This is a genomic window from Pseudoalteromonas sp. SW0106-04, assembly GCF_001293805.1.
GTDB lineage: Bacteria > Pseudomonadota > Gammaproteobacteria > Enterobacterales > Alteromonadaceae > Pseudoalteromonas > Pseudoalteromonas ruthenica.
In genome coordinates, this window is the sequence record NZ_BCAI01000004.1 from 55,793 (window position 1) to 171,135 (window position 115,343).

At 47.4% G+C, this 115,343-nt stretch carries 113 protein-coding genes (2 of these 113 running past the window's edge); 69 read left to right on the plus strand and 44 right to left on the minus strand.

Translation table 11 applies throughout. The features are described from left to right. Positions 1–375 carry the 3' portion of an HAD family phosphatase gene (locus W04_RS06600; protein ID WP_231658059.1) on the plus strand. 318 nt of this gene lie to the left of the window's left edge, so the window shows 375 of its 693 coding nt (coding positions 319–693); the start codon falls outside the window, past its left edge; it ends in the stop codon at positions 373–375. Between the two features lie 42 nt (positions 376–417). Beyond that, on the plus strand, positions 418–1,242 hold the full coding sequence (locus W04_RS06605; RefSeq protein WP_231658061.1) for a DNA ligase: 825 nt from the start codon (positions 418–420) through the stop codon (positions 1,240–1,242). Between the two features lie 29 nt (positions 1,243–1,271). Here the strand turns inward: W04_RS06605 and W04_RS06610 are convergent, their stop codons facing one another. From W04_RS06610 to W04_RS06625, 4 genes are all read right to left on the minus strand, one after another. Next, positions 1,272–1,739 carry a methylglyoxal synthase gene (locus tag W04_RS06610; RefSeq protein WP_045978231.1) on the minus strand — a complete coding sequence of 156 codons (468 nt, stop codon included), beginning with the start codon at positions 1,737–1,739 and terminating at the stop codon, positions 1,272–1,274. Between the two features lie 31 nt (positions 1,740–1,770). Beyond that, positions 1,771–2,403 (minus strand): LysE family translocator, encoded by a 633-nt coding sequence (locus tag W04_RS06615; protein ID WP_053910264.1) that lies wholly within the window; start codon positions 2,401–2,403, stop codon positions 1,771–1,773. Positions 2,404–2,502: 99 nt separating this feature from the next. Continuing rightward, on the minus strand, positions 2,503–4,329 hold the full coding sequence (locus W04_RS06620; protein WP_231658066.1) for a S8 family serine peptidase: 1,827 nt from the start codon (positions 4,327–4,329) through the stop codon (positions 2,503–2,505). Positions 4,330–4,580: 251 nt separating this feature from the next. Beyond that, the gene (locus W04_RS06625; protein WP_053910266.1) at positions 4,581–5,765 is read right to left on the minus strand and encodes a multidrug effflux MFS transporter; all 1,185 of its coding nucleotides are present in this window, start codon (positions 5,763–5,765) and stop codon (positions 4,581–4,583) included. A gap of 149 nt (positions 5,766–5,914) precedes the next feature. Here W04_RS06625 and W04_RS06630 point away from each other — a divergent pair, with 149 nt between their 5' ends. Next, entirely contained in the window at positions 5,915–6,388 is a 474-nt protein-coding gene (locus tag W04_RS06630) for a hotdog fold domain-containing protein (RefSeq protein WP_081604426.1), read from the plus strand. 2 nt (positions 6,389–6,390) lie between these two features. Here W04_RS06630 and W04_RS06635 read toward each other — a convergent pair whose 3' ends face one another. From W04_RS06635 to W04_RS06655, 5 genes are all read right to left on the minus strand, one after another. Then, positions 6,391–6,774 (minus strand): polymer-forming cytoskeletal protein, encoded by a 384-nt coding sequence (locus tag W04_RS06635; RefSeq protein WP_371741511.1) that lies wholly within the window; start codon positions 6,772–6,774, stop codon positions 6,391–6,393. 10 nt (positions 6,775–6,784) lie between these two features. Further along, positions 6,785–7,888, minus strand: a complete 1,104-nt coding sequence (locus W04_RS06640) for a M23 family metallopeptidase (RefSeq protein ID WP_053910267.1) — start codon at positions 7,886–7,888, stop codon at positions 6,785–6,787. 157 nt (positions 7,889–8,045) lie between these two features. Next, positions 8,046–9,353 (minus strand): fumarylacetoacetase, encoded by a 1,308-nt coding sequence (fahA, locus tag W04_RS06645; RefSeq protein WP_053910268.1) that lies wholly within the window; start codon positions 9,351–9,353, stop codon positions 8,046–8,048. A gap of 129 nt (positions 9,354–9,482) precedes the next feature. Further along, positions 9,483–10,529, minus strand: a complete 1,047-nt coding sequence (gene hppD, locus W04_RS06650) for a 4-hydroxyphenylpyruvate dioxygenase (protein ID WP_053910269.1) — start codon at positions 10,527–10,529, stop codon at positions 9,483–9,485. A gap of 296 nt (positions 10,530–10,825) precedes the next feature. Beyond that, on the minus strand, positions 10,826–12,292 hold the full coding sequence (locus W04_RS06655; RefSeq protein WP_053910270.1) for a peptide MFS transporter: 1,467 nt from the start codon (positions 12,290–12,292) through the stop codon (positions 10,826–10,828). A 530-nt stretch (positions 12,293–12,822) separates the two neighbouring features. Between W04_RS06655 and tyrR the strand changes: the two genes are divergently transcribed. Then, a complete protein-coding gene (gene tyrR / locus W04_RS06660; RefSeq protein ID WP_022945285.1) occupies positions 12,823–14,379 on the plus strand; it encodes a transcriptional regulator TyrR in 1,557 nt (518 codons plus the stop codon). 18 nt (positions 14,380–14,397) lie between these two features. Here the strand turns inward: tyrR and W04_RS06665 are convergent, their stop codons facing one another. Next, the gene (locus W04_RS06665) at positions 14,398–14,883 is read right to left on the minus strand and encodes a hypothetical protein (RefSeq protein WP_053910271.1); all 486 of its coding nucleotides are present in this window, start codon (positions 14,881–14,883) and stop codon (positions 14,398–14,400) included. Positions 14,884–15,028: 145 nt separating this feature from the next. Here W04_RS06665 and W04_RS06670 point away from each other — a divergent pair, with 145 nt between their 5' ends. After that, positions 15,029–15,562 carry a thioesterase family protein gene (locus W04_RS06670; RefSeq protein ID WP_053910272.1) on the plus strand — a complete coding sequence of 178 codons (534 nt, stop codon included), beginning with the start codon at positions 15,029–15,031 and terminating at the stop codon, positions 15,560–15,562. A gap of 45 nt (positions 15,563–15,607) precedes the next feature. Here W04_RS06670 and W04_RS06675 read toward each other — a convergent pair whose 3' ends face one another. Further along, the gene (locus W04_RS06675; RefSeq protein ID WP_022945282.1) at positions 15,608–16,261 is read right to left on the minus strand and encodes an OmpW family protein; all 654 of its coding nucleotides are present in this window, start codon (positions 16,259–16,261) and stop codon (positions 15,608–15,610) included. A gap of 246 nt (positions 16,262–16,507) precedes the next feature. Here W04_RS06675 and dapE point away from each other — a divergent pair, with 246 nt between their 5' ends. Next, positions 16,508–17,677 (plus strand): succinyl-diaminopimelate desuccinylase, encoded by a 1,170-nt coding sequence (dapE, locus tag W04_RS06680; RefSeq protein ID WP_053910273.1) that lies wholly within the window; start codon positions 16,508–16,510, stop codon positions 17,675–17,677. Between the two features lie 56 nt (positions 17,678–17,733). Here dapE and W04_RS06685 read toward each other — a convergent pair whose 3' ends face one another. Then, on the minus strand, positions 17,734–19,476 hold the full coding sequence (locus W04_RS06685; RefSeq protein ID WP_045978221.1) for a lysophospholipid acyltransferase family protein: 1,743 nt from the start codon (positions 19,474–19,476) through the stop codon (positions 17,734–17,736). A gap of 136 nt (positions 19,477–19,612) precedes the next feature. On the opposite strand from W04_RS06685, the gene W04_RS06690 reads away from it, so the two are divergent. Next, positions 19,613–20,536 (plus strand): glyoxylate/hydroxypyruvate reductase A, encoded by a 924-nt coding sequence (locus W04_RS06690; protein ID WP_053910274.1) that lies wholly within the window; start codon positions 19,613–19,615, stop codon positions 20,534–20,536. A 319-nt stretch (positions 20,537–20,855) separates the two neighbouring features. On the opposite strand, the gene smrA is transcribed toward W04_RS06690, so the two are convergent. From smrA to W04_RS06705, 3 genes are all read right to left on the minus strand, one after another. Further along, on the minus strand, positions 20,856–21,449 hold the full coding sequence (gene smrA, locus W04_RS06695; protein ID WP_053910275.1) for a DNA endonuclease SmrA: 594 nt from the start codon (positions 21,447–21,449) through the stop codon (positions 20,856–20,858). Positions 21,450–21,562: 113 nt separating this feature from the next. Further along, the gene (locus tag W04_RS06700; protein WP_231658063.1) at positions 21,563–21,787 is read right to left on the minus strand and encodes a hypothetical protein; all 225 of its coding nucleotides are present in this window, start codon (positions 21,785–21,787) and stop codon (positions 21,563–21,565) included. 115 nt (positions 21,788–21,902) lie between these two features. After that, on the minus strand, positions 21,903–22,328 hold the full coding sequence (locus tag W04_RS06705; protein ID WP_157576332.1) for a hypothetical protein: 426 nt from the start codon (positions 22,326–22,328) through the stop codon (positions 21,903–21,905). A 165-nt stretch (positions 22,329–22,493) separates the two neighbouring features. Between W04_RS06705 and W04_RS06710 the strand changes: the two genes are divergently transcribed. Then, positions 22,494–22,877, plus strand: a complete 384-nt coding sequence (locus W04_RS06710; protein WP_022945274.1) for a response regulator — start codon at positions 22,494–22,496, stop codon at positions 22,875–22,877. A 65-nt stretch (positions 22,878–22,942) separates the two neighbouring features. Here the strand turns inward: W04_RS06710 and rpsT are convergent, their stop codons facing one another. Further along, positions 22,943–23,203 (minus strand): 30S ribosomal protein S20, encoded by a 261-nt coding sequence (gene rpsT / locus W04_RS06715; protein WP_022945273.1) that lies wholly within the window; start codon positions 23,201–23,203, stop codon positions 22,943–22,945. A gap of 325 nt (positions 23,204–23,528) precedes the next feature. Here rpsT and murJ point away from each other — a divergent pair, with 325 nt between their 5' ends. The 13 genes from murJ to W04_RS06780 all read left to right on the plus strand — a co-directional run bounded on the left by murJ (position 23,529) and on the right by W04_RS06780 (position 38,211). Beyond that, entirely contained in the window at positions 23,529–25,109 is a 1,581-nt protein-coding gene (murJ, locus tag W04_RS06720) for a murein biosynthesis integral membrane protein MurJ (RefSeq protein ID WP_082342163.1), read from the plus strand. A gap of 61 nt (positions 25,110–25,170) precedes the next feature. Beyond that, complete coding sequence (ribF, locus tag W04_RS06725; RefSeq protein WP_045978216.1) at positions 25,171–26,124, plus strand: bifunctional riboflavin kinase/FAD synthetase; 954 nt, start codon at positions 25,171–25,173, stop codon at positions 26,122–26,124. A gap of 21 nt (positions 26,125–26,145) precedes the next feature. Next, entirely contained in the window at positions 26,146–28,968 is a 2,823-nt protein-coding gene (gene ileS / locus W04_RS06730; RefSeq protein WP_053910277.1) for an isoleucine--tRNA ligase, read from the plus strand. 20 nt (positions 28,969–28,988) lie between these two features. Then, positions 28,989–29,486 carry a signal peptidase II gene (gene lspA, locus W04_RS06735; RefSeq protein ID WP_022945269.1) on the plus strand — a complete coding sequence of 166 codons (498 nt, stop codon included), beginning with the start codon at positions 28,989–28,991 and terminating at the stop codon, positions 29,484–29,486. Then, positions 29,479–29,922: an FKBP-type peptidyl-prolyl cis-trans isomerase gene (fkpB, locus tag W04_RS06740; protein ID WP_045978213.1), complete on the plus strand. Its 444-nt coding sequence runs from the start codon at positions 29,479–29,481 to the stop codon at positions 29,920–29,922. The genes lspA and fkpB overlap by 8 nt, the downstream gene beginning before the upstream one ends. Then, positions 29,919–30,848, plus strand: a complete 930-nt coding sequence (gene ispH / locus W04_RS06745) for a 4-hydroxy-3-methylbut-2-enyl diphosphate reductase (protein ID WP_053910278.1) — start codon at positions 29,919–29,921, stop codon at positions 30,846–30,848. The genes fkpB and ispH overlap by 4 nt, the downstream gene beginning before the upstream one ends. Positions 30,849–30,865: 17 nt before the next feature. Beyond that, positions 30,866–31,915 carry a sensor histidine kinase gene (locus W04_RS06750; protein WP_053910279.1) on the plus strand — a complete coding sequence of 350 codons (1,050 nt, stop codon included), beginning with the start codon at positions 30,866–30,868 and terminating at the stop codon, positions 31,913–31,915. Then, positions 31,896–32,612 carry a LytTR family DNA-binding domain-containing protein gene (locus tag W04_RS06755; RefSeq protein WP_053910280.1) on the plus strand — a complete coding sequence of 239 codons (717 nt, stop codon included), beginning with the start codon at positions 31,896–31,898 and terminating at the stop codon, positions 32,610–32,612. Before W04_RS06750 ends, W04_RS06755 begins: the two co-directional genes overlap by 20 nt. A gap of 107 nt (positions 32,613–32,719) precedes the next feature. Next, the gene (gene pilV, locus W04_RS06760; RefSeq protein ID WP_053910281.1) at positions 32,720–33,277 is read left to right on the plus strand and encodes a type IV pilus modification protein PilV; all 558 of its coding nucleotides are present in this window, start codon (positions 32,720–32,722) and stop codon (positions 33,275–33,277) included. Positions 33,278–33,279: 2 nt separating this feature from the next. Beyond that, the gene (locus tag W04_RS06765; RefSeq protein ID WP_053910282.1) at positions 33,280–34,287 is read left to right on the plus strand and encodes a PilW family protein; all 1,008 of its coding nucleotides are present in this window, start codon (positions 33,280–33,282) and stop codon (positions 34,285–34,287) included. Then, entirely contained in the window at positions 34,275–34,754 is a 480-nt protein-coding gene (locus tag W04_RS06770; protein ID WP_053910283.1) for a hypothetical protein, read from the plus strand. Before W04_RS06765 ends, W04_RS06770 begins: the two co-directional genes overlap by 13 nt. Positions 34,755–34,772: 18 nt before the next feature. After that, positions 34,773–37,808: a PilC/PilY family type IV pilus protein gene (locus tag W04_RS06775; RefSeq protein ID WP_053910284.1), complete on the plus strand. Its 3,036-nt coding sequence runs from the start codon at positions 34,773–34,775 to the stop codon at positions 37,806–37,808. Further along, positions 37,798–38,211: a type IV pilin protein gene (locus W04_RS06780; protein WP_053910285.1), complete on the plus strand. Its 414-nt coding sequence runs from the start codon at positions 37,798–37,800 to the stop codon at positions 38,209–38,211. The genes W04_RS06775 and W04_RS06780 overlap by 11 nt, the downstream gene beginning before the upstream one ends. A 47-nt stretch (positions 38,212–38,258) precedes the next feature. Here the strand turns inward: W04_RS06780 and W04_RS06785 are convergent, their stop codons facing one another. Continuing rightward, positions 38,259–38,786 (minus strand): GspH/FimT family pseudopilin, encoded by a 528-nt coding sequence (locus tag W04_RS06785; RefSeq protein ID WP_053910286.1) that lies wholly within the window; start codon positions 38,784–38,786, stop codon positions 38,259–38,261. Between the two features lie 374 nt (positions 38,787–39,160). Between W04_RS06785 and pilV (W04_RS06790) the strand changes: the two genes are divergently transcribed. The 6 genes from pilV (W04_RS06790) to W04_RS06815 are packed head-to-tail and all read left to right on the plus strand — an operon-like array spanning position 39,161 to position 45,587. Beyond that, positions 39,161–39,700: a type IV pilus modification protein PilV gene (pilV, locus tag W04_RS06790; RefSeq protein ID WP_022945258.1), complete on the plus strand. Its 540-nt coding sequence runs from the start codon at positions 39,161–39,163 to the stop codon at positions 39,698–39,700. After that, positions 39,690–40,706 carry a PilW family protein gene (locus W04_RS06795; RefSeq protein ID WP_022945257.1) on the plus strand — a complete coding sequence of 339 codons (1,017 nt, stop codon included), beginning with the start codon at positions 39,690–39,692 and terminating at the stop codon, positions 40,704–40,706. The genes pilV (W04_RS06790) and W04_RS06795 overlap by 11 nt, the downstream gene beginning before the upstream one ends. Continuing rightward, entirely contained in the window at positions 40,700–41,188 is a 489-nt protein-coding gene (locus W04_RS06800) for a hypothetical protein (protein WP_053910287.1), read from the plus strand. Before W04_RS06795 ends, W04_RS06800 begins: the two co-directional genes overlap by 7 nt. An 18-nt stretch (positions 41,189–41,206) precedes the next feature. Beyond that, on the plus strand, positions 41,207–44,869 hold the full coding sequence (locus W04_RS06805; protein WP_053910288.1) for a pilus assembly protein: 3,663 nt from the start codon (positions 41,207–41,209) through the stop codon (positions 44,867–44,869). Next, positions 44,869–45,273: a type IV pilin protein gene (locus W04_RS06810; protein ID WP_053910289.1), complete on the plus strand. Its 405-nt coding sequence runs from the start codon at positions 44,869–44,871 to the stop codon at positions 45,271–45,273. Before W04_RS06805 ends, W04_RS06810 begins: the two co-directional genes overlap by 1 nt. A 5-nt stretch (positions 45,274–45,278) precedes the next feature. Beyond that, entirely contained in the window at positions 45,279–45,587 is a 309-nt protein-coding gene (locus W04_RS06815; protein WP_053910290.1) for a TapY2 family type IVa secretion system protein, read from the plus strand. A gap of 3 nt (positions 45,588–45,590) precedes the next feature. On the opposite strand, the gene W04_RS06820 is transcribed toward W04_RS06815, so the two are convergent. Next, the gene (locus W04_RS06820; protein WP_053910291.1) at positions 45,591–46,130 is read right to left on the minus strand and encodes a GspH/FimT family protein; all 540 of its coding nucleotides are present in this window, start codon (positions 46,128–46,130) and stop codon (positions 45,591–45,593) included. A 48-nt stretch (positions 46,131–46,178) separates the two neighbouring features. After that, positions 46,179–46,733 carry a GspH/FimT family pseudopilin gene (locus tag W04_RS06825; RefSeq protein WP_053910292.1) on the minus strand — a complete coding sequence of 185 codons (555 nt, stop codon included), beginning with the start codon at positions 46,731–46,733 and terminating at the stop codon, positions 46,179–46,181. A gap of 129 nt (positions 46,734–46,862) precedes the next feature. Between W04_RS06825 and W04_RS06830 the strand changes: the two genes are divergently transcribed. Beyond that, on the plus strand, positions 46,863–47,201 hold the full coding sequence (locus tag W04_RS06830; protein WP_022945250.1) for a P-II family nitrogen regulator: 339 nt from the start codon (positions 46,863–46,865) through the stop codon (positions 47,199–47,201). Between the two features lie 64 nt (positions 47,202–47,265). Here W04_RS06830 and W04_RS06835 read toward each other — a convergent pair whose 3' ends face one another. Next, positions 47,266–48,024: an outer membrane protein assembly factor BamD gene (locus tag W04_RS06835; protein WP_053910293.1), complete on the minus strand. Its 759-nt coding sequence runs from the start codon at positions 48,022–48,024 to the stop codon at positions 47,266–47,268. Between the two features lie 123 nt (positions 48,025–48,147). Between W04_RS06835 and rluD the strand changes: the two genes are divergently transcribed. From rluD to W04_RS06865, 6 genes are all read left to right on the plus strand, one after another. After that, on the plus strand, positions 48,148–49,125 hold the full coding sequence (gene rluD, locus W04_RS06840) for a 23S rRNA pseudouridine(1911/1915/1917) synthase RluD (protein ID WP_053910294.1): 978 nt from the start codon (positions 48,148–48,150) through the stop codon (positions 49,123–49,125). After that, complete coding sequence (gene pgeF, locus W04_RS06845; protein ID WP_053910295.1) at positions 49,115–49,855, plus strand: peptidoglycan editing factor PgeF; 741 nt, start codon at positions 49,115–49,117, stop codon at positions 49,853–49,855. Before rluD ends, pgeF begins: the two co-directional genes overlap by 11 nt. An 86-nt stretch (positions 49,856–49,941) precedes the next feature. After that, positions 49,942–52,518 carry an ATP-dependent chaperone ClpB gene (gene clpB / locus W04_RS06850; RefSeq protein WP_053910296.1) on the plus strand — a complete coding sequence of 859 codons (2,577 nt, stop codon included), beginning with the start codon at positions 49,942–49,944 and terminating at the stop codon, positions 52,516–52,518. 116 nt (positions 52,519–52,634) lie between these two features. Further along, a complete protein-coding gene (locus W04_RS06855; protein WP_053910297.1) occupies positions 52,635–53,576 on the plus strand; it encodes an NADP-dependent oxidoreductase in 942 nt (313 codons plus the stop codon). Positions 53,577–53,636: 60 nt separating this feature from the next. Then, complete coding sequence (gshA, locus tag W04_RS06860) at positions 53,637–55,226, plus strand: glutamate--cysteine ligase (protein WP_053910298.1); 1,590 nt, start codon at positions 53,637–53,639, stop codon at positions 55,224–55,226. A gap of 109 nt (positions 55,227–55,335) precedes the next feature. Then, complete coding sequence (locus W04_RS06865) at positions 55,336–55,944, plus strand: transglycosylase SLT domain-containing protein (RefSeq protein WP_053910299.1); 609 nt, start codon at positions 55,336–55,338, stop codon at positions 55,942–55,944. Here the strand turns inward: W04_RS06865 and W04_RS06870 are convergent. The 6 genes from W04_RS06870 to W04_RS06895 all read right to left on the minus strand — a co-directional run bounded on the left by W04_RS06870 (position 55,933) and on the right by W04_RS06895 (position 61,701). Then, a complete protein-coding gene (locus tag W04_RS06870; protein WP_053910300.1) occupies positions 55,933–56,346 on the minus strand; it encodes a GFA family protein in 414 nt (137 codons plus the stop codon). The genes W04_RS06865 and W04_RS06870 overlap by 12 nt on opposite strands. A 59-nt stretch (positions 56,347–56,405) precedes the next feature. Then, positions 56,406–57,278 carry an alpha/beta hydrolase gene (locus tag W04_RS06875; RefSeq protein ID WP_306341148.1) on the minus strand — a complete coding sequence of 291 codons (873 nt, stop codon included), beginning with the start codon at positions 57,276–57,278 and terminating at the stop codon, positions 56,406–56,408. Further along, positions 57,256–58,293, minus strand: a complete 1,038-nt coding sequence (locus W04_RS06880; RefSeq protein ID WP_053910301.1) for an acyltransferase — start codon at positions 58,291–58,293, stop codon at positions 57,256–57,258. Before W04_RS06880 ends, W04_RS06875 begins: the two co-directional genes overlap by 23 nt. A 441-nt stretch (positions 58,294–58,734) precedes the next feature. Continuing rightward, a complete protein-coding gene (locus W04_RS06885) occupies positions 58,735–59,178 on the minus strand; it encodes a hypothetical protein (RefSeq protein ID WP_053910302.1) in 444 nt (147 codons plus the stop codon). Positions 59,179–59,520: 342 nt separating this feature from the next. Continuing rightward, entirely contained in the window at positions 59,521–60,804 is a 1,284-nt protein-coding gene (locus tag W04_RS06890; RefSeq protein WP_082342165.1) for an HlyC/CorC family transporter, read from the minus strand. 90 nt (positions 60,805–60,894) lie between these two features. After that, the gene (locus W04_RS06895; RefSeq protein WP_022945759.1) at positions 60,895–61,701 is read right to left on the minus strand and encodes an inner membrane protein YpjD; all 807 of its coding nucleotides are present in this window, start codon (positions 61,699–61,701) and stop codon (positions 60,895–60,897) included. Between the two features lie 167 nt (positions 61,702–61,868). Here W04_RS06895 and ffh point away from each other — a divergent pair, with 167 nt between their 5' ends. The 8 genes from ffh (at position 61,869) to tyrA (ending at position 67,873) form a co-directional block, all read left to right on the plus strand. Then, positions 61,869–63,251: a signal recognition particle protein gene (gene ffh, locus W04_RS06900; RefSeq protein WP_022945758.1), complete on the plus strand. Its 1,383-nt coding sequence runs from the start codon at positions 61,869–61,871 to the stop codon at positions 63,249–63,251. Positions 63,252–63,363: 112 nt separating this feature from the next. Next, positions 63,364–63,888 carry a DUF3750 domain-containing protein gene (locus W04_RS06905; protein ID WP_053910303.1) on the plus strand — a complete coding sequence of 175 codons (525 nt, stop codon included), beginning with the start codon at positions 63,364–63,366 and terminating at the stop codon, positions 63,886–63,888. Beyond that, the gene (locus W04_RS06910) at positions 63,878–64,381 is read left to right on the plus strand and encodes a GNAT family N-acetyltransferase (RefSeq protein WP_053910304.1); all 504 of its coding nucleotides are present in this window, start codon (positions 63,878–63,880) and stop codon (positions 64,379–64,381) included. The genes W04_RS06905 and W04_RS06910 overlap by 11 nt, the downstream gene beginning before the upstream one ends. Positions 64,382–64,558: 177 nt before the next feature. Then, a complete protein-coding gene (rpsP, locus tag W04_RS06915) occupies positions 64,559–64,807 on the plus strand; it encodes a 30S ribosomal protein S16 (RefSeq protein WP_022945755.1) in 249 nt (82 codons plus the stop codon). Positions 64,808–64,824: 17 nt separating this feature from the next. Beyond that, positions 64,825–65,361: a ribosome maturation factor RimM gene (gene rimM / locus W04_RS06920; protein ID WP_022945754.1), complete on the plus strand. Its 537-nt coding sequence runs from the start codon at positions 64,825–64,827 to the stop codon at positions 65,359–65,361. Continuing rightward, complete coding sequence (trmD, locus tag W04_RS06925; RefSeq protein ID WP_022945753.1) at positions 65,361–66,113, plus strand: tRNA (guanosine(37)-N1)-methyltransferase TrmD; 753 nt, start codon at positions 65,361–65,363, stop codon at positions 66,111–66,113. Before rimM ends, trmD begins: the two co-directional genes overlap by 1 nt. Positions 66,114–66,157: 44 nt before the next feature. Then, on the plus strand, positions 66,158–66,517 hold the full coding sequence (rplS, locus tag W04_RS06930; protein ID WP_022945752.1) for a 50S ribosomal protein L19: 360 nt from the start codon (positions 66,158–66,160) through the stop codon (positions 66,515–66,517). Positions 66,518–66,733: 216 nt separating this feature from the next. Continuing rightward, a complete protein-coding gene (tyrA, locus tag W04_RS06935; protein WP_053910305.1) occupies positions 66,734–67,873 on the plus strand; it encodes a bifunctional chorismate mutase/prephenate dehydrogenase in 1,140 nt (379 codons plus the stop codon). 69 nt (positions 67,874–67,942) lie between these two features. On the opposite strand, the gene W04_RS06940 is transcribed toward tyrA, so the two are convergent. Then, positions 67,943–69,100, minus strand: a complete 1,158-nt coding sequence (locus W04_RS06940) for a chorismate mutase (RefSeq protein ID WP_045978186.1) — start codon at positions 69,098–69,100, stop codon at positions 67,943–67,945. A 435-nt stretch (positions 69,101–69,535) separates the two neighbouring features. On the opposite strand from W04_RS06940, the gene W04_RS06945 reads away from it, so the two are divergent. Both W04_RS06945 and W04_RS06950 read left to right on the plus strand, forming a co-directional pair. Then, on the plus strand, positions 69,536–72,535 hold the full coding sequence (locus W04_RS06945) for an EAL domain-containing protein (RefSeq protein WP_053910306.1): 3,000 nt from the start codon (positions 69,536–69,538) through the stop codon (positions 72,533–72,535). Beyond that, on the plus strand, positions 72,532–72,957 hold the full coding sequence (locus W04_RS06950) for a GNAT family N-acetyltransferase (RefSeq protein ID WP_053910307.1): 426 nt from the start codon (positions 72,532–72,534) through the stop codon (positions 72,955–72,957). The genes W04_RS06945 and W04_RS06950 overlap by 4 nt, the downstream gene beginning before the upstream one ends. Here W04_RS06950 and smrB read toward each other — a convergent pair. Then, complete coding sequence (smrB, locus tag W04_RS06955; RefSeq protein WP_026111224.1) at positions 72,954–73,517, minus strand: endonuclease SmrB; 564 nt, start codon at positions 73,515–73,517, stop codon at positions 72,954–72,956. The two genes, W04_RS06950 and smrB, sit on opposite strands and share 4 nt — an antisense overlap. An 88-nt stretch (positions 73,518–73,605) precedes the next feature. On the opposite strand from smrB, the gene prmB reads away from it, so the two are divergent. From prmB to W04_RS06985, 6 genes are all read left to right on the plus strand, one after another. After that, positions 73,606–74,541 (plus strand): 50S ribosomal protein L3 N(5)-glutamine methyltransferase, encoded by a 936-nt coding sequence (prmB, locus tag W04_RS06960; RefSeq protein WP_022945747.1) that lies wholly within the window; start codon positions 73,606–73,608, stop codon positions 74,539–74,541. Positions 74,542–74,583: 42 nt separating this feature from the next. Next, on the plus strand, positions 74,584–75,681 hold the full coding sequence (gene aroC / locus W04_RS06965) for a chorismate synthase (protein ID WP_053910308.1): 1,098 nt from the start codon (positions 74,584–74,586) through the stop codon (positions 75,679–75,681). 88 nt (positions 75,682–75,769) lie between these two features. Next, the gene (locus W04_RS06970; protein WP_053910309.1) at positions 75,770–76,324 is read left to right on the plus strand and encodes an elongation factor P hydroxylase; all 555 of its coding nucleotides are present in this window, start codon (positions 75,770–75,772) and stop codon (positions 76,322–76,324) included. Then, positions 76,314–77,441 carry an ATP-NAD kinase family protein gene (locus tag W04_RS06975; RefSeq protein WP_053910310.1) on the plus strand — a complete coding sequence of 376 codons (1,128 nt, stop codon included), beginning with the start codon at positions 76,314–76,316 and terminating at the stop codon, positions 77,439–77,441. Before W04_RS06970 ends, W04_RS06975 begins: the two co-directional genes overlap by 11 nt. A gap of 2 nt (positions 77,442–77,443) precedes the next feature. Further along, positions 77,444–77,722 carry a YfcL family protein gene (locus W04_RS06980; protein WP_022945743.1) on the plus strand — a complete coding sequence of 93 codons (279 nt, stop codon included), beginning with the start codon at positions 77,444–77,446 and terminating at the stop codon, positions 77,720–77,722. Between the two features lie 143 nt (positions 77,723–77,865). Continuing rightward, the gene (locus tag W04_RS06985; protein WP_045978180.1) at positions 77,866–79,422 is read left to right on the plus strand and encodes an AbgT family transporter; all 1,557 of its coding nucleotides are present in this window, start codon (positions 77,866–77,868) and stop codon (positions 79,420–79,422) included. Between the two features lie 55 nt (positions 79,423–79,477). Here W04_RS06985 and W04_RS06990 read toward each other — a convergent pair whose 3' ends face one another. Further along, positions 79,478–82,078: a TonB-dependent receptor gene (locus W04_RS06990; protein ID WP_053910311.1), complete on the minus strand. Its 2,601-nt coding sequence runs from the start codon at positions 82,076–82,078 to the stop codon at positions 79,478–79,480. A gap of 400 nt (positions 82,079–82,478) precedes the next feature. Beyond that, the gene (gene smpB, locus W04_RS06995; protein WP_022945740.1) at positions 82,479–82,961 is read right to left on the minus strand and encodes an SsrA-binding protein SmpB; all 483 of its coding nucleotides are present in this window, start codon (positions 82,959–82,961) and stop codon (positions 82,479–82,481) included. Positions 82,962–83,108: 147 nt separating this feature from the next. Here smpB and W04_RS07000 point away from each other — a divergent pair, with 147 nt between their 5' ends. From W04_RS07000 to W04_RS07010, 3 genes are read left to right on the plus strand one after another with little or no spacing between them, the layout of a single operon-like run. Further along, the gene (locus tag W04_RS07000) at positions 83,109–83,552 is read left to right on the plus strand and encodes a type II toxin-antitoxin system RatA family toxin (RefSeq protein WP_022945739.1); all 444 of its coding nucleotides are present in this window, start codon (positions 83,109–83,111) and stop codon (positions 83,550–83,552) included. Then, positions 83,549–83,869 (plus strand): RnfH family protein, encoded by a 321-nt coding sequence (locus W04_RS07005; protein ID WP_022945738.1) that lies wholly within the window; start codon positions 83,549–83,551, stop codon positions 83,867–83,869. The genes W04_RS07000 and W04_RS07005 overlap by 4 nt, the downstream gene beginning before the upstream one ends. Beyond that, complete coding sequence (locus W04_RS07010) at positions 83,850–84,410, plus strand: YdcF family protein (protein WP_053910312.1); 561 nt, start codon at positions 83,850–83,852, stop codon at positions 84,408–84,410. Before W04_RS07005 ends, W04_RS07010 begins: the two co-directional genes overlap by 20 nt. Before the next feature lie 77 nt (positions 84,411–84,487). Here W04_RS07010 and W04_RS07015 read toward each other — a convergent pair whose 3' ends face one another. Further along, on the minus strand, positions 84,488–84,850 hold the full coding sequence (locus W04_RS07015; protein ID WP_022945736.1) for an outer membrane protein assembly factor BamE: 363 nt from the start codon (positions 84,848–84,850) through the stop codon (positions 84,488–84,490). 69 nt (positions 84,851–84,919) lie between these two features. On the opposite strand from W04_RS07015, the gene W04_RS07020 reads away from it, so the two are divergent. Then, positions 84,920–85,267 (plus strand): GIY-YIG nuclease family protein, encoded by a 348-nt coding sequence (locus W04_RS07020; RefSeq protein WP_053910313.1) that lies wholly within the window; start codon positions 84,920–84,922, stop codon positions 85,265–85,267. Here the strand turns inward: W04_RS07020 and W04_RS07025 are convergent. The 4 genes from W04_RS07025 to ilvC form a co-directional block, all read right to left on the minus strand. Further along, positions 85,236–86,111 (minus strand): M28 family peptidase, encoded by an 876-nt coding sequence (locus W04_RS07025; protein WP_053910314.1) that lies wholly within the window; start codon positions 86,109–86,111, stop codon positions 85,236–85,238. The genes W04_RS07020 and W04_RS07025 overlap by 32 nt on opposite strands. Continuing rightward, the gene (locus W04_RS07030) at positions 86,108–87,277 is read right to left on the minus strand and encodes a tetratricopeptide repeat protein (protein ID WP_026111222.1); all 1,170 of its coding nucleotides are present in this window, start codon (positions 87,275–87,277) and stop codon (positions 86,108–86,110) included. Before W04_RS07030 ends, W04_RS07025 begins: the two co-directional genes overlap by 4 nt. A gap of 104 nt (positions 87,278–87,381) precedes the next feature. Further along, positions 87,382–89,295 (minus strand): methyl-accepting chemotaxis protein, encoded by a 1,914-nt coding sequence (locus tag W04_RS07035; RefSeq protein ID WP_053910315.1) that lies wholly within the window; start codon positions 89,293–89,295, stop codon positions 87,382–87,384. 103 nt (positions 89,296–89,398) lie between these two features. Continuing rightward, a complete protein-coding gene (gene ilvC, locus W04_RS07040) occupies positions 89,399–90,871 on the minus strand; it encodes a ketol-acid reductoisomerase (RefSeq protein WP_022945732.1) in 1,473 nt (490 codons plus the stop codon). Positions 90,872–91,003: 132 nt separating this feature from the next. Between ilvC and ilvY the strand changes: the two genes are divergently transcribed. The 5 genes from ilvY (at position 91,004) to W04_RS07065 (ending at position 95,205) form a co-directional block, all read left to right on the plus strand. After that, complete coding sequence (gene ilvY, locus W04_RS07045) at positions 91,004–91,888, plus strand: HTH-type transcriptional activator IlvY (RefSeq protein ID WP_053910316.1); 885 nt, start codon at positions 91,004–91,006, stop codon at positions 91,886–91,888. A 131-nt stretch (positions 91,889–92,019) separates the two neighbouring features. Then, positions 92,020–92,853 (plus strand): MipA/OmpV family protein, encoded by an 834-nt coding sequence (locus W04_RS07050; protein WP_053910317.1) that lies wholly within the window; start codon positions 92,020–92,022, stop codon positions 92,851–92,853. A 1-nt stretch (position 92,854) separates the two neighbouring features. Next, complete coding sequence (locus tag W04_RS07055) at positions 92,855–93,235, plus strand: DUF3019 domain-containing protein (RefSeq protein ID WP_053910318.1); 381 nt, start codon at positions 92,855–92,857, stop codon at positions 93,233–93,235. A 15-nt stretch (positions 93,236–93,250) separates the two neighbouring features. Beyond that, complete coding sequence (locus W04_RS07060) at positions 93,251–93,943, plus strand: response regulator (RefSeq protein WP_053910319.1); 693 nt, start codon at positions 93,251–93,253, stop codon at positions 93,941–93,943. A 5-nt stretch (positions 93,944–93,948) separates the two neighbouring features. Next, entirely contained in the window at positions 93,949–95,205 is a 1,257-nt protein-coding gene (locus W04_RS07065) for a cell wall metabolism sensor histidine kinase WalK (RefSeq protein WP_045978174.1), read from the plus strand. Positions 95,206–95,271: 66 nt separating this feature from the next. Here W04_RS07065 and W04_RS07070 read toward each other — a convergent pair whose 3' ends face one another. Further along, the gene (locus W04_RS07070; protein ID WP_053910320.1) at positions 95,272–96,444 is read right to left on the minus strand and encodes an acyltransferase family protein; all 1,173 of its coding nucleotides are present in this window, start codon (positions 96,442–96,444) and stop codon (positions 95,272–95,274) included. Between the two features lie 183 nt (positions 96,445–96,627). Here W04_RS07070 and W04_RS07075 point away from each other — a divergent pair, with 183 nt between their 5' ends. From W04_RS07075 to W04_RS07100, 6 genes are all read left to right on the plus strand, one after another. Continuing rightward, positions 96,628–96,858: a helix-turn-helix transcriptional regulator gene (locus W04_RS07075; RefSeq protein WP_045978285.1), complete on the plus strand. Its 231-nt coding sequence runs from the start codon at positions 96,628–96,630 to the stop codon at positions 96,856–96,858. A 16-nt stretch (positions 96,859–96,874) separates the two neighbouring features. Continuing rightward, on the plus strand, positions 96,875–97,489 hold the full coding sequence (locus tag W04_RS07080; protein WP_053910321.1) for a hypothetical protein: 615 nt from the start codon (positions 96,875–96,877) through the stop codon (positions 97,487–97,489). A gap of 331 nt (positions 97,490–97,820) precedes the next feature. After that, positions 97,821–99,581 carry a DUF4856 domain-containing protein gene (locus W04_RS07085; protein WP_053910322.1) on the plus strand — a complete coding sequence of 587 codons (1,761 nt, stop codon included), beginning with the start codon at positions 97,821–97,823 and terminating at the stop codon, positions 99,579–99,581. A gap of 126 nt (positions 99,582–99,707) precedes the next feature. Then, entirely contained in the window at positions 99,708–100,988 is a 1,281-nt protein-coding gene (locus W04_RS07090; RefSeq protein ID WP_053910323.1) for an imelysin family protein, read from the plus strand. 8 nt (positions 100,989–100,996) lie between these two features. Then, on the plus strand, positions 100,997–103,201 hold the full coding sequence (locus tag W04_RS07095; RefSeq protein ID WP_053910324.1) for a TonB-dependent receptor domain-containing protein: 2,205 nt from the start codon (positions 100,997–100,999) through the stop codon (positions 103,199–103,201). Between the two features lie 12 nt (positions 103,202–103,213). Next, positions 103,214–104,194, plus strand: coding sequence for a sterol desaturase family protein (locus tag W04_RS07100; RefSeq protein ID WP_053910325.1), 981 nt, complete (start codon positions 103,214–103,216; stop codon positions 104,192–104,194). 76 nt (positions 104,195–104,270) lie between these two features. On the opposite strand, the gene W04_RS07105 is transcribed toward W04_RS07100, so the two are convergent. Beyond that, on the minus strand, positions 104,271–104,537 hold the full coding sequence (locus tag W04_RS07105; RefSeq protein WP_022945719.1) for a hypothetical protein: 267 nt from the start codon (positions 104,535–104,537) through the stop codon (positions 104,271–104,273). A 270-nt stretch (positions 104,538–104,807) separates the two neighbouring features. Next, positions 104,808–106,382, minus strand: a complete 1,575-nt coding sequence (locus W04_RS07110; RefSeq protein ID WP_053910326.1) for a cation:proton antiporter family protein — start codon at positions 106,380–106,382, stop codon at positions 104,808–104,810. Positions 106,383–106,577: 195 nt separating this feature from the next. Here W04_RS07110 and W04_RS07115 point away from each other — a divergent pair, with 195 nt between their 5' ends. The 3 genes from W04_RS07115 (at position 106,578) to W04_RS07125 (ending at position 108,944) form a co-directional block, all read left to right on the plus strand. Further along, complete coding sequence (locus tag W04_RS07115) at positions 106,578–107,321, plus strand: sporulation protein (RefSeq protein ID WP_053910327.1); 744 nt, start codon at positions 106,578–106,580, stop codon at positions 107,319–107,321. A gap of 62 nt (positions 107,322–107,383) precedes the next feature. Further along, positions 107,384–107,833 carry a GNAT family N-acetyltransferase gene (locus tag W04_RS07120; RefSeq protein WP_306341149.1) on the plus strand — a complete coding sequence of 150 codons (450 nt, stop codon included), beginning with the start codon at positions 107,384–107,386 and terminating at the stop codon, positions 107,831–107,833. A 136-nt stretch (positions 107,834–107,969) separates the two neighbouring features. Continuing rightward, on the plus strand, positions 107,970–108,944 hold the full coding sequence (locus W04_RS07125; RefSeq protein ID WP_197275948.1) for a diguanylate cyclase: 975 nt from the start codon (positions 107,970–107,972) through the stop codon (positions 108,942–108,944). Positions 108,945–108,970: 26 nt separating this feature from the next. Here the strand turns inward: W04_RS07125 and W04_RS07130 are convergent, their stop codons facing one another. The 6 genes from W04_RS07130 to W04_RS07155 form a co-directional block, all read right to left on the minus strand. Next, positions 108,971–110,320, minus strand: coding sequence for a sodium-dependent transporter (locus W04_RS07130; protein ID WP_053910329.1), 1,350 nt, complete (start codon positions 110,318–110,320; stop codon positions 108,971–108,973). A gap of 210 nt (positions 110,321–110,530) precedes the next feature. After that, positions 110,531–111,799 (minus strand): ATP-binding protein, encoded by a 1,269-nt coding sequence (locus tag W04_RS07135; RefSeq protein ID WP_053910330.1) that lies wholly within the window; start codon positions 111,797–111,799, stop codon positions 110,531–110,533. 19 nt (positions 111,800–111,818) lie between these two features. Then, the gene (locus W04_RS07140) at positions 111,819–112,526 is read right to left on the minus strand and encodes a response regulator (RefSeq protein ID WP_053910331.1); all 708 of its coding nucleotides are present in this window, start codon (positions 112,524–112,526) and stop codon (positions 111,819–111,821) included. Then, the gene (locus W04_RS07145) at positions 112,527–112,922 is read right to left on the minus strand and encodes a DUF3019 domain-containing protein (protein WP_082342170.1); all 396 of its coding nucleotides are present in this window, start codon (positions 112,920–112,922) and stop codon (positions 112,527–112,529) included. After that, positions 112,912–113,742, minus strand: coding sequence for a MipA/OmpV family protein (locus tag W04_RS07150; protein ID WP_053910332.1), 831 nt, complete (start codon positions 113,740–113,742; stop codon positions 112,912–112,914). The genes W04_RS07145 and W04_RS07150 overlap by 11 nt, the downstream gene beginning before the upstream one ends. A gap of 101 nt (positions 113,743–113,843) precedes the next feature. Then, positions 113,844–114,698: a hypothetical protein gene (locus tag W04_RS07155; protein ID WP_052698096.1), complete on the minus strand. Its 855-nt coding sequence runs from the start codon at positions 114,696–114,698 to the stop codon at positions 113,844–113,846. Positions 114,699–114,809: 111 nt separating this feature from the next. Between W04_RS07155 and W04_RS07160 the strand changes: the two genes are divergently transcribed. Next, positions 114,810–115,343: the start of a serine hydrolase gene (locus W04_RS07160; RefSeq protein WP_026111214.1), read on the plus strand. 621 nt of this gene lie beyond the right edge of the window; 534 of the gene's 1,155 nt are visible here — the first part of the coding sequence; the start codon lies at positions 114,810–114,812; its stop codon lies off the right edge, out of view.

The window sequence follows — 115,343 nt, forward strand, 5'->3', positions numbered from 1 at the left end:
ATCTTGCAACATTGTCGTGAGGATGGCTTTAAGATAGGGCTTGTGACCGGCAGTACGCGTGATGAGGTGATGCCAATATTGCACGGTTACGAATTGGCAGAGTACTTTGCCTGTGTGGTCACCAAGGACGATGTTAGTGAGCCAAAACCGGCGCCGCAGCCCTACCTTTTAGGCCTGTCTTTATTAGGTGCGAATGCGCAGCAAAGCCTCGCCATTGAAGACACCCATACCGGCTCTATGTCGGCAAAAAGTGCTGGTCTGCGCGTTGCTGTGGTGCCCAATACACACACTCTTACCCAAGATTTTAGCCACGCGGATGGGCGCTTTGCTAACCTGGCGGATTTATATCAACAGTTGCTACAAATCCGTAAATAGCCACTACACTAAATAGTAAGCGAACAGCATAAGGATATGGTCATGCGCTTACTCTTCACATTAATCCTTTTAGCCAGCCCCGTATTGTGGGCGACGACACCGCCGTTGGAGTTGGCGAAACAGCTCACTGATAAACACCAAGTAGAGCGCTACCTTGCGTCGGAAAAGTACGACGGGATCCGAGCGACTTGGATAAACGGCGAGTTGCGCAGTCGTGGTGGTTTACTTATCAATACACCCGCTAATTTTACCGCAAACTGGCCATTGATGCGCCTTGATGGTGAGCTCTGGGCGGGACGAGGGCGCTTCAATCATGTCAGTAACACCGTATTAGACAATCAACCCAATGCCCAGCATTGGCAGGATATTCGCTTTATGGTGTTTGATGCACCGAGCGATAAACCTTTTTTCAAGCGCTACAGTGACTACACACATGCGATAGCTCACTGCGACTGCAATAACTTAGAGGCGATTAAACAACATCGCTTTAATACCCGTGCACAATTATCGCAGTGGTTTAATGAGTTAGTTAGCCAAGGCGCGGAAGGGGTGATATTGCACCGCCGTGATGCGCGTTTTAATCCTGGGCGCAGTGATAATGTTTTAAAACTGAAACCTTACATGGATAGCGAAGCTAAAGTCATTGGTTATCAGCAAGGACGGGGTAAATATCAAGGTATGCTTGGTGCTCTGATAGTCGTTGATAAGCGCGGTAAGCAGTTCAAAATTGGCACTGGGTTTAGCGACGCCGAGCGGGCAAATCCTCCCGCTATCGGCAGTACTATAACGTTTAAATACCATGGCTATACAAAAAATGGCGTGCCACGTTTTGCCAGCTATTTGAGACAAAGAAAACCGCTTAATTAACGCGCTCTATCAGCGTCGTGGGCAGTGATTTACTCGTTGTCGAGGCTTCTGTCAGCGAGGTAATTGTCATAATCTGGTAAGCTACGTGGCATAATGCTTTGCATGTATGTGCTTGCTAGCAACATATCGGCTGTGGCTTCATTACAAGCCACGGGGATATTCCAGACCGCAGCTAAGCGCAGTAGCGCTTTAACATCGGGATCATGGGGCTGAGATGAAAGCGGATCCCAAAAAAATATGAGCATATGGATGTGATGCTCAGCGATTTTTGCTCCAAGCTGCTGATCGCCACCCATAGGGCCACTTAGCAATTTAGTAACACCTAACCCCGTTTCTTTTTCTATGCGCAGCCCTGTGGTTCCTGTGCCGTACAGATTATGCACTTCGAGTACGCTTTTATGACGCTGACACCAATCTACCAATGCTTGCTTTTTGCCATCGTGAGCCACTAAAGCAATGGTTTTAATTGGCGGAAGGGGCTGTTGTTTTTGTTTCACTGCTGGGCCTCGATAAATCGTATTTATCATTTTATAACAGCAGGTTGATAGCTAATGCAATGAAAATAAAGCCAGTCAGGCGGTCTATCCAGCACTGTGCACTCGGGTGAGTCTTAAAGTACTGGGCAATTTTATCGCCGAAATAAATATAGGTGCAGTCAATAGGCAGCGCCAGTACGGGATAAAGTAGTCCAAAGATAGCCAGTTGAGCAGTGGTTGAAGTGGCCAATGAAGGGTCAACAAACTGCGGAATAAAGGCAATGAAAAACAGAGCCACTTTGGGGTTTAGCACTTCCGTCATCATTGCTTGAAAAAGTGGGCTTTGCTTTTTGACACTGACATGCGGTTTATCCTCTTGCGCTATGGCCGTTGCTTGCCAGCTTTGCCACAGCGTCATGATCCCTAAATAGGCTAAATAACATGCCCCTAAATACTGCACGGCTGTATAGGCTGTCGCTGATGCTTTCAGTAATGCAGATAAGCCAATAACTGCAAAAAGGGTATGAATAACACCACCGAGTGCGAAGCCTATAGCACATTGAATCCCTGCCTGGCGACCGTTGGCAAAGGTTTGCGCCATTAGAAATGCATTAGAGGGGCCTGGACCCACGGCAATAAGGAAACTGGCACCAAGAAATGAAAGTAATAGTTCAGGGTTGAGCATGATGGTGTGCTTAAAGCTAAAGCGGTAAATCTATCAGCTTAGCTATGAAGAATAAAGCGGGCACGAAGCCCGCTTTGAATGCTTGTCAAAGGCAGTAATTTAGAAATTAACAGTGATGGTTGCTGAGCACACTGCTGAACCTTGCTCACAGACTTGATAACCGAAGCTACCACGTACTTTACCTAGGCTATCGGTGTAGCTGTTGGTGTTTGCGGTGGTCGTGAGCAAGTTACCATCACGGTAGATGTCAACATTTGAGGTAGCCGCACCGCTGTAGCTCAAATCAACAAAGGCTGCACCGCGAGATTTATAACCAGAGGCGCTAAGGCTAATGTCGGCCTCAGGCTCACCGCCGGTATCTCCGCCGCCGCTGCCACTGCCGCCACAACCATTCGCTAATAGGTACTGATCAGCGGCGGCCGCTTTGACGATGCCGTAACCGAAGTATACATCTTTACCGGCAGCGCCTTGGTCTTGTGCCGTCGCTTTAAAGGCGTTACGAATTTCTTCACCACTACAGCTGGCATGATTTGACCAAACTAAGGCAGCAAGGCCTGCCACAGCGGGTGTGGCCATGGATGTGCCACCCATGTAACCGTAGTCACTGGCGCTAATGTTAATGCTTGCGTTCGTTGCTGCCATCAGCGTGGTGCGCTGTTCTAACGCTGCGCCTACTGCCGGAATCGTGGTGCTGTTAGTATCCCCAAGCGTGCCGTATAGCATGCCTGATTCGTTATTGACAATAATAGCACCAAGGCCGCCGGAGTTTTCACAGTTAGCGACTTTATCGTGGAACGAGATATTGCCTCTATCGATTAAGCACACTTTACCGGATGCGTTGCTGTCAACTGCTTCAGCGGTGCCCATGAAGTATAAATCGCCACTGGTTGCACCGGTGTTTTCCATTGCTGATACTTCAAACGCGGCGCCATCAGCGGTCGCCGAAGCAAATGCAGCCATCCCTGCAGGGTAAGTTGAGAGCGTGTCAACACCGCCTGCGGTAACTTCAACACAGATACGCTCGTCGTCAGTGGCTTTCTTACCACGTCCTGAGGTACAGCTCGGATACTGGGAGAAATCGGCAATGTTATTATCGGCATCATTGGCGCCAATCATCATGACTGAGGTATATCCTGCAGGGTATGAGCGCACGTTATTACCATCGTTACCTGCGGCCGCAACGGATAAGCCACCATTGGCAGCGAAATTGGCAAAGGCATTTTCTTCAGTGCTATTGCTGCCACCACCGCCTAAACTCATGTTAATGATATTGGCACCCGCTTGCGCGCATAAGTTGGCAGCATGCGCCAGATCAGACGAATAACCCCAGCCGCTTTCATTAAATACTTTAATGATGTGCATATCCACGCCCGGTGCCATGCCTACAACACCTTGGTTATTATCAGCAGCACCAATGGTACCAGCAACATGCGTACCGTGAGGGCCGCCATGCTCAAACCAGTTACCTGTGCCTGAGTCATTATCGCCGGTAATCGCGCCCCAGTTGAAGTCGGTATTTGAGCTATCTAGACCCGAGTCAATAACACAGACCTTCATGCCACTGTTAGCGTTAAAGGTGACTTGATCCGCTTGCGACTGATACACCGCATACGGGGTAAGTTGTTGAGTCATTGGATCGCCAATATCGTCACTGTAAGCAGACATGGGGTAGCGGCGACTATCAGTCTCAATCAACTTGATGTGGGGGTTGTTCAACAAACCTTTAACTGTCGATAAGTCCATTCCGGTAAAGGTAGCAGCAAAAAAGCCATTGCCATCAACCTTAACATCACCACCAAGCTTTTTAGCGAGCGCTTTAACGACGCCTTTTTTATCGTTGTCAACTTGGATGATGTAACGGTCGTCAGCCGCAGATACCTGCGTGGCGCCGCCCAAAATAGCAAGCGCAATTGCGCTGCGAATCATTGTTTTTTTCATAGTTTCCTCTGTATGTAGCGGTTGGAGGTTGTTAACTATAGATTAACATTCTTTAACAATAGTACGCGCTTTAGGGAAAACAACAAGGGTTTTAACTCGTTATTAATAACTTTTTTGGAATAATAAAAGATGGAGAACAGAAGCTTTGTTTATATACAGGAGTCTAAGAGTCTAAAAAATATAAAAATATAGTGAGAACAGTTACTGTTCTCACTAGAGTCCCTAAAAAAAGTTGGTTCTTATTTATGCAACAAACGTCCCCGCTTACTTAATAGCACTAACCAAAATGGCAATAACGCGGCGATGTGCAACGCAATAGCAACGGGAGCTGTTAGTTGTAACTGCTGACTTAAAAGCACGAGTACGCCGGCGCCACTCATTTGCATAACGCCAACAAGCGCCGAAGCAGTACCGGCTTGTTTGGCAAAAGGCGCGAGTGCGGCACCAGCTGCACTGCCCAAAATCAGTGCATACCCCATTGCACATACAAACATGGGGAACATTAACGCAGCGATAGCGCTAGAGTGACGCAACAACATCAAGCTCCCGGCACTGACTAAGAGTAAAGATAGTCCCCACAGCAAGGCTTTACGGCTAGATCGCTTTATAAATTGAGGAGCGATAAAGCAGGCGAGGACACTCAAGGCACCGTTAACGGTGAACCAAAAGGTGAAGGTGCCAATATCATGGCCTAGGTGCTGCATGATCCACCCTGGGGCTGCGGTCACGAACATCAAGATGGAACTCATGGTGATCATCGCTATGGCCGCATTGAAAGTAAAAATGGGCGAGCGGATAATGGGCATAAAGCGTCGTAAGTCGAGGAGGTGACCTTGATAGTGACTATCCGCAGGGCGTGTCTCGCGATACAGCATAAGGGTGGCGGTGATACCAATCACAGCCCATAGCGCCATAAATACAAAATTGCTCTGCCAAGAAAACTGTACCGTGAGCCAAGCCCCTAAAATGGGGGCCAGTGCTGGGATAAAACACACAATACCATTTAAATAGGTCAGCATTTGTCCACTACGGGCAGGTCCAAAAACATCGCGCACGATGGCAAAGGCAGCCACAAACGTCGCGCATGCCCCCAAGCCTTGAAATGCTCTTGCGACTAGCAGCCATTCGAAGCTCGGTGCCCAGGCCCCGGCCAGTGCCGATACCCCGTATAACATGGCCCCTCCGATGGCGACAGGGCGTCGGCCTATCTTGTCGGCAAGCGGGCCGGCGGCTAGCTGACCTAAGCCAACGGTGAGCATAAACACGGCAACGCTTTGTTGCAATTGTGCTTGAGACACAGCCATTTGCTCGGCCATAACCACAAAAGCGGGTAAATAAATATCAATAGCGAGTGGACAAAATACCACTAGCAGCATCAATACGAGCAGCAGGGTTTTATTTTGCTTGGAAGATGAATGGCGCACAGACTCAGTAATACTCTAATAATACAAGCCAATATTGTAAGAGTAACACTATTAGATACCAGCATTTTCGTGTTATTTGTTTGTTATGAATTGATTTTCGCGGCGATTCTAGGTTTACTGGTAGGATGAGTTAGATAGAGAACCTTATCATGTCCATGCCTCCTTTACTTAAGACCTATAAAAAACTGACCAACTGGCCATTTGGGCACTGGTTATTCTCCAAAGCCGTATGCTTTAAAGCGCCTTACTTTGGCTCAATAAAGCCTTTTATCACTCTGTTAGAGCCAGGTAAGTGCGTTGCCCAAGTAAAAAACCGTCGTGCTGTGCATAACCATATCGGCACCATTCATGCGATTGCGCAATGTAATGCAGCTGAGCTTGTCGCTGGGGTGATGACTGATGCCACGGTGCCACATAAAACCCATCGTTGGATCCCTAAAGGGATGACGGTGGAGTATCTGAACAAGGTGGACACCGATATGACAGCAACGGCGCACATCCCACTGCCACATCAATGGCAAGATAAGGAGGACTTGTTGGTTCCTGTCGAGGTGACGAATACGCGAGGGGAAATTGTATTCCGCGCGACGATAAACATGTATATCACCGCGCGAAAAGGGTAAAACTACTCGTTGACTTGGCTGTCAGCAACATCATTGTTGCTGACCACGCTAAAGCTGTCTTTTTTGTTTAACTGCTTTATTTGTCCTTCCATGGTCGCACCGGCGGCAATGCTTAGGGTGTCGTGAAAGACATCGCCCTGTACTTGCGCGGAGCTTTCAATCGCCACTTTACTGGCACTAATTGAACCACTTACTCGACCTTTTATAGTCACATCAGTGGCTTCAACACTGCCTTCAACTTGACCTTGGCTGCCAATAATTAAGGTATCAGCTTTAATGTCGCCGTCAATACGGCCATCGAGCTGAACTTCGCCTTGGCTGGAGAGGGTGCCTGTTAAGCGAACATCTGCCGCTATCAATGATGGGGTAGCTGTATTTTTACTCAAAGCGGGCCTACTATTCTGTGTATCTTTGTTCTTTGAAAACATCGGTTAATGCCTTGGTGATTTTTACCGGATTAATATGTTTGTTGTTATGCAGCACTTCATAATGTAAGTGAGTCGCTGTGCTACGACCGGTACTTCCCATAAGCGCGATGACTTGTCCTTTAGTTACGGTGTCACCACGTTTTACTTTAATTTCATTGAGGTGGCCAAAGCGGGTGCTAAAGCCATTTGCATGCTCTATTTCGATGAATCGACCATACCCGCCATTGCGCCCTGCACGAACGACAGTGCCCTCAGCAGGTGCAAAAATCTCGGTGTTGCGCCAAGCTGCTAAATCCACGCCTTTGTGCATAGCACGGCGGCCATTCATGGGATCCTTACGCAAGCCAAAACTGCTGGAGATATAATAGTCGGCAGCGGGAAGTACATGTGGAACTTGCGCGAGCATGGTTTCTAATTGGTTAAGTGTGAGCAGACGGTCGACTACATCCATTGACGTGTCGGTTTGTTGATCATCAAGGATCAACTCCAGTGGTCCACCTTGAGCAATGGCTTGTTCACTCTTTTCGAGGAGCTCGTCCATCACCGTCTGTGGTAACCCGGCTCGAGCAATCGCTTCAGACAGTGCCTGTTCGCGCTTGGCAATCACTTGGTCTAGCAGCGTAAAGGTGTTGTCGTGGCCTTGTGTTAGGCGAGCCACACGAGTATCTATATTGCTGTCACTGACATCTATGGCCTCAAAGGGTAAGCCTTGCTCTGGCATTAATGAAGCCGGTAAGGTTGCCAGCACGCTTTGTGTTAGTTGTTGGCGCTGCTCTAAATGCCCCAACTTGACGATTAACTCATCTTGCGCCAACCGTGCTTGTTGCAATTCGTGTTTTAGCTGTTCATTTTCGGCCAGTACATCGCCGCTGGAGTGTTGTAATTGCGTTTGTTGCCAGAAGTTATAGGCACCAAAGCTCGCCAAGGCACCAATGCATGTCAACACCCCAAGGGCAAACATGCACTGTTTGGTTGTGCTCATTTCAACAACTTTGACTTCGCCGTGTTGGCGGATCAAGAGCTGCTTAGCTGGGAATAACTTAGTAACTAAGTATGATGGTGTTAACTTCATAGCGACAAATTACTGACAAAAACGCAGCTAAGATATCAAGGTGAGATTAAAAAGCCAGCAAAAAATTGTAACTGAACGGAAAAAAAGTGCGACTTATCGCACCCTGAACAGGGGATAAATCGCACTTTTTTATGGCGTATTGCCATATCAAAGAATGTTATTTAGCAGGGAGTACGGTGCCACGGCATTCGCCAAAGCCGATACGAGCATAGCCATCTTTTTCGCACCAGCCACGCATGATCACGGTGTCACCATCTTCAAGGAATTTCCGTTGTTCGCCATTGCCTAAATCAATGGCTTCTTTGCCGCCGCGAGAGAGCTCTAACAGTGAGCCCGCCTCTTCGTGCTCAGGACCAGACTGAGTACCTGAACCTAGCATATCGCCTGGCTGGAAGTTACAGCCGTTGACGGTGTGGTGGGCGACCATTTGTGCCACTGTCCAGTACGAGTGTTTAAAACTTGACTGTGATAAGCGGTACGGCGCTTTGCCTTCGCTGCGCATTTTTTCGGTTTCAACGGCGACATCCATTTGAATATCAAGCGCACCGAGCTCGCGGTTTTTGCTGGATTCAAGGTAATCAAGCGGTTGAGGATCATTTTCATCACGTGTCCAAGCGAGACGATAAGGTGCTAGCGCTTCGTTGGTAACAATCCACGGCGATACAGTAGAAGCAAAGTTTTTCGCCAGGAATGGCCCAAGTGGCTGATATTCCCATGCTTGCAAATCACGTGCAGACCAGTCATTGAAAAGACAAAAACCAAACACGTGGTCATCAGCGTCATCTAAGGCAATAGTGTCGCCCAGCTCATTGCCTTTACCAAGATAAATGCCAAGCTCTAATTCATAGTCCAAGCGCTTACAGGGACCAAACGATGGCGTATCGGCATCAGGTGCTTTGGTTTGACCTTTGGGGCGCGGGAAGCTTTGTCCACTTACGCCAATGCTAGAAGCGCGACCATGATAGCCAATGGGCACCCATTTATAGTTTGGTAGCAAGGGGTTATCCGGACGGAATAAGCTGCCTACAGCCGTAGCGTGATAAATCGAGGTATAAAAATCAGTGTAGTCGCCGATGTGACAAGGCAGGTCATACTCGACGTCACTTTGTGCGATTAACGCATCTTGCAGCTGGCTTTGTAACTCGCTGTTAGTGCGTAAGGCGCGTGATAAAGCCAGGCGCAATGCTGACCAATGCGCTTGGCCCATGGCCATAAATGCGTTTAGATTTTTTCCTGCTGCGGCTTCAACAGCCTGTTGTGCCTGCTCATCAAACAGCTCTAGGCGTGCAACTGTAGCTAGGTCAAGGACTTGATCGCCAATGGCGACACCACCGCGAAAGACTTCGTTGCTGCCTTTGCGACGAAAGGTGGCAAATGGCAAGTTTTGGATAGGGAAATCGGTATTGGCGTTGGCTGAGCTGACCCAACTGGTTAAATTCTTATCGTGCGTTTCATTGAGTTGCATAAGAGATTCCTTTTGCTGATTCTAAATTGGTTATTGAGCCGTTCACACAAAAAACAAGGGCTCGAAACGTGAAAAAGCAGTACCCGCCATAAATGGCGAGCCTGCTTTTAACGCTAGATAAAAAGGGAATTATAGAACGCCACGGCGCTCTTGATCGCGTTCGATAGACTCGAACAGCGCTTGGAAGTTACCTTCACCAAAGCCACCATCATCAACACGCTGGATCATTTCAATGAAGATAGGGCCAAATAAGTTCTTGGTGAAAATTTGTAGTAAGTAGCAGTTTTCTTTTTGGCTATCGACCAAAATTTGATGCTGCTTGATTTTCTCGCGGTCCTCTTTGACCCAAGGTACCCGGTCAAAAATAGTGTCGTAGTAATGCTCAACAATATCCAAGGTGGCGATATTGCTCTTATCTAGCTTATCCAAAGAGCCGACTAGGTCATCAGTTAAGAAAGCCAAGTGCTGCACGCCTGGACCATTGTACTCGTCTAAGTACTCATCGATTTGGTTGTTGTTGTCATCCTTACCTTCATTGATTGGAATAGAGAAGGTGCCGCAAGGTGACTTCAATGCATATGAGAGCAGTGCAGTTTTTTGGCCTTTAATATCGAAATAACGTACTTCGGTAAAACCAAACACATCTTTATAGAAGTTAGCCCATGTTTCCATGGTGCCTTTGTAAACATTGTTGGTTAGGTGGTCGATACGTGTGAAGCCTTTGCCTTCAACCACATTCGGTTGCGCCAAATCTTCAAAATCGGTGTCATAAATTGAGCCGTTGTCGCCAAATTTGTCGATAAAGTAAATTAAGCTATCGCCAATACCGAAAATAGCCGGGTAGGGCATATCTTTATTGGTTGCGTCCGTGGCTGGTTTGGCACCACGCTCAACCGCCACTTCAAAGGCTTTATTCGCATCCTCTACGCGCCAGCCCATAGAGCAAATGGCAGGGCCATGGCTTTTAGCAAACTCAGCAGAAAAACCACCGCGCTCGTTGTTTAAAAGGAAGTGAATGTCGTTTTGGTTGTAATAAACAATGTCTTTACCTTTAAACTTCTTCAACTTTGAGAAGCCAAACTCACTAAAGATAGTGTCCATATAATCCGCATCTGGGGTTGCGTATTCAGTAAACTCGATGCCCATTAGGCCGAGAGGGTTATTTACTTCGCTCATGTTGTTACTCCACTTGCATAGGTAATAGGTGGCTGTGATTGCGGTGAGTCCGCACTAATAATGGTTATAAATTGCAACAGCCAACCTCTGATCATTTGATGGCATCATCGGAGAAAAAGTGCCAAAGAGAAAGCCTAGGCAGGGAATTAACCAAGAGGGGTAATGTAAATATAAGTGGACGTTTTTAGGTAACTGTAAGCTTTTCGTTAAATTTGTTTTCTAAATAGATTCAGCCATCAAAAAAGTTGCACAAAAAAAGGCGCCATTTGGCGCCTTAGTGAAGAGGGGGTTAACGGTTACTGCTTCTCACCAGTGATTTCCAACTCTTCTTCTAGCAGTTGCTCTTTATCATGCTGGCCCTCAGCACCATGCATCCAGTCAACCAGCTTATCGGCCATTAGCCACAAGCAAATACCTGCGATAAAGGCCATAATGGCTACGCCACCAAAGGTGCTAAGCGGGCCACCCTCGCCAACTAATTTACCGATTTCGGCTGCTACGTAGTTACCCAAGCCTGAGAATAAGAACCACATACCCATCAGTAAGGAAGTAAATTTAAGTGGTGCTAGCTTCGAGACCATAGATAAACCGATCGGCGATAAGCACAGCTCACCCATGGTGTGGAAGATATACGCCATCACTAACCAAATTACATGGGCTTTCATATTCGCATCATCGCCAATTTGTAAAGCCGCTCCGACCATAGAAATAAACCCTAGGCCAAGGAAGAACATGCCTAAGGCAAACTTACGTGGTGAATCCGGTTCTTTATCACCCATTCGAATCCACAGGCTGGCAAAAATAGGCGCTAAGATAATGATGAAAATAGGGTTAACTGCTTGCAACCAACTGGCCGGCATTTCCCAACCAAAAAACACCAAGTCGGTTTTGTATTTCGCAAAGAGGTTCATTGACCCCGCTGCTTGCTCAAACCCAGCCCAGAAGATGATAGTGAAAAAGCTCATAATGAGGATCACTTTAACGCGGTCGCGCTCTTCACTGGTTAGCGGCTTTTTGTTTGCGCCTTGGTCGTCCTCAGACTGCTTAGCAGATGGCACAGTACCAATGCGACCTAAGTATTTTTTGGCTAATAGTAACTGCAACACCACACCCAGTAGCATACCGACGCCGGCAGTGAGGAAGCCGTATTGATAGTCAAACTTTTCACCGATAGAACCAACGACGAAGTAACCTAAAATAGAGCCTAAGTTGATCCCCATATAGAAGATGGTAAAGGCGCCATCGCGGCGTTTATCACCTTCGCTATATAGGTCTCCCACCATGGTAGAGATATTAGGTTTGAAGAAGCCATTACCTAGAATTAGTAGCGCTAAGCCTAAGTACATCATCTCTTTCTCAAAGCCTGACACCATGGCATGAGGCGTGCCTAAAGCAAATTGGCCGAGGGCCATGGTGAGGCCACCGAAAATGATGGCTTTTCGCTGACCAGATACATTGTCGGCAAACCAGCCACCGAGTACCGGTGTTACATAAACAAGCAGCGCATAGATACCCAAAATGCTGAGTGCATTTGATTGCAGCGCTTTGTGATATTCGTCTTGGGCGTTGGCACTTAAAGGGTCAATGCCAAAGTAAGCCATATCCCAACCCATGGCTGCGGCGGTGGCGATAGTGGAAAGGTAAAGCACGAAGATACCGCGCATACCGTAATAGCTCATGCGCTCCCACATTTCTGTGAAAAATAGCAAAAAGAGCCCTTTAGGGTGACCGAAAAGATCACCTGTTTTAGGTGCTGAACTCATGAAATTTACTTCCTAAATAAATCAGTATCAAAGGCTGTGAGCCTTGAATACTATTACTGCAATTTACAGTACTGCCGTACTGTCACTTATTTAGGCCTTATTATTATTGTTATGATGTTCAAGTATTACTTCGGCGACGCCAAGTAATGGTGTGCCATAACCTCAATTGGAGTCTGAGGGGACACATTTTATGTGAACGGGTGGCCCGCTATCACCATGGTAAAAAAGCGAGGTTATGCATAGAATTGCACGCGCTGCGCTGCTTTATCCTGATGACAAGCGCGCGACAGTATACATAGAGCCATGCATCAGGGGAAGTACTGACGCTTAACCGCCAATGAACCCAGAGCTCTACCATGCTGGCTTTTTAGCCTTATATCGTGCAATCCAGACGATAACTTCTTGGCGTGGGGTTATAAAATAGAATCGATTATTTGTTCAATTTTCTTTACGTTTTGCTATCCATCTTAGCCTTTTATAGCGTATGATTGCGCCCAGCATTTGATTGGTAACACGTGATTGAGGGATCCATGCGCCTTGAAATATATTGCCAAGACCGAATCGGTATCGCCCAAGAGATACTGAATATCCTGGTGAGCTACCAAGTTGACCTAAAAGGCATCGAAGTAGATGCTAAGCATTGTCGTATGTATGTCAGCTTCCCCCCCATCGAGTTTGAGCAATTCCAAAAAATTATGCCTTCTATCCGCCTAATTGACGGTGTTGAAGACGTTCGAACAACCGCGTTTATGCCCTCCGAGCGTGAGCATAACGAGCTTAATACGCTGCTCAGTGCGCTCCCCGATGGCGTTATCTCCATTGATAACAAGGGCTGGGTGCGGTTGTGTAATGCTGCGGCATGTCGCGACTTACAATTGAGCGAGCAAGACGTGGTCGGCGCCAATATCAATAACCTCCTTAAAGGCTTTAACTTTACCCGTTGGTTAGAGGGGTCAGAGGTATTAGGACAAACCACCCGTGTGGAAGTGGCCGGAGAAGATTTCATTGCCGATATTCTGCCTATCTCTGTGCCTCAAGGTGAAGAGCAAGACGCCTTGGCGGGGGCGGTTATCAATATCAAATCACAAAGTCGCCTAGGTCAACAAGTCAGTGCATTTCGCCGCTATGGCCAAGAAAGTTTCGCCACCATACATAATTATTCAACAGCGATGCGCCGCACTGTTCGCGAGGCACGCAAAATGGCGCAGCTTGATGCGCCGATATTGATCACCGGTGAAACGGGCACAGGTAAAGAGCTTATGGCCAGAGCCTGCCACTATGCCTCTAATCGTTCGGTTAAACCCTTTATTGCGTTGTCATGCGCCTCACTGCCTGATGATGTTGCTGAATCAGAGTTATTTGGTTATGCCGGGTATGAAGACAACGCCGCCCCCAAACGCGGGGTATTAGAGCAAGCTGATGGCGGCACGGTATTTTTAGATGAGGTTGGCGAGATGTCGACCCAGCTGCAGACCAAACTGCTGCGCTTCTTACAGGACGGTACTTTCCGTAAAGTCGGCGATGAGAACGAAGTAAAGGTCAATGTGCGCATTATCGCGGCGACACAAAAAGATCTTCCAGCCATGGTGCAAGAGGGAGGCTTTCGCGAGGATCTCTATTATCGTATCAATGTACTGACGCTGGAAATATCACCATTGCGTGACAGAAAAGCAGATATTGGGCCCCTGGCCGAGCACTTTGTGCAAAAGTATGCGCAGCAAAACGGCGCGACGGTACCTAGCTTAAGTAAAGAGTGTATTGAGTATTTGGAGCAGTATCCATGGCCGGGCAATGTGCGGCAATTAGAAAATGCTATTTACCGCGCGGTATCTTTGCTCGATGATAGCGAGTTGACGGTGGAGCACTTGCAACTTCCGAGCTTCACCAATGATCTTGGTTACTTGGAGTCTGACTTTGAAGGCAGCCTAGATCAGGCGGTAAAACGCTTTGAAGCTACGTTATTGCGTAAACTTTACCCTGCATACCCCAGCTCTAGACAGCTTGCGAAGCGTTTGGGCCTGAGTCACACCGCTGTAGCGAATAAGCTGCGTGAATACGGGATAAACCGAAAAACGGTCAAAGTTTAATAATGGCGCCGTCAGGCGCTATTTTTTTGTGCCCATGTTCTTAGCGACCCCACTGACGGTGATCGACTCAACGCCCTCAGCTGCGAAGTTTACTTTTATAGCGGCATTATTGCTGGTGAAAAAGTAACTGCGATCATCAATATGTAACTCGTAATTACCTTTAACCTGTTGCTCAAATTGTCCTTTCTCTAGGCGAATTACATGTTCGCCGAGTTGCCAGTAAAAGCTGTCAAACCAGCCAGAGTGGAACTCTTGCAGCCATACTTGGCTGTCGTCTTTACTAAGCACTAAGGCCAAAGAATATGACTCGGGGAGGGTGTCCATATCATAACTTTTGTTGCCGATACGCAACGTACCTTGCTCACTGTCCCAAGCGAAACCGAAGGTGAAAGGCGTTTGTTGCCCGGCGCTGTTTGCGGTTGTGCCCTTGCCGACGTAATCAAAATCAGCAAAGCAAGGCATACTCATTGCCAATGTGGCCAGAGCAAATAAAGTTGGTTTCATATTAACCCCTTTGTGAGCGAGAAGTTTTAACAATAAATGACCTAGCGTCGCTGCGCAACTAACGCACTAAGGTGCTCGACGACTCAAGCAATGCTATGATGGTGGTCTTACCTGTTTCTTAACACGCTACCACAAGGAGAGCGCGGTGAACTTATACTTCCGCTTATTATGGTTGTTTTTCAAAATCAAAGGTAATAAAACACAACAGCCGTTGTTGGATACGGTCGATATTGACTTTCGGGCCTGGCCGCTGGATTGCGACATTAATTTACATTTAACGAATTCTCGTTATTTGGCGTTGATGGATATCGCTCGGACATGGATGACTGCGCGTTTGGGACTATTGCGTGCGGTGATGAAGCGCCGTTGGTTCCCTGTGGTTAATGCGACAGCAATCACCTATATTCGCGATGTAAAACCATGGCAAAAATTCACGGTTTCGACCCGATTGGTAGGCTGGGATCATAAGTATTTTTATATCGAGCAAAAATTCACCTCACACCGAGGCCTGCATGCCATTGCTTATGTGCGGGGCGTGTTTCGCTCGCGAAAAGGGGTCGTCGATATCGAAGAGATTTTGGCGCTGGCTGATTTTAAAGACGAGGCACCCATTTTGCCGCCGGAAATCATGCACTGGAAAGCCATGTTGGAGCAAAAAAAAGCGACTAACAAGAATTAGCCGCTTTAGTTGCTTACATTAGCAAGTGGTAACCGTGAATCGGTATTAGAAGGTGTAACGCACACCTAGCATCGCCACAACAGGGTCAATTTTGACATCAACGGTCAGCGCTTTCTGGCCGTTTGCATATACACTGGCATCGCTATCAATGTCCATGTAGCTCACCATACCGTGTAAACCCCAGTGCTTGTCGAATGCATAGTTAAAGCCAACTTGAGCGGCCAAACCAACTGAATCGTCAAGCTTGAGTTCAACATCATCAGTCCCTAACGTGGTTTTTAAGTCTTGGCTTGCTTGCTCATCAAAAAATACCGTGTAGTTTACGCCGGCACCCACAAAGGCACGGAACTTATCACCTGCTTGGCCAAAGTGGTATTGACCTAATAGCGTGGGTGGAAGGTGCTTAATGTTACCAATTTTCGCACCTTCAAGGCCAAGGCGACCATTAACGTCATGGCTAAATGGCGTGGCGGCGATAAGTTCAATGGTCCAATTGTCATTGAGTGCATAATCGAACGTGAGACCAAGCTGAGTATCATCGTCGGCGTTAAGCCCTAAGGTTGGGGCTTCGTTAATTTTAGACACTTCACTATCAGGGTTTACGTTGATAGCGCCAACGTTAACACTTAGGTTAGCGTGAGCGTAAGAAGAGGTGCCAAGGAAAAGGCCAATTAGAGCTGCGCTGAGTGTTTTTTTCATCATCATATTCCTGTTCGATACATCGGAAAAGCTTTGCTGTTGGCGCCATTATCACTACTTAAGAAAAATAAAAACTGTTCTAGATCAAGCTTTGCCTCAGGTACGCTGCAGAGCGATTAAAAACCTTGATTTAGATTAAACTTTTATCCATTTCATGCACACAAAGGAGAGTTCATAAGCTGACATTAAGATGTCATATGAGCAGGTTGTAATAGCCTTACCAACAGCTGCAACAGGGCAGGCGTTATGCAATTGAACACATCGCAACAACAACGCGTTAATCAAGATAATGTCGTTTCATATTTACAACAGCTTATTCGGTTTCGCTCCATTACCCCTGAGCAAGATGGGGCTATCAATTGGTTACAACAACAGCTGCAACAGCGTGGCTTTAATTGTCATGTATTCACCTGTCATGGTGTCACGAACCTTGTTGCCGATTGCTACTTTGGTCCAGGCGTCAAGTTTGCCTTTTGTGGCCATATCGATGTTGTACCTGCTGATGCATCGCGGTGGCATGTTGATCCCTTTGCTGCTGAGATAATCAATGGTGAAATTATTGGCCGAGGAGCCGCTGATATGAAAGGCGGCGTCGCAGCAATGTTGGAAGCGACCGATAGGGTGCTCATGCAAAGCCCAACACAGGGGCACTTTTATTGGTTGATCACCTCTGATGAGGAAGGTGAGGCTCTTTATGGCAGTGCGGAAATAGCTAACTATCTCGCCGCCCAAGGTAAACATCTTGATGTCTGCCTAGTAGGTGAGCCCACAGCGGATAAACGCGTTGGCGATACCATCAAAAATGGCCGCCGTGGTGCACTTTCAGCACGTATTGAAGTTCTTGGTAAAGCCGGGCATGTGGCTTACCCCGAGCACAGTGTGAATGCCGCACATTTGGCTGCTCAGATGAGCATGGCCTTGCAACAAATAGATTGGCAAAAAGATATTGAAGGGTCGAAAACAACATTACAAATAACTGGTCTCACAGTCCCTAACAGTTTAGATAATTTGGTGCCAGCCAGCTGCTTTATAGAGTTTAATGTGCGTTATAGTCATGGTTATCGTAGTGAAAGCGTTAAACGCTTAATCACCGCCGCCTTGGCGCCTTGGCAGCAACATACGACAATTAGTTGGCAGCGTCCCTGTGAGCCTTATTACACGGCGGGTGGGGGAGCGTACGACCTGCTCGCAGCGTTGGAAGAAGCTATTTACCAAAGCACTCAGAGTTACCCGCAACTGAGTACCAGTGGCGGCACCTCTGATGGGCGCTTTTTTGCCAGTGCTGACACCCAAGTGGTCGAATGCGGTGTACGTAACCACACCATACATCAAGACAATGAGCGTGTGGCTGTGAGTGATTTAGCTAAGATCACCGAAATCTACGAGCGCACATTGGCGCATTTTTTCACTAATTAACTCAAGTGAGTCATGAAAAAGCCGGCATACGCCGGCTTTTTTTGGTTGGGAGTTGGTTAATCAATATTGCAGGTGCGCTTAATGAGGGTTTCGTTGTTAAGGTAACGGCGCGCCTTTTTTTCTTTTAGCTTTGCCATATCTACCAGTACTAGGCCATCAATACAGTTGTTGAAGTCGGGGTCCACACTGAAGCTTAAAAATGAGACGCCCTGAGGCTGGCAGAGTTCAGTGTATTGTTTGAAGAGCGTGGGAACTTGTGCCCCCATATTGGCAAGCACGTGTTTTAACTCTGCAAAGTCAGCTTTTGCATCACTGCCATTAAACAAACGTTGGCACTGCTCTTTTACACATTCGCTGTATTTAAACTCATGTTTAGCCGTTGCTAACGGCTGTTGCTGAGCGTAGTAATGCTGATAATAATAAACTAACAGCTCTTTGGCATTTTGAGGCAGTGCATTGGATAAACTGACCGCTCCAAATAAATAGCGATATTGCGGGTAGCGACTAATAAACGCACCAATACCAAACCATAAGTAATCGAGGCTTTTGCGGCCCCAGTACTTGGGTTGCACAAAGCTTCTGCCAAGTTCGATGCCAGCACCGAAGTAAGGCGCCATATCGTCTTGGTAGTTAAACAAACTGTCCGTGTATAACCCTTGGCGTCCGTGTTTGGCAATAATATCATCGGCACATGCAAGGCGGTAAGCGCCCACGAGCTCTAGCTGTTTAGGATCCCATAGAATGAGGTGGTGGTAGTCCATGTCATATTTATCGATATCACGGCGGCGACCACTGCCTTCGCCGACAGCGCGAAAGGCAATTTCGCGAAGGCGTCCGAGCTCACGAAATAGCGGTGAACTGCCTTGGTAATTATATAAGTAGATTTGCATGCCATCTTGGGTTTCTCCCAGACGCTCGCATTCACCGAGCGCCCCTACTAAGGCTTGACGGCACTCGGCGTGGGCAATGGGAGCTTGGGTTTTTAAGAGTTCAGGCTTTTTGGTTCCCAATCTATACAGCTGCTTACGAATAAGCCGGCTGATCTCTTTGTCATTAAGGTTATCAATAAGGTAAGACTTCGGCGGAATGGCAGTGCCTATTTCGAACTCCAGCGACTTTTGCCGTTGCTTAAACATTTCTTGTACTAATAACAAGGTGGCAAGCGGCTTGTAAATCATCGACGTACCGTAAAACAATGGACTGTTCTTAGCTTTTACTAAAATCGGTAAGATAGCCGCATTGGCCTTTTTGGCGATACGCAGGTAGCCATTGTTCCACTTGCAGTCTTTAACGCCTGTTGGGCGTAGCCGCGACACTTCGCCAGCAGGGAAAATTAACAAGGCTCCTTCAGCTTTAAGGTGCTGATGAATGGCATTGAGTTCTTGCTTGCGGCTGTTGCCAGACATGTTATCAACCGGCAGTAGTAATGAGTGCATTGGCGTTACACTCATCAACAAACGGTTGGCAACAACACGGATATCTGGGCGTACGCGAGCTAGCACGCTTATCAGTGCCAAGCCATCCAATGAGCCAATCGGATGATTCGCGATAATCACGAGGCGGCCTTCGCTTGGGATATTATCCAACTGTGATGAGCTAAAGCGAGCACTGAAGTCCAGCTCTTCGAGCACTTGCTCGATAAACTCTAATCCTTGTAGGTGAGGATAGGTATCGGCAAAAGCAACAAACTCTTGTTCGTGTAATAAATAGCCCAGCCCTTTCTTTACCAGGCCTTTTACTTTTGGTGAGTTGGCAAGACTCGGTAAGTTATCTTCAACCACTTTATCAATACTGATCATATTACCACCCTTTGGTAATGAGATTAGCCACAGGGTAAGAATTAACCATGACATCAAAGTGTAAAATAGATGACAGTTTCAAGACGACATCGGGTTGTGGGATACTGAGGCAAACTATCGCTGTGATGGAGATAATATGAGTTTATTAGTGGCAATTGCGAACAGAAATACAGATAAGCTGCAGAGCATGCTTAAGCAGCAACTGGGTGAGCAGCAAGTACAGGTATGGCCTGATATTGAGGATGCTGCAGCGATTGATATGGTGCTTGGCTGGCAGGTACCGGCTGAGGTGTTTAGTGCTTTGCCAAATCTAAAAGCGGTGTCTTCTTTTGGTGCCGGTGTCGACGGCCTTAACCTGGATGCGATTGCAGATCATGTGTCGGTCACGCGTATTGTTGATAATGAGCTGGCAGCAGATATGGCTGAATACGTATTAACTCAAGTGCTGCTGCATAAGTCTCACATGCCTCGTTACTGGCGCCAACAAAGTAGCAAACAATGGCGAGCGAAGCGGGTGCGCGCACACGATCGCGTCGGCCTGCTCGGGTACGGTCAGCTTGGTAGCGCTATTGCGCAGCGTTTAGCGGCTAATGGCTTTACTATTAAAGCGTGGTCGAACTCAGAAAAACCTGACACAGCGACGGTGACACACTTTTGCGGTGATAGCGGCCTAAACGAGATGCTTGCGCATGTCGATTATTTGGTTTGTGTACTGCCTTTGACTGCAAAGACCCGCAATATAATTGATGCTGAGCTGTTGGCAAAACTGCCTGCGCATGCGGTATTGATTAATGTTGGCAGAGGAGAGCATGTATGTGAAAGAGCATTACAAACCGCACTATCAAAACACACTTTAGGCGGTGCCACCCTTGATGTGTTTCGCCAAGAACCTTTGCCAGAGGAGAGCCCTTTATGGCACCAAGAAAACCTTATTTTGACCCCGCATTGCAGTGCGCTTAGCCGCATTGAAACGGTTGTTGAGCAAGTGGTCGACAACTATCAACGCTTGCAGTCTGGGCAAACATTAAAGCACCTCATTAGCCGCGAACGAGCTTATTAAGTTGTTTTAATAGGAACTAAACACTGTGTAAGTAAACAGCTTGTTAAGTTTTAGTCAGTTGCTATAGTAAACAAGCTACATGCTTGATGTATAAAAAAAATAACAAGTTAGGCTATTTTATTAGCCGCAACCTTTATAGGAAGCGCTATGAAACATAATCAAGGCGGAGCTAAGCTCAGCTATGTGTTGTTTTGGGTTGCTTTGCTGGGACTCGCAGCTTGGTTCAACCAAGCCAATGCCATGCCGCTGTAAAGCTCCTATTTGTAACTGACATTCGACGGACAAAATGCCGAAGCCTAGGGTTTCGGCATTTTTATTTTCAGCGTTTAGCATGGCGTTCGCGGTTTTCTAATTTCTTATCTGCACTTTTCTTTAATAGCACGTAGGTTGCGCCTAGGCCGCCATGAGGCTTCAACGCACTGTGGCAGGCTAGTACGCAGGACAATTGTTTGAGCCAATGATTGACGTAGCTTTTGAGCAGCCCTTTCTGGGATTGATTACGCTCCCCAGTGCCGTGGCGCACTAACAATACGCGAATGTTACGCTGGTGGCAGTCGCTCACCGTTTCATACAGTGCCTGGCGTGCCTGAAGCAGTGATTGACCGTGCAAGTCGAGTGTGGCGTCGACGCCGTATTTTCCTAAGCGAAGGTTTTTGTACACACCGTCTTGTACACCATCTTTTTTGTAGGCGATAAAATCGAGTGGATCAATCAAATCAATGTATTCGGTGCTGAGGATGTTGTCATCTAACTCCGCATCTAACTGCGCCGCCAAACGTTTGTGTTGTTGCGCGAGGGTGGGCGTGGTGTGAGGTTCGAAGTAGCTTACCTTATCGTTTTGCTTGAGCGGCGTTACATCCTCCATTAGCTCTGCGAAAAGATCCGAGTCTGGGCTTTTATGAGACGCTGTCATGATGACCTCGCTTACATGGTTACTACTAGCTTTATACTAGCCCAATATACGGTGTCAGTACTATGATGATCACTCTCGATAGTACTGACTGCGTATTTTTAAACCAATTCAAGCTAAACCGAAGGGCCACTGATGCGCTGTGTGTACACCTTAAATAAATAAAACGTATTAATTAAAACCAGGGAGATGTTAGTCAGTCCATTGGGGGTTACTAATTGTTGCGCATGCACAAAAAATAACAGACCAATCGCTACACTTGCGCCAATGCGCAGTAAGCGTCCATGACTAATAAAAAATGCGCCAATAGCCAGTGCTCCAAGCAAAATCTGAATTCCCAAGTTGACGTCCAAGGTGTATCGCTCCACAACGTGATGGTTAAAAAAGGAGCGCTATTATGCGAACGTGAAGGCCCTTAAGCAAGCGAAAAAATATATCTTTTTCGGATAAGTTTTTCTAACTTGAAAAAAGATGCACTAAGACTGCAAAAAAACCTTCTTGTTTGATGATTTCATAGCGATGACAAGTATCTGCTTGCGTACGATCTCGGCATAAATACATGGCCTTGTTGGCGTCTATGGATTGCAGGTAAAGCTCTGAATCTACGAGTGTTGGGCCACCAAGTAGGGTGGGCACGTAAATGCTACTGGCCACTAACCCCAGCTTTTGATAAGTGATCAACTGAGGTTTTGGCATCAGCATAAATATTGCCAGCAGCGCTAATAACGTAAATAAAATAATTTGGCCTAACTTACCTTTTGGTTTGGTGCGCTGAGGAGCTCCTTGGCGCGACGGCTCATCCTGCTGTGCTTGGCGCTGCGAGGTGTTATCTGCCGAAGAGGGCGACCGCTTAATTCTTTTTGGCGTCGCTGCTTGCTTCAAGAGTGAATGCTTTTTAGTTTTTTTTACCATAACGCTCTACACACAGGTTTACTTGGCCTAAACTATATAGGACTCTATAATATAAACGTTTTTTTAGTATAGCGTGGCTAGGGCTGGAAGTTAACTTAAACCCCAGTGGCTAAGGCGCAAATTAGGGAAGGTCCAATGGATGAGGATATAGCGATTTTAATCGTGGATGATGTGGGTACGGTGCGTAGCTTTTTACATCAAACGTTAATGCATTTAGGCATTGAAAATGTAGATGAGGCGGCAAACGCTGCGCAATGCATGTCTGCGTGCGCGAATAAAGAGTACGATATTATCTTTCTCGACATCGAGTTGCCTGACGGTGATGGCAAAGACATGATTGCAGACATAAATAGTCAGCTCCCCGAGGCTAATGTGGTTATGGTCAGCGCTCACTCAACAATTGATAATGTTAAGGACGCAATTGATAAAGGCGCTAAGGGGTTTGTGGTTAAGCCGTTTTCGCCAAAGAAAATAGCAGCTATGTTGAAAAAGTTTTACCCCAACATGGAATTTGTCTGATTTCTTGAATTATAGGCATAAAAAAACCGGCTAATGCCGGTTTTTTGCGTTATCAAAAAACTAAATTATAGTGCTTTGATTTTCGCTGCAAGACGGCTCTTATGGCGAGCAGCCTTGTTTTTATGGATTAGACCCTTAGTCGCGTAACGGTCTAGGATAGGTGTTGCTTGTGCGAAAGCAGCTTGTGCCGCTTCTTTGTCGCCAGCTTCAATAGCAGCAGATACTTTTTTGAAGTATGTACGCATCATTGAACGACGGCTTGCGTTGTGCTGACGGCGTTTTTCGCTCGTTACAGCGCGTTTCTTTGCAGACTTGATGTTAGCCAAGGTTTGCTCCTAACAATCTTAAATAAAGCTTATATTTAAAGGCCGTGGACTATGCCCTCTTTTTTCCAATTTGTCAATCAAATTAACAAAAGACAAAGCAAACTGCGGGAGTAACGAATCGCCAATGGCTACCGGGAGACACATATATACAGTGCAAAGTTGGGTTAACGCACTATATACCCAAATAAATGATTGGTCTGTTATTGCAGTTTAGGCCTCTGACCTCGGCGGATTATAGCAAAGCTATTAGGCAACCACCAGCGCTGTATTCGCTGCCTATTTGTTGGCATAATGCCGCCATTATCGTTTGCCTCAGTGAGGATATGTGGCTAACAGTTTATTTCGTTCTGGCATGATAGTCAGCGCCATGACCATGATATCGCGCGTATTGGGCTTAGTGCGTGACGCCGTTGTGGCAAACCTTTTAGGAGCTAATGCGGCTGCCGACGTATTCTTATTTGCTAATCGCATTCCCAATTTTTTACGCCGTTTATTCGCAGAAGGGGCCTTTGCCCAAGCTTTTGTGCCAGTGCTCAGTGAAATCAAGGAGCAGCAAGGTGATGATGCCGTGCGCTTATTTGTGGCGCGGGCGGCAGGCACCTTAGGCACTATCTTGTTGGTGGTGACCATTGTTGGCGTGATAGGTTCGCCCATAATCGCCGCACTGTTTGGTGCTGGGTGGTTTGTTGATTGGTACCAAGGCACAGGTGAGGGCGATAAATTTATTTTAGCCTCGGCGCTGTTGAAGTGGACCTTCCCGTATTTATTTTTTATTTCGCTGGTCGCGCTCAGTGGCGCCATATTGAATGTGTATAACCGCTTCGCGGTGGCGGCCTTCACCCCGGTGCTGTTGAACGTTGCCATTATCAGCAGCGCTATATACTTGCATCAGTATGTCAGCATTGGAGCTTACGCTTTAGCTATCGGTGTGTTCATTGGTGGGGCGGTGCAATTAGCCTTTCAGCTACCGTTTCTATACCGCGCCAAAATGCTAGTGAAACCACGATGGGGGTGGCAAGACTCTGGCGTGGTCAAAGTGCGAAAACTGATGATCCCGGCGTTATTCGGTGTATCGGTATCGCAAATCAACCTCTTTCTCGATACCGTGATTGCCTCTTTTTTGGTGACTGGCTCCATCGCCTGGTTGTACTACGCGGACAGGCTCATTGAATTTCCTTTAGGTTTATTCGGCATTGGCATTGCCACGGTGATTTTACCGACCTTATCTAAACTCCATGCCGGTGATAAGGGGTCTGATTTTCAGCACACCTTAGATTGGGGAGTGCGTTTTGTGATCTTCCTAGGGTTGCCTGCCATGCTAGGACTGATGGTAATAAGCCCGTTGATTATTACCGTGTTATTTGACCACGGTGCGTTCGCAAGCGCTGAGGTGGATCATGTTCGCGCAGTGTCCTTGGGGGTGGCCGCCTACGCCGTTGGTTTGGTCAGCTTTATGCTGATTAAGGTACTAGCGCCGGGGTTTTATGCTCGTCAGGATACCCGCACTCCGGTGCGCATCGGCATTATCGCCATGGTTTTGAATATGGTATTTAACTTACTGCTAGCCCCGTTTATTGGGTATTTGGGCCTTGCGCTGGCCACCGCACTCTCTGCGACTTGTAACGCACTATTGTTATATCGACAACTGGCTAAAGAACAGGTTTATCATTTTTCAAAAACTAGTGTCATTTTTACTGGCAAATGTTTATTTGCTACTGCCTGTATGGGGGCGGCGGTGTATGCTTTACAACGCCAGTTTATGTGGCAGCAATGGCCTTTTTATGAGCAGATCGCTTTGTTGGCAGGGCTGATTTTTGTGGCGATGAGTTGTTACTTTGGCGTGCTATTCATTATGGGCGTGCGCCCAAGTATGATAAAAAACGTGGCAACTACTGAATCACATTAAAAAAAAGATTATAATCGAGCACTTTCGTCAGTCGTAGTGCGTAAAACAAGGCCTTTTAGAAATGGAGCTGATACGCGGGATCCACAATATTCGAAGCCAACATCATGGCTGTGTACTCACCATAGGCAATTTTGATGGTGTGCACCTGGGTCATCGAGAGGTGATAAAAGGTTTATTGCGTGATGCTAGCGCGCTGAACTTACCTAGCACCGTGATGTTATTTGAGCCGCAGCCGCAAGAGTTCTTTTTAAAAGAGCGGGCTCCGGCACGCTTGACTCGACTACGTGATAAGCTTGCCTTACTCGCTAAACTGGGCGTGGAGCGGGTGGTCTGCGTGAGCTTTAATGGCCGCTTTGCCAGCCAAAGTGCAGCTGAATTTGTTAGCGAAGTATTGCTTAAAAAGCTTGGCGTTAAAGCACTCACAGTGGGCGACGACTTCCGCTTTGGCAAAGGCCGCAGTGGAGACTTCTCGTTGCTCAAAGCCATGGGTGAAACAGCCGGTATGGCGGTGAAAAGCACCGAGAGCTTCAAAAAGGCCAATGCGCGAGTCAGCAGTACAGCTATCCGAGAAGCGCTCAGAGCCGGTGACTTAGAGCTGGCTAAAGCGATGCTGGGTCACGATTACGCCATTAGCGGACGCGTGATTCACGGTTGGAAAAAAGGCCGAGAGCTTGGTTTTCCAACAGCCAACGTGGCTCTGAAGCGGCAAGTTTGTCCGCTCAGCGGTGTCTTTGCGGTGCAAGCCAAAGTGGGTACGCATACTTATAACGGCGTCGCGAATGTGGGTAATAAGCCCACCTTTAACGGTACCCGAGCCTTGTTGGAAGTACACTTGTTTGACTTTCAGCAAAGCATCTATGGGCAATTTATCGAAGTGCAGCTTAAAGCGAAGCTGCGCGATGAACACAAATTCAATGGTCTTGATGCCTTGGTGGCGCAAATTAATCAAGATATTATCGAGGCCAAACAGTTTTTTACTTTATCGACTACCGCAGATGTCAGCGGCGGTCTGTAGCCGGAACGGAAAGTAGGATTAATGAGCGACTATAAACATACCTTAAATTTACCGGAAACTGAGTTTCCCATGCGCGGCAACCTGGCCAAACGCGAACCAACCATGCTTAAGCAATGGTATGAGCAAGACCTGTACGGCAAAATTCGTGCAGCAAAAAAAGGTAAGCCGTCTTTCATTTTGCATGATGGCCCTCCTTATGCGAACGGTAACATTCACTTAGGTCACTCTGTTAATAAAATCCTTAAAGACATTATTATCAAGTCTAAGACGCTTTCAGATTATGATGCGCCTTATATTCCTGGCTGGGATTGTCACGGGCTACCGATCGAGCTGATGGTAGAAAAGAAAGTCGGTAAGCCAGGCAAAAAAGTGCCGGTGGCGGAATTTCGCCAAAAATGTCGTGAGTATGCGGCGAAACAGGTAGACGGCCAAAAAACTGACTTCAAACGCTTAGGTGTGTTAGGGGATTGGGATAAGCCTTACCTAACAATGAACTATGATTTCGAAGCCAATGCCATTCGCACCCTAGGCCGCATTATCGATAAAGGTCACCTGCATAAAGGGGCGAAACCAGTGCACTGGTGTACCGACTGTGGTTCAGCGTTGGCGGAAGCCGAAGTGGAGTACCAGGATAAACAGTCACCGGCTATTGATGTGAAATTTACCTTCGTCGATCAACAGGCCATTGTTAGCGCCTTTGATTTGGCTGAGGGCCATCAAGGAAATGGTCCAGTAGCCACGGCGATTTGGACGACAACGCCATGGACTCTACCGGCGAACCGCGCCGTTGCCGTACATGAGAATTTGGAATATGCCTTAGTGCAGGTCGAAGATGAAGGTCAGCAGCAGCGTTTTGTGCTGGGTTCAGAGTTGGTCAAAGACTGCATGGACCGTTTCGGCTTTAAGCACTATCACACTTTGGGTTATGTTAAAGGTGAAGTGCTTGATAAACTGAGCGTTGCGCACCCATTCCTTGATATCAATGTACCTGTTATTTTGGCTGATCACGTGACCACCGACTCAGGTACGGGCATTGTTCATACCGCACCAGGCCACGGTCAAGAAGACTATGTTGCAGGCCAAGCCTACGGCTTAGAAGTGGCCAATCCAGTTGGTGCAAACGGCGTTTATTTGCCAGACACCCCTATTTTTGCTGGTCAGCATGTATTTAAAGCCAACCCTAATGTGATTGAGCTGTTGCAAGAGAAAGGCGCGTTGTTGCATCACCATGCCCTTGAGCATAGCTACCCGCATTGCTGGCGCCACAAAACCCCCATTATTTTCCGCGCCACACCGCAGTGGTTTATTTCAATGGACAAAGCCGGCCTGCGCAAAGACTCTATTGCCGAAATTAAAAAGACTCAATGGTTACCAGGATGGGGTGAAAGCCGCATTGAAAATATGGTTGAGGGGCGCCCGGATTGGTGTATTTCGCGTCAACGTACTTGGGGTGTACCTATTGCCTTGTTCGTAGATAAAGACACCGGTGATTTGCACCCTAACAGCGCAGAATTGATTGAACAAGCTGCGCAGCTAGTAGAAAAAGACGGTATCCAGGCGTGGTACGACTTAGAGCCACAGACCTTATTAGGTGATGATGCTGAGCAGTACGTAAAGGTACAAGATACTTTAGATGTGTGGTTTGATTCTGGCGTAACCCATGCCTGCGTGATTGATGCACGTGACGAACTGACGCGCCCTGCCGATCTTTACCTTGAGGGTTCAGATCAACACCGTGGTTGGTTTATGTCATCACTGATGACCAGTGTGGCAATTCATGGTCACGCGCCATATCGCCAAGTAATGACTCACGGCTTCACGGTGGATGAAAAAGGCCGCAAGATGTCAAAGTCTTTGGGCAATGTTATCTCACCGCAAGACGTGATGAATAAAATGGGCGCGGATATTTTGCGTCTATGGGTGGCTTCGAGTGACTTCACCGCAGAGATGACCGTGTCTGATGAGATCTTTAAGCGCTCGGCGGACCGTTATCGTCGTATCCGAAATACCAGCCGCTACTTGTTAGCCAACCTCAATGGTTTTAATCCTGAGACTGACCTTGTTGAGGTGGCAGAGATGGTTGAGCTAGACCGCTGGATTGTCTCTCGCGCTGCCAGTTTACAAGAAGAGCTCATTAAGGCTTATGACGAGTATCAGTTGCTATTAGTAACGCAAAAACTGATGAACTTCTGCACCGGAGAGCTCGGCTCATTCTACCTGGATGTGATTAAAGACCGTCAGTACACGGCAAAGGCTGATTCTCATGCGCGTCGTTCGTGTCAGAGTGCGCTGTACCATATTGCTGAGGCTATGACCCGCTGGATGGCGCCAATTCTGAGCTTTACTGCGCAGGAAATTTGGCAGGCACTGCCCGGTGAGCGCGAAGAATTTGTCTTTACCGGACAGTGGTATAACGGCCTTCAGGCGGTATCAGGTAAGTTCACTGATGAGCAGTGGCAACACGTATTAGAAGTGCGTGATGCCGTGAACCGAGTACTGGAAAATGCTCGTAAAGAAGACATTATCGGTGCCACCTTGCAAGCTGAGGTAACGCTTTATGCCGACGATACGTTAAAAGCAACACTGGATGCCCTGGGTGAAGAGCTGCGCTTTGTGTTGTTAACATCAAAAGTAACGGTGCAAGCGCTCAGTACTAAACCGGCAGAGATTGCGGATTCAGAGCTGTCAGGGCTTGGCGTACAAGTGGTGGCGACCTCGGCGAGCAAATGTGAGCGCTGTTGGCATTACTGCGATGATGTAGGCACCCACGATAAGTATGATGATCTGTGTGGGCGTTGCGTAACTAACGTTGAGGGCGATGGCGAAACACGCCAGTTTGCCTAAGCAGTAAGTAAGGAGCGAAGGTGTTAGCAAAGCGAAGTGGGCTTATATGGCTGACGCTTTCAGCGCTGGTTTTAGTGCTCGATTGGGGCACTAAAACTTGGGTTGTCAGCGCTATGTCGTTACGGGAAAGCATTGATGTTTTGCCGTTCTTTAATATTACCTATGTACATAATTATGGTGCCGCATTTAGTTTTCTCAGTGATGCCGGCGGCTGGCAACGGTGGTTCTTAAGTGCCATTGCAGTGACTATCTCGGTGCTGCTGGTATGGTGGCTAAAACGCTTGCCAGCGACCAATAAGCTGCTCGGCAGTGCTTATGCATTGGTGCTCGCGGGAGCACTTGGTAACCTTTACGACCGACTACACTATGGGTATGTTATCGACTTTATCCATGTCTATTATCAGGACTGGCATTATCCCGCGTTTAACATTGCCGATTGCGCCATTTGTATTGGTGCGGCGCTGTTATTATTCGATGCCTTTAAATCCAGCAGTAAAGAGGAGCAGGCCCATGAGTAACATGGTGATCGGTGCTAATTCCGAGGTTGTTTTTCATTTTTCTATCAAGCTCAGCGATGGCTCTGCAGCGGATTCTACTAAAGTGCACGATAAGCCGGCTAAGCTGACCATGGGCGATGGCAGCTTAACGGAAAACTTTGAAAAATGTTTGCTAGGGCTGTCGGCTGGTGATGAGAAAAGCTTTGAACTTGAGCCAGAGGATGCCTTTGGCCAGCCCAACCCTGACAATATTTATCATGTTGATAGAAGCAAATTCGGCAGTGATGCACCGGCTCAAGTCGGTGCCATTATTGCGTTTACTCAGCCTGATGGTACTGAACTTCCTGGTGTTGTTCGCGAAGTGGTTGGCGAGTCGGTCACTATTGACTTTAACCACCCGTTAGCTGGGCAAAAGTTAACCTTTGAAGTGGAAATTTTGGAGGTCACAAACCCATGAAAATAGTGCTTGCTAACCCGCGTGGGTTTTGTGCTGGTGTCGACCGGGCTATCAGTATTGTTGAGCGGGCTTTGGATATTTTTGAGGCGCCGATTTATGTGCGTCATGAAGTCGTGCATAATAAATATGTGGTTAATGGTTTAAAAAACCGAGGTGCCGTGTTTGTTGAAGAGCTGCATCAAGTGCCCGACGACAGCATCGTCATTTTCAGTGCTCACGGCGTCTCTCAAGCCGTGCGTCAAGAGGCCAAACGTCGCGAGTTAAAAGTATTCGATGCCACCTGTCCGTTAGTCACGAAAGTGCATATGGAAGTGACGCGAGCATCACGCAAAGCGATCGAGTGTATTCTCATTGGTCACCATGGCCACCCTGAGGTAGAGGGCACCATGGGGCAATACGATAATCCCCAAGGCGGGATTTATCTGGTCGAAACTCCAGAGGACGTCGCTAAGCTTGAAGTGAAAAACCCAAGCAACTTGTTCTATTGTAGTCAAACCACGTTATCGGTAGACGATACTGCTGATGTGATTGATGCGCTGCGGGCTAAATTCCCAGATATAGACGGTCCGCGCAAAGACGATATTTGTTATGCCACGCAAAACCGTCAGGATGCAGTGCGTGATCTGGCGGATAAAGTGGATGTGCTGTTAGTGGTGGGTGCGAAAAACAGTTCAAACTCTAATCGGTTGCGAGAGCTTGCCAGTAAGATGGGCACCAAAGCCTATCTTATCGATGATGCTAGCAGCATTGATGCCAGCTGGCTTGAGGGCATTGATTCTGTGGGCGTGACAGCAGGCGCATCAGCACCTGAGGTGTTAGTACAAGAAGTGATTACTCACCTGCAGTGTGCAGGTGGTGAGCAAGTCACGGAAAACCCCGGGCGTGAAGAAGACATCGTGTTTGCTGTGCCGGCCGAGCTACGATAGCAAGTATCGAGGTAAGCGTGGAACCAGCATCGCAACCGCACAGCAATCGCTACAGCCTGCTGACCACGCTTTGTCAGACCCGAGGGGTATTAAGTGCCTTGGTCGTAGGGGAGGCATTGGCGCTGATCATCAGCTTTAGTGTTAGTGCGTTGGAAAACTTCTGGGTCGTGTTAGGTCAGGTCAGCCTGCTGGTGCAGTTCATTGTTTCTCTTAGTTTTGCTTTGCTGTATGCGTTGAACGGCATTAGAGCGCAATTAAGTGACAATATCCAAGCTGGTGCAGTGATCGGCATTTTGGTGCTTGTCACTTTCATGACCACTTTATATATCAGTTATTTGGCGCTGTTTGCCGAACAAGCACCAGTATGGTTCGTAATTAAAAGCTGCGCCATTAGTGCGTTAGTTGCTGCGCTGTTCGTGCAGTTTATGGCCATTTATAATGAACACGCTAAGGCGCACTCAGCCTACGCCAGTGCTCAATTGGACGCGTTACAAGCGCGTATCCGCCCGCATTTTTTATTCAATACCTTGAACACCATCGCTGAATTAGCGCATCAAGATGCCCATGCTGCAGAGGACTCGGCATTAGCACTGGCATCGTTATCTCGCGCTGCTATGAACGTAGGAAAGCAAAGTACCCTTAATGACGAGCTTCAGCTGGCTCAGCGCTATATCGCTCTTGAACAATGGCGCTTCGGCACACGCCTAGCTGTGCAGTGGTCGATTCCTGATACGGTGCAAAGCATTGCTATGCCGTGCTTGACCTTACAGCCGTTACTAGAAAACGCAGTGCTGCACGGAGTGGAGGCAAGCGCGACCGGCTCGCTGATAGAAGTCGAAGTGTACCTCAGTGAGCAAAGCGCAACGGTAATAGTCAGCAATAGTGTGTCAGCTAACAGCGAGTCAAAACGCAGTCACAATGGCATTGCCTTAGCCAACATCCGCAAACGGCTGGCGATTTTATATCATGGTAGAGCACGATTAAGTCAGCATCGCTTTGACAATCGGTACCGAGTAAAGCTTGTGATCCCAAGAATGGAGTCTTTTAATGAAAGTATTAATCGTTGATGATGAGCCGCTCGCCCAAGCCCGCGTCGCTCGCCTACTAGGTACCTACGGGCACATCCATATTGCCGGTTATGCTAGTAGTGGCGCCGAGGCGCTTGAATTGGCTGCGAAAACACAGCCAGATGTTGTCTTTATTGATGTTGAAATGCCGCAAATGAATGGTTTAGAGGCCGCGCAGCAACTCTCAGAACAGTCATTACCCCCGGCTATTGTGTTTATTACTGCCCACCCGAACCATGCTCTGGATGCCTTTAAAGTGATGCCTACAGCTTATTTGCTCAAACCACTGGAAGCGGCAGAGCTGGATAAGGTCATCAATAAGCTCGGTCAGCAAAATCGTGCGCAAGTGAACCATAAGCAGCGTCAGCAATTGAGCTATAAACTGGGGAACCAGCTAAAAACACTTAGCCTTGATGAAGTGCTTTATGTCGCTCGAGATGGTAAATATACTCAGGCAGTGTGCGAAAGCACACAAGTGTTATTAGATACAAGCTTAAAAGAGCTAGAGCAGCAATTTCCCACTACATTACTCAGAGTGCACCGAAATACCTTAGTGAACCGCAATAAAGTCACATCGCTCACACAAAGCCAGCGCCAATACCAAATTTTTCTACAAGGGTGTGAGCAACCACTGCCGGTGAGCCGTCGTGAAGTGAGCAAAGTCAAAGACTTACTCTATGGTGATAGTTCCCAATAAATGACCGTTTATACCTAATATAGTACCGTTTATTCCTTCTTGGCTTGTTCCTAATTTCAATATCATTATCCTGCCGTTAACAAAAATTAAAACATCAGGTACATTTCATGTCAGGAAGACACTCGCGACAAGCGCATCAATCTGGCTTTACCCTGCTCGAAGCACTGATTGCATTCATTATTCTCACCATCGGCTTATTAGGCACGGTTGCGCTTCAAGCCAAAGCTAAACAAGCCTCATTCGACTCTATGCAGCGCTCTGCGGCACTGGCTTTAGGCGCCGATATCATGCAACGAATTCGTGTAAATGATACGCAGACGATCGCTGCTCTGTACGCGATGACGTTTAATAGCGCCGACCCCATACAAACAATTGATTGTAACAACCAAGTTTGCGGGCCTGCTGAACTCGCTAACTATGATAGAAATCAATGGCTTGCTGCTATTAAGGCGAGAGATAACAGTGGTTCACTAGATGATGCCACCGTCTGTATCAATACCACTGAAACCGATGGGGTTGTGACCGATCGTGTTGAAGTGGAAATCATTATTGCTTGGCGGGGTAGACAAGAACTCAATGGTGGTGACAACAGCGTTGCCTGTGGAAACTATGGAAATAACCGCCGCTTGGTGAGGTTGACCAGTACAATTCACATGAGAGCGTAACGATGAATAATAGATTTAAGAGACAGCAAGGTTTAACGCTTGTAGAAGTCATGGTGTCGTTGATCGTCGGTGCGGTGATCCTCGCCGGAGTAATGTTTACCTACATTGGTATGAAAGGCACCACAAGAGATACTCTGACTATTGGTGAGCTGCAAGAAACCGGTCGTTTAGCTTTAGACATCATGACCGCCGACATCGCGCAAGCAGGTTTTTGGGGGACATTTTACGAATCTAGTTTCACTGCAGCAAACACGACCGCTCCTGCTGCCCCAGCGAATGACTGTCAAAGTGGCCTGAATAATGGCTCTTTCCCTGATGGCAGCACTGTCGAATTTCGATATATTTTCGCGATTACTTCTGCTGGAGGGCCGCAGCTAAACTGTATCGATGACACTATAGCTAATTCTGATATTTTACAAGTCAAGCGCTTGGATGGGCAAAATGTCGCTCCTGGCGCGACTGATGCACAACGCTTTTATTTTTTAGCGGCTCAAAATAGGGCCGAATTTTCTGATAGCCCTGCCGCTGTTCTACCTCGTCCTGATGCAACATTGTGGCCTTACAGCCACCATGTCTACTATGTGCAGGAACAGACCTTTCAAGTTCAGGGGCAAACCCGTGTTATTCCCACTTTGATGCGCAATCGACTAACTACCGGCGCAGGCGGAGCAGCACCTATTCAGTCAGACGTAATTATGGAAGGAGTCGAGAACATTCACTTGTTGTTCGGTTTGGACACCAACGGAGACTCCCGTGTTGATCAATACAGTACCAGTAACACCATGACAGTTGAGCAGTGGCAGCAACAAACTGCCAAGGTATTAACTGTACAAATTAGTATTTTGGTTCGTTCATTAACGCCAGATCCGGGGTTGAATTTACGAAACCAAACCTACCAACTAGGGGGCACCAATGGGCGTGAATTAACCTTTAACGATGAATTCCGTCGTGCTGTATTCACCTCAACTGTGCAATTACGCAATGTAGGAGAAAATTTGTGGGCAATTTAAAAACTCAGCGAGGGGTCGTGCTCGTGGCCGCCTTGATTATGTTGGTTGCTGTGACGGGGATAGCGGTGACATTAATGAGTAGTTCAAGCATTGATGTCAAAGCCACCAATGCAGCCTTGATTCGTGAAGAAGCAGATCACGAAGTTCTTGGCGAGCAAGAAACGGTGATCGCCGATGAAGTAAATCAAGAGAGTAACAGTGAATTTTTAAATTCTCGGGCTCAAATGCCAGCGTTTGGAAACACTATTACTTTAGCTACAAATGGTGACGCAACCACATTGATGCGTGATCTCAATCCTGGCCCGATGATGTTAAATTGCCCGCGTAAGTTCAACTTTACAGAGGGCATCGTATGTAATTTGGTGGAAGTGCAGACCGCCTATGACTATGGCGCTAAAACACGGCACCAACTTAATCTTCTCAGTGGTATCGCCCAAGAGATGTTAGAAACCAATAAAGCCCGTTGATATTCAAGGATGTAACCTGTGAAATTATTTAAATACAGCGCCATCGCGGCAGCGGTGAGCGTGAGCTCGTTTACAACTTATGCAGATGACACCGATCTTTATCTGAATCGCGGTGCAAACTCTGAAGAAAAACCGAAGGTGATGATTGTTTTCGATACTTCAGGGAGCATGGGTTGGAAGTTAGATCCCAATTGTTGGCGTAACTGTGACAAGAAAATGCCCGTCGCAAAACAAGCGATGAAGTCGGTAATAGACGCGAACGAGGACGTTGAATTTGGCTTAGCTCGGTTGCACTCGGGGCAAGGTGGTTACATAGTGAAAGGGATTGGTAGCGACCATAGTCAAATAAAGAAAAAAATCGATAACTTTGATGCAGACGGCTCTACACCTATCTCTGAAACGCTTTATGAAGTATACCGCTATATTCAGGGGGGAAACTTAGACCAAGCCAAAAATGTCAATGGCAGGGATAAAAGTATTGATGATGGGAGCAAGTATACTTCTCCTTTTGCCAGTGACAAAACTAAGCGATGTGATAACTCTGTCAACCTAATTCTTATGACCGATGGTGACCCTACCAGTGACCAAGACAGGGATGAGAATATAATCTCTGAATATACGGCTAAGTTTAGTACAGCACCAACTTCCTTACCTGGAGATCCAACTCAACAAACCACCCATGCCAGCTACCTTCATTCTTTAGCTCGGCTTATGCACGGTATCCCCGCAACCGCCAGCAATAGCGGCGTTGCTGTTGATGTTTATAAACCAAATGATGATATCAAACACTTTGCGCGTGTTTATACTGTTGGTTTTGGTGATGGGCTGTCAAAAGAAGGCCTTGCAGTTCTTGAGCAAACTGCCGCTTATGGAGGTGGTCAATATAAAAAAGCAGACAGTGCTAGTGAACTCTCTACTGCATTAACACAAACCATCAATAGTATCCGTCAGGTGAGCGATACTTTTGCGTCACCAGCATTTGCCAGTAATAACTTTGATAAAACCCAAAGCCGTGACTCGCTTTATTATGCCATGTTTTACCCTAGTGAGACGGCACAGTGGTCAGGCAATTTGAAGAAGTTGAAGGTCAGCGGTGATAAAGTAGTGGCCACCGGGGGCGTGGAGGCGCTAAATGATAGTGGTGCGATAAAAAAAGGTGTAACCACATTTTGGGCACAGCCTAATACTCCACCTGATGGTGCTAGCATCATTAATGGCGGTGTTAACAGTACTTTGGCTTCCGCCACCACAAGTCGGAACGTGTTTACTTATCTAAAGGGTGATAAAAAAGACTTCACCTACTCTAATGTTGTAGATGCGTTATCTGAAGAAGATTTACATAAGTATTTCAGCAGTGATAGCGCCAAAGCTAGAGCGATGATCAATTGGTCAATAGGTAAAGATGCTCAGGATGAGGATGCGGATGGCAATATCAATGAAATGCGTCAAGCGATTATGGGCGATCCTTTACACTCAAAGCCTTTGGCTATCGACTATGGTAACGATATTCGTATTTTGCTTGGTACTAATGCCGGCTATGTTCACATGTTCAAGGATAATGAAGCAACAGACAGTGCAAATAACACGGTAGAAGAGAGCTGGGCATTTATACCACAGGAGTTGTTCTCAGTGGTTAAACCTTTGTATAACGACAGTGCCGAAAAAGTCTATGGAATGGATGGCCCTATTTCTTTGTTCTTCGATGATAAAGGGCAACCTAACGTAGTCGATGCTGGTGATAGAGTATGGGCATACTTTGCTATGCGAAGAGGGGGGTCTAGCTACTATGCAATGGATATTACGGACCCTGACAACCCGACCTTATTATGGCAAATATCTGATCAAACCCCCGGCTTTGCAGAACTTGGTCAATCTTGGTCTCGTGCAGAGGTGATATACGCCAATATTGATGGTTATAAAGATAAACCACTGCTCGTATTTGGTGCAGGCTACGATACTAACAAAGATAATGTCGCCAGTGGTGCAGATAGCAAGGGTAGAGGTATCTATATTGTTGATGCCGAAACGGGTAAAAAGGTTTGGTCACTCACGCCGCAAAACGGCTTTGCAGGTAATCATAGTATTGTGGCGAATATCGCGTACCTTGACTCCGACTATGATGGCTATGTTGATCGCTTATATGCAGCCGATTTAGGCGGGGATGTCTGGCGTGTGGATATGCCAAGTAGCAATCCTACAGACAATGCTAATCCATGGACTCACCATAAGCTCGCCGCATTAGGTGGCAGTGGCAGCAATCGACGGTTTTTCTATCGCCCAGTCGTGGCAAGAACTTACTTCAGTAAAGTCACTGAGACAACCACTGAGATAAATGGTCAAACCAAAACGACGCTCACGCGAAATACCACCCCCTATGAAGCAATACTTATTGGCAGTGGGAACCGTGCATCGCCATTGGATACCACCATTAATGACCGATTGTTTATGGTGCGTGATGAGAACACCTTGACCCAGTCTTTCAACGATGGATTACCACAAGCCATTAATTTAGGTGATTTACTGGATATTACCGGCGACCCTTTTGCCAATGCTCTTGATGATGAAACGCAATTTAGGAATTTAGAGCGCAATATTGGTGAAAACTTTAATGGCTGGCAATACCGGATCAGTTCGGGCGAAAAGGCGTTGGCTTCGCCCACAGTAGTCGGAGGGGTTGCTTATTTCCCAACCTTCAAGCCAGCTTCTAACGACTCTACAACCAATCAATGCAGTTTAGTACCAGGTCAAGGAGGGGTTTATGCCTTGCATTTGCACTATGGTACCAAAGTTTACAACTGGCGCTACAAAGAAGTCGGTGAATTGGTTCCTGATACACCTACTGTGGTTTGGCAAAAGGATGGAAATAATAAAAGCTCAGGAAAAATAGTACTGCCAAATGGCGTACTCGACCCTAAAGAGCTGGTAGAGCAGGAAGTACCTAGAGACATGGATGGTGATGGCAAAATAGACCTAGTTAAAACTGGGTTGGGAATTAGTCTAAAAACACAGCAAACGTATATTTACAGACGAGAGGACAACCGTGATGAATTCTAATCACACTCAAGAGCATGGATTTACATTAATAGAAGTGATGATTGTAGTCGCTATTGTTGGTATTTTGGCCGCAATTGCTTACCCATCGTATGCCCAGTATGTGCAGAAATCAGCTCGGGCTGAGGCTCGGGCTGCACTTCTCGATGTTGCTAATCGTCAAGAGCAGTTTTTTGTAGATAACAGACAGTATACAGCAACGTTAAATGACCTGGGACTAGCTTCAAGCGACACCGAATCAGGTCTATATGAACTAACCGTGGCAGTAAACCCAAATGCGTTTACAGTAACGGCTACGGCAAAGAAAGGGCCTGCCAAGAAAGATGTATGTCAGAGCCTTAGCATTGATGAAGCGGGAGAGAAAAGCGCAACTGGTGCTAGCAAAGAAGAATGTTGGGGGCTGTAGAAAAGGTAACAAAAAAGCCTCATTCTGAGGCTTTTTTACATTTTGTGCTAACTACACTCAGTGGTTGTTTGCCCTTGATAGAGTGCTGTTCCAGACTGGCTTAAGCGCATATCTCTGTTAGACTCTGAGGTGACACCGTGTGGACAGTATGTAAACGTACCTGCCTGAGTGTTACCTACACGGCCAGTTGCATTATAGACAATGGGGCTTGACCCTGTGTAGCTCAGCAAGTCTTCGCTTATTACTCCTTTCATTACCCTCAACAGCGGCTCATCAGCATCGCGCTGGTTATTATTGTTATTATCGACAAACACAGCAATATCATCATTTGTCCAATCGGTAGAGCACTGACTACCGGAAAGAGGGCAAACTATTACTCTTGACTCAGTTGTTGTCGCTTTGGCGCGAGCAAAAGAAAGGTTTCTTTTTAACTCTTGCAACTGATTTTCTGCTCTATCCTTAGCTAATAACTCTGTCGAGTCGGTAAATGCAATCGCAGCAACTATACCGACAACCCCCATGGTGACCAGCAATTCCAACAAAGTGACACCAGACTGAAATTTACGTAGCTCCATTGTTGTAAAATCCGTGTTTTTTATTTGGAAACAATCATATCATTTTGATTATACATGTCATTAACTTTGTTCCAATGCAAAAATCTCTGTGCCATAGAGTTTGGAATAAGTGGATAGTGTGATCATAATCTACTGATCTAGCTCTCAAACTTTATTGGGTTGCTTACGTATTCTGTGAGCAGATAGTTGCGCTAAATGGGTTAATGATAATAACTTAGTAAAATAGGCTGGTTACTGTTCCTCTACTGGGTTATTTAACAGTTTAGTGTGCCGCTCATGACTGATTTCGCACCGTTAGCATCTCTTTAAGTTGTGGCTTTTGCATCAGTTACTAGAATGTTAACTATGAAGTTGCAAATTAGAGTTTAAACATTATGCGAGAGCAAAATGGCTTTACTTTATTAGAAACATTAATAGCCTTTATTGTGCTTGTTTTTGGTTTACTGGGCGCTGTTGCGCTACAAGCCAAAGCTAAGCAAGCCACCTACGATTCTATGCAGCGCTCTGCCGCGTTAGGCGTTGCTCATGATGTTATTGGCCGTATCAAAGCCAATACGCTAGCAGCAATGGCGGGAGCATATAACGTCACCGTCTCAAGCGACGATCCTGTTGCTGCTAATTACGCCTCGTGTATCAATGCTAATTGTGGTTCAGGCGCACTTGCCGCATTTGATATCGAACAGTGGCGTCGGGCAATAAGAGCTCAGGAAAATACAGGTGCATTAGCCGATGCCACTGTCTGTGTTGATACACGTGTCAATGGCGAGCAGCTAGATATTGATGTCATTGTTTCTTGGGCATCTCGCCAAGAGCTTGCGAGCACCGGGGATATTGTTCAAAGCAAAGATGAGTGCGGTGGTCAGAGCAATCAACGAAGAGCCCTCGCTTTGGAGTCATTCGCCTATGTTCGCTAATTCTATTCCTTTAAATAAAGCTCATGGCTATACGCTAGTTGAGTTGATTGTTGCCATGGTTGTGGGTTTATTCCTTCTAGGCGGTGTCATGTTTACGTATGTAAGTATGAAAACAACGACGTCCGATACCGTCGAAATGGGTGAGCTACAGGAAACCGGCCGAATGGCCTTAGATATCATCAGTCGCGACTTGGAAATGGCGGGATTCTGGGGCACTTACGGAATGAGTTCTCTTAGTACCGGTAGTGTTGATGTCACTGGGGTGGTCAATCCAGGTAATGATTGCACTGCTGGACTGAATAATGCCAGTTTCCCTGTTAACAGTCCAAGCAGCTTTAAATACTTGTATAGTGTCACGGCTGTGGCTGGCGCTAATTTAGGTTGCATAGATGATGCGGTCGCTGACAGCGACATTATTCAAATTAAGCGTGTCGCTGGAGATGACGTAACCGGTCAGGCAACCAATAATAATGATTACTATATAGAAACAGATATATCCTCAGCTCGCATCTTCATAGGTGACGGTGCAATTGCCAATCCTGCCAATATGAATGGTTCGGTATGGCGCTATACCCATCATGTTTACTACATCAATGAGCAGTCGTATCAGTCAGGGGATGAGACCGTTACTGTCCCCGTACTGATGAGAAAACGCCTTACGCCAACAGGGGGTATGGTGACAGAGTCGGTACTTGAGGGAGTGGAGAATATTCGCCTGCTTTACGGACTGGACAATAACGGTGACCGCAACGTCGATACCTATTTAAGCGCAGCGCAAATGAGCGCCTCTGAGTGGGAACAAGTAAGCTCTAAAGTGCTAACCGTGCAGCTATTTGCGCTAGTACGGGCCACAGAGTCAGATAGAAATATGAGTAAAACAAACCAAACATATATCCTAGGTGGGGAAGGTGGAACTGAGCGACGTTTAAGCTTTGATGATAATTTCCGTCGTCTCGTTTATGTATCCACTGTTCAAGTACGCAATGCAGAGGTCGAAACATGGTGAATACGCAGCAATATCAAGGCGGGGTCGTGCTTATCGCATCTTTAGTCATGGTGCTTATCGTATCCGGTATCGCGGTTACCCTTATGAGTGCAAGCAGTGTGGATATGAAAGTTGTGAACGCTGCACAAGATTACGATGTTGCCAGTGAGCAAGCATTGGCTGACTCAGAGCGCGCGGTGTTCGATGAAAAGCAAAAGGCAGCGACGGTAAGCGCGCTGTATTTCAACCGAGGCGAATTTAACGCCGGTGGCAATGAATTTGTGCAACTTGAGCCTGCGGGAGCACAAGCATCGCTGCGATTATTTCACAATAACGACGGCCCCCAAGACTTGGACTGTCCACCCAGAGCCAACCCAACACCAGGTATAAAGTGCAACATGCTGAGCCTGCGAAGTCGCGTTGAGTATGGTAAATCGAATAGGCATAACGTGACTGTTGTCTCGGGGTTAGCTCAAGAGATGGCAAGTATATCGAGCCAGTAAGTCATATAGGTGAATGACATGAAACTGTTTAAATTATTAGTAATAGCATCGCTCACCTTCAGTGTGAGCAAATCCTTTGGTGAGGATATTGAACTTTATGTGGGCAATAAATTTTTCACCTCATCAGGAAAGCCTCAAGTACTTATTATTTTTGATAACTCAGCCAGTATGAATGGGCTGATAGAAACGACAAAAAGCTACGACCCTAATGTGACCTATGATGTCGTATCCTCTTTTGATAACTCGCTTAATGAAGATTTCGTTTATTTTACTATTGGTTCAGGCGTGGATCAGCAGCTACCACGTACTGATAGCAACAGTGATACTAAACGCTTTCATAGCTATGTTAATGGGTGTGATGCTGCGAGAGAGTCTTTGCAGCAATATGGCTTTTATACTGGCTATATTCGAGAGCACCAATATAAAGGAAATACCGGCTCTTGGGTTGATCTCAAAGACAATAGCGGTGCTAATACTATATCCGCACTTGACTGCCTCGATGATATTCTTAATGAAAATACCGATAATACCGGGTTGGAGATAAAGATAGGCGGTACAACCTATAAGTCTGGGGACACCGAGCTGACGGGCTTACCTATTAGCGGTGCATCAAAAAGCTCAAATGACTTTTACACTCAATCAAGCTCTGTAACGAAGGAGCAAAAAGACAAAGCCAGCGCGGATTTCAGTGGCGGCGAGGTTGTGACACTTTACCATCCTAACTACTTGCGTTGGTATCATGCTACGGATAAAGACACGGAAGTTAAGTCCAAGTTAGATGTGGCCAAAGAATCCATCACGACTGTGCTTAATGCCACACCCATTGTCGATTTCGGCTTAATGGTATTTAACCTTAACTACCCCAAAGAAAATACCCGAGATGGTGGTAGGGTCATTGCCAATTTTGGTCAAAGTAACGCCGATATTATCGGTGAAATTTCCGGCATTGATGGTGAAACCAATACACCATTATGTGAGACAACTTACGAGGCATTCCGCTTTTTCGCTGGCCAAAGTGTATGGTACGGGGACGATGATACCGACTGTAAGGAGTCTGAATGTAGATTCAAATACGACGGGAATACGCCAGCCATGGATTTATCGGCGGTAAGTAATGATATTTATAAATCGCCATTTTCAGGAGGTTGTTCTAAAGAGGCTTACATTATTCTCATTACTGATGGTGTTCCAACGGTAGACAAAGCGGCAGATGGCTTAGTGTCTTCCCTTGTCTCTACGACTAATCAGCCTGATATCAGTGATCCAGTGGTGACCTCAACGACTCCCTATAATGATGACACGTTAAGCACTTCTAACTATCTGCCGAACTTAACCCATTGGATGCATCACAATGATGTGAATACCTCGGTAGACGATGTACAACGGGTGAGTACTTTTACCATTGGTTTTAGTGATGGTGCTGATGATGCTGCAGGGCTACTCAAAGAGGCGGCGACGGCAACGAAAAGTAACGGCGATAAAGGGTATTTTGCGGCGCAAAATGCCATTGAACTATCGCAATCTTTTGGCCAAGCGTTGGCAGAAATCCTCAAAGTAAATACTACATTTACGGCTCCAGCCGTTGCCAGTAACAACTTCGATAGAACCCAAACACTCGATTCGGTTTACTATGCCATGTTTTTACCTGAAGAAGGTGCGCGTTGGTCGGGTAATTTGAAAAAGTTAAAAGTAGATGGCACCAAAATTATTGACAGTAAAGGCAACTTGGCTATCGATGGTGCCTCAGGGAGTGAAGGAAATATTAAAGACAGCGCCGTTACTTTTTGGACGAAAGATGGCAAAGCCGATGGCAACGAGGTTAAAAAAGGTGGCGTAAACGCGGTGCTTGCAGGTCTTAATAGTCGCACGATTTACACTGATATTGGTGCAGGGACAGGCGAAATGCCGAAATTCACCTTGGCGAATGCGTTATCCTATGCAGGCTCTCAAGCCGACCTTGGCACTTATCTAGGCACACCCGTTGAACGGTTAGACTCATTATTCGAATGGGCTAAAGGTAAAGACGTTGATGATGATGACTCCGATGGTAATACATCAGAGCTGCGTAGTGATATATTCGCCGACCCGCTGCATTCTAAACCACTTGCTATAGCCTACAGCGACGGCAGTATCCGCATTGCGGTAGGAACCAATGGCGGTTCATTGCATCTTTTCAAAGACAATGGCAATACCATTGAAGAGGAGTGGAGCTTCATTCCTTATGAACTTTATCCGAACCTCACGACTTTACGCCGTAACATAAAAGGCGAGAAAGTCTATGGTATGGATGGTTCGCCCTCTATGTACTTCGATGATAAAAATGAGAACGGTGTCGTCGACCCCTCTGACCGAGTATGGTTATTCACGGGTATGCGTCGTGGCGGTGATTCGTACTATGCTTTTGATATCAGCACCCCAAGCTCGCCAAAATTAATGTGGAAGGTAGACGCCAACACCACCGGGATGGAAGAACTTGGGCAAACATGGTCCCAACCTAGAGTTACGTTTATAGAGAAAAGCGGCACTAAACCAGTTGTGGTTGTGGGCGCAGGCTATGACATTAATAAAGATGCTGACAACATTAGCCCGGACAACTCTGGCCGGGGTGTTTATATTTTAGATGCACAAACCGGCGATTTAGTGTGGTCTTTTACTCCCGGAGCTAATGGTAATGGCAATACCACTTATGAAGGTGAGCACAGCATTCCCGGTGACATAGCGTTGCTTGACTCTGACTACGATGGTTTCACCGATCGTCTCTACGCAGCTGATACCGGTGGTGATGTGTGGCGATTCGATTTACCAACGGAGAACCCTGTGGGTAGTGAGCCGTGGACTGCCGTGCAGATTGCTGATTTGTCAATTACCGGCAACGAGCGTCGATTCTTCTATCAGCCCGAGGTGGCGAGAACCTACTTTAGTAAAGTATCCGAATACACCACTATCATTGATGAAGAGTCTTCTACACAAGTTGTGCGTGAGGAAACCCCTTACGAAGCGATTGTGCTTGGTAGTGGTAATCGGGCTCATCCACTTGATGAAAGTGAAAATAATCATCTAATTATGCTGCGTGATGAAAATACCATAACGCAGTCGTTGCGCGGTGAAGATATACCAGCCGTCATCACTATGGATGATTTGATGGATATTACTAATGATCCGTTCACTGCCAAATTAAATGACGACAGTGGTTTTGTAGAGCTAGAGAAAAATCTCGCTCAATTCTCCGGGTGGAAGTATAGCCTTGGTGCAAATGAGAAGTCGTTGTCGGCAGCTGCCGTGGTCGGTGGTGTCGCTTATTTCACTACTTTTGTTCCCTCGGAAGAGAATGATCTGCAGCAGTGCTCGCTCAAAGGCGGTGGGGGTAGTTTGTATGCATTCCATCTGCACTACGGTGCAAAAGTCTATGATCAACTAAAATTTGATGTAGGGAATAAAGTGCCTGATACGCCAACATTATTCTTTACCAAAGTAGATGATCCGGATACCGCAGAGGAAGAAAGTGAAAGTCAGTTCATTTTAATTGGTGCGGGTAAAGGTGATGGGGAAGGCACCTTGAAAGCGAAATCGATTGAGCCAAACGGACGTCCCGGCGACTGCGGTATGGCAAGTTGTGATGAAAACCCATTTGGATTCAAAACACATCGCACTTACATATATAAAGAGGAGACAATTGATTAATGAAGCATGTAAAAGGGTTTACCTTGATTGAGCTCATGGTGGTGGTTGCAATTATCGGCATACTGGCGGCTATTGCTTACCCTTCTTATCAGCAATTTGTCATCAGTAGCGCGCGCTCTGAGGCTATGACAGCCTTGCTAGATGCAGCAAGCAAGCAAGAGCAGTTTTTTGCTGATAACCGTCAATACACAGCCACTATGGCTGACCTCGGGCTTTCAAATTCAACGGAGTCAGATTTGTACTCATTATCGGCAACAGTGAATGCGCAGAGCTTTATTATTACTGCTACTCCAGCATCTGGAATAGCTTTAAAAGACGGTGAGTGCACGTCTTTCACAATTAATGAAGTGGGTGTGAAGGGGTCCACAGGAAGTGCTGACACCGACACTTGCTGGAAAAGGTGATATAAATGTTCAGATATATGTTTTTGGCCTTAGTTGTAATAGCTGCGACTCAAGCCAGTGCGAAAGTAGAGCTTAGGTTACTTAATGAATATAAGTGTTACGTGTCGCTGGAAACCGGTGTAAATCAGGTTATTGATGTGCAAGTGAAGCAAAAAAGCCGACACCAAGCGGAGCTTGCTGCGTATCAAAGGGGGTACGCAGCACCACAACAGCAGCAAGCGACGAGCGTTGAACAAGTCATTCAATGTGTTGAATTCAAACAGCAGTTTGGCTCAGCTGAGGCTCGCGCGCTAGATGCTAAAAAGCTGCGCTAGCTTTTAGCACTTATCACTGTCTTGCTTTATCCGCAATCGACCAGTCTGACTAACGGTAATACGATAGGCAGGCTGGTTCAACTTATCTTCCACTGAGCAGTACACAAAGCTACCAGATTGAAAGCCACCTAGAGCCCCTGTAGGCTTAAAAGTAACAGCCCGCCTTGGGTAGTCGATGGTATCGTTGCCAATCGGAACAGTGAGAATATTCAAAATCGGCTCATCGCCGCCACGCTGTTTATCGTTATTACTATCAACAAACACCATTATATTATTTTGCCAATTCGGCACGCAGCGCTCAGCAATCGCAGGGCATACGCTGACGTAATGGTTGTTGAATATAGCGTACGATCTTGCCGCAAACAGATGTGTGTAGAGTTGTTCAATATAATCTGAGCGGCGGTTTTGATACGCCCAATCTTGGGCATTAAATAAAGTGACCGCTGCAAACATCGCGGCGATACCGATAGTCACAAGCAGCTCAATCAAGGTCGTGCCTACATTTGTTACATGTGAGCACATGGGGGGAGTAAGCGCGTTCATCCTTGACGCCTCAATAATCCTTCTTTAGTCTTGTAAATAGTAGAACAGTTAGCCCGATGTGCAAGCTTGCTCAGTCTTACCTAAGTCTCGTACCGTTCCCGAGGCCATTACTGAAACTGCCACGTTATGTTCGTTGTCATCGGTGGGACAAAATATAAAGGAACCGTTTTGTCCTGCGGTCAGCTGGCCGCGTTGGTCAAACCGCAAGCTTGGTGCATTGCCACTGTGTACAAGCTGGCTGTTGGCGACCAAATTGTTGATAGAGCGGTGTAGGATGTCCGCGTTGGCCTCGAATGTGCCGTTGTTATTTATGTCTGAGAAAATGACGATAGTGCCATTTTGCCAGCTATTGAGGCAATTTCCTGAGCTACCAGGATTGGTCATCGCACACACAATCACAGGGTCGCCCGTGGTCATCGCTTTGGCTCTGGCGAACTTTACGTTACGTTTGAGCTCGGTACTAAAATTGCTCGCTTTTTCCTGTGCTGACATTTGTGTGCTATCAAATAATGCGATAGCCAGTAATATGCCTGAAATTGCAATGGTCACCATGAGTTCTATAAGAGTGAAGCCCTTAGATGTTGAGGTGTTACAGGTTTTCATAACTTCATCCTGATGTGGGTATTATATTAATTTTAACACTATTAACGCATTAGTCACCCCTTGGGCGTTTGCTTCAACACTCACAATTGACTAAAATCGGCGCATCTGTCATCGCGAATATAAAAAGTCATGAAAAAAATAGAAGCCATCATCAAGCCATTTAAGTTAGACGACGTCCGTGAAGCCCTTTCAGAAGTTGGTATCACCGGTATGACGGTCTGTGAGGTTAAGGGATTTGGTCGCCAAAAAGGCCATACTGAGCTTTATCGCGGTGCCGAGTACATGGTCGACTTTTTACCAAAAGTGAAGCTCGATATCGTGCTAGCCGATGAAGATGTCGAGCGTGCTATCGAAGTTATAGTGAAAACCGCACAAACCGGCAAAATAGGCGATGGTAAAATTTTCGTGACGGAAGTCGAGCGAGTGGTACGTATCCGTACGCAAGAGGAAGATGAAGAAGCGATTTAATAACTTATAAATTTAAAAAAACCGATGCCTATACAGCATCGGTTTTTTTATATGTGTGCGTTATTTAGCGTTCGCGTTTATTTGCCTCAAGGGTTTGTTGGGCATGCTCAGCCATATCTGGTAAGCCAAGTTTTTCGTAGCTTCTCACCATCATTTCTAACGCAGGCTCAAGGTAACTGCTTTGTGAGAAATGCTCAACAACGTACTTACCGCGATTTGCTGCGGCCAGGTAAGCTTCACGCTCGTAATAATACTGTGCCACTTTCAATTCGTTGCGAGCCATGCGGTTGAGTAGCCAAGCAAGACGACGCTTTGCCTCGGGTGCATACTTGCTGTCAGGGTAGTTGTTGACTAGAGTTGATAAGTCTTTATAGGCCACTCGAGTGCGTTTTGCGTCTCTATCGGCTCTATCTACGCCAAAGTATTCTTGGAAGGCATTTTTATCGGCCTTAATATTGACCAAGCCACGCATGTAGTACATGTAGTCTAAGTCTTTGTGGTTCGGGTTTAAGCGAATAAAGCGGTCAATAGTGGCCAAAGCTTGCTCTGTATTGCCAGTTTGGTAATGCGCATAGACTAAGTCCATTTGCGCTTGTTTAGAGAAAGGGCCAAACGGATAGCGAGAATCAATGGCGGTAAGTAGCTCGATTGCCCGGGCATATAAGCCTGAATCTAAGGTTTCGCGTGCATCTTCATACAAAGCTTGTGCGGATTTGTTGGGTACGCGCTCAATTTCTTGTTGTTCTGGCGCGGATGAACATGCGCTAAGTAAGGAGGCCGTAAATACGACTGCAAGTGCCCGTTTACTTATTTTATTTATCATTAATTAGGTACCTTCGTTGTCTTCGGCTAGGCCAAGTAGGTAAAACCGAGTAAACTATGCGAATTATGCGATTCTAACCCAGTCGAGCAGAGCTTGCACTGGTAAATTAGGTAAAACTTGCTTATGGCAGAACAAATTTCCCTCAGTGCAGAGGTCCCCGTGGAACTAGGCGGTAAACGTCTAGACCAAATTTTGGCGCAATTGTTCCCGGACTATTCGCGCTCACGAATAAAAACGTGGATTCTCGATGACATGGTGCAGGTTGATGGCCTCACCTTAAACACCCCCAAAGAAAAGCTGTTGGGCGGTGAACACGTAGAGATCAACGCGCAAATTGAAGCGCCGCGAGAATATGAAGCACAAGATATTGCTTTAGATATTGTCTACGAAGATGACGATATTTTGGTGATCAATAAACCTGCGGGCTTAGTGGTCCATCCTGGTGCCGGCAACCCCGATGGCACAGTGTTAAACGCGTTATTGCATCATTGTCCAGAGATTGAAAATATCCCTCGTGCGGGTATCGTCCATCGTCTTGATAAAGACACTACAGGGTTGATGGTGGTTGCGAAAACCTTGCCGGCACAAACGCATTTGGTTGCGGCATTGCAAAAACGTGAAAATTTCACCCGTGAGTATGAAGCTATCTGTTATGGCACCATGACCGCAGGCGGTATGGTCGATGCGCCTATTGGTCGTCACGCCACTAAGCGCACGCATATGGCTGTTAATGAATTTGGTAAACCTGCGGTGACGCACTACCGAGTCGCTGAAAAGTTCCGTGCTCATACACGCTTACGGCTGCGCCTAGAGTCGGGTCGTACCCACCAAATCCGTGTGCATATGGCGCATATCAGTCACCCACTTGTTGGTGACCCCTTTTACGGCGGACGCCCACGTCCTCCTAAGCATGCCAGTGAAGAGTTTATGGCGACCTTACGAGGCTTCAAACGCCAGGCTTTGCATGCCATTAAGTTGCAGTTAGCACACCCGATCACCGGTGAGCAAATGCGTTGGCAGGCCCCAGTCCCTGAGGACATGGTGGCACTGACCGAAGCGCTGCGCCAAGACACCGAAGCCAATGGCTACGATGACCTCTAAAACACCATTTTATACCCCAACCTGGGGTGCTGATGAGTCCCTGGTAGGGGTGCTGCAAAGCACCCGCCAAGGCGGGCATAGTCAGGGCGTGTATCGCAGCCTCAATGTGGGGCTGCATGTAGGCGACGAAGAATCGCTAGTGCTCGCCAATCGCGCTGTGCTCAATAACCAACTGCCGCGTCCTGCCTGTTATGTAAACCAAGTACATGGCACCCATATTCATGGTGTTACTCAGTACAGTGAACAGCTTAGAATCGAAGCGGATGGCCTGTTTACACGCTTGCCAAAGCAGCCTTTGGCTATTATGACTGCTGATTGCTTGGCGCTTTTATTAGCCAGCCAAGATGGCGCTGAAGTGGCTGCTTTGCATTGTGGTTGGCGCTCCCTTGTCGGAGGTATCATCGAGCGGGCGTTACCCTTATTTAACACCCCCGCGAAAGATATTCATGCTTGGCTTGGGCCTGCTATAGGGCCCTCAGCCTTCGAGGTCGGGAATGAGGTTAAAAGCCAATTTTGCGCTCACAGCGGCGACTATCAGCAGGGCTTTAAAGCACATGGCGACAAATTTCTCGCCAACTTGCCACTATTAGCCGAGCTTGCGCTTAATCGAGCCGGTGTGAGTAATGTCACTAAAGCTCAGGCCTGCACTTATACCCTTGCCGATACCTACTTTTCTTATCGACGCGATGGCCAAACCGGTCGTATGGCCAGTGTGATCTGGCGCAAATAATCACCAAAATTTTAACCGTATAACTTGATCAAACGCGCGCTAGCACCCATTAAATAGGTAATTAAAGTTTTAGTGGAAACAAACAGATGCGTTTAGATAGATTTACCAGTAAATTTCAGCAAGCGCTCTCCGATGCTCAATCATTAGCACTCGGTCGCGATCATCAATTTATTGAACCCGTACACCTAATGTACGCACTATTGCAGCAAACAGGCTCGAGTGTGCGTGCTCTTTTTGCGCAAGCAGGCGTCAGCGCTGATGAGCTCAACACCAAGCTTTCTCAAGAAATTGAGAAGTTGTTTAAAGTGGAGGGCGTCGGTGGCGACGTGCAGTTGTCCAATAACATGGTGTCATTGCTGAACTTATGCGACAAATATGCGCAAAAGCGTAAAGACAAATATATTTCCAGCGAGCTGTTCGTACTGGCTGCCTGTGAAGATAAGGGGCCTTTAGGAGAGATTTTTAAAGCTCTAAATATCACCACAGGTAAGGTAGAAAAAGCCATAGACGCACTGCGCGGCGGGCAAAAAGTGGATGACCCCAACGCTGAAGATACTCGTCAGGCACTTGAGAAATTCACCATCGATCTCACCGAGCGTGCCGAGCAAGGCAAGCTTGATCCCGTTATTGGTCGTGACGAGGAAATCCGTCGCACCGTGCAAGTGTTACAACGGCGCACTAAAAATAACCCGGTGTTAATTGGTGAACCGGGCGTTGGTAAAACGGCGATAGCTGAGGGCCTAGCGCAGCGTATCGTAAACGGTGAGGTTCCTGAGGGTCTTAAGAATAAGCGCGTGTTATCGCTGGATTTGGGCGCTTTAGTGGCCGGAGCTAAATACCGTGGCGAATTTGAGGAGCGTCTTAAGTCGGTCCTCAATGAGCTGGCTAAAGAAGAGGGGCAAGTGATCCTCTTTATCGATGAAATTCATACCATGGTCGGTGCCGGTAAAACCGACGGCGCCATGGATGCCGGGAACATGCTGAAGCCGGCGCTAGCACGAGGTGAATTGCACTGTGTCGGGGCGACAACCTTAGATGAGTATCGTCAATACATTGAAAAGGACGCGGCTTTAGAGCGTCGCTTCCAAAAGGTATTAGTAAATGAGCCGAGTGTTGAAGACACCATTGCTATTTTGCGTGGGTTAAAAGAGCGCTACGAGCTGCACCATTCTGTGGAAATCACCGATCCAGCGATCGTTGCAGCGGCGAATTTATCGCACCGTTATATTAGCGACCGGCAATTGCCCGATAAAGCCATCGACTTAATAGACGAGGCGGGCTCTTCCATTCGTTTACAAATTGACTCAAAGCCAGAGCAGTTGGACCGCCTTGAGCGGCGTATCATTCAGTTGAAACTTGAAGACAATGCCTTAGCTAAAGAAAAGGACGAGGCCAGCCAAAAGCGCCGTGAGGAAATGCAGGAGCTGATCCAAGAGCTGGAAAGTGAATATGCTGAGTTGGACGAAGTATGGAATGCGGAAAAGGCCTCGCTGCAAGGCACTCAAGTCATTAAAGCGGAGCTCGAGCAAGCGCGTTTGGACTTAGAGGTGGCACGTCGAGCCAGTGATCTACAGCGAATGTCGGAACTGCAGTACGGCCGAATTCCTGAGCTGGAGCGCAAATTAGACCTTGCCTCGCAAGTTGAAATGCAAGATATGAACTTGCTGCGTAATAAAGTTGGTGAAGACGAGATTGCCGAGATCCTCTCACGCTGGACCGGCATTCCAGTGGCGAAAATGCTTCAGGGCGAGCGTGAGAAGTTGCTGCAGATGGAAGACGAGCTGCACCAACGCGTTATCGGCCAAGACGAAGCGGTCACCGCTGTTGCCAATGCCATCCGTCGCTCTCGTGCAGGATTAGCTGATCCCAATCGACCCATAGGCTCATTCTTGTTCTTGGGCCCTACAGGGGTGGGTAAAACCGAGCTTACCAAAGCATTGGCGCAACTGATGTTTGACACCGAAGATGCCATGGTTCGTATCGATATGTCAGAGTTTATGGAGAAACATTCAGTGGCGCGTTTGGTCGGTGCGCCTCCGGGCTATGTTGGCTATGAAGAGGGCGGCTACCTCACCGAGGCTGTGCGCCGTCGTCCTTACTCGGTGGTACTGCTTGACGAAGTGGAGAAGGCGCACCCAGACGTATTCAATATCTTGCTACAGGTATTGGATGATGGTCGTCTCACTGACGGGCAAGGGCGCACCGTGGACTTTAAAAACACGGTGATCATTATGACTTCTAACTTGGGCTCGGATGTGATCCAAGAGCAAGCTGGGAATAATGATTACGCCACATTGAAAGACAAAGTGATGATGGTGCTGGCGCAGCAATTTAGGCCAGAGTTTATAAACCGTATTGATGAAACCGTGGTATTCCATCCACTAGCCGGAGAGCACATCAAGCAGATTGCTGATATTCAGTTGGCGAAGTTGCACGAACGGCTCACTGAAAAAGGCTACCTATTGGAAATCACCGATGCGGCATTAGCTAAGCTGGCCGAGGGCGGGTTCGATCCGGTCTATGGTGCTCGACCTTTAAAGCGGGCTATCCAGCAGGCCATTGAAAATCCACTGGCGCAGAAACTGTTGGCGGGTGAGTTGGCTGATGGCAACTTGATTTCCATCGATGCTGACGAGCAAGGCTTTTTATTTAGCTGTAAATAAAGGTCAGTTATAACTCATACGAAAGGCGGCAATAATTTGTCGCCTTTTTTATTGTGTCCATGCAGTGGTAATGTCAATATAGGTTTAGGAGCAATCATTCAACAATAGTGTTAGCTATGGAACACGGATACCAAGCCATGGTCATTCATGCTTTTGGTGAGCCAGGGGTGCTAAAACCAGTGACCCTATCGCGGCCAAAGCCCGGTGAGCATGAGTTACTTATCAAGGTGCTGAGCACCGCTATTAACCCCATTGATGTAAAAACCCGCGCTGGTATCGGCTTTGCGGCAGAGCAAAACAAACATCACCTGCCTATGAGCTTAGGCTATGATCTGTTTGGCGAGGTGGTCGCCTGTGGTGAGGCGGTAAAAACGCTTAAAAAGGGTGATAAGGTAATGGGTATGGTTGGCTTTGCCACCCAGCCAGGGACCTATGCACAGTATTGTTTGGCCCGTGAAAACGAACTCATTAAAGTCGATGCGGTGAATGAAGATGTGGTGCTATCCGGTCTGTGTTTGGCAGGGTTAACGGCCTTCCAAGCGCTCTCGGCGCTCGCCTGTCCAAAAAGTCAGCCCATTTACATTAATGGTGCTAATGGCACAGTCGGCTCGTTAGCTGCACAAATTGCCGCGCGAATGGGGTATCAGGTTATTGCCATTAGCCGCAGTGAGCTGCCAAAAAGTGTCGCTTCTTGCGCTCAGCAAATGAGTTATGACCAGTTTGTGGCTGAGCAACGTAAGGGTTATTTGCTCGATGTTGTGGGCCTGGAGGTCGGGAAGCGTTGTTTACAAGGATTAAGTGCACACAGTCGTGTAGTCACTATTCCGACATTGTCACAAAAAGAGATTATTGCTGCGGCCAATGAGCAAGGAGTGACTGCATGCGCCGTGCTGGTGGTTAAAAACAATGCCCAGCTTAAACGTATTTACCAGTGGTATCGCCAAGGTCACTTAGCGCTGGCTCACTGCACTATGCCGCTCTCGGCAGCGGGCATGGCGCATCAGCGTTTAGAGCAAAATAGCAGCAAAGAGAAAGTTATTTTACTGCCTTGGACTTGAGTATTTGGCAGCGCACCCCATAACAACAGAATTAAGCCGCTTGGCTAGAGGTAGTATTTTTTGACTTGTACACAATTAAATCAGCGTCTTAGCGAATTGTCGTCCGCTGAAAATCAAGCCGCAATTGTCGGCATTGTTCGGGGTATTGAGCGCGAGGCGCTGCGTACCAATCGCAGCGGCGGGTTATCGACAAAGCCCCACCCAGTGGCGATTGGTTGTGCCTTAACCAACTCGATGATCACCACCGATTTTTCTGAAGCTTTACTTGAATTCATTACCCCAGTAAGCACCGATCCTGAGGAAACATTGGCTCAGTTGCGTGACCTACAAAAGTTCACTCTTGCGCAACTCGAAGATGAATTATTGTGGCCAGTGAGTATGCCGTGTTATATCCAAAGCCAAGATGAAATCCCGTTGGCGCAATTCGGCTCATCCAATGTTGGTCGTATGAAAACGCTATACCGAGAGGGGTTAAAAAACCGCTACGGCAGTATGATGCAGGCCATAGCCGGGGTGCATTTCAATATCTCTTACCCGCAAACGTTTTGGCAAACCTTGCAGGGTTTAGCTGGGCAAAGTGATGACTTACAGTCTTTTATTTCCGACAATTATTTAGGGTTAATTCGCAACTTTAAACGCGAACTGTGGTTAATTAGCTATTTATTTGGTGCTTCACCGGCATTGTGCGGCTCCTTTTTAGAAGGGCAAGAAACCTCGCTACCGTTTAAAAAGCTTGGTAAAGGTAGCCTATACCTCGAGCATGGCACCGCCCTGCGGTTAGGTGATTTGGGTTACACTAATAGCGCCCAATCGAGCTTGCGGGTAATGTATAACTCATTGGAGGAATATGTTGCCGGCTTAAAAAGCGCGATCAACTCACCTTCTGAGTTGTACCAGCATCTTGATGATTACCATGCACCAAAACCGCAGCAATTAAATAAAAATATTCTGCAAATTGAAAACGAGTTTTACTCGCCTATCCGCCCTAAACGCAATGCTCGCTCTGGCGAGAAGCCAACGCAGGCGTTATTGCGCGGCGGCATTGAATACATCGAAATTCGCGCCTTGGATGTGAACCCCTTTGCGGATACCGGCATCGATTTAACGCAAATTCGTTTCTTGGATGTGTTTTTGACCTACTGCTTATTAAAGGCATCGCCGCACATGGATTGGCAGGAGCAAGGCCAGACACAAGAGAACCTCGATCGGGTGGTCAATCAAGGCCGCGATCCGCAATTGCAGTTGCTACGCGGTGACGAGTCTGTCTCTTTGCAGCAATGGGCTGAGGATATTTTTACCGACCTTGCGAAAGTTGCTGAGTATATGGACCAAGCGCATGGCAGCGATGATTATCAGCATACCATTGCTGAGCTACAGAGCTGGGTGAGCGATCCTAGTAAGACCATATCAGGGCGCTACCTACAACAACTGCTCAGTGATGATGTTGACAATGGTCAGTTTGCCTTGCAATTAGCACAACGTTATAGCGACGCTCATCGTCAGTGGCAGTACCAATGCTTTGACGACGCACATTTAGCTGAGCAAGCTGAGCTGTCAGTTAAGGCACAACAGCAGGTGGAGCAGGAAGACACTGTGAGCTTTGAAGCCTTTTTAGATGAATACTTTGCGGTGGAAAAGGTAGACGCATAAAAAAAGCGCGGCTAAGGTAGCCGCGCAAATTATTCTACAGGGATGAAACAATGCTAAACTGCTGCATTCATAAGTTCAGACTCAGGCTTGCGGATTAAGTTCAAAATAAATGAAAAAAAATTTATCGCTTATTTTTACCCTGTTTATACTTGCTGGATGTGCGACCGCGCCACCTAAGCAACCCGATGATATCTGCAAGATTTTTGAAGAGAAAGAAGATTGGTATTTTGATGCCAAGGACGCACAAGAGCGCTGGGGCTCACCTAAACATGTGTTAATGGCGATGATGTATCAAGAAAGCTCCTTTCGTCATGATGCTGCCCCGCCCATGGAATATTTCTTATGGATCATCCCCACAGGTCGTGCCAGTGACGCCTATGGTTACTCACAGGCAAAGACCATGACCTGGGAAGATTACACACGTGAAACCGATAACGGCGGCGCTGATCGTGACGATTTTGACGATGCAATCGATTTTATGGCGTGGTTTGTGTGGAAAACACATCAGATTAACGGCATTTCGAAGTGGGATGCGTATGCTCAATACCTTAACTATCACGAAGGGTGGGGCGGTTATAAACGCGGCACCTATCGCAGTAAGGCTTGGTTAATGCGCGCCGCGAATAAAGTGAAACGTCGTGCCAGTCGTTATGCGGTTCAGCTTAATCGCTGCGAAGAGGAATTAGATAAGAACTGGTTTGAGCGCTTATTCTTCTGATTGCTGCAACTTAGGTGCACCACTGAAGCGCTGGCTATCTTCAAAGCCCTGCTCCCAGCGCGCTTTATCGGCGTAAAAAATATGTGCTGTGACATTGATATTAGGGTCATCGTCGAGCGAGCCTGCAGGAACAACCAGTATGTCTCCTTGTTGTTGATACATGGGTAATGCCGAGCCGCACCGACTACAAAAGCTTTTGCAGTGAGCGCTGTGTGGGAGTTGGTAATGTCTTACCAACGGCTCACCTGATAACCAAGTGAGCGTGGCCGAGTTTGAGAACAAGTTTGCTCCGTGCGCCGAGCCACTGTCTTTGCGGCAGTGACTGCAGTGACATAAATAGAAATGACTGAACTCACCTTTTATTTCGAAGCGTACCTGTGCGCATAAGCAGCTGCCTTGCATAAGTTTTCTCCTTTGTTTTCATTACTACAAGTTTAGCCAGTGCCACTGTAGTTGCTCATTTATTGCTGCGTATAAATCCAGTCCAATCCTTGGATCAAGGTGCTCGGAAACGCTGTCGCGTGTTTAGCCCCTTCAATAATGCGAAACTTAATCGTCGTGTTTTTTCCGCATTCAGCGGTCATTTTCTCTATTAGTTTTTGCGCCCCAGCCACCATATGCTGCTTTTCTCCATACTTTGGCTGTTCCAAGCTGCCCACTGATACATAGACCTTGGTTGGTAAACGAGGTTTCATCACAGATGAGTGTAAAATAACGTTATTGGCAAACCATACCGATGGGCTACCGATTATATAACTGCTGAACATATCAGGGTAATTGAACAGGATATAGGCGCCAAACAACCCCCCTAATGAGTGTCCCAAAAAGGTGCGTTGTGAGGGGAGGGTTCGGTAGTTCTGCTCAATATAGGTGAAGACGGTCTCGCGGATAAACTTAGCATGACCATCAGCATGGCCAGTTTGAAACTTCCAGTTTGTGGCTTGCACCGGAGTGTAGTCTCTTATTCGACTAGATGGGCCTTTTGAGCCTCGTGAATAGGATATCCCCACAATGATAGCCTCTTTCATTGTGCCGCTGTTCATCGGAAAGCGTGTAGCACCTGAGGCAATCTGAAAGCTATACCAGGCATCCATCAGGTAAATGACGGGATACTTTTTATCTTTATTTATTGCATAGGAGCGAGGCAGCTTTATAAATACAGGGTATATCCGTTTGCTTGTAGGCTCTGTTAATTCGATAACAGCACTTCTTGGTATTTCAAAGGGCTCGTTTGCGAGCCCTGTAGCGCATGTAACGATAAGAATAAAATACAGTAAATAACTCAAGGTCGTCTCCATAATAGACAATAGTTTAACTGGCGCGCATAGGCGCATCCTGTGCTTTGGACGCTGTGAGGTGACGAATACGCTTGGCGATAGGTTGCTCGAAGTATCGGTATGACAAGTAGGCCACCATTATGCTTAGTGCTAAGGCGACAATGAGTTTGAGCTCAACAGTCAACGCTAACTTATTTACCTGCATAATAATGGGCATATGCAGCAGGTATAGCGAATAGGAGATTTTGCCGATGAAATCGCCAAGGCGATTGGCGAGTACAATATTGTTATCAGGGACGAGAAATACGACGCAAAAGAATACCGTGCTCATAACTAGTAACACTTCGTAGCTTAGCCACATTCGTCTTTCATCGCCGCTGGTTAGCGGAGTGAATTGTGGATACATAAGTGGTATTAACAGAAGAACCGCTACAAAGCGGTGCTTTCGCATGTAGTTAGGCACTTTTAGGGTGGGGTACAGTAAGCCCAAAATCACACCCACAAAAAAGAAAGGTAAGGTGCGCAATATGCTAAAGAGGTTATAGGGTATTCCATAAATATCGCCATAAATCCTCGGAAAGTTGGTAAAAAACAGCACAATCATTACCGCCACAATAGCGAGATAAATATAGCCTGTTCTGTTTTTAGCCAGCATCCAAAAAGCAATAAAAACCACATAAAAGTGTATTTCAGGTGGAATAGTCCAAAGTACGCTCTCGCCGTGAACAAATAGCAAGTGGCCGAGTAAGGCGTTGACATCAGGTATGTTATATAGGCTGTCATTCCCGTTCTTAGCGAGTATGAACGAGGCGAACACCACAGCTAGGTACAAGGGCAGCACTCTTGCTGCTCGGGCCAATAAATAGCGCGTGAGGTTAGTGCGATTGAACTCTTTACCTAAATAAAGGTATGCCATCAAAAAACCGCTTAGTAAAAAGAATAACATCACCCCATAGGCACCGGAGCCGCCTCCTAGTGCACCGTCAAACCAGAGGGTTATATCACTGAAATGTGTAAAGAAAACAATAAGTGCAGCGAGCCCTCGCAAGGCATTCAGCTTTCTAATTTCCAACCTAGACTCCTAATCTGAACATTATTTTTATTATAATTCGCCGTAGGGCGTGAAAAATTAGCGCTGCAGTTGAAATTATTGACTAACATTATTGCAGCGAGTTATTACTCATCCTTTGTAAATTTCTGAATGACATCCGTAGCGGGATTCGGTCTTGATACTCATTCCCTGTTTTCTCTTACCCGGAGAGTTTCTTTGAAACGTTCCTGAAGTAGGCAGTAGTGACTGGCCTCCGTGTAAAAGCCTCTACCAACTGTGGTTCGCGATTACAGATAGGAGGAAGCTTCCCCAGTGGTAAAGCCAAGATAGTTAGAATAAAAGCCCGCTATAAAAACAACAACAGTAAATAAACCACCACACGTGCTAATCAATACCTAGGAACTTATAATACTTCTTTATTCTGTGCAGCTTGTTGAAAACAGGTCTTATTTGGTCCGGTAATTAAAGATCCCACACTTCCAGGGTCATTCCATTTTGGTTCTGTAGCCATTCGAACATTGCTTTGCGACCCGGCTGATTGCATTTTTTATAGCCACCGGGTTTACAAATAAAGACAAGGTTTCTAATTTTATTACCTAAGCTTCTGGCCATAAGAGCCTTAAGAATATCTTTTTCAAATTCAGTGTTTGGGTTTTTTATCCCTAATGCAATTTCCACAACCGTCTGTTCTTCGGGAAAATAAAAGTCCACCGCCATTGAGTTGTCGCCACAAATTTTTTGTTCGCTATAATCCTCGCCAAAGGCTTGTTCCGCGCGGCTGCGAACTAAATCGATGAATTGATTTGTTGAAAGGTTCCCGGCTCCAGGTCCTTTTGTATCAAAAAAACCATCCGTTTCATGCGCAATGCTTGAGGCAATTGCATAAAGCTCTTTACTGAGTTTCAAACCGTATCCTTAAGGTATGGGTAATATCGAGGTGCAACTAACAAACGCATTTGTCGCTCCTAGCTAAAGACACCTCAAAGCTTGAACAGTGCATATTATTTATCTATAAAGTCATGAAGTTAGCAAAGGAAAAGGATAATGTCTAAGTATATGTTGGGCGCTGAAAGCGAGCATGACTCCTTAAGGGGCGTTTCTCGGACTTATTTTTTAGCGACCACAAATGAAGTCAGGTTATAAACCGATTTGGTTTGTGGGTCTTTTTATCGCTTTGCGGACTATTGGGCTGTTTACACATGGACAGAGGCTGCTACCTGGAAAAAGGTAGCAGCCTTAAAAGGGTGGCTAGTCTTTATACTTCTTGCGACGCTGCTGTGGGAGCACACGTACCAGCTTAATCATGTTTTCTTTTACTTCCATGACCTCAATCGGGTAGCCCTCAATTTTAAGCCCTAAATTGGCGTCGGGAATATCTTCTAAATATTCGACAATCAGGCCGCTAAGAGTTTTTGGCCCATCTTGGGGAAGATGCCAACCCATTTCTTTATTGAGGTCACGAATATTGGCACCGCCATCAACTAGCACTGAGCCATCGTCCTGCTCACTGACTTCCTCGCTTGGTGGTCGGGTTTGTGTGGTGGTGAAGTCGCCAACCACTTCTTCGAGAATATCCTCAAGTGTGACTAGACCTTGAATATCACCATATTCGTCAACAACTAAGCCAATACGCTCTTTGACCTGCTGAAACTTGTGTAACTGGGTATTCAAAGAGGTGCCTTCGGGAATAAAGTAAATCTCCCTTACTGCGCGAAGCAGCGACGACTTATTAAACTGCTCTTTGGTGAGTAGACGAAGTGCGTCTCGAGCATGAATAAAGCCCACAGCATCATCGATTTGGTCACGGTATAAAAGCACCCGGGTGTGCTGCAAGTTGGTGAGCTGCTTACTGATCACCTTCCAGTCATCATTAACATCAATGGCGTTAATTTCATTACGCGGGATCATAATGTCCTCCACGGTGACCTGCTCAAGGTCTAAAATCGACGTCAGCATGCTTTTGTGCTTGGCCGGCAACATGGCTCCGGCTTCACTTACCACGGTTTTCAGCTCTTCTTTAGAAAGGCTGTGCTCTTCCATTTGCTCTGGGCTAAAGCCAAGCAGACGCAACAAACCGTTAGTGATCCAGTTTAGGGCAATCACAAAAGGCAAAGTTAAGCGCAGCAAATTTTTAAGAATCAGCGAGCTTGGAAAGGCGATTTTCTCTGGGTACAAGGCGGCAATGGTTTTCGGAGTAACCTCTGCAAAAACCAATAAAATAAAGGTCAACCCAAAAGTGGCCACCGCTAAGCCGACGACATCGCCAAACAGGCGAATACCAATAATCGTGGCCACTGAAGAGGCCGCAATATTAACAAGGTTATTGCCAATAAGGATCAAGCCAATAAGGCGATCCGGGCGCTTGAGTAGGCTGCTGACTCGCGTGGCTCCGGCGTGTTTTTGTTTTTCTAGGTGGCGTAGTCGAAATTTATTAATCGACAACATCCCAGTTTCGGAGCTAGAGAAGTATGCGGAGAGTACGATCAGTATTGCTAAAATGATAAACAACGTACTCGTCGATATGTCGTCCAAAGAAGGATCCTTCTATTAAAAATCAAGGTATATTAAGCGGCACTCGCCGCGCGTAGTCAAGTGAACTTGCCCTGAAGATAAAGTAATTGCTTAAAAACGCTGCAATATTACTTCTTGGACAAAGCGACTGCCAAAATAGGCAAGAGTGAGTAGGCCGGCACCGACCATAATAGTGATCACCGAGGATTTGCCGCGCCAACCTCGCAGCTTGCGGCCAATAACAACGGCTAAAAACACCCCCCAGGCGATAATGGAAAGCACCGTTTTATGCGCGTTTTCAATAGCCAGCATGGAATCTAGGAATACAAACCCAGAGAGCAGGGCAAGGCTCAACAAAGCTGTGCCAACAAACACTAATTGGTAAAGTTGCCGTTCGACCACCATCAGCGGTGGCAAGTGGCTGTATACAATGGCTAAGTCTTTGCGTTTAAGGCGTTTGTCGATGAAATAAAACTGCACCGCATACAAGGTAGCAATCACCAGCACGCAATAAGCCAGCAGTGAAATAGAGATATGTGTCACTAACCCTATTTCTAAGCGAATACTTTGCACGATGATATCGTGCGGCATAAATAGGCTAGCGAATAATAAAATAGTGGCAAACCCATACACGACAGGTAGCAATAAGGTGGCTGGAAAGCGCAGTGACACGGCGGTCACTGATAATACGATAACCCAGCAGGTCAGTAGCGATACATTAATAAAAGATAGGTCTTGGCCTTGGGTGGTGAATACCGCATTTACGAGCAACACCATGTGCGTCAAAATCGCAAGCGTACTGAGGATCACCGTGGTTTTTTGCGATGGGCCTTTGGCATCAAACAAGCGAGACAATACGTGCGCGGTAGCGGCACCGTAAAAAGCACAACTCAACAGTGTCAAAATTGTAATCAGCATGATGACCTTTTTTGCTCGTAGTTATTATTCCATCAAGAAGCCATTGTATTTAAAGCGAACACGCTTGCCTAGATCTAATTGCCTTTGCTTTGCACTTGGTGCTGGGATTTGCCCCCCGCTTTCAGTTATAATCGGCGAAAATGTAAGTAGCAACGGAATCGTTAGCGATGTTTGAAAATCTGCAGGAACGATTAGGGAAGACCCTAAAAACCATCAGTGGCCGTGGCCGCCTCACTGAAGACAATATTAAAGAGACGCTGCGTGAAGTGCGTATGGCTTTGCTTGAAGCTGACGTCGCTTTGCCCGTTGTTCGTGATTTCGTCAAGCAAGTCAAAGAGCGTGCCGTCGGCACAGAGGTAACTAAAAGCCTGACTCCTGGCCAAGTGTTTGTCAAAATAGTCCGTGAAGAGCTTGAAAAAGCCATGGGCGAGGCTAACGAAGAGCTTAACCTCAATGCCCAGCCGCCGGCAGTCATTATGATGGCTGGCTTACAAGGGGCGGGTAAAACCACCAGTGTTGGCAAGTTGGCGAAGTTTCTAAAAGAGCGCAAGAAAAAGTCGGTATTGGTGGTGAGTGCCGATATTTATCGACCAGCGGCAATTAAACAGCTTGAAACTCTAGCATCTGAAGTAGATGTCGAGTTTTTCCCCAGCGATACCTCGCAAGACCCAGTTGATATCGCCAATGGCGCCATTGCTCACGCCAAGAAAAAGTTTATTGATGTGGTGTTAGTGGATACCGCCGGTCGTCTTCACGTTGATGAAGACATGATGAGCGAGATTAAAGCACTGCACAGCGCTATTAACCCAATTGAAACGCTGTTCGTGGTTGATTCCATGACCGGTCAGGATGCGGCGAATACCGCGAAAGCTTTTGATGAAGCACTGCCACTTAGTGGCGTGATCTTAACAAAAACCGATGGTGATGCCCGTGGTGGTGCCGCGCTATCGATTCGCCATATTACCGGTAAACCCATTAAGTTTATCGGTGTTGGTGAGCGTAGCGATGCTCTAGAGCCGTTCCACCCCGATCGTGTCGCGTCGCGTATTCTCGGTATGGGCGACGTTTTGTCTCTTATCGAAGAAGTGGAAATGAAGGTCGATAAAGACAAAGCTGCAAAAGTAGCGGATAAGGTCTTTAAAGGCAGCGGCTTTACATTAGAGGACTTTGCTGACCAACTGCGACAAATGAAAAACATGGGTGGCATGATGTCCATGCTTGATAAACTGCCTGGCATGAGTAACTTACCTGAAGGAGTAAAAGGGCAAGTTAACGACAAAACATTTGTGCAAATGGAAGCCATTATCAACTCCATGACACCGAAAGAGCGCGCGCGTCCGGAAATTATTAAAGGCTCACGCAAAAAGCGTATTGCTGCGGGCTCTGGCACACAAGTGCAAGACATCAACAAGCTGCTGAAGCAATTTACACAGATGCAGAAAATGATGAAAAAGATGAAAGGCAAAGGCGGTATGATGAAAATGATGCGCGGCATGAAAGGGATGATGCCACCAGGAATGATGGGTGGCCCCGGCGGCCCTAAATTCTGAGCCAATGCGTTATATAAAAAAGCGTGACAACCGTCGCGCTTTTTTTTGCGTTGCAAAGCGCGTTGAGCGGTGAAATAGTAGGTTCTATATCAATGTAACAAGCGAGGTTGATATGAGAGCGCTCATTATTACCATGCTCTTTTGGGTATTGGTTGGCTGTACAAGCACGGATTGGCGTACTGCCAGTCGTGAAAGTGCGGGTATTGCGCAGCCGGTGAGTGAGCCGGGGGCGGTGATTGAGTTTTATGCTGCTGATGCATTCAGCTGGCGTGGTTGGTTTGCCGTGCATACTTGGCTTGCAATAAAAGAGCAGGGGGCACAGCAGTATACAGTGTATGAAGTGGTTGGCTGGGGCGTGGACCAAGGTCGACCGGCTTTGCGCAGCTATAAAACATCCACACCTGATCGTTACTGGTACGGTGCTAAGCCTGATAAATTTCATGTGGTCAGCGGCGCCAAAGCAGCGGAGCTTATTCCTAAAATCCAAGCTGCTGCGAAGCAGTATCCATGGGAAAACGAATACACGCTCTTTCCAGGGCCGAACAGCAATACCTTTCCCGCATGGATAGGCAGGCAAGTTCCCGAACTTGAACTGGCGATGCCTTTTAGTGCTATTGGCAGTGGTTATGGCGATTAGCTTACGTCGTTTTGCCCAAGGCGATGAGCACGCGTTAGTATCTTTGCTCAATAATGCCCAGGTACAACGTTTCTTATCGCCCAAAATCCCTTATCCTTACACTGAGGCGGATGCCACTTGGTGGGTTCGAGAGGGCGCTCAAAGCGAGCACATCTACGCCATTGAGCACGATAATGAGTTGATTGGCTGTATCAGCGCCACAGTGGGGCAGTTCGAGTACGCTAAATCAGCTGAGGTAGGTTATTGGCTGGGTCAGCCTTATTGGCACCAAGGCTTTGCGAGTGAAGCGCTGCAACAGCTATTAAACAAGCTCGCTCATGGAACTGATTTACTGCGCCTGCATGCAGTCGTATTTGCGGAGAATAAAGCTTCTCAGGCGCTGTTAGCGCGCTGTGGCTTTGTCCTCGAAGGACAGCTAAGGCAAGCAATAGTGAAGCAGGGCCAGCGTTTTGATGGCCTTATTTATGGGTTATTACTTGACGACATACGCTGAACAAACCGGCCGTTAGCGGCAGCTCAAAAGCTAAGATCATCATTTAACCCACACAAACCACGTATTTAATGCAGTTCTTACTTGCATTGTGGCAAAAAATTCGTACAATTCCCGAGCTTCCCTGTATGGGGAAGTTTCACTTATTAATGAAAACAGTCAATCTATTTAGAGGACGGTATGGTAACTATTCGTTTGCAACGTGGTGGCGCTAAGAAGCGTCCTTTCTATCAAATTGTGGTTGCGGATAGCCGTTTCTCGCGTGACGGTCGTTTCATCGAGAAAGTAGGTTTCTTTAACCCTATTGCTGCTGGTCAGGAAGAAAAACTTCGTCTAGACCTTGCCCGTGTTGATCACTGGGTAGGCCAAGGCGCGGCTCTTTCAGATCGCGTAGCAAAGCTAGTTAAAGACGCTCGTAAAGCGGCTTAATAGGCGTAAGTGTAACCATGAGTCAACAAGAGCAAGCCTCAACAATCGTCGTTGGCAAACTCGGAGCCCCGTATGGGATCAAGGGTTGGCTTAAGGTGCATTCATTTACTGATGATCCCCAAGGGATCTTCGATTTCAGCCCATGGTTGATAGGGCAACAAGGTAAATGGCAAACCTTTGAAGTGAGTGACTGGCGTCGCCACAACAAAGGCTTTATCGCCAAGTTTGCGCAAATTAATGACCGTGACCAAGCAATGGCAATGACCAATGCGGAAATCTCGGTTGAAGTGGCGCAATTACCAGAGCTTCCCGAAGGGGAGTTTTATTGGCGAGATCTCATCGGCATGGCCGTGGTAACCACAAAAGGTTATGACTTAGGTCAAGTTGATGACTTGATGGAGACAGGCTCGAATGATGTGCTGGTTGTGAAAGCAAACAGTAAAGATGCATTCGGCAAAGGCGAGCGTTTAATCCCATTTTTGACCGATTCGGTCATTATCAATGTGGACCATGACGAGCGTCAGATTACTGTGGACTGGGACCCAGGCTTTTAATGGCACAAACACCGTTTTGGATGGGGGTAATAAGCCTCTTTCCAGAGATGTTTTCGGCAATTACTGAGCAGGGCGTAACAGGCCGCGCAGTGAAACGTGGTTTAATCGACTTTCACTGCTGGAACCCGCGCGATTATGCAACGGATAAGCATCGTACCGTGGACGACCGCCCTTATGGTGGAGGTCCAGGCATGTTGATGATGGTTGAACCATTGAAGCAGGCCATACTCGATGCGAAAGCTGCGGCAGGCGAGGGCGCTAAGGTAATTTACATGTCCCCACAAGGGCGAAAACTAGATCAGCAAGGCGCACAAGAGCTCGCTCAGTGCGATAAACTGATTTTAGTAGCTGGTCGTTATGAAGGTATAGATGAACGGCTCATCGAATCCTATATCGATGAAGAATGGTCGATTGGGGATTTTATCCTCAGCGGCGGTGAACTGCCGGCCATGACATTAATTGACGCTGTTGCGCGATTAGTGCCAGGGGTGTTAGGTCATAACCAATCGGCTGAGCAAGATTCATTTTCGGATGGCTTGCTCGATTGTCCGCACTATACCCGGCCAGAGATATTGGATGGCAAAGCGGTTCCACCGATTCTACTCAGTGGTAACCACCAAGCAATCGCAAAATGGCGGCAAAAGCAGTCATTAGGGAGAACTTGGCAAAGACGTCCAGACTTGTTGCAAAACCTAGCTCTGACTGAGGAGCAAGCGCAGTTACTCGCTGAATATCAGCAAGAAAACTCATAGCTTGTGGCTAGAAGACAGTTACACCTAGGAAAGTGAGAAATAAAATGGCAAAAGTAAACCAAAATATTATTAAAGAGCTTGAAGCTGAACAGCTTAAGCAAGACGTACCAAGCTTCGGCGCTGGTGACACAGTTGTTGTACAGGTACGTGTAAAAGAGGGTAACAAAGAGCGTCTACAGGCCTTTGAAGGTGTTGTAATCGCTAAGCGTAACCGTGGCCTACACTCTGCATTCACCGTGCGTAAAATTTCAAGCGGTGAAGGCGTTGAGCGTGTATTCCAAACGCACAGCCCACTTGTAGATAGCATCACAGTTAAGCGTCGCGGTGCAGTACGTCGCGCGAAACTTTACTACTTGCGTGAGCGTTCTGGTAAGTCTGCACGTATTAAAGAAAAACTTAATTAATACGCGCGTTTTACTAAGACGTGATAAAGCGGGCCAGCTAGTAATAGCTGGCCCGCTTTGGTTTTTACAGGCAGCGCCTTATGCTCCCTCTCGCTGCAGGTGACTCCTCGCATATTATTCAACACCTTGTTACCTCTTGCCCCTTTTCCAGACTTACTAATATTGCTACTATCGATGTATTAATTAGTTTACCACGTGTAATTTTAAGTTTACATTATGACCCCAAAGCAGCAGCTAGCCCAACTTCGCAATCAAATCGATGCCTGTGATACCGAACTCGTTCGCCTCCTTGCCAAGCGTAACCAAATCACCGAGCAGGTAGGCAAAATAAAGCAACAAAGCGGCGCTCCTTTGCATGCCCCCGAACGCGAGGCGGCGTTGATCGCGGCGCGGCGTAAAGAGGCTGAAGAAGCGGCGGTTAACCCTGACTTGGTCGAAGATATTTTGCGGCGCATGATGCGAGAGGCCTATCAAAACCAACAAAGTGAGTTGGCTTGTGTTTGTAAGTCGCTCAATCCGGTGGCGATTGTCGGTGGCCGTGGAGCGATGGGGCAACTATTTGCTAAGCAGCTTACCCGTAGTGGTGTTGAGGTGCGTATTATTGACCGCCAAGAACAGCAAAGTGGCGAAGCTGCAAAGTTACTCAAAGGCGCTAAATGTGTGCTTATTAGTGTACCTATTAACGCCGTAGAGGAGGTTGTCGCCAACCTTCCTGCTTTGGACGACGATGCCTTGCTAGTTGATATCACGTCTGTGAAAGAAAAGCCCTTAGCGGCGCTAACCAACAAACACAGCGGTCCAGTATTGGGCTTGCACCCGATGTTTGGACCAGATATTAGCCATTGGGTTAAACAAACGGTGGTGGTGTGCAAAGACGTAGAGAGTGAAGCGGGTGAGGCGTTGTTGGCTCAGCTTAAAGTGTGGGGGTGTCAACTTGTCACTATGAGCGCACGCAAACACGACGAAGCCATGCAAATAATCCAGGTTATGCGTCACTTAACCACCTTCGTATATGGCCAGTTTCTAGCTAAACAAGAACATAGCTTAGCAGAAATTCGCGATTGCTCGTCCCCTATCTATCAGCTGGAATTAATGATGGTGGGCCGTTTGTTTGCACAAAGCCCGGAGCTGTATAGCGACATCATGCTTGCGCAGTTTGAGCGCGTTGAGCCGCTCTTGGAAGCGTATAAAAATACCTATGAACATACTTTAAGTATGCTACGTGATAAAGACAAAGAGGCGTTAATGAGCGCATTCTCTGATGCAAAAGTGTTCTTTAGTGATGCCAGCGATCAGTTCTTAAGCCAAAGCCGAGCTTTGTTAAATAAAGCCAATGATGCCAAGGTGTTAGGTTAGTCTTTACTTTATCAAAGGTGTGTTCCGTGTGTAGAAAGGCATTGATGGCGCCTTTCTACACAGACAGGATTACATTTTTGGCGTAACCGCTTTAAGCGATTCACTTTGGTAGCAGCCTAAAACGCGGATAAACTCAGTGAAGGGTTTAAGCTCTTCTAAGGCTTGATTAACATTAGGGTCGTCGATGTTCGCTTCTAAGTCGACATAAAACACTTCTTCCCAAGGGTTGCCTGGCACCGGGCGAGACTCTAGTTTCACTAAGTTAATTTCACGCTGTTTGAAAATCATCAGAGCATCAGCTAAGGCGCCCACCTGTTGCGAGGTTGACATAATTAGCGATGTTTTTGTGGGGATTTGCATTGATACCTGAAGCGGTTTGCGGGCAACCACAATGAAGCGGCTGTGGTTTTCACTTTGATTAGCAATCGCCGTTTGCAGCACCTCTAACCCTAAATGCTTGCCGGCCTGCGCCGAGCCAATTGCCGCGCTGTGCTCGCACTCAAGCGCTGCCTTCATTGCACTGGTGGTGGAGTCGCAATGCTCGAGCTGCACCTGATCCAACCCTTGGATAAACCGGCTGCACTGAGCGAATGGCTGAGGGTGGCCAAAGAGCTTATTGATATCGCCCAGCTCGGTCCCTGGTTTGGCTAATACACAGTGCTCAACGCTGTGGGTTACTTCACCGACAATCGACACTTGGGCATGTTGCAAGAGATCAAACACCTCATTAATACTGCCAGAGCTGGTATTTTCAATGGGCAGTACGCCAAAGTCTGCTTGGCCTTTTTCCACTGCGCCGGTGATTTCATCAAATTGTGAACAACCAAGTTCCACGAGCTTGCCTGGGCGGCGGCTGAAATACTTATGTACGGCCAGTTGCGAGTACGAGCCTTGCCCTCCTAAGTATGTGACTCGGTTGGTCGTCCCTAAGGCTTCGGGGTTGAGGTTTTGTTGCAACATGGCCTGTTGGTGCAACACCGAGTCCTCTAAAATACGTTGGAACACATTGTTGATATAATAAGCGTCTAACCCTAAGGATTTGCCATAGCTTATCAAGTTCTCCAGCAGTGCCTGTTCCCGGGCTTCATCACGTATGGGTTTATTGTTGTTAATTTTATACTCCACAACGGAGTGTGCGATACGGCGGCGTTTAGCCAGCAAAATCAAAAGCTCGGAGTCTATTTCGTTAATATCCCGGCGCAATGCATGCAGCGTTTCGTTAGTCATTATTAGGTTTCCTCATTCCCAAAACGAAAAAAGCCTCCCGGTGGGGAGGCTTTAGCATAAGGTGAATCTCACGTACTCGCTATCGGCCTCCCTAACAAGGGCGGAAGATAAAAAAGCGAAAAAATACGAAAGAGATACTGTTCATACTTTCAATCTACTGGTTCCACTCTATGCAAGTCAACAGCTAAATCGGGCTAATTTGATATTTCTCAATTTAATGTCTTAGCGCCGGTAAACTAGGTGAGTAGAAAACGTTATTGTGTTACAAATACCATGCGAACTAGCAACGCGGTGTTATTGCTCATACCTTTGTATGGGCTGCAATACCGTGCAATCAATTATTCCACGAAAAAGGTTTATATAAGTGCCTGAGGCCTGTTATATTTGCTAGCTGGCTAAAAGTACATTAATCCAGAGACTTAAAAAGGATAGGCAGTGGTCTACAGGCGTCCGCCATCTCGGTTTGGCATTCATTCCCTCAGCATCAAGCTCTCGGCATTGATCTCTGCTATTTGTTTGATTGCCGGTATTTTTGCGGCGGTGCTGATGCTCAAGTCAGAGCAAAAGCAGTTGATGTTTGAAGAGCATGAACAGTTAAACCAATATAGTGCACGTTTTATCGGTCAGTTTGGCCGTTTTATAGATACCAAAACCAACATTGCTGAGCAGGCCAACGAGGTCGTTAAACGCGCTTTATTCACTCATACCAACACCAACGCTTCCTTTAAGTCACCTCAATTTATAATTACCGATGAACTAACACTGCGCAGCATGTCTGATGATGGCCTTTCTGCTGCCATCATCCCGAAAAAAAATTATTCACCATCCTACGAGCAACTGTTTGCAAAATCAGAGCAGCTTTGGCAGGTCATTTCACCCACGTTGATTCAAGACTATTTTAATTTCTATTTGCTGACCGAGGATGACTTTGTCCGAGTGGCGCCGCCGAACTGGGCATTGGATGTGCCAGCGGATTATCGCGCCGTGAACTCATTGAATTTCGATCGCGTTAATGAGCAAAATAACCCCACCCGTCAGGCAGTGTGGACGCCGGTTTACTACGACCCTATCTGGGGCAAATGGATTGTCAGTATTGTCACGCCCATTTATAAGCAGGATCAGCACGTCGCGCTAACAGGTGCGGATTTAGAACTGGATAAATTACTCGAATACTTACCAATAGATGACCCACATCAGCAGATGTTTGTTGTTGATGCACAGGGACAGTTATTGGCTCACCCGCGCTTAGACAATGCAACCTACCAACGCTATGGCCGCCAAGGTAAACCGCTACGCATGTCTGACTTTATTAACCCTAAACTGGTTGAATTAGTCAGTGGGGCGCTGCGCTTAAAACTGCCAACGGTGACAGAGCAATTCAGTTACGAGGGAGAGAATTACCTCACCACGATTCGCAAAGTTGAAGGGCTGGATTGGTACGTAGGCATTTACCGTAAGCAATCCAGTGCTTTAGAAGCGCTTGAGGCATTGCAAATAAAGTTCTTAGGGCTGTTTATTCTCTACGCCATTCTCGTTGCTCTGCTACTACACCAAGCTTTGTATCAGCTCGTGCTTCGGCGCATTTATTTGCTTGTGAATGCGGTATCCAGCTTTGGCAAAGGCAAAATGGACACCGATTTCCCGCCAGAGAGTAAAGATGAAATAGGCGTTCTCAATGGCTCATTTAAAGACATGAGTGTCGAGCTGAGTAACACCATCACCGGGCTTAATCAGCGTATTAAAGAAAAAGAAGTGGCCGAGCAGGCTGCCAACCGGCTCTCTAAAGCGGTCGCTTACTCTGGTACTGGGGTGTTGATCACCAACTATCAACTGCAAATTGAGTATGTGAACCCGAAAATGCTGGAGATGACCGGGTACAGCGAAGAGCACTTTATAGAGGCCAAATTACTCAGTGTTATTGCCCGGGAAATGGCGATTCTTAACGAAGACATTGAGTTTGACTTACGCTCACGTAATTATTGGCGTGGTGACACCATGCTGCAGCACATTGACGGTCAAGCTATATGGGTATCACTCAGTATTTCTCCCATCCGTAATGAGGAAGGGGATGTCGACAGCTACGTCGTTTCCGCGCAAGACATTTCCTTTGTAAAAGAGAGTCAGCGCAAAATGGAGCAGCTGGCTTATTTTGATACCCTTACCGGTTTGGCCAACCGTACTTTCTTCCGCATGCAGCTACGTAAGTCGATGGCGCTCGCGGATAGAGGGCATTATGCTTTTGCCTTGTTTTACTTCGACCTTGATGAATTTAAACGCATTAATGACACCTTGGGCCATGATGTCGGTGACCTATTGCTGGTAGAAGTAGCTCGGCGCCTCAAAAACCGCCTTCGTACCGAAGACACCATTGCCCGTTTAGGCGGTGATGAATTTGCGGTATTACTCAGTGGTATTGAAAGTCATGAGCGTGCAAAAGAAGTCGCTAACACCATTCAGCGCACTCTTAATCAGCCTATTCAGCTTGGCAATAACGAGGTGATTGTGAGTGCCAGTATTGGTATTACCATGGCACCCGATGACAGTAGCGAAGAGGATCAATTGCTTAAGCACGCTGATTTGGCAATGTACGAGGCTAAGGCGAAAGGCAAAAATACCTATCATTTCTACTCCAAAGAGCTCAATGCCGCTGCAAACGAGCGCTTATACATAGAAAATGAGCTACGCCAAGGGATCCGTGATAGTCAATTTCATCTTCATTACCAACCACAGGTTGATAGCCGTGATGGCCGTATTCTTGGTTTTGAGGCATTGGTGCGCTGGACTCACCCTGTGCAAGGTCCCATTTCACCATTTAAGTTTATTCCCATCGCTGAAGCCACAGGACTCATTGTTGAGCTTGGTGAGTGGGTGATGCGCGAGGCGTGCGCATTCTCGGCGCGTCGAGCTAAAGCTGGTCTTGAAGCCAATGTATCGGTGAACTTATCAGCGCGGCAGTTCCAAGACGCCAACCTCATTGCCACTATGAGTAAAACCTTGCGTGAATCTGGCATTGCCCCTGACAAGCTCCACCTTGAGCTCACTGAATCTATGTTAATGGGAGACGTCGATACCGCTATTTCGCAGTTGCTTGAAATGAAGCGTTTGGGCGTGTCTATTTCCATTGATGACTTTGGCACCGGCTACTCGTCGCTAAGCTATTTAAAACGTTTCCCGGTTGATGTGCTGAAAGTGGATCGCTCTTTTGTGCAAGATATCCCTGAAGACTCTAATGACATGGAGATCACCGCAGCTATTATTGCTATGGCACAAAAATTAAACCTCAATGTTGTTGCCGAAGGGGTTGAAACGAAAGAACAAATGGAGTTTTTGAAAGCCAATAACTGTTTTATTGTGCAGGGCTATTACTTTAGTCGTCCGCTGGAAGAGGGAGCGGTCAATGCGTTGCCTGAACACCTCGAAGTGGAAGCCCCATGAGTTCAGTGCATATAGATACAGACAAAGCAAAGCTGCAGTTTGACGTGATTCACGGGTTTATAAGCCGCACTTACTGGGCTAAAGATATTCCTGCTGCGGTGATGCGTCGTGCCATCGATAACTCCTTGTGCTTTGGCGCCTATAACCAGCGGGGCGAGCAAGTAGCCTTTGCCCGCGTGACCACGGATTACGCCACATTCGCTTATCTGGCTGATGTGTTTGTATTGCAGCATTATCAAGGACAGGGGATAGGCAAAGCGCTTATTGCTAAGGTGGTCGCCCACCCTGAGCTGCAAGGGTTGCGGCGTTTTATGCTCGCCACCTTCGATGCGCACGATTTATATCGTCAGTTTGGCTTTAACGCCATTGATGACCCAAGCATTTTGATGCAGCGTCATAATGCCGATATATACCAAGCCTAAAGTAGCGGGCTGACATCCACGGGCAAGTCAATAAGAATTAATAACGCCCCTTTACCGCCATATTCTAGTGGCGCTTGGTGCATGGCAATCACATCAGGATGCTGCACCAGATATTGCGGCACTTTGTGCTTTAACACCCGCTCACCAATACCATGCACTACACACGCACAGGCCACATGTTGCTTTTTGCAGGCGCTGATCAGCGCGGCTAATTCCTGTTTGACCGTTTCTTTGTTGAGACCGTGTAAGTCGAGGATCAGTTCCGGGTTGTAATCGCCACGACGCAATTGCTTTGCCAGGTAGCGGTCTTCTCCTGCTTTGACATAGCTGATGGTGCTGTGTGTGTCTATGTCGGGAATATACTCGTCTGAAAAGTAGAATTCGGTATTACTTTGGCGCTCCACTTGTTGGCGCTGAGCGATCGGCTTTTTCTGTTGCCCAGTCAAACGCACGGTGTCATTTTTGACCCGCTTGGTGGCGCCAATGCTTTGGCGAAATAAATCGATGTCCTGTTGCGACAATGGCTGTGCGTCAGGTGCTGTTGGTTGCTGTTTTTTCATGGTCGAGAGTTTAGCCAAAAAAAGCATAAAAACCTAGCGTTAAACACGCTACAATGGCGCTATTAAGGGATAACGAGCGTTTACAAACATGAGCGACATTTTGCTAACCGACGCCCAGCGCGAAGATGCTGAGCACACCTTAGAAACTATCAATGATTGGCTGCGTTGGGCCACAAGTCAGTTTAGTGGTCATGGCTTATTCTTTGGCCATGGTACTGATAATGCTTGGGATGAAGCCGTAGCTCTGGTATTACCGGCACTGCATTTACCTATGGATGCGCCGAACACGCTTCTTAGTAGCCGTTTAACCACAGCTGAAAAGCTGCATTTGAGTGTGCTGATTGCAAAACGTATTAATGAGCGCACACCCGTGGCGTATCTAACCAATCAAGCATATTTCGCTGGCATGCCATTTTATGTAGATGAGCGGGTATTAGTGCCGCGCTCACCGTTTGCAGAGCTCATCTCGCAGCAGTTTTCACCTTGGGTGCAAGAGCCCGAAAATGTAATGCGTATACTCGATATGTGTACTGGCTCAGGCTGTATTGCTATAGCCTTAGCGCAGGCATTTGAAAATGCGCTGGTGGATGCTGTGGACATCTCCCCTGATGCACTGGCCGTGGCAGATATCAATATCCAGGATTATCAGCTGCAAGATAGGGTATTACCGATTTTATCCGATGTATTTAGCGGCGTAGGCCAAGAAAAATACGACTTGATTATTGCCAACCCGCCTTATGTTGATGCTGAGGATATGGGCGATTTACCTCAAGAGTTTCACCATGAACCGGAATTAGGGCTGGCTTCGGGTGAAGATGGCTTGGATGTGACCCGCCAGTTACTTGCTAACGCAGCACAGCATCTAACAGATAACGGTTTGTTATTTGTTGAGGTGGGCAACTCTATGGTACACATGGAAGCGCTATACCCCGAGGTACCCTTCACATGGCTTGAGTTTGAGCAGGGTGGTTTAGGGGTGTTTATGATTTCAAAAGCCGATTTAGATGCCCACTTTGGCAGCTAGGTTGGCTACTAGGTAACGCCATTTTTGGAATGAGGAAAGAACATGGCAGGTAACAGTATAGGGCAGCTATTTAAGCTCTCTACCTTTGGCGAAAGCCACGGGCCAGCGCTAGGGGGGGTGGTCGATGGCTGCCCACCTGGGCTGGAGCTTAATGAGGCTGACTTACAACACGACTTAGACCGGCGCAAACCGGGGCAAAGCCGCTACACTACGGCGCGCCGAGAGGCGGATGAGGTGAAAATTCTCTCTGGGGTGTTTGAAGGCAAAACTACCGGCACCAGTATTGGCCTGGTGATTGAAAACACCGATCAACGCTCCAAAGATTACAGCAAAATTAAAGATGTGTTTCGCCCAGGCCATGGTGATTACAGCTATTGGCATAAATATGGTGTGCGCGATTACCGTGGTGGGGGGCGCTCTTCAGCCAGAGAAACCGCTATTCGCGTCGCTGCGGGGGCAATAGCGAAAAAGTACCTGAAGCAATTTCACGGTATCGAGGTGCAAGGGTGCTTATCGCAACTAGGGCCTATTAAAGCGCAGCAGTATGATTGGAGTGAAGTGCATAACAATGCTTTTTTCTTCCCTGATGCCAGTCAAATTGATGCCCTTGATGAGTATATGCGAGATTTAAAAAAGCAGGGCGACTCCATCGGCGCAAAGGTCACGGTCGTGGCTAAAAGTGTGCCGGTAGGTTTGGGCGAGCCTGTGTTTGACCGTCTTGATGCAGAACTGGCGCACTCATTGATGAGCATCAACGCGGTTAAAGGGGTGGAGATTGGTGATGGCTTTGCCGTGGTCGAGCAAAAAGGCTCTCAAGGTCGCGATGAGCTCACTCCAAAAGGCTTTACCTCCAATCATGCGGGCGGTGTGTTAGCGGGCATCTCTACCGGCCAAGATATCGTTGCCAGCATCGCCCTCAAGCCCACGTCAAGCATTACTGTGGTGGGGCAAAGTATTAACACTCGCAATGAGGCGGTAGAAATGATCACTAAAGGCCGTCATGACCCTTGCGTAGGTATTCGTGCGGTGCCTATTGCCGAGGCGATGATGGCCATTACCTTGATGGACCATCTATTGCGTCAACGGGCGCAAAACCCTCATGTGGCCCATGAGTTTGGGCCTATCCCAGGGCAAAAATAAATAAAGTGACGCAGCCAACAGGGCTGCGTTTTTACTTTACCTCGCAAAATCCGTACAATCCTGCGGTGTTTTTGTTTTCAATTTTGTTATGCACCACGTTGATGAATTAATCGCGCTATTTGAGCGCACGTTTTATGCGGATTACACCACCCGCTTGGTGCGCGGTGAGGACGAGCCCATTTACTTGCCTGCAGACGAACAGTGCGGTTATCACCGGATTGTCTTTGCCCATGGATTTTTCGCAAGTGCTCTGCATGAGATTGCTCATTGGCTTGTTGCCGGTGCTGAGCGCAGAACTCGTGAAGACTACGGTTACTGGTACTGCCCTGATGGGCGCAGTAAAGAGCAACAGCAGGCATTTGAGCAGGTGGAAGTGCATCCACAAGCAATTGAATGGGCGTTATCTCTGGCGGCGGGTTTTCCCTTTAATGTGTCAGCGGATAATCTCGGTGGTGAGCAAACCTGCCGATTCCGTTTTCAGCAACGGGTGTACGACAAGCTAGTCAGGCTTATTGAGCAGGGCTTTAATGCTCGCACTGAGCGCATATTACAAGCCTTGAGTCAGCATTATCAGCAACCTTACCCACTGACGCCAGAGCGGGTGCAGTGGCAGGGTATACAGGAGCAACACGATGCGCTTTAAACTAGGTTTAATTGTTAACCCCTTGGCCGGGCTAGGGGGCTCAGTTGCGCTCAAAGGCAGTGATGGTGCGCAAACGGCAGCTAAAGCCATCGCCCTTGGCGCCGAGCCGAAAGCGAACCTACGTACCCGTGCGGCCCTAGAGCAGCTTCTCGCTTATCGCGAGCAACTGTGTATTTACACTGTCAATGACTCCATGGGCGAACAAGTCGCCAAAGAGCTCGGCTTTGACGTTGAAGTGGTGTATCACAGTGAGCGCTCAACCACGGCTCAAGACACTGAGCTGGCGGCAAAAGCGTTGCAGGCTATAGGTGTGGATTTATTATTGTTTGCCGGAGGCGATGGCACCGCCAGAAATATCTGTCATGCCATTGATGATACGCTGCCGGCGCTGGGCATTCCTGCGGGCTGTAAAATTCACTCAGGCGTGTATGCCATTACCCCAAAAGCGGCGGGTAGGGTGGTGGAAATGCTGGTTAAAGGCGAGCTGGTGACCCTTAGCGAAAGTGATGTTATGGACATTGATGAGCAGGCTTTTCGCCAAGGTGCAGTGCGCGCCAAACGCTACGGCGAGCTGCGCGTTCCCAGCGAGTTACGCTATGTGCAAGCAGTGAAAAATGCCGGCGGTAAAGAAGTTGATGAGTTAGTACTTGCTGACATCGCAGCCTTTGTGGTCAGCGAGATGGATGAACAATCCCAGTACATTATGGGCTCCGGTTCTACGGTTGCAGCAGTTATGGAAGAGATGGGCCTAGAGAACACCTTGCTAGGGGTGGATTTAGTTCAAGATCAAGCGTTAATCGGGCAGGATATGACCGCGCAGCAGTTGCTTAGTGCTGTCGAGCAGGCGCCAACCAAGCTGGTTATTACCCTCATTGGTGGCCAAGGACATTTATTCGGCAGAGGAAACCAGCAACTGAGCCCAGCGCTTATTCGCGCTATAGGAAAAGACAATATCATCGTTGTTGCTACGAAAAGCAAATTGCAAGCGCTGCAAGGGCGGCCATTGGTTTGTGATACCGGCGACAGCGAACTAGACGACGAATTATCCGGTTATATACAAATAACCACAGGCTTTAATGACCATGTGCTCTACGCCGTGGGCCACTTTGAGGAGTAGTAATGCCTTACACACAGTATGTCGATGCGGCACAGCAGTTTTTTGATGATTTGGTTGATAATGCCGATGACGATCAGCTCTTCGCGGGCGGTTATCTGCGCGGCCACTTTGATTTGGCTGTCGGTTATGCGCAGGTAGAGAACTTGCCGTTAACCCCAGATGAGCTCAACCAACAGGTGGAAGAAAGCTTGGTAAAGGCCTATCAAAATGGTGAGCTGGATGACACCGACCGAGATCATGTGGTGGTGATTTGGGAGCAAGTTAAGGCGCTTGCCAACTAGCCCCATTGCGTTACACGAATACCTAAAAACACCAGCTAGCTGGTGTTTTTGTCTATATAGCCTTTATGGGCATTTTGCAGTAGTCTGCACAGTGGAAATTGCGTGGCGGATGTTCACGCACTCGCTTTAGCTAAGGAGTGATAATGAATAATAATAACGGTGGCCAGCAAGGAGCTGCACCAACTGGCGCTATCGCGCGCTTTTTAAATACTATTGAGCATGTGGGGAACAAGTTGCCCGATCCGGCAATGATTTTCTTGTTCTCTATGTTACTGATCTGGGTGCTTTCTTGGGTATTCTCAGGCGTTACCTTTGATGTCATTGACCCGCGCACCAATGCGCCTATTGTGGTTAATAACCTACTCACCGGCGATGCTTTGGCTGGCTTTCTCGCCTCGATGGTGAAGACCTTCACCGGCTTTGCGCCATTAGGTGTGGTGCTGGTGGCGATGCTCGGTGTTGGCGTTGCTGAGCACAGTGGCTATATCAATACCGGCATTAAGCTGATGCTTAAACGCACTCCGCAAGCCTTACTTACACCGATGATTATTTTGGTCGGTATTGTGTCGCATACCGCGACAGACGCCGGCTATGTATTAGTGATCCCACTTGCCGGGGTTATTTTCTACGCCATGGGGCGCCACCCATTGGCGGGTATCGCAGCGGCATTTGCCGGTGTGAGCGGTGGCTTTAGTGCTAACTTTATTCCCTCAGGTATCGACCCGCTATTACAAAGCTTTACCCAAAGTGCGGCGCAGATCATTAACCCAACAATGGAAATCAACCCGCTTAACAATTACTACTTTACCTCTATGTCGAGTATCTTCATTGTCTTGGTGGGGTGGTACATCACCGACAAGATTATTGAGCCACGGTTAAAGAACTCTCCGGTTGATGGTAACACCGATGAATTGCCGGCTTTTGAAACGGCGACCTCGAAAGAAAAAAAAGCCTTCTTTATTGCCACTGCCGTGATGCTCGCTGGCTTGGCGCTGTTAGCGTATGTAGCTAGTTTAGGTGACTCACCACTGCGCGCCGAAAATGGCAAGCTGGCTGATTTTAGCGCACCAATCATGCAATCCATCGTACCGCTTATTTTCTTATTGTTCTGGATCCCAGGGGCGGTGTATGGCTTTGTTGCCGGTACTTTCCAATCCTCAAAAGACATGGTGATGGCGATGACCAAAGCCATGGAAGGGATGGCTTATTATGTGGTGATGGCGTTCTTCTGTGCACTATTTATTGCCGCATTCGCACAGTCTAATCTGGGTGCATTACTGGCGATTGAGGGCGCAGCAGTGTTGAAAGCCTTGTCCTTGCCAAGTGGCGTGACTATTGTCGGTATTATCTTTTTAACTGGCTTTGTAAACTTGTTTGTCGGCTCAAGCTCGGCGAAATGGGCACTACTTGGGCCTATCTTTGTACCAATGTTAATGCAGCTTAATATCTCTCCTGATTTAACTCAGGCTGCTTATCGTGTTGGTGATTCAAGCTCAAACATTATTACGCCATTGATGCCTTACTTCCCGCTGGTGGTGGTGTATTGCCAAAAGTATGTGAAAAATACCGGTATAGGAACGCTGATAGCGATGATGTTGCCTTATTCTATCGCCTTTTTGATTGGCTGGAGCATCTTCTTGCTAGCCTATTGGGGCTTAGATATTCCATTGGGTATTCAATCTTCGTATACCTATGGTTAAGGGTTGAGCCCAGCAAAAAGGCCGCGATATTCGCGGCCTTTTTTGTGTGAGTGGCTTAGTTAAAACGCCACGTTAAGTTGGTGTATACGTAACGTCCACGGGGGTTATGGATAGACGATACATAACCGTAAAGGTCAGAATCACCATCGCCAATGGCAAATGGCGGCTCGTCGTCAAAGAGGTTATTCACACCCACAGATACGCGTACTGCATCATTGATGTGATAAGCACCTTGAATATCGACGAGGGTTTGCGAGGCAACATCACGAGAAGTCTCGGTGTCGAAATCCAGGTTACCATCGAAGTCGATATCCGGCGTGTCCTCGAATGAACCGATATAGCTGATATTCATATTGACGTTGAAGTCGTTGAATTCCCAGTTCGTGCTAAACAAGCCACGGTGTTTGGGATACTCGTACTCGCCAATATATTCACGGTCATCTTTGTTGAACTCATGCATGTAAGACCATTCAAGATTAAACTTCAATAGCCCCATGTCGGCAAGATCCATGCTGTAGTTGGTTGATAAATCAACCCCTGACGCTTCTTGTGACGAGACGTTCTCAAAGGTGCTATTAACGGTTTGAATAACGCCTAGCGCCTCGCCATTGGCCGGTGGCAAGCGTACACACACGGTGCTGTTTTGATCGTTACAGTGCGTGTTGTAAATCATACCGAAGTCTTGCTCGTCGATTTTGTTGTCCTGTTCAATGCTCCAGACATCAACAGAAATACCTAAATCGGTGGTGGGTGCCCAAATAGCACCAACGTTCCAAGACTCAGACTCTTCAGCTTCTAAGTCTGGGTTACCAGCAAACTCGATATTGTAATCAAGTAGATCGCAATCTTGTCCGGTGGCTTGACAACGATAGGTATCGACGAAGAATTGGCTTTCTTCTGATGGGCCTAGGCCGATCTGCGCCAAAGACGGCGCGCGGAAGCCTTGTGCCCATGAACCACGCAGGGAAAACTCATCACTAGGCGCCCATTTCAAGGCAACCTTAGGGTTAGTGGTAGAGCCAAAGTCACTGTAGTCATCGTGACGACCGGCTAATTGCAACTCTAAGTCATCGCGCAGAGGAATGGAGAATTCCACATATGCCGCCCACTGGTCGCGCTCTGCAGCGGCAGAGACGGACTCAGTACCAAAGATAAGGCCGCGCTGGAATTGATCGTCAGGCACATCGCTGACATCTTCTTCACGGTACTCAAGCCCTGCAGCCATCATCACCATGGCATCGTTAAATTCGAACGCGTCACCACTGATACTGGCATCAAAAGAAGTCATATGCGACTCACCACGGCGCACTAAGCTGGTGGTAATACGGTCAATGACCGCCGGATCGTTTTGGACACCGCCGAAGGGGTTATAGTTACCGGCATCAATCTCCTGCTGTAGGAAATCAACACGGACCCAACCCATAGAGCGATCGCCGGTCTGCTCTGACTTTGAACGGCCTTTTTGCGCGGCCACTTCCCAGTCCCAGTCGTTGATCACACCGCGCAAGCCGGCTACGAAGCGCAGTGTATCAGACTCGATATCCCAGCGACGGGGACCCGCATCAACGGTACGATAACGACCAATTTCTATGTCTTGTCCGAACGGGTTGTTAGGGTGGGAGCCCGGAACGGTAAGGCCTGCGTCTTCATCAAGTGGTGTTGGTGCACCACCGGCTTCAGAGGTGTTGTGCTGCGCTGCAATTTCTAAAAACGCAGTGATATCGTTATCGAAGTTGTAATCAAACTGAGCAATGGCGCCTACGCGCTCGGCAGGAGGCGTGATAAAACCGTACGGACCATAGTCGAACAAACAGCTGCCACTGGCGGTGGCACTCTCGGGTGGACAGTTCGGGTCGATAGTCTTTTCACCATTGACGTAAAAGTAGCCCGGGAACCCACGTGATGAACGAAAATCCATGCCACCATAAGGCGCTTGGTTTGCGGTACCCAGTTTACCCATTTCTGCAGACTCTAAACCGGTATTCTTGAAATAGTCCAGAATCACCGACGCACTGCCTTTATCACTGGTTGTGCCCCATACTAAACTCGCAGTGGTTTCATCATAATCGGGGCCGGTCGTTTCTCCGTAGCCGAGGTTGATTTCAATCCCTTCAATGTCTTTTTTCAAGATTACGTTCACTACCCCAGCAACAGCGTCTGAGCCATAAATGGCCGAGGCGCCGTCCTTAAGGATATCGATACGTTCAATGGCTGATACTGGAATCGAGTTGATATCGACAAAAGAATTGGTGATGCTCTCGGCGAAGGCGCTGATGGCGACTCGGCGGCCATTAATAAGCACCAAAGTGGCATCCGGTCCCAGCCCCCGTAAGCTAACAGCGGCGCCGCCGTTTGCGGTTGAGTCTTGGTTGTTGCCGCGAGTAGAGAAGGTGCCGTTACCGGCTACAGGCATACGTTCTAGCAATTGTTGCAAGTTGTCGTAGCCCATATTGGCAATGTCTTCTTTACCTATGCTTTGTACTGGCGACGGCCCTTCCATATCGGTGCGCTTGATACGCGAGCCAGTGACTTCTATTCGTTCTACACCTTCACCACCGGTTTCGTTAGCGCTGGCAACAGAGGGGAGGGATAACGCAGCAGAGCCTAAAGCGAGGCTTAGGGCAGTGCGCACAGTGCACGGAGTAAACTTTCTCATCCTGAAATCCTTGTTGTTATGTTTCCTAAAGGGAAACTTTTAGTTGTCTTAAATACATTTGCTAGAGACACCTAAGCCTAACGGCGGGGGCAAACGGCTGCATACTCAGTCAATGCGTGAGGAGTCGCCAAGAGAATCCTTTTAGCTTCCCGACTTACGGGTATGGAGTATGTCTACACGTCGTTTTTTAACAATCAGTTAGGGTGACTGTCGTGAATCAAGCAAACAACATAGGATTAACATTATTTACAAGAATTTGGCAATGACCTATTAGGGGTAATTTGTAATAAAATTTGTTATTGACCAGTGATTTAGCTGAATGCCAGCTGAAAGTGATAAGTAAGGTGTTGAATTTAAGAGGGATTTCTTGAGTAATAAAAAAGCGAGCTAGAGCTCGCTTTTATCTGACTTTATGTTTCATTGTGCGCTCTTTTTCTCGAGCCCAATCTTTATCTTTGGTATCAGCACGTTTATCGTGCATTTTCTTACCTTTGGCGAGGTGGAACTCCAGTTTCACCCAGCATTTTTTCCAATACATAGCGGTGGCAACAAGCGAGTACCCTTCGCGTTCGGTTGCGCCAATAAGACGGTCAATTTCACGCTTATTCAATAGCAGCTTGCGATAGCGCATCGGATCACACACTGTGTGTGTCGAAGCACTGTTAAGGGGCTGAATTTGACTCCCCAATAAAAACGCTTCACCGTTTTTAATATGAATATACGTTTCCGAGATATTGACCTTACCGGCACGGATACTCTTTACTTCCCAGCCTTGTAGTTCAACGCCTGCTTCGAATTTATCGTGTAAAAAATACTCATGGCGCGCTTTTTTATTTAGCGCGATGGTATTTGAGGTCGATTTTGCGGTTTTTTTCTTTGCCATAACGTCGCCATTATACTGATTGTCTGTGTATTTACATCATTTTTTTGCTTAGCGCTCAATGAATAAAGGGAGTTTTCTGGTTTTGCACAGGGTACTTGGGGCGCTTAAGAAAGCTTGCTAGAATTGCGGCTATTGTGAGGAGAGGTTATGCCCCAGATAGAAAAGTCAGCGCTGGTCATGTACAGCAGCCAAGAAATGTTCGACTTAGTGAATGATGTCGACGCGTACCCGCAGTTTTTGCCCCATTGTAGCGACTCCAAAGTCTTTGCTCAGGGAGACAATACCATGCGTGCCGGTCTGGAGATTTCCAAGGCCGGTTTAAAAAAGTGGTTTACCACAGAAAACAAACTCGATGAGCAAGCATATACCATTGCCTTACAGCTGGTGGATGGCCCTTTTAAGCACTTACATGGTCATTGGCATTTTAAGCCTCTTGATGAGCATGCTTGTAAGGTCAGCCTGAAATTAGAGTTTGAGTTCGCGAGCAAGCTAGTGGAAATGGCCTTTGGCCGTATTTTCAATGATGTAGCTAAAAATATGGTAAAAGCGTTTACCCAACGGGCCAAGGTCGTTTATGGGGAGCGGGCATGATTGAAGTCGAAGTCGTGTTTGCACTGCCGGACAAAGCCACCACCTTACGGGTGGAGATCCCTAAGGGCAGTACCGCAGAAGAAGCCGTTTTGAAGTCGGGCATCGTTGACAAGTGCCCTGAGATTGACATGGCGAACTTAACCTTAGGGGTGTGGAACCGCACCTGCAAGCTTGATACTGAGCTCAAACAAGGTGACCGGGTAGAAATCTATCGCCCACTTATTGCTGACCCCAAAGAGGCTCGCCGTCGTCGTGCGGAAAAAGCCAAAGAAGAGGGGCGCGCCAATAAAGTGACCGGTGGTAAAGTCAAAGAATAGCGCGCAAAGCGCTGATGGCGGGCTTTCTTACGCCGTGGTGATTGTGCTCGGAGCACCGAATGACCGCTTTGGGCAACTGAGTGACATCGCTCGAGCCCGGGGAGAGTATGCGGCTAAGCTCTATCATCTTTTAAGCAGCCAAGGTCAGACGCATGTGCTGTGCACCGGTGGCTTTGGGGAGCACTTTAATCAATCACCCTGGGCTCATAGTGCGCTTCAACAGCAGTATTTAATAACCCAGGGCGTCGAGCGCAAGGCACTGCTTGCGCCAACGATGAGCCGCTTTACCTTTGAGGATGCATTGCTTAGTCAGCCAGTGTTGGCAAGCCATGCAAAGGCTCGCTTACACATCGTTACTTCTGGTTTTCATCTAGCACGAGTCGCGAGCATTTTTGACGCTTTATATAGCCAGTACAGGCGCACTTACCATGGTTGCAAAACGCCTGTGAGTGCGAGCCAATATCAGGCATTGCTGGTTCATGAACGAAAGGTTATGGCTCGGGAGCTGCGTAACATTGCCGCTTGGCGAGCAGGGAATTAAAAAACGCGGCATGAAAGCCGCGTTTTTACACCGTAAGAGTCCGAGTTGTGAGTCTATTACGTATTACCTATGAGCGTTTATTGCTCCAAAGGAGTGTTAAATTGTTCTGGTTGCTCGTAGTCGTCAGAGATAACTCGGGCGAGTTTTTGGTCTTCAAACTCAAGCGTAAGCTGCTTGCGTTGTTCGTTTTTACGGCCCAAGTTAAATACATATAGATAGTGCCAAGTGTCGTCGTCGAACGCATCTTCGGCAACTGGTTTACCCAACACGAACAACACTTGCTCGCGGGTCATATTAACGCGAAGCTGGTCCACGTCAGATTGCTCTAAAAAGTTCCCTTGGGGAATGTTAATGCGGTAGACCCAACTAGAGCATGCGCTTAGAATACTGCATGACAAAACTACGGCTACGGCCAGCGAATACGGTTTTAACCACTGCATGTTCGTTTATCAGTCCTTATTAATTATTGTTAGCATGATACCTATTGTGCACTGAAGGTAAAGCGTCAAATGCTACATCAGACCGCCGCGAAGGCAAATAGTTTTATAGAAAGTGAAAGTCATCAGTGGTGGTGGTTATATATCGTACAGACACGTCATAACCATTGGTACACAGGCGTGAGTAACGACGTTGTAAAGCGCTTTGAGGCTCATCAGCAAGGGAAAGGGGCTAAGAATTTACGTGGTAAAGGACCGTTATCACTCATTTTTGCGACTCCAGTTGGCTCACGCAGTGACGCCTGTAAGCTGGAATGGCAAGTAAAAAAAATGCGTCGCGCAATGAAAGCCCATTTTATCGCTACTACCGATAATTATGCGGCGGCTATTATGGATGCGCTACAGCCTGACACTGCCTAGTGAGTAGAGCGCGACTAAACTGCGCTAGCATGGGCAGCGTAGCTTGATAACGCGCTTTGTTGATATGCTCGAAGGTATCTTCAGGGCTGTGGTAATGCTTATCTTCTGCTGCGGTTATAAATATTGCCGCAATCCCTCGGCGCAAAAAGGCATAGTGATCACTGGCTCGGCGCCAATCGGTGATGTTTTTCCCCAAGCGACGATTAATGCTTCTTCCCGAACGCACTACACTGAGTTTTACTGGGCTGTTGATTAAGCTTTGCTTTGCCGCTGCACACATTTTATGTGGCGCGTATACGAACAATCTGCTGCGAGCGTTGGTTAAATTCAGCATGTCGAGGTTTAAGTTTGTATACAGGCGCTGCGCAGGCTGAGTTTTGACAAAATGCTTGGCCCCATGCAGGCCTTGCTCTTCGCCATCAAAGGCGACAAAAATAATTTGCTCTTTCATGGCTTGCAGTTGCTGCGCTAAGTACAGCAGGGCAGCGACTCCTGAGGCATTATCATTGGCTCCTGGGTAGTAGCGCTGACCATGGCGGCCGAGATGATCATAATGAGCACTGATCACTAAACAGCGGGTCTGGCATTCGCTGGTAAAGATGTTAATGCCTTGAGTGTTGGAAAAAAAACCACTTGTAAAAGAGAAGCCAGCGCGTTCAGTGCGATAACCTAGCTCGGTGAGACGCTGAACAATATACTGTTGAGCGAGCTTACTCGGCGCTGAGCCTGTTTTTCGTCCCGCCAATGCCGGGCTAGATAAATAGGCGATATCATCTTGCCAGTTTGTCGCTGAAGCGCCAGAGCTCAGCGACAACATCAAAATAAGCCATCCGTATTTGCTCATCGATTACTGGCAACTAAATTCAGCGCTGCCAGCTTACCGCGATAGCGTTCTTTATCATACTTAAACTGCGCGCGCTGATGTGCCATTGTGAGGTGCTTGCGTGCGGCCTTGATATCGCCCATAAGGTAATAGGTACGCGCCAGTCCAAAGTAGCTCTCATGCATGCGCCCGTCTAACTCACGGGCCTTGCGGAAATGCGCTAAAGCTTGGCTATATTGTTTCTTCACAATGTCTTCATTGCCAAGGGCCACTTGGTAATAAGGGTTAGTTTTGCGTTTATTTGCCAACGCGGTTTCAATTTCTTGAGCCTGTTGCTGACGCCCAGTAAGTTGATACAAGATGGCTAAATTACCCGCTGCTGTATTATTGTTCGCATCGGCTAATAAGGCATAGTCATACGCTTGTTCGGCGCGCTGATAATCCTCGATCACCCGAAATAAGATACCGAGATTACCCCACCCGCCAGAGTAGCTTGGGTCCATCTGTGTAGCTGCCAGGAAATAACTGAACGCCTCGTTACGCTTGTTATTCACCAACGCCGCCGCCCCTTTATTGTTATAAAACATTGCTGCTACACGCTCTTTGCTGATGGTTGTGGTTTTGAAGTTGTCACCGGAGATATCTGGCGCAAAGTCAACCAGCATAGCGCCTTGGTTGTCATAAAGGTTAATGACATCGCTGCGGCGCACTTTCGGCATGCGTAACTTTAAGTTGATATGGCCGGTGAGCAGGTTGTAGCCTTTGTCGAGGGCCCAATACTCGGGGATATGGACGCGTTGAAATTCACCTTCTAAGCCTAAATGCTCGGCCATACTGAAGGCCAAAATAGACAAGGATAAGCAATTAGCGTTGAGCTGGTTATAGGTTTGCTGAGCAGTCAGCGTAGCACCACTTTGATAACGCAAACTCTTATCGCCATTATTGAGTAAGAACATAATTAAGCGTTTGGTTGCACTTAAATCACCAAAACGCGAAGCAAAGGCTTGATTGAGTTGTGCTTTCATATCGCTGTTGAGGTTGAAAATATCGTCCATGCTTTCAACAGGCAAGGCTTGAAGCTCGGGGTGGTAGGTTAAATTCACCGGCGGCGGTGGCAGGTGTGATTGCTCAGTACTGCTACAGCCTGCCAACAACAATATGAAGGCCAGTAAAGATAAGCACCGCATTGTTACCTCCTACCGAAAACCTCGGTCTACAATCAACAACATATTGATCAATTATAGACCGAGAGGCAAGCATTAGGGCGCTAAATTGTTACAAATGATGAGTGTTAGCGCTTATCAAAGCTTGCCACTAACGCATCAAGCTGCTCTGCACATTCGTGCAAGGTCGTGACTGTGGCTTTCACATCGGCGCTTTGCATGGCGATGGCGTCACTGGCACTGCTGATCAGTTCAACTTGTCGGCTCACATCACTCATTACCGAGCTTTGCTCTTCCGTCGCGGTGGCAATAATCGTGGTAATGTCGTTAATTTGTTCGCTAGCTTTGGCGTTATCATTTAGCAGGGTGCTGCTTTGCTCCATAATTTCAACACTGCGCAGCGCGCCTGAACGGGCTTGCTCCATACGCGCCACCATATTGTTGGCAGAGTCGTTAAGGCTATCGATAGTGCGTTGAATCTGTGCCGTGGAGCTAGACGTTCTACTTGCTAACGCGCGCACTTCATCAGCGACAACGGCAAAGCCTCGGCCGTGTTCACCAGCGCGGGCAGACTCAATCGCTGCGTTTAGCGCCAGTAAGTTAGTTTGCTCGGATATTCCCGTTATGGCACTGACCACATCGGATATTTCTGAGGTTTTGGCGACCAACTCTTGCAGCTCTTCGCTCATTTGCTCTACGCCTTGGGCGAGGCTGTTTATTTGTGCCAGTGCATCGGCTACCTGGGTACGATTAAACTCATTATGCTGTTGCCCTTCGGCAGTGAGCGAGGCTGCACTAGCGGCGTTGTTGGCTATCTCTGCAACCGTGGCTTCCATTTGGTTTGCAGCTGTTGCTACACTGATTGTTTGCTGCTTTTGTTCCTCTAGCGAACTGGCTTGAGCACCGGCTTGCTGACGCAACTCGCTAGCGCTGTGGCCGACCTGTTGGCTTTGCTGTGCGACCGCTTTAATCGCATTGTCTATTTTCGATAAAAACTCATTAAATCCGCTGGTGAGCTCGCGCAGCTCGGGTTGACGCAGGGTATCAAAACGATGATCTAAGCGTGCTTGTCCTTGCCCAAGCTCAATAAAGCGTCGAGCGATGTCTTTAATGGGGGCAGTAATATTCGTTGCTAAAACAAACCCAGCCACACACATTAACGCTGCAACGACGATGGAAATCATAACAATCTGCCACATTAGCGCATTGACACTGGCAAAGACTTCATCCGCAGGGACTTGGGCAATAACGTACAAATCAGTATTAGCGATAGGGCTGGCGGCAACAAAGTAGTCACTTTGGTGCAGGTTGAGTTCAGTGATCGCAAACTCATTGCCCAGTAGCGCTGTGCTAACCGGTTGTTGATAAATATCTTCTAGTGTGGCTTTGGCGACCAGTGCTGCGTCAGGGTGCAGCTGCACTAAGCCTTGGCTGTTAACTACATACACAAAGCCAGACTTTTCGATTGTGAAGCGCTCGAGCATCTGCTGCATGTCATCAATACTTTTCGCCAGGCCAGACAGTCCAAGTCCGCCCACTTGCTGGTAATTGACGAACATTTTCACATCCCCTGGGGCTTCTTGATAAATGCTGATAGAGCGGGTCTGTGCGCTGTCTTTAAAAGCGAAAAACCAACCGTCTTGCTCAGCAGTGAGGACGCGTAAAAAGCCGTCTTGATTCCAGTATTCGCCGCTATTGCGGTTAGCCCAAGAGGCAGTGGCTAAATCATATTGTTGTGCAACTTGTTGCAACTGCTGAATCAGCAGGGCGTCATCGGCGCGTCCTTGGGTTTGCGCCCAACGCGCCACCATAGCGCTGCTAGCTAGCTGCTCACTGGCATTGAGCAGGGTGTTAATCTCGTTACTGATATGGTTATTAATGGCTTCTACTTTAGCGGGTAACTCGGAGTGGAGCATGCGCTCGGCAATAGCCTGTTTAGCACTATACAGTGAAATGGAGCCAATAATGGCCGCCACTACGATGGCAATAAACGAGGCCAGTAGCGTGACTTTTTGGCGAATTGTGAGTTGAGCTAGCTTCATACAACTTTAGGGCAACAATAAGTAGGTTAAGATAATTCTACCCGCTGCAATAAAAAAAGCCCAGTGCAAAGCAGCTGGGCTTGGCTTCTAACAAGCGAAAGGGTTATACAATTTTCTTCATGGCCGACATATAGCCTCGCAGTACACCACCAACTTGCTCGACCGGGTGAGCGCGCAGTGCATCATTGACTTGGATCAGCGCTTGGTTATCAACGCCTAAATCTTGGCTATCTAGGCCTCGACCGATGACGTCGGTGTCAATATTCGCCATAAAGGGTTGCAGTAATGGCAAGCAAGCATGGTTGTATAGGTAGCAGCCATACTCTGCCGTATCAGAGATAGTGCGGTTCATTTCGTAGAGCTTCTTCCGTGCGATGGTGTTGGCTATCAATGGTGTTTCATGCAGTGACTCATAATACGCAGACTCTGCTTTGATACCCGCTGCAGTCATCGTTTCGAACGCCAGCTCAACGCCGGCTTTCACCATGGCAACCATTAAGATCCCGTTGTCGAAGAACTCTTGTTCAGCTATTTCCACGTCACTATTTTGTTGCTTTTCAAAGGCGGATTGCGCTGTTTGCTCGCGCCAATTAAGTAATTTTGTGTCGTCTTCGGCCCAATCGGCCATCATGCCTTTGGAAAATTCGCCGCTGATAATGTCATCCATGTGCTTGTTATAAAGCGGGCGCATAATCGTTTTAAGCTCCTCGCTTAGAGCAAAGGCTTTCAGCTTGGCAGGATTACTTAAGCGGTCCAGCATGTTGGTAACGCCACCATGTTTGAGGGCTTCGGTGATCACTTCCCAGCCATATTGGATGAGTTTGGATGCGTAACCAGCGTCAATGCCTTTTTCGACCATTTTATCAAAGCACAATAGTGAACCGGTTTGTAACATGCCACACAAAATAGTTTGCTCGCCCATCAAGTCGGATTTTACCTCAGCGACAAAAGAAGAAAGCAGCACCCCAGCGCGATCGCCTCCGGTGCCTGCCGCATAGGCCTTCGCTTGTGTTAAACCTTTGCCTTCAGGGTCATTTTCTGGGTGCACAGCAATGAGTGTGGGGACACCAAAACCACGTTTGTATTCCTCTCTTACCTCAGAGCCTGGGCATTTAGGCGCCACCATGATCACGGTGATGTCATCGCGAATTTGTTGACCCTCCTCAACGATATTAAAGCCATGAGAATAGGCCAAAGTTGCGCCTTGTTTCATCAGTGGCATGACCTTTTCCACGACGCTGCTATGTTGCTTATCTGGCGTTAGGTTAAGCACTAAATCAGCGTCTGGGATCAGTTCCTCGTATGTCCCGACGATAAAGCCGTTTTCACTGGCATTTAAAAATGATTGACGCTGTTGTTCAATAGCGGAATCACGCAGTGCATAGCTTACATTCAAACCTGAGTCACGGAGATTAAGGCCTTGGTTGAGTCCCTGCGCACCACAACCGACAATCACGAGCTTCTTCCCAACTAATGCATCGACACCGTCGCTGAACTCACTGCTGTCCATAAATTCGCATTGACCTAATTGAGCCAATTGCTCTCGCAGAGACAGGGTATTGAAATAGTTTGCCATGGTTAAATCCTTGAATAAAAAATTGCTGCACTTTGAAAAATCATTGCTAGAGAATGTAGGCCACTTTTTATATTGCGTAAAATGATATATTTGTATTACTGTGTTTCATAATATGAAATGCTGGAAAGTGTTATGCATCATAAACAGTTGGAATATTTTTTAGCCTTGGCGGAGACCTTGCATTTTGGTCGTGCCAGTGAACGCTGCTATATCAGTGCACCGACGCTGAGTCGCAATATAAAGCAGTTAGAGCAGCTGTTAGATGCCAAGTTGTTTATCAGAGACAATCGTCAAGTGGCGCTGAGCGATGCTGGTGAGCACTTCATCACCTACGCGAAAAATACGTTGATGCAGTGGCAACAGCTAAAGGCTAGTTTACATGGTGCGAAGGAGCTTCAAGGAGCGCTGAGTATTTATTGCTCGGTCAGTGCCGCGTATAGTTTTTTACACCCGTTATTAAGTGCTGTGCGCGAACGTTATTGCGGCGTCGAAGTAAAGCTGCATACCGGAGACCCTGCTTATGCGTTAGAACGTGTGTTGGATCACCATGAAGATATGGCTATCGCCGCTAAACCAGCGAAGTTACCCGCGCAAATTGCCTTTCGCCGCCTGGGGTGGTCGCAATTAGTATTTATTGCTCCTAAAACACCGTGCGATATTAGTCGCCAAGTGGCTAATTCACCTTCCATTCCTTGGCAGCAGCTGCCTTTTATTATTCCTGAGCAAGGAGAGAACCGTACCCGACTAATCAGCTGGTGGCGAAAGCGGCGTATACAACCGCCTATTTATGCGCAAGTCAGCGGTCACGAGGCGTTGGTCTCTATGGTTTCTTTGGGGTTGGGTGTTGCGCTAATTCCTCAGGTGGTGTTAGAAAATAGTCCATTCGCACAGAGCGTGCAGATCTTAAATGTGGACGATGCGCCACCGCCCTTTGAAATAGGTTTAGTCGCGCAACAGCGCCGTTTAAGTGAATCAGTACTAGGTGCATGTTGGCAACTAGCGGCGCAACTGAAATAATGCCTAAGAGCATTCACTGTCGGTTCTATAAGCGTGATTAAAAGGACGCAATTTGTGAATGATTGTAATTATTGCTGATCTGTTAAAAGGGTGTTGCTAGCATGTCGAGACGTTTAATTTAGGGGTGATCTATGCTTTGCACGCACAGTCGACTATTGGCTATGTTTCTGATCGCTGCGGTGTTTAGCGCGCCGTCGGCACAAGGTGAGGAAGTCGCGCTAAATCAGTGGCATGTCGGCGCTAACATCGGCTACGGCAGCATGACCAATCCACTTCATGGTGGTGATAATCTGCCATTAATACTTATCCCCGATATCGCATACTATGGCGAGTCTTGGTATTTTGACAATGCGCAACTAGGCTACACCTTTGTTGAACACTCCGAACATGTGCTTAGTGTCGTCACTGAATTTAACCCTGAAACCCGTTTTTTTGTTGATTGGCACCCGAGCCGCGTCTTCGCTTTACAAGGGAATTCTTTCGCTAGTATGGAGATGGATGGCCCACGGGTCGTTGATATTCACGATGTACGAAAGCGTCAGTGGGCATTAGATGTAGGCTTGGAGTACCATTACTTTTCCAGTGCCGGGCAAGTCACCGTTAATGCGCTGGCGGATACCACCAGTGTCTATAATGGTTGGCGCGCGGATATTAGTTGGCGTAACAGTTATCGTATGCAGCGGTGGATCGTCGAACCGACGGTAGGTATCAAGTACGCTAATGCAGAAATGAATACCTACTTTTATGGCCTACAACAGCAAGAGGTGACCGGGCTAGATGCGTTGAGCCTAGGCAGCACTTTACAGCCCTATGCCAACATTGATGTCAGCTTTATATTGAATAAGCGCAATGCGCTGCGCTTTCATGTGGGTTATATTGACTACCATAGCCTAGCCAATGATAGTCCCTTGTTTGAGGAGTCGAGCGCAGTAACGGCCTTTATTGGCCTCAAGCACGTGTTTTAATATGATCAGCGCCGTTTTTGCAGCGACCTTAGTTAATGCCATGCAACTTAGCAGTACGCTTACGCTAAGTGATGCGGCATTGGTGATTGCTCCGCAATACTGTGTGGTTGCCGAAAAGGGGCAGGCGTGCGAAACGGCCATGCATATCCGCTGGCAACTACCGCAAGCGATGCCGGTGTGCTTGCGCGAGAACGAGCGAACCTTGCAATGCTGGCAAGACCAACGGCAAGGGCAGTGGCAGTATAAAGCCAAGGTTCAGTTACCGGCCATATACTCCCTTACCCATGCACAAACCGGCGAATTAGTCGTAGATACCCAACTGGAACTGCAAACGATGCAAAGCTCGCGTCGGCGCTTACGTTCGGTGTGGAGTTTTTTTTAATTCAGGAGTTGGCACATGGCGAACATACTCTTAGTTGAGGACGATTTGGCTCTACAAGAGCTAACCCGAGACTATCTGCAACAGAATAATTTACATGTCGCAGTGCTGTCTCGCGGTGACGAGGTGATGGACTACCTTAGTAAACACAAAGTGGATTTAATGATTTTAGATGTCATGCTGCCAGGCAAGGATGGCTTCACTGTGTGCCGCGAAGTACGTGATAAGTACGCGCTACCCATTTTAATGTTGACTGCCAAAGGCGAAGATTTTGACCAGGTCATCGGTCTTGAGCTAGGTGCAGATGACTATGTGATAAAACCTGCTGAGCCTCGAGTGCTGCTGGCGCGTATTACCGCACTGTTAAGGCGCACCCAAGAGCAAGATAAAAGCGTGCAAAGTGTAATTTTTGGCGAGCTGAAAATTGATAAAAATAGCCGCATTGTGACGTTGAAAGGGCAGGAAGTATCGCTGACCTCTCATGAGTTCGAGCTATTGTGGTTACTGGCAAGCAATGCCGGTGATGTACTGAGCCGCGAATATGTACACGAACAAATGATTGGCCGTCAGTACGATGGTTTAGATAGAACTGTTGATGTACGAATTTCACGATTACGCAAAAAACTAGGTGATAATAGTGATAAACCCTATAGAATAAAAACGGTATGGGGTCAGGGTTACCTGTTTGTAAGCGATGCGTGGAGTGAATAACTAATTTGGGCAAACTGTTCGTCAGCCTTTATCTATATATCATTGTATCCTTAGTGTTGGTGACCGGCGTAATCGAGCGCCTGTGGCCCGTTGATGAACAATCGACTCCGTTAGCGTTGGAGTTAGGCCATAACTTCAAAGCGCTGGCACAAAGCCCATTAGGGCGTCAATATATCCAAAGTCACTATCCTATGCGCACCATCGACAGTGGTGCCATCGCCTTGCCTGTTGAGCTACAAACTCGGATCGATAACAAAGAAGCTGTGCATGTGTATGACGCCAATGAGCATCTTATCTGGTATGTCCCTGTAGGCGACTTACAGCTTCTACAAGTGGGCCCAGTACGCTTGGAAAAGCCTGAAAAAGAAGGCTTCTTTTGGCCGTACCTGTTAGTGCTCTTGGTTGTTGGTGCGCCGGTGGGGCTGTGGAGCTTCATGTTGTGGCGGGATTTTAATAAGCTCAGCGAAGCCTGTGCCGAAGTAGATGGCCGCCGCGAGTTTCAGGTCAGTGACATTGGCCGCTCGTTTTTATTGCCCATTACCGATGCGCTGCAAGTGATGCAGCGACGTATTCACAGCTTGCTAGACGCACAACGTGAACTGACTTCCTCCGTATCCCATGAGTTTCGCACCCCTCTAGCGCGTCTTAAATTTGCCTTGGCAATGGTTGAGCAGGGCGCCGATGAAAAACAGCGCAAGTATGTGCAGTCGATGACCGGTGATGTTACCGAGCTGGAAAATTTAGTCAGTGAAATGCTGCATTATGCGCGCTTGGACGCGCAAAGTCCGAGTTTAGAATCTCATCTAGTGGATTTGAATGAGCTGATGGAATCACTGGTAGACAAGCTCAATTTTGATAGCGCAATTGCAATCTCAGTAATTTATGAACAGCCTAATTTGTATCGTTGCGATCCACACTTTATCAGCCGTGCATTTCAAAATATTTTAGGCAACGCCATTAAACATGCCCACAGTCGTATAGAAGTGCGCCTCCAAGCCAGCGAGGAGCAATGTATCATCAGTGTCGAAGATGATGGCGAGGGGATCCCTGATAGTAAACGAGCAGATATCTTTAAACCATTCATTCGCTTGGATAAAAGCCGTGATAAACGCACTGGAGGCTACGGCCTTGGTTTGGCTATATGTGGCAAAATTGTTCATTGGCACCAAGGAGAGATCAGTGTCGACGACAGTCCACTGGGTGGGGCACGCTTTACCATCACATTACCGTTTATCAAAGGCAAAACCCTTGGCTTAGACTAGCCAAATACAGACACTGCCTTACTCACCTTGCGGTACTATCACAACAAGAACGACGGCAGATACCCCCTAGCGCGGTGAATCCATCGCCTTGCTTTGCATAGGCGTTGCTTTGGTGCCATTTAACAACATCCCCAGCACGGTATATCTCACGCCGAAATGGTAGCTGATAAAACCTATCAACAACGTGGTACTAAGTGAAATAGTGAACTTGGCTAAGGCTGGAAGTAGGGTATTGCTGAGTGGTATTTGCACGCACATTAATACTGGAATGTGCATAAGGTAAATCCAATAGGAAGCGTCGGAGATGTAGCGGCTATACTCATTGTATTGGTTCAGCCAGCGATAGCCCGCTAAATATGCCACAGCGGTGCAGCTTAATATGGCGAGGGTTTGTACTACAACTAACAACAGGTTGATATGCGCTACGCGAGTTTCACCGGTATTTACGGCAATCCTTACTTGTTCAAGGCTCGGTGCTTCAGGTAATAGGTAAAAATACGCGCCCACGGTTAAACAGGCAACGAGCACGAGCGGCTTAAAATAACGCAGCGCAGCTAATACGGTATTGTGGTGATGGTATAAACTTGCACCTAGCATAAACAAAAGCCCATAGGTGCAATAAGCCCAAAGTTGCGGCTGTAAGGTGTGGGGTGCAGGGAAGGGCACGACTAAGTGAGCCATCCCAGCACTTATTACAACGGGTAACGCAACCACTATAAATACCGGCTTAACAACCACCTCAAGCAACTTGCTTATTAACCGCTGATTTTTATTCAGCAGCCAAAACAGTGCACAGAATTGCATCAAGTACCATAAAAACCATAGATGCATAGTGTTGATCTGCGGCTCTTTCACGGCCATCAACAGATTTACTAACGGCGGGGGATGGTCACTGAACTCTACTCCCCATACCATTAATTGAAATAGCACCAGCAGCGTCAGTGGCAAAAAAATAACAAAGGGTAGCAGCACGCGCTTGGAGCGGTTGCGAATAAAATGACCGTTACCGCGTTTAGTCACTAAAATAGCGGCACAGAACCCAGCGATAACAAAAAACAGTGGCATGCGAAATAGGTGTGTCCACATGGCGAGATAGTCAAACAGCACATGTTTTTTGGTATCGACACTCAGCCACATATTGTGAAAATAAGGGCCATAGGCCAAGGCGGCGTGGAACACGACGCCAAGTAATAACGCTAAGCCCCGTAAATTATCAATATAATGAAAACGCTGCTGCATTCGACATTCCTAACACTTCCCTGTTCCTTTAATGCTAACACTGAGTGGGCGTGTATGACCACTGCTGAACCACGCTTATGCCATTGAAAATGAACCTCCCTCGATCAGCCTAACCCAAAATGTTTTATGTTTATCGTAAAATATATTTTGACAAACATTGTTTTTGGTCGTAATTTAGTCAGCATGAAAATACGCATAAACCTTGATGTAGAGTTAGCAAAGAAAAAGATGTCACTCACGGAATTGTCGCAAAGAATAGGCATTTCGATGACCAACTTATCTTTACTCAAAAATGGCAAAGTAAAGGCGATTCGCTTTAGCACCTTGGCTGCGATCTGTGATGTATTGCACTGTCAGCCCGGTGATATTTTGGTCTACGAGCGTGATGCTGATTACTTAGATAATGATAAATAAAATCTCAGGAGCAGATATGTTAAACCGTGATCTCGTTATCCCGGCTATCGCTACGGTATTGCTAGCGATTCTATTTCCACTATATTGGAGCAACCTATATGGCCACGCGTTTGATGGCTTTGACACCGCATTTCAACACGACCTTTATAGCCTGTCTTGGTCCGATGCCTTGTTTATGGTGATTGGTGCTCTTGAGATCTATATTTATTGGACCCTGGCGAGAGTATTAAAAAATCATTTGAGTTTGCGCTTGGCACGGACAATGCTCATCATCTTGGCGTGTATTGTCGCTATATTTCACGCCACCATACTCTTTGATCTGTACTTTGCGATAACAGGCCAGGAGATGCAGCCTGAAACGTTTTCAAATAGTGCGGTTGTTGCCCTATTTATTGCCGGTGGTTGCTTGTTACTGTACAGCGTTTTCGCTATTGCCTTGGCACTTATCTTGTTAGTTGAGACAGCTCGTGATCAAGTGTTGCTAAAAGTCTTCGCAATCATGCTACTCATTATTGCTACTTTGCAGCTGACGATGGTGTTTGCCTACGTGAACTTGCTGCTATTCCCGATGGCACTTATTGTGCTAACGCTATTTTTCAGTAAAAAACCAGACACGCTGGAGGTGGTGTAACAGTGCAGTACTGACATACATACCACGGCTCGGCGCCCTCGGCGCTGAGCGAGCATTTCGGCTTATGTCTTTAGCCAGTCCATCCTAATTGTCGTCCGGTTGTTATCCTTTATATACGATTGCTCGTGCGCGCAGTGCTTATTCGCATCTTAATGCTCACATCGGTGATGTGAACAGTGTGAGCCCTCAGCGGGTTTCTTACGTACCTGTTTAATTTATTTTAATTTGTGATTTTAAAAAAACTTATAAATACCATTGATTGTTATTTGAGTATCCCTATAATGACAGCAATTAAAATGAGAATGATTCACATCTTTAGTGGGATAACAACATGACATTGCGTAAATCTTTAGTTGCTAGTGCCGTGCTAGCTGCCACCCTAGGTTTAACTGGCTGCGGTGGTTCATCAGATTCATCAGATAACACCACTCCAGAACAACCAACAAATAATCCACCCACCGGTATTAGTTTCTTGGACGAGTCATCAGTGAAAGATGATGTAGTGGGTGATGAAGTAGGCGCGTTGAGTGCCACTGACGACGCTGATTCTGGTTTTACCTATACGCTGAGCGCTGATGAAGCACGTTTTGAAATTGTTGACGGTAATACCCTCAAGCTTAAAGACGGTATTGCTCTGAACTACGAGCAGCAAACTGAGGTTAGCGTAAACATCAAAGTGACCGATGCGGGGGGGTTAAGCTATGAAGATGAACTGACCGTAACGGTTGCCGATGTGGCCCCTGAAGCAGGTGTTAACCTTTATGAGTTCGATTCTAAACTCGGAAGCGGTTCCTCGGTGAGCTACACCGGACAGATCGCTCGCCATGCCCTAAGCGCAGAAATCAAAAACTACATTGGCCAACTCACTGGTGACTTTGTAACCACGAACAGCCTGACCGGCGATGCAGTAAAAGCGCAGTTGATGGCATTGTGGGGAGACTATGAAGCCATCAAAGACGGCAGCCTTAACTTCGCAGATGGCATTGAGACAAAGCAAAACTCTTTTGCTCAAATCTCTTCATCGGGTAAAGAGCTTAGCGGCAAAGTCGCTGGTGCAGACGCAGCGAAAATGCATAAAGACTGGCTTGCAGCCGGTAGCTTTGTGGGATGGAGCGAATTTGGTGCCGAGGCCGCAACACCTGAAGGGTTAGTGTTTCATTATTTCGACCTGCTAGCGGCAAACATTGATAAATACAATGCAGGTGAGCTGTTGGTTGACCCAGCGGGCAATCAAATCACTAAGTTGTACATTACTGAAACTGGTCTTGACCTCAATCAGCTTATTCAAAAGCACACCCTAGGCGCATTGATGTTCTCTCAAGGCACTGATGACTATCTGGATGAGGGTCTGACCACCGACAATATCGTGGCGCAAAAAGACGGTGGTTTATACACCACGCTTGAGCACCAGTTTGATGAAGGTTTTGGTTATTTCGGTGCGGCGCGCAATTACCTAGAGTACAGCGACGATGAAATCGCCGGTAAGGGCGGCCGTGATGGTTTTGCTAATGGTTACAACGATTACGACAGCAATGGTCAGATTGACCTAGCTGCAGAGTATAACTGGGGTAACTCAACGAACGCCGCTAAGCGTGACCGTGGCGCGACAGTGACCACTGACTTCACCGCAGCAGCGATGAACGCCTTTATAGCCGGGCGTAAAATCATCAACGATAATGTCGGCAGCGAGCTTAGCGACGCGCAAATGGATGAGTTATTGGCGCACCGTGATATCGCCGTTGCCAATTGGGAAAAGGCGGTTGCCGCTACGGTTGTGCACTACATCAACGATACGATGGCTGATTTAGATGAAATTAGCGATGGTGACTACAGTGCCGACAACTTTGCCGACTTAGCTAAGCACTTTGGTGAGATGAAAGGCTTTGCGTTGAACTTCCAGTTCAGCCCATTCTCTCCTTTTAATGACGATGCCAATGCCGGTAAGTTCGCCGAGTTACACGCGCTATTTGGTGACGCACCAGTCACCGGCGACGCTGATGCCATTGCCGCATACAAGGCTGACCTAGAAACAGCTCGTGACTTGATGCAACAAGTGTACGGTTTCAACGCTGAGAATGTTGCCAACTGGTAAGGCTCAGCAGCATGGCCTAAGGCCAGCATAAAGATCATAAAAGGTTAGCTTTTAGGCCTCGGCTTAATGCTAGCCTTTTTGTCGTTTAAATCCCCTAGTGGGATACCTAGCAAGTGGGAAGGTAGAATGAAAAAAGCAATCCTCAAGCAGGGCGCTCTGGCCCTCGCTGTGGCATTCGCTCTGGGCGGCTGTGGTGAGAGCACCTCAAGCTCGCAAGGCGCCGGTTTTAATGACAGTGGCAGCGGTGAGCCAACCTCACCGACCGAGCCGACCAGCTTTGATGAAGCGGCGCTGGTGGCAAGTTTAGTTGATAACGTGATCACCCCGGCGTTTACTTTATTTCATCAGCAAGCACAAGCGCAGCAAAGTGCGATTGCCAGTTATTGTGAGTTAGAAAAAGCCAGCGTACAAAGTAGCTCGGAGCAAGCGCAAACGGCCATGCTTGAAGCCCAAGATGCATGGTTAGATGCCATGGGCGCTTGGCAGCAGGTAGAGATGATGCAAATGGGACCGCTTTTGACCAACAACGGCGAGCTGCGTAACCGTATTTATTCGTGGCCTGCTATTAGCCGCTGTGGCATTGACCAAGATGTGGTGTACCACCAAGACGGCGTCATTAATAACGACCCTGAGCGACCATACGATATCAGTGCCCGTACCGCCACACGGCGTGGTCTTTTTGCATTGCAACATGTGCTCTTTAATGAGCAGTATGATCACCATTGTAGCGTTGCTAATGATGCCTTAGCGGATTGGAATAGCCTCACTGTGCTGGCGCGTAAAGTGGCGCGCTGTGAGTATGCTGTCACCGCAGCAATGGATGTGCACAACTCCAGTGCTGAACTGTTGGAAAAATGGCAGGGCGACAATGGCTTTGCCGCCGAGCTCAAATCAGCGGGGCAAAGCGGGTCGCAGTTTGAATCTGCCCATAGCGCCCTGAATCACATCTCTGATGCAATGTTTTATTTAACCGAAGTGGTCAAAGATAAAAAGTTGGCGGAGCCCATAGGGATTTTACCGAACTCCTGTGGTACGTCTGCGTGTCCACAGGATGTAGAGAGCCTCGATGCTAAAAGCTCATTGGCGAATATCAAAGCCAACTTGCTCGCCTTTGAAGCCCTAGTCGTGGGTCAACGCCAGGGCGAGCCCGCGTTAGTGGGTTTCGACGATTACCTTGATGATGAGCAAGCAAGCGCCACTAAGGAGCGTATGCTGCAAGGGATCAGTGACACTAAAGCGGCGATTGCGGCAATTGAAAGTGACTTAGCCACTGCATTACTTGATAACGAAGAGCAGGTACGTGAAGTGCACACCCAAGTTAAAGCCATTACCGATGAGTTGAAGAACGACTTTATCAATGAGCTGGCACTTGAGTTGCCGACCACTTCGGCGGGTGATAACGATTAAGGATCATGATGAAACACAGTAAACTTGCCTTAGCCGTGAGTATTGCGGCATTTGGATTGAATGCTTTTGCTGCTGATAAAGAGCTCGAGCATATACAGATTATTAGCCACCACGACAAACTGCGCACCGAAGCAGGCTCGGCCACCTTAATAGGTGAAGCGCAGCTCGAAGAGTTTGAATTTGACGATATTCACCGCGTGCTATCACAGGTACCCGGAGTCAACATACGCGAAGAAGACGGCTACGGCTTGCGCCCGAATATCGGCTTTCGTGGAGTGACGCCAGAGCGTAGTAAGAAGATCACCATTTTAGAAGACGGGGTGTTGATTGGTCCGGCTCCTTATTCTGCGCCTGCCGCTTACTACTTCCCGTTAACCACGCGGATGACGGCGGTGGAGGTCTTTAAAGGGCCTGCAGCGATAAAATATGGCCCACAAACTGTGGCCGGAACACTGAATATGGTCAGCCGCCAAGTGCCAGATTATCGTATTGGTGGCGTCGATTTATCTGCCGGTGGAGATGGCTACAAAAAAGCCCATGCTTATTATGGCGACCGCCAAGGCAATCTTGGCTTTTTAGTCGAAGGGGTGCACTTACAAAGTGATGGCTTTAAAGAGCTCGATGGCGGCGGTGATACCGGCTTCGATAAAGACGATTTACTGGTCAAAGTGGATTATCAGCTGGATGGCCAGCGTTTCGACCAGCGTTTTGAGGTCAAGCTTTCTTACGCCGATGAACTCTCCGATGAGACCTATTTAGGTCTGACCGACGCCGATTACAAGGCTAACCCTTATCGCCGTTATGCCGCATCTCAGCCGGCACAAATGGATACTAAGCATACGCAAGTGATGTTTACCTATCAGCTAAGCGCTGAAGATGTAAACCTAACAACCCGGGTTTACCGTAACGATTATGAGCGCGCCTGGTTAAAGCTAAATAGCCTGTCTAACAGCAATGCTAGCTTGTCTGATATTTTGGCAAACCCTGAGCAGTTTGCTGGTCAATATCAGGTGTTAGGTGGCCAGCGCGATTCTGTGCTCGCCGGTGAAACCAATTACTTTTTAAATATGGGCACCAATGACCGTGAGTACTACTCACAAGGCATTCAGCTCGATGGTGATTGGCAAGTACCGCTGTTTGGCTTGCAGCACACAGTCTCGTTTGGGGTTCGTTTCCACCAAGATGAGATTGAGCGTAATCACTATGAAGACACCTATGCCATGGTTGATGGCGTTAATACTGCCATCGCCGAGACCCGCCGGTTCACCACCGAGAACACCGAAAGCACCGATGCCTGGTCGGTGTATATAGAAGATCAGGTGACCATCGATAAGCTAACCTTAGGTGTTGGCGTGCGCGGCGAGTTGATGGACATGACCTATCAAAATGATAAGTCGGGTTTTGCTGATGATTGGCAACAAAAGACCACCCGTGTATGGTTGCCAGGGATCAGCGGCTTTTATCAGTTAGATGATAACAGCGGCTTGCTGTTTGGTGTTCACCAAGGCTTTGTTCCTGCTAGCCCGTCAGCGCCAGTGCGTGATGGCGAAGACGAGTTTGAAAAAAGCGTGAACTATGAATTTGGTGGTCGTTATAACGACGGCATCACCCAATTTGAAATGGTCGGCTTTTTCAATGACTACGCTAATCTAATTGAAAGCTGTGGCCAGTCAAATTGCGGCAGCCAAGGTCAGCTTGATCAAGAATTCAGCGGTGGCGAGGTCGATGTGTGGGGAGTCGAGTCGCAAATAGCTCAGACCTATCCGTTAAATCTGCAACTCGATATTCCTATGAGTTTGACTTATACCTATACGCAAAGTGAGTTCAAACAAGCGTTGTTCTCTGAATTTGTGCAGTGGGGTTACATTCGCCCTGGCGATAGGCTGCCTTATTTGCCAACGCACCAAGCGACGCTCAGTATCGGGTTGGCACATAAAGGTTGGGCGGTTGATATGCTCATTAAGTATGTCAGCGATATGCCAGAAACAGCGGGCGTCGGTTACGAGGGCTTTGATGTCGCCTTAGCGGGTCAAGAAGTGCCGGCAACGACGGTGGTTGATATCGCGGCTCATTATGAGCTTGGCCAATATGGCCGCGTGTATGCCAAGGTAGATAACCTGTTTGACCAAGACAACATCGTCAGCCGTCGCCCTTATGGGGCGCGACCGGGTAAACCACGGACGCTGTCGCTTGGTTATAAATACCAGTTCTAAGAGGGTCGGGCCATGCTAGAGACTATTTGGCAAAGCATTGCGCAAACGCCGGATTATCTGTTTGACGCTAATAAGCGTATTTTTATTGGTTACAGCATCATGGCCCTTATCTTAGCTGCGCTTGCTTATGGCTTGCGTAAGAGCAAGAAATCAACACGTGGCTTTTTTCGCTATGTGTTTGCCAAAAAAATCTGGTGGGCACCCAGTGCCCGCCAAGACTATCAGTTATGGATTTACAACCGTGTGCTTAAGGCACTGTTGTTTACGCCTATTATCTTGACCATGGTGCCAGTGGCGCTGGCCACAACGGAGTTATTAGAGGGCGCGTTTGGTTTGCGAGCGCCGATGCCGTTGAGTGAAACCAGCGTGGTCATCATTTTTACCGTATTGCTGTTTTTAGCCGATGACTTTTCACGGTTTTTACTGCATTACGCACTACACAAGGTGCCTTTTTTGTGGCATTACCACAAGGTACACCATTCTGCTAAAGTGCTGACCCCTTTCACCATTTATCGCTCTCACCCGCTAGAGAGTTACCTTTATGCCTGCCGTATGGCGCTCTCACAAGGGATGGTGGTCGGTGTATGCTACTACTTATTCGGGACTAAGTTATCCATGGTGGATATTCTCGGTGCTAACATTTTTGTGTTCGCTTTTAATGCCATGGGGTCAAACTTGCGGCATTCGCATGTGTGGCTGAGTTGGGGGCGCCATGTTGAAAAATGGTTGATTAGTCCTGCGCAACATCAGATTCATCACAGCGACAATCCGCAGCATTTCGACACTAACCTAGGGTCTGCCTTAGCCATATGGGACCGGTTATTTGGTACCCTCATTCGTGCCGATGAAGTGGGCAAGATCAGTGTCGGGGTGGGTCAATACGATGCCGGGCATGATTCTATCTGGGCTATTTACACCAAGCCGGTGCGCGATTCTTTCGCAAGTCTAAAACCTAAGCGTAAAGCGGATGCTTTGAAAAAGCCAGTAGCATAAAAGGTAAGGTAGAGGAATAGGCTGGCGACGGGCATTGCCAGCCTATTAAATGAGGGAGTAGGCCCTCAGAAAGTAGTTAGTGGTAGGCGCTGCGCTTGGCAAAACCTAACTGATGTAGATGATTGATCAAGGCCGGGTCGTCTAAGCGCTCTGGGGTGCTGTCACCGCGCAGGGCATGATCTTTTGGCACTTGATAGACATCGAGCATTTTTTGGAATAGTACGTAACGTAAAAATTCCGGGGTCACACCTGAGTCTTGGATATCGTCGAGCTGCGACTGCAATTCACGCATTTGCTGCTTATCAAGTTTGCTGTGCGTTGCTTGCTTATTGTCGATGGTCATAATCAACCTCCTACACACATCGGCAATTGCATATTAACGAATGTAATCTGGTTGCCTTTGCTAAATTCTGTGTTAAAAATAGTGACTTACATCACTGTATAGACCTAGTTTACTCCTTTTTTTGCGGTTATTACCAACAACCGTGTAAAGCTTTGTAAATAGCGCCACACCTGTATTCGGAACGTTCCAAGCTTGGTGACAAGGTACAAAATTGATAAGTAAGTGATAACTAAATAAAACGCGTTATCACTTACCTAAAAGCGGGATTATTTAAGAAAGTGAAATTTTCTCTTTGACATGCTCAGCGAAACCACTACCGGCCTCAAGGTAGAAGTTGTAAGTAGAGTTTACGCCCAATTCCTCGAGCTCTTTTTGCTGATCTGGGTAATTTGCAATGGCGGTAACTTGCCCCTCATAGCCCGAAGCTTGTAACTGTTCTAAGGCGAAGATATTTTGATTGTGCTTGGGCATGGCTAACATCACCATTTCCACCTTCGCATGGTTCAATCGTTGCCAAAAATCAGGATCGGTGGCATCGGCAGTGACCACTCGACGCCCGCGCTTGACATGACGAGCCACCACTTCGGGTTTAATATCGATCCCCGCCACCGCTTGAGGGAAGCTCTGGGCTATAGTCTCATAGGCACCGGTGCCTATGCGGCCCATGCCAAAAATAGCGATGCGGGTATTGTGTAGATTCACAGGTAGCTCTTCTGGCAGCCGCGAGTCACTTTCAAAAGGCAGTAGCCAACGCTCTATTTTTACATAGATATCATTGGCTCTGGCATTTAACGGTGAAGCAATCACGAAGGTAATGGCGACCGCCGTGGCAACCACAGCTAGCCATTGTGACGACAGCCAACCACTGCTTGCGGCTAGCGCACAGACAATAAGACCAAACTCACTGTAGTTGGCAAGCGTAAAAGCACTCAATAGGGAAGTACGCGCACGTAGGCGCACAGCATTAGTCAGCACATAATAAAGCGCGACTTTAAAGACCAGCACAGAGACCACCAAGATAGCTGCAACCAATGCACTGGCGGTAAGCTCGGCATTAAGACCTATGGTTAAGAAAAAACCAACCAGGAGTATATCTTTAAAGCTCAGTAATGACTTAGCGAGTTCCCCCGCTTTTTTGTGGCTGGCAAACATCATTCCTAAGATCAAGGCCCCTAAATCACCTTTGATGCCTGCAAATTCAAAAGCTTGGTAACCGGCGACAAGTGCGAAAAAGAAGCCAAACAGGGGCAGTAGTTCGCCGTGCTTGGAGCGGTTTAATATCCAAAACATGACTGGGCGCATCAGTGGCAACACCACCACCAGGGCAATTGCCCAGTAATTGGGTAGTTTGCCAGTACTGGCTACTAAAAATAGCACCGCGAAGATGTCTTGCATGACCAGGATGCCGATAGATATTTTACCATGGAGGCTCGACATCTCACCGCGATCTTCAAGCACTTTGACGGCAAAAACGGTACTGGAGAAACTAAACGCAAAGCCAAGCAATAATGCGGTTTGCCAGTTCAGGTCGATAAAGAGGGGCAGGGCGAACACCCCGAGCAGTAGCAAAAAGCCACAAAACAATGCGGTACTAATAATAATGTGGGCACTGGCGGGGAGCCACACTTGCACTTTCATCAGGCTCGATACTTTGAGCTTCAAGCCTATGCTAAACAACAATAGGGTGATCCCCAACGCGGCGATTTGATCCAATAATGCAGTGGTTTTATAGCCAGCCATATGTAAGACAAATCCGGCTACCAAAAAGCCGACCATAGGAGGAAGTTTCACTTGATAGGCGGCAAAACCACAAACAAAGGCAACGGCAAAAAAGATCAGTTCCATAAAAGTGTTATCTTAGTGCAGGTGTAATCAGTGTAACTAATTGTAGAAGTTATTGAAAATACTATGTATGCCAGGGCCCATTTCCTCTCGCTTTAATCGTGATTGAAGTTTTTTTATGGTTTGCATAAGTTTTCACTGACAAGGGTGCGCAATTGTGGTTAAGATGCAATAAAGGATTCATTAACAGGAGAAGTGATGTTTAAAAAAATCCTGGCCTCTGTAGGAATTGGTGCCGCGAAAGTCGATACGGTACTACAAACTGAGCATTTACACCCCGGGCAAAAGTTTCATGCCGAAATCATTATAAAAGGGGGTGAAGTAGAACAAGATATTTCTGGTTTGGAATTGGCCTTGATGACCCGCGTAAAAGTAGAGTCAGATGATGGCGACTACTTTACGAATCATATTATTGAAAAGTGGCGTGTGGGCGAGAAGCTGACCTTACAACCTGGTGAAGAAAAACGTATTCCGTTTGAAGCACGATTGCATTCTGAAACTCCGATCACCGAATTTATCGCCGGTTACAACCAAACCCATGTATGGATTCAGACAGGTTTAAATATCGATTTGGCCATTGACGCCAGCGATCGCGATCCGTTGCATATTTACCCTAACGAAGCTGTTAAAGCCTGTATGCAGGCAATGGATAGGCTGGGCTTTAGGTTAATGAAAGCCGATGTTGAAAAAGGCTATTTGCGCGCACCGAGCTTCCATTCTACCTCGGGCTGCTATCAAGAACTTGAGTACCGACCGCAAAGCGGCGGCATGTTTGGCATTCAAGAGGTTGAGCTATCGTTTGTCCCCGAAGCACATAAAACGCATGTTTTAATTGAGCTAGATCGCGCGTTTCGCTCCGACGGGTACATTGATTTGACCATAGAGCACGATCATGTGAATTTATCACAGATCTGCGACCAATTAGAGCGCTTAATTCACTAAGTTAGCAGAACAACAAAGCGTTAAGCCCAGCACCGCTGGGCTTTTTTAATGGGATATTAAGTATGACGATACACTGGCTATGTAAAGGCTTTGATGAGCTGACAACCACCGAATTATTTACTTTGATGCGTGCTCGTGTTGATGTTTTTGTCGTCGAGCAGAACTGCCCCTATCCAGAACTGGACGATGGCGATACTGATGCCAATAGCAAACATATTTTAGGGTATCAGAACAATCAATTGTGTGCTTATGCGCGTTGTATCGACAAGTCAGAAAGTGTCGCTATCGGACGCGTGCTCGTGCTGCCGCATGCACGAGGACAAGGGGTAGCCCAGCGCTTAATGCAGCATGCTCTAGGCGTGTGTGAGCAGTTTTTTAGTGAACGTCCGGTGATGTTAAGTGCGCAGACCTATTTACTTGGCTTTTATCAGCAATTAGGGTTTGTTACGCGTGGGTCGCCTTATCTGGAAGACGGCATTGAGCATCAGGATATGTATTTGTATAAGCGCTAACCCCCGCCACTTTTAGGTAGCGCCCGCTAAAGTTGCTTAATGGCTCATATCACCTACCTTTAGGGAATAAAAGTAACTAGCAGATGATAAGCCACCGGCTGGGTATTACAACGTCAGTGACTCAATGGAGGGCGATTTGAGTGCAACAAACACCCCGATGGAACCGGATACTGAAGAGGTCGAAGAACACCTAAGAGAAGCTATCGACGATAGCACTGTCTTAATAGTCGAAGACAATGATGCCGACTTTGATTTACTGCGGGAGGTGCTATCCCCTCATTTCAATGTTAAGCGCTGCCGTGATGGTGAAGCTGCGCTGCGACTTATTATGGACATTGCCCCGCATATTGTGATCACCGAATTTAGTTTGCAAGGCATGGACGGTATTGTTTTATGTCAGCGAATTCGAGAGCACAGCCGTTTTGATGATATTCCGGTATTAATGGTCAGCAGTGAGGAGCATGCCCAGCGCGAAGTTGATTTTTGGGATGCTGGGTGCAGTGACTTTGTGCGTAAGCCCTACAGCTTAACGACCTTGTACAAGCGAGTAATGCACCATTTAAAATACAAGAAAATGCTCGATGAATACAAAGAAGCGGCCATGGTTGATTCACTCACAAAAGTGTTTAATCGCCGCTACCTTGAGTCCACCATGCTGCAATTATCCAGTCGCCATGAAACACCGGAAATATCGGCCTTGCTGATTGATGTGGATTGGTTCAAAAAGTACAACGACAGCTACGGCCACCTCGCCGGGGATGCGGCGTTGGTACAGATCGCTGAAGTACTCACGCGCAGCTTAATGCGCTCGACAGACTTTGTAACCCGCTTAGGAGGGGAGGAGTTCGCGGTTATTTTGCCGCATACCGATGCAAGCGGAGCACAACTTATCGCAGAGCGGGTGCTCGCCGGTGTCAGGGCGTTAGCCTTACCTCATAAACACTCGGACTATCACCGTATTAGTGTCTCTGTTGGCGGGATCACTTGTGGATTTGCACCTGAGGACTGGCGCAGCATGATTAAACAAGCAGATGAAAACCTATACCAAGCAAAAGCACAAGGACGAAATAAAGCGATATGTACTGTTGAGCAGGGGAGTCAGCCGCAGTAAATCAATGCGGCTGACTAGCTAGGCTGTTAGCGCAGCGAGTTGATGAATACCAAGGAAATACAAATGGGGCAAACGAACTTGATATACCAAGGCCAGATTTTCCAGAACCAGCTATTCGCTGCCTCAGGGCAACCAGACTGAATTTCTTTGAGCAGTGAGGCTCGATGCCAAATCCATCCCACAAAAACACAACACATAAGTCCAAGTAGGGGCTGTCCGAAGCGCGTTGTTAGCGCAATCACGAAGCCAAATAGTTGCTCAAAGTTGAAAATGATGGTGAAGCTCACCAAACAAATCAGTACGCCGATCACCCAGGTTGCTGGGCGGCGGTTAAGGCCAAACTTCTCAACGGTATAAGACACAGGTGCTTCAAGCATGGAAATAGACGAGGTTAGCGCGGCGATACTCATCAAGGCGAAAAAGGCAAAACCCACATACAGCCCCGCACTTCCCATGGAGTCAAAAAGTGCCGGTAACACTTGAAAGACCAGCGTGTCTTCAGAAAGTAACTTGCCAGAGGCATCAAATATTTCAACACCTTGGGCTTGTGCTACGTACATCGCTGGGATTATCAAAAGGCCAGCAACAAAGGCTATAAACACGTCAATTAAGGTAACCGATGCACCTAGGGTAACGAGGTTTTCGCTTTTAGAAATATACGAGCCATAAATGATCATCACACTGGTGCCCAACGACAGCGAGAAGAATGCTTGGCCTAAAGCACTGACTAACAGCGCCGGTTCAAATAGCGCAGAGAAGTCAGGCAGCAAGTAGTTCTTTAATCCTTGTGTAGCGCCTTCTTGGCTCATTACGTAGGCGATCAGAGCGAATAAAATCGCCAGTAACGCTGGCATCAATCGTTTCGACCACTTTTCAATGCCATTTTCAACGCCCTTACTAATGATCATCACGGTCAGGAGAATAAAGCCGCCTGCAAAGAGTAAGTTGCGTGACTGTGACTGGCTAGTTAGCCAATTGGCAGCCTCGCTCTGCCCGGCTAGTTGCGCTACCGGCTCAGCAGTGAAGCTGATCATCCAACCCGCCACTATGGCGTAAAAGCTTAAAATTAACCCCGCACAAATGATGCCGCCAAAGCCAACAATAAAGGCTAAGGGGTGTTGCCAGCGATGGTTCGACACCTTCTTAAGCGACGCCACCGCATTGGCCTGACCATAGCGACCAACGACCAATTCCGCCATCAGTGCGGGATAGGCTAAGCAAAACGCCAATACTAAATAAGCCAATACAAAAGCAGCCCCGCCATTGGAGGCTGTTTGGGTGGGGAAGCCCCAAATATTACCGAGTCCGACCGCTGAGCCAGCAGCGGCCATTATAAAACCAAAACGGGAGCTAAACTCCCCACGCGACGCACTCATATTATTATATTTCTCTGTAGGTGAACGGCGCTCCCAATCTACTGTAATTTCCATGAAATAAAAAGCTCACGGGGGCATTTATTGCCCGTATAGCAGGGTAAAGCGCGCTGTACATAGAAAAAAGGTCGCCCATCATAAAGGGCCGTAATCTCGCTGTTTGAGCTTATTTGCGACCAAGTGTGATTCAGTGTAGGGGATGTAAATTGAAGGTTACAGAGGTAATTTAAGGGTGAATTTTGCCCCGCCTAAAGAATTTGATTCACTCACTACTAAGTAGCCGTGATGCCAGACCATGACTTTTTGACATATGGCCAAGCCTAATCCATAACCCTGCGCAGAGCGGTGTTTGGCACTTTGATAGAAAGGTTTTAATATTGCTGCACGTTCTGCCTGAGGGATCCCGGGGCCATCATCCTCAATCGTAATCGCTAGAAAGTGACCGTCAATATCTGCACAGACGGTTACTGATTGGCGTGCATAGCGAAGAGCATTACCCAAAATATTAATCAATGCTCGCGCTAGCCAGTGCAGGTCGGCGTTTATTTTTAATGCATTTGAGCAGCGTACCTCAATATGTTGCCCATTGGCCTTCGCTTGCGCTTGTAATTGCTCGCAAATATCGTGCAAGTAGAGCGACGCGCTTGTTTGGCTATAGGTTAATTGTTGAGTTTGCTGTTGCAGAGCCGCGTAGCTCAGGTAGCTGTTTAGCATCGACTCCATGGTGTCTAAATCTTTTTCCATACGCTGGAGGTAGCGCTGTTGCGCGCCCTGGTCGTCACTTTCAATTGCCGCATCCAAGCCAAAGCGCAGGCAGGCAATGGGTGTACGAATGTCATGAGAGAGGCTCGACGCCATCAGTTTATTCTCATCCAGTAGCGCATTAATTTGCTCCGCCATGGCATTGAAGCGTCGCTCTAATTGTGTGGTATAGCTCCAGCGGCTGGCGCTAATACGTTTTTCTAAATGACCGTCAGCAAACTGCTGGGTTACATTAGAGAGCACACTAATACGGCGGGTGAGGGGGATAAGAGGGAGCCACATACACAAACTGACCCCGGTGTAGAATAACACCGTGAGTAGCAAGTCATGATCTGCCGCTTTGGGTTTGGGTAGGCGCATGGTGAGGTGCTTCCCATTCAAGCTGTCGGCAGCGCGCACTAAATAAAGGCCCTGGTTATCGGCAAGTACTAGTCCGGAATTACTATACAGCTGGGTGATTAAAGAAGGGGGAAGGGCTAACGTGGCGTTATTCTCAAGACCGATATCGAGTTTGAAGTGTTGGTTTAGCGCATCCAATCCTTGCTGCTGATTTTTCGCCTCGTACTCACTCAGGTAAGAGACCATCCCTGCAAGCACTTGCCGTTGTTGTGTGAAGTCATCCTGTTGCGTTGGGCCACTAGCGAAGCTGTCGATAAGCCAGCTTAGCAACACCACAGAAATTAACGCTGTGCACAACAAAGATAAGTACAGTTTTTTCATATAAACGCACGATTAGGAGCTAACTCCATGCATCCTTCACTAACAAGTACCCTTTGCCCCATATGGTTTTAATGCGCTGCGGCTTGTTGCCATTGTCATTAAAGTGTTTGCGCAGCGCCGAGACCACCACATCAATACTGCGGTCAAGGCCATCGTATTCTCGTCCCTTAACGGCACGAAACACGGAATCTCTGTCTACCACTTCACCGGCATGCTGGGCAAGGTAACAGAGCAAGGCAAATTCGGCATTCGACAGTGCCACCTCGTTATTGTTAAAACTGACGCGTCGCGCTTCAGTATCGATTCTCAGACCGCCCATTTGAATGCTCTCGCGTTCTTTTTTGGGCGGTTGCTCGTCGCTGCCAGGGCGTAACGCCGCTTTAATGCGAGCCAGCAGAACTCGAGGGCGTACCGGCTTGGCGATATAGTCGCTAGCACCCACCTCAAGGCCGATGACTTCATCTAATTCATCATCGCGCGCAGTCAACATAATAATCGGCTGCTGATAAAATTGCCGTAAGCGTGTACAGACACTTATGCCATCCATTCCTGGAAGCATGACATCGAGTAACACCAAATCAGGATGATGACTTTGTACATAGCCTTCTACTTCCTTGCCGTTACCACAGCAGCCGACCTGGTAGCCATTTTGGCTTAGGAAGTCTTGCATCCACTCGCTAAGAGAAAGGTCGTCTTCAACAACAAGAATATGGGGTGATTGCTGCATCTAAAATAATCTCCAGCGACGTTTTTTCTGTCCATTGGTGTAAACCCACTGCACTCGCACTTCGGTGTCAGCAATGGTCTCGCCTGATGCTCTTGGAAAGAGTTCGAAGCGCACGGCTTTAGGGCTGGCAAAATCGACAATAATATAGCCTTGACGTTGTCCTTGCCAGCAATGCAGAGGTTGCTGCTTAGTTTGTTCACGGATGCAGTAAGCTGCGTCATTGGCCACTTGCCATTGCAACTCGATATCAGAATAACAGGTGCGGCCCTGACGCAGTGCTACACAGGTATTGGGCGTTGCCAATAAAGCGTGCGTTGGCGGCGTTGTTTGCTGTGCTAAGGGCGCACTCGGGAACACGGTTGTGCCGATGAGGGCGAGGGCTAATCTAAAACACATAACGCACGCCTACCTTGGCTTTATGCTGATAAGATTGAGAAATGATAGGGCTGTCACTGATCTCACCCGAGAAATAGGTTGATAACCAGCCTGCAAGGAATACCCAATTCTGTGATAGTGGGTGCTCAGCATGGAGCTCTAGCATTACCGCGTATGCGATATCTGGCTTATAATACGGTCGAGTTTCGGTGCTTTCATGCTCATCGATACCAAAGTAATAATCGCTAAACTCACGACCATACACATTAAATCCTAGACCACCTCGAAACTCCCAGTTGCGATATTGCTGAATGCTCGATAGAAACGTGGTAAATACCCAGTCGTTGTGGGTATCAGTGACATCATGAAGTAACTCAAAAGATAATTGGCTGCTCTCCAAGCGCCGCGATAGCCTAATACCCATATCAAAATCATAGTGACGTCGGTCGATACCCGCGAGGGCATCTATCACATCTCGGTCGTATAACTTTAAGCCTGTTTCATCAAAACCGGATTGCACATTGGTGCCAAGAATATCCAAGCCCCAGTCATATTTATCGATGAGTGAATAGCCAATGACCATGCCACCACTGAGTTGGCTATTGTCGACGTCGAGGTAAAACTTATCGTAGCTGAGCACTAAGTTAATATTGGGTTCAAGGCCATCATCGTAAGAGTCCAAACCGACAAGGTACGAGTCCTCGACGTAGTAGCCCAGACCTACGCTCCAGTCCCAGTTAAAACCCTGTTGTGGTTCAAGACGATTATCTGAGTAATAGCGGTTACTCGCAGAGACAGCAAAACTAACAAGTAAAATAATGAGGGAGATTAAGGCGCGCATAGTGGTAATGATTTTTTATTTTCCAGTGTACCGATCTCCAGCGGCCAAGTCTGTAAGAAAATGTAGCATGGCAGCAAGCCGCCATGCGTGACCAAAGGGGACTAGTTTACGTTGATCTTCTCTAGCAAAATACCACTTAAATAGTAATGTAAATCAGGGACTAAAGCACTGACTTCAGCTTGCTCACAGGCTCCTGCTATTTTACTTAAGCCCGAACTTTTAGTGCGTACTATGTATTGAGGTGCTTGCGGTGCTGGCTGAGCCCCTCGTTTTTGCATCGCATCGGGTGCATTGTGAGTATTTACAAACTGTTGCACTTGCTCAAGGTTTTCTATGTGATCAGACATTACCAGCTTATAGCGCAGGGGGTTACGTTGGAAGCTAGCGGTGTCTATTGACGACTTAGCAAACCATACAACATCTTGAGAGCTTTGATGGGAAAGCTTCATGCTCACAGAGCCAAGAATATTGCTGCACTGTTTGGTGGTAAACTGCTGCGCCAAATCACTTTCGCCAAACACAGTGGCGTTAGCAAGTTGATATTCGATACTTTCGGTTTCACTGATATCTAGCTGGTTTATGCTTAATACATAATCGGCTTGCTTGCGGTCACTGATCACCGTTAGTTGCTTATCATTTAAAATAGCCACTAGGCGATTGCGCAGGCGCTCAGTTAATGCCACCTGCTCACTTTCGATGACCACACTTTGGCCTCGTGTAATAGGGTGTGCGGGCAATTGCACTGATTTCACACGCGGCGCTTGGTGCGCGTATTGATACTCGAGTATGTAGGTGCGCTCACTTAGGCTTGGTTTAATTGGCATCCGTACTTTTTCAGGGACCGGTGCCAAGGTCGTTTCCATAGTGGTGCAACCACTGGCCAATAGCACTGACGCGCTAAAGGCAGTTACTAATAAATGCTTGTTCATAGTGCCATAACTCTCAATTACACTCATTCACTCATATCCCAGCAAGTTGAACCGCAGCATTGTACGTGAGTTTACTGTAAACTTCATGATATTATTCTGCGATTATGATTCAGCATTGCCATAACTATAATAATGAAAATGAAGTTCTTAGTTATTCTCTTTGTTGCTGCGTTTAGTGCATTTTCTTATGCTGAACAACAGCCACCGTTCACCGAGGCAACCGATGCTAAACAATGGCACCGGTTTGTTGATAATTATGTGGCGAGCTTAGAACGTCAACTGGAGCAAAAAAAAGTGCCCGGGGCCGCGCTTTCTATTGTTCACCCTGACTTTCCTTCCATCGCCTTAGGATTTGGTAAAACAAAAATAAGAAAAGGCCGACAAGTGGACGTAAATACCCGTTTTCGACTTGCCTCGGTCTCAAAAACATTTACCGGTTCGTTAGCTGCTAAGCTGGCGGCGCAAGGTGTACTCAATCTAGATGCACCGGTGCAAAAATATTTACCCGCGTTCAATGATACCGTTTATAGGGACAATTTAAAAGTCGCTCATCTATTAAGTCACTCCAGCGGGTTAGTGCCTAACGCCTATGATAACCTCATTGAGTCACGCATGGACTATCCGGATATCGTGTCAAAGTTATTGAAAGTTGAGCCATTATGCACACCAGGG

Coding starts and splice junctions, on each gene's coding strand:
- W04_RS06605 (WP_231658061.1), top strand. CDS start 418: ATGCGCTTACTCTTCACATTAATCCTTTTAGCCAGCCCCGTATTGTGG.
- W04_RS06615 (WP_053910264.1), bottom strand. CDS start 2,403: ATGCTCAACCCTGAACTATTACTTTCATTTCTTGGTGCCAGTTTCCTT.
- W04_RS06620 (WP_231658066.1), bottom strand. CDS start 4,329: ATGATTCGCAGCGCAATTGCGCTTGCTATTTTGGGCGGCGCCACGCAG.
- W04_RS06630 (WP_081604426.1), top strand. CDS start 5,915: ATGTCCATGCCTCCTTTACTTAAGACCTATAAAAAACTGACCAACTGG.
- W04_RS06640 (WP_053910267.1), bottom strand. CDS start 7,888: ATGAAGTTAACACCATCATACTTAGTTACTAAGTTATTCCCAGCTAAG.
- fahA (WP_053910268.1), bottom strand. CDS start 9,353: ATGCAACTCAATGAAACGCACGATAAGAATTTAACCAGTTGGGTCAGC.
- hppD (WP_053910269.1), bottom strand. CDS start 10,529: ATGAGCGAAGTAAATAACCCTCTCGGCCTAATGGGCATCGAGTTTACT.
- W04_RS06655 (WP_053910270.1), bottom strand. CDS start 12,292: ATGAGTTCAGCACCTAAAACAGGTGATCTTTTCGGTCACCCTAAAGGG.
- tyrR (WP_022945285.1), top strand. CDS start 12,823: ATGCGCCTTGAAATATATTGCCAAGACCGAATCGGTATCGCCCAAGAG.
- W04_RS06665 (WP_053910271.1), bottom strand. CDS start 14,883: ATGAAACCAACTTTATTTGCTCTGGCCACATTGGCAATGAGTATGCCT.
- W04_RS06675 (WP_022945282.1), bottom strand. CDS start 16,261: ATGAAAAAAACACTCAGCGCAGCTCTAATTGGCCTTTTCCTTGGCACC.
- dapE (WP_053910273.1), top strand. CDS start 16,508: ATGCAATTGAACACATCGCAACAACAACGCGTTAATCAAGATAATGTC.
- W04_RS06685 (WP_045978221.1), bottom strand. CDS start 19,476: ATGATCAGTATTGATAAAGTGGTTGAAGATAACTTACCGAGTCTTGCC.
- W04_RS06690 (WP_053910274.1), top strand. CDS start 19,613: ATGAGTTTATTAGTGGCAATTGCGAACAGAAATACAGATAAGCTGCAG.
- smrA (WP_053910275.1), bottom strand. CDS start 21,449: ATGACAGCGTCTCATAAAAGCCCAGACTCGGATCTTTTCGCAGAGCTA.
- W04_RS06710 (WP_022945274.1), top strand. CDS start 22,494: ATGGATGAGGATATAGCGATTTTAATCGTGGATGATGTGGGTACGGTG.
- ribF (WP_045978216.1), top strand. CDS start 25,171: ATGGAGCTGATACGCGGGATCCACAATATTCGAAGCCAACATCATGGC.
- ileS (WP_053910277.1), top strand. CDS start 26,146: ATGAGCGACTATAAACATACCTTAAATTTACCGGAAACTGAGTTTCCC.
- fkpB (WP_045978213.1), top strand. CDS start 29,479: ATGAGTAACATGGTGATCGGTGCTAATTCCGAGGTTGTTTTTCATTTT.
- ispH (WP_053910278.1), top strand. CDS start 29,919: ATGAAAATAGTGCTTGCTAACCCGCGTGGGTTTTGTGCTGGTGTCGAC.
- W04_RS06755 (WP_053910280.1), top strand. CDS start 31,896: ATGAAAGTATTAATCGTTGATGATGAGCCGCTCGCCCAAGCCCGCGTC.
- pilV (WP_053910281.1), top strand. CDS start 32,720: ATGTCAGGAAGACACTCGCGACAAGCGCATCAATCTGGCTTTACCCTG.
- W04_RS06765 (WP_053910282.1), top strand. CDS start 33,280: ATGAATAATAGATTTAAGAGACAGCAAGGTTTAACGCTTGTAGAAGTC.
- W04_RS06780 (WP_053910285.1), top strand. CDS start 37,798: ATGAATTCTAATCACACTCAAGAGCATGGATTTACATTAATAGAAGTG.
- W04_RS06785 (WP_053910286.1), bottom strand. CDS start 38,786: ATGGAGCTACGTAAATTTCAGTCTGGTGTCACTTTGTTGGAATTGCTG.
- pilV (WP_022945258.1), top strand. CDS start 39,161: ATGCGAGAGCAAAATGGCTTTACTTTATTAGAAACATTAATAGCCTTT.
- W04_RS06795 (WP_022945257.1), top strand. CDS start 39,690: ATGTTCGCTAATTCTATTCCTTTAAATAAAGCTCATGGCTATACGCTA.
- W04_RS06800 (WP_053910287.1), top strand. CDS start 40,700: ATGGTGAATACGCAGCAATATCAAGGCGGGGTCGTGCTTATCGCATCT.
- W04_RS06805 (WP_053910288.1), top strand. CDS start 41,207: ATGAAACTGTTTAAATTATTAGTAATAGCATCGCTCACCTTCAGTGTG.
- W04_RS06810 (WP_053910289.1), top strand. CDS start 44,869: ATGAAGCATGTAAAAGGGTTTACCTTGATTGAGCTCATGGTGGTGGTT.
- W04_RS06815 (WP_053910290.1), top strand. CDS start 45,279: ATGTTCAGATATATGTTTTTGGCCTTAGTTGTAATAGCTGCGACTCAA.
- W04_RS06820 (WP_053910291.1), bottom strand. CDS start 46,130: ATGAACGCGCTTACTCCCCCCATGTGCTCACATGTAACAAATGTAGGC.
- W04_RS06825 (WP_053910292.1), bottom strand. CDS start 46,733: ATGAAAACCTGTAACACCTCAACATCTAAGGGCTTCACTCTTATAGAA.
- W04_RS06830 (WP_022945250.1), top strand. CDS start 46,863: ATGAAAAAAATAGAAGCCATCATCAAGCCATTTAAGTTAGACGACGTC.
- W04_RS06835 (WP_053910293.1), bottom strand. CDS start 48,024: ATGATAAATAAAATAAGTAAACGGGCACTTGCAGTCGTATTTACGGCC.
- rluD (WP_053910294.1), top strand. CDS start 48,148: ATGGCAGAACAAATTTCCCTCAGTGCAGAGGTCCCCGTGGAACTAGGC.
- pgeF (WP_053910295.1), top strand. CDS start 49,115: ATGACCTCTAAAACACCATTTTATACCCCAACCTGGGGTGCTGATGAG.
- clpB (WP_053910296.1), top strand. CDS start 49,942: ATGCGTTTAGATAGATTTACCAGTAAATTTCAGCAAGCGCTCTCCGAT.
- W04_RS06855 (WP_053910297.1), top strand. CDS start 52,635: ATGGAACACGGATACCAAGCCATGGTCATTCATGCTTTTGGTGAGCCA.
- W04_RS06865 (WP_053910299.1), top strand. CDS start 55,336: ATGAAAAAAAATTTATCGCTTATTTTTACCCTGTTTATACTTGCTGGA.
- W04_RS06870 (WP_053910300.1), bottom strand. CDS start 56,346: ATGCAAGGCAGCTGCTTATGCGCACAGGTACGCTTCGAAATAAAAGGT.
- W04_RS06875 (WP_306341148.1), bottom strand. CDS start 57,278: ATGCGCCTATGCGCGCCAGTTAAACTATTGTCTATTATGGAGACGACC.
- W04_RS06895 (WP_022945759.1), bottom strand. CDS start 61,701: ATGCTGATTACAATTTTGACACTGTTGAGTTGTGCTTTTTACGGTGCC.
- ffh (WP_022945758.1), top strand. CDS start 61,869: ATGTTTGAAAATCTGCAGGAACGATTAGGGAAGACCCTAAAAACCATC.
- W04_RS06905 (WP_053910303.1), top strand. CDS start 63,364: ATGAGAGCGCTCATTATTACCATGCTCTTTTGGGTATTGGTTGGCTGT.
- W04_RS06910 (WP_053910304.1), top strand. CDS start 63,878: ATGGCGATTAGCTTACGTCGTTTTGCCCAAGGCGATGAGCACGCGTTA.
- rpsP (WP_022945755.1), top strand. CDS start 64,559: ATGGTAACTATTCGTTTGCAACGTGGTGGCGCTAAGAAGCGTCCTTTC.
- rimM (WP_022945754.1), top strand. CDS start 64,825: ATGAGTCAACAAGAGCAAGCCTCAACAATCGTCGTTGGCAAACTCGGA.
- trmD (WP_022945753.1), top strand. CDS start 65,361: ATGGCACAAACACCGTTTTGGATGGGGGTAATAAGCCTCTTTCCAGAG.
- rplS (WP_022945752.1), top strand. CDS start 66,158: ATGGCAAAAGTAAACCAAAATATTATTAAAGAGCTTGAAGCTGAACAG.
- tyrA (WP_053910305.1), top strand. CDS start 66,734: ATGACCCCAAAGCAGCAGCTAGCCCAACTTCGCAATCAAATCGATGCC.
- W04_RS06940 (WP_045978186.1), bottom strand. CDS start 69,100: ATGACTAACGAAACGCTGCATGCATTGCGCCGGGATATTAACGAAATA.
- W04_RS06950 (WP_053910307.1), top strand. CDS start 72,532: ATGAGTTCAGTGCATATAGATACAGACAAAGCAAAGCTGCAGTTTGAC.
- smrB (WP_026111224.1), bottom strand. CDS start 73,517: ATGAAAAAACAGCAACCAACAGCACCTGACGCACAGCCATTGTCGCAA.
- prmB (WP_022945747.1), top strand. CDS start 73,606: ATGAGCGACATTTTGCTAACCGACGCCCAGCGCGAAGATGCTGAGCAC.
- aroC (WP_053910308.1), top strand. CDS start 74,584: ATGGCAGGTAACAGTATAGGGCAGCTATTTAAGCTCTCTACCTTTGGC.
- W04_RS06970 (WP_053910309.1), top strand. CDS start 75,770: ATGCACCACGTTGATGAATTAATCGCGCTATTTGAGCGCACGTTTTAT.
- W04_RS06975 (WP_053910310.1), top strand. CDS start 76,314: ATGCGCTTTAAACTAGGTTTAATTGTTAACCCCTTGGCCGGGCTAGGG.
- W04_RS06980 (WP_022945743.1), top strand. CDS start 77,444: ATGCCTTACACACAGTATGTCGATGCGGCACAGCAGTTTTTTGATGAT.
- W04_RS06985 (WP_045978180.1), top strand. CDS start 77,866: ATGAATAATAATAACGGTGGCCAGCAAGGAGCTGCACCAACTGGCGCT.
- W04_RS06990 (WP_053910311.1), bottom strand. CDS start 82,078: ATGAGAAAGTTTACTCCGTGCACTGTGCGCACTGCCCTAAGCCTCGCT.
- smpB (WP_022945740.1), bottom strand. CDS start 82,961: ATGGCAAAGAAAAAAACCGCAAAATCGACCTCAAATACCATCGCGCTA.
- W04_RS07000 (WP_022945739.1), top strand. CDS start 83,109: ATGCCCCAGATAGAAAAGTCAGCGCTGGTCATGTACAGCAGCCAAGAA.
- W04_RS07005 (WP_022945738.1), top strand. CDS start 83,549: ATGATTGAAGTCGAAGTCGTGTTTGCACTGCCGGACAAAGCCACCACC.
- W04_RS07015 (WP_022945736.1), bottom strand. CDS start 84,850: ATGCAGTGGTTAAAACCGTATTCGCTGGCCGTAGCCGTAGTTTTGTCA.
- W04_RS07020 (WP_053910313.1), top strand. CDS start 84,920: ATGCTACATCAGACCGCCGCGAAGGCAAATAGTTTTATAGAAAGTGAA.
- W04_RS07025 (WP_053910314.1), bottom strand. CDS start 86,111: ATGAGCAAATACGGATGGCTTATTTTGATGTTGTCGCTGAGCTCTGGC.
- W04_RS07030 (WP_026111222.1), bottom strand. CDS start 87,277: ATGCGGTGCTTATCTTTACTGGCCTTCATATTGTTGTTGGCAGGCTGT.
- W04_RS07035 (WP_053910315.1), bottom strand. CDS start 89,295: ATGAAGCTAGCTCAACTCACAATTCGCCAAAAAGTCACGCTACTGGCC.
- ilvC (WP_022945732.1), bottom strand. CDS start 90,871: ATGGCAAACTATTTCAATACCCTGTCTCTGCGAGAGCAATTGGCTCAA.
- ilvY (WP_053910316.1), top strand. CDS start 91,004: ATGCATCATAAACAGTTGGAATATTTTTTAGCCTTGGCGGAGACCTTG.
- W04_RS07050 (WP_053910317.1), top strand. CDS start 92,020: ATGCTTTGCACGCACAGTCGACTATTGGCTATGTTTCTGATCGCTGCG.
- W04_RS07055 (WP_053910318.1), top strand. CDS start 92,855: ATGATCAGCGCCGTTTTTGCAGCGACCTTAGTTAATGCCATGCAACTT.
- W04_RS07060 (WP_053910319.1), top strand. CDS start 93,251: ATGGCGAACATACTCTTAGTTGAGGACGATTTGGCTCTACAAGAGCTA.
- W04_RS07070 (WP_053910320.1), bottom strand. CDS start 96,444: ATGCAGCAGCGTTTTCATTATATTGATAATTTACGGGGCTTAGCGTTA.
- W04_RS07075 (WP_045978285.1), top strand. CDS start 96,628: ATGAAAATACGCATAAACCTTGATGTAGAGTTAGCAAAGAAAAAGATG.
- W04_RS07080 (WP_053910321.1), top strand. CDS start 96,875: ATGTTAAACCGTGATCTCGTTATCCCGGCTATCGCTACGGTATTGCTA.
- W04_RS07085 (WP_053910322.1), top strand. CDS start 97,821: ATGACATTGCGTAAATCTTTAGTTGCTAGTGCCGTGCTAGCTGCCACC.
- W04_RS07090 (WP_053910323.1), top strand. CDS start 99,708: ATGAAAAAAGCAATCCTCAAGCAGGGCGCTCTGGCCCTCGCTGTGGCA.
- W04_RS07095 (WP_053910324.1), top strand. CDS start 100,997: ATGAAACACAGTAAACTTGCCTTAGCCGTGAGTATTGCGGCATTTGGA.
- W04_RS07100 (WP_053910325.1), top strand. CDS start 103,214: ATGCTAGAGACTATTTGGCAAAGCATTGCGCAAACGCCGGATTATCTG.
- W04_RS07105 (WP_022945719.1), bottom strand. CDS start 104,537: ATGACCATCGACAATAAGCAAGCAACGCACAGCAAACTTGATAAGCAG.
- W04_RS07110 (WP_053910326.1), bottom strand. CDS start 106,382: ATGGAACTGATCTTTTTTGCCGTTGCCTTTGTTTGTGGTTTTGCCGCC.
- W04_RS07115 (WP_053910327.1), top strand. CDS start 106,578: ATGTTTAAAAAAATCCTGGCCTCTGTAGGAATTGGTGCCGCGAAAGTC.
- W04_RS07120 (WP_306341149.1), top strand. CDS start 107,384: ATGACGATACACTGGCTATGTAAAGGCTTTGATGAGCTGACAACCACC.
- W04_RS07130 (WP_053910329.1), bottom strand. CDS start 110,320: ATGAGTGCGTCGCGTGGGGAGTTTAGCTCCCGTTTTGGTTTTATAATG.
- W04_RS07135 (WP_053910330.1), bottom strand. CDS start 111,799: ATGAAAAAACTGTACTTATCTTTGTTGTGCACAGCGTTAATTTCTGTG.
- W04_RS07140 (WP_053910331.1), bottom strand. CDS start 112,526: ATGCAGCAATCACCCCATATTCTTGTTGTTGAAGACGACCTTTCTCTT.
- W04_RS07145 (WP_082342170.1), bottom strand. CDS start 112,922: ATGTGTTTTAGATTAGCCCTCGCCCTCATCGGCACAACCGTGTTCCCG.
- W04_RS07150 (WP_053910332.1), bottom strand. CDS start 113,742: ATGCGCGCCTTAATCTCCCTCATTATTTTACTTGTTAGTTTTGCTGTC.
- W04_RS07155 (WP_052698096.1), bottom strand. CDS start 114,698: ATGAGTGTAATTGAGAGTTATGGCACTATGAACAAGCATTTATTAGTA.